General features: G+C 72.6%; 89 protein-coding genes, 6 pseudogenes and 3 riboswitches (1 of these 98 running past the window's edge). Of the genes and pseudogenes, 53 read left to right on the top strand and 42 right to left on the bottom strand.

Annotated elements, in window-relative coordinates; translation table 11 throughout:
* Window positions 1–544, bottom strand: partial view of a DUF1028 domain-containing protein gene (locus tag Sfr03f_RS21285; RefSeq protein ID WP_108955592.1) — the 5' portion only. The gene continues 302 nt to the left of window position 1, outside the view; the window shows 544 of its 846 coding nt (coding positions 1–544); the start codon lies at window positions 542–544; its stop codon lies beyond the left edge, outside the window.
* A 55-nt stretch (window positions 545–599) separates the two neighbouring features.
* A riboswitch (cobalamin riboswitch) is annotated at window positions 600–803 on the top strand.
* A gap of 55 nt (window positions 804–858) precedes the next feature.
* Between Sfr03f_RS21285 and Sfr03f_RS21280 the strand changes: the two genes are divergently transcribed.
* From Sfr03f_RS21280 to cobM, 4 genes are read left to right on the top strand one after another with little or no spacing between them, the layout of a single operon-like run.
* Window positions 859–1,746, top strand: a complete 888-nt coding sequence (locus Sfr03f_RS21280) for a ferredoxin-like domain-containing protein (protein ID WP_108955591.1) — start codon at window positions 859–861, stop codon at window positions 1,744–1,746.
* Window positions 1,743–2,435: a precorrin-8X methylmutase gene (locus Sfr03f_RS21275; RefSeq protein ID WP_108955590.1), complete on the top strand. Its 693-nt coding sequence runs from the start codon at window positions 1,743–1,745 to the stop codon at window positions 2,433–2,435. The genes Sfr03f_RS21280 and Sfr03f_RS21275 overlap by 4 nt, the downstream gene beginning before the upstream one ends.
* Window positions 2,432–4,015 (top strand): precorrin-2 C(20)-methyltransferase, encoded by a 1,584-nt coding sequence (locus tag Sfr03f_RS21270; RefSeq protein ID WP_108955589.1) that lies wholly within the window; start codon window positions 2,432–2,434, stop codon window positions 4,013–4,015. The genes Sfr03f_RS21275 and Sfr03f_RS21270 overlap by 4 nt, the downstream gene beginning before the upstream one ends.
* Window positions 4,012–4,779 (top strand): precorrin-4 C(11)-methyltransferase, encoded by a 768-nt coding sequence (gene cobM / locus Sfr03f_RS21265; protein ID WP_218028172.1) that lies wholly within the window; start codon window positions 4,012–4,014, stop codon window positions 4,777–4,779. Before Sfr03f_RS21270 ends, cobM begins: the two co-directional genes overlap by 4 nt.
* On the opposite strand, the gene cbiE is transcribed toward cobM, so the two are convergent.
* Window positions 4,751–6,016 carry a precorrin-6y C5,15-methyltransferase (decarboxylating) subunit CbiE gene (gene cbiE / locus Sfr03f_RS21260; RefSeq protein ID WP_108955587.1) on the bottom strand — a complete coding sequence of 422 codons (1,266 nt, stop codon included), beginning with the start codon at window positions 6,014–6,016 and terminating at the stop codon, window positions 4,751–4,753. The two genes, cobM and cbiE, sit on opposite strands and share 29 nt — an antisense overlap.
* A 28-nt stretch (window positions 6,017–6,044) precedes the next feature.
* Window positions 6,045–6,209, top strand: a riboswitch (cobalamin riboswitch).
* 27 nt (window positions 6,210–6,236) lie between these two features.
* On the opposite strand from cbiE, the gene Sfr03f_RS21255 reads away from it, so the two are divergent.
* The 5 genes from Sfr03f_RS21255 to Sfr03f_RS21235 all read left to right on the top strand — a co-directional run bounded on the left by Sfr03f_RS21255 (window position 6,237) and on the right by Sfr03f_RS21235 (window position 12,957).
* The gene (locus Sfr03f_RS21255) at window positions 6,237–8,363 is read left to right on the top strand and encodes a VWA domain-containing protein (protein ID WP_174721626.1); all 2,127 of its coding nucleotides are present in this window, start codon (window positions 6,237–6,239) and stop codon (window positions 8,361–8,363) included.
* Window positions 8,363–8,977: a cob(I)yrinic acid a,c-diamide adenosyltransferase gene (gene cobO / locus Sfr03f_RS21250; RefSeq protein WP_108955585.1), complete on the top strand. Its 615-nt coding sequence runs from the start codon at window positions 8,363–8,365 to the stop codon at window positions 8,975–8,977. Before Sfr03f_RS21255 ends, cobO begins: the two co-directional genes overlap by 1 nt.
* On the top strand, window positions 8,971–11,421 hold the full coding sequence (gene cobBC, locus Sfr03f_RS31815; protein ID WP_218028171.1) for a bifunctional hydrogenobyrinic acid a,c-diamide synthase/histidinol phosphate aminotransferase CobBC: 2,451 nt from the start codon (window positions 8,971–8,973) through the stop codon (window positions 11,419–11,421). The genes cobO and cobBC overlap by 7 nt, the downstream gene beginning before the upstream one ends.
* On the top strand, window positions 11,403–12,452 hold the full coding sequence (locus Sfr03f_RS21240; RefSeq protein ID WP_108955584.1) for a cobalamin biosynthesis protein: 1,050 nt from the start codon (window positions 11,403–11,405) through the stop codon (window positions 12,450–12,452). Before cobBC ends, Sfr03f_RS21240 begins: the two co-directional genes overlap by 19 nt.
* Before the next feature lie 127 nt (window positions 12,453–12,579).
* Window positions 12,580–12,957 carry a cupin domain-containing protein gene (locus tag Sfr03f_RS21235; RefSeq protein WP_108955970.1) on the top strand — a complete coding sequence of 126 codons (378 nt, stop codon included), beginning with the start codon at window positions 12,580–12,582 and terminating at the stop codon, window positions 12,955–12,957.
* 12 nt (window positions 12,958–12,969) lie between these two features.
* Here the strand turns inward: Sfr03f_RS21235 and Sfr03f_RS21230 are convergent, their stop codons facing one another.
* The 5 genes from Sfr03f_RS21230 to Sfr03f_RS21210 form a co-directional block, all read right to left on the bottom strand.
* Entirely contained in the window at window positions 12,970–13,698 is a 729-nt protein-coding gene (locus Sfr03f_RS21230; protein ID WP_108955583.1) for a cobalt-precorrin-6A reductase, read from the bottom strand.
* Window positions 13,695–15,176 (bottom strand): cobyric acid synthase, encoded by a 1,482-nt coding sequence (locus tag Sfr03f_RS21225; protein WP_174721625.1) that lies wholly within the window; start codon window positions 15,174–15,176, stop codon window positions 13,695–13,697. Before Sfr03f_RS21225 ends, Sfr03f_RS21230 begins: the two co-directional genes overlap by 4 nt.
* Window positions 15,173–15,916, bottom strand: a complete 744-nt coding sequence (cobF, locus tag Sfr03f_RS21220; protein WP_245967683.1) for a precorrin-6A synthase (deacetylating) — start codon at window positions 15,914–15,916, stop codon at window positions 15,173–15,175. The genes Sfr03f_RS21225 and cobF overlap by 4 nt, the downstream gene beginning before the upstream one ends.
* Window positions 15,913–19,497: a cobaltochelatase subunit CobN gene (gene cobN, locus Sfr03f_RS21215; RefSeq protein WP_245967720.1), complete on the bottom strand. Its 3,585-nt coding sequence runs from the start codon at window positions 19,495–19,497 to the stop codon at window positions 15,913–15,915. The genes cobF and cobN overlap by 4 nt, the downstream gene beginning before the upstream one ends.
* A gap of 42 nt (window positions 19,498–19,539) precedes the next feature.
* A riboswitch (cobalamin riboswitch) is annotated at window positions 19,540–19,655 on the bottom strand.
* Window positions 19,656–19,816: 161 nt separating this feature from the next.
* The gene (locus Sfr03f_RS21210) at window positions 19,817–21,214 is read right to left on the bottom strand and encodes a condensation domain-containing protein (protein ID WP_174721624.1); all 1,398 of its coding nucleotides are present in this window, start codon (window positions 21,212–21,214) and stop codon (window positions 19,817–19,819) included.
* A gap of 298 nt (window positions 21,215–21,512) precedes the next feature.
* On the opposite strand from Sfr03f_RS21210, the gene Sfr03f_RS21205 reads away from it, so the two are divergent.
* The 3 genes from Sfr03f_RS21205 (at window position 21,513) to Sfr03f_RS21195 (ending at window position 24,559) form a co-directional block, all read left to right on the top strand.
* Window positions 21,513–22,139 (top strand): histidine phosphatase family protein, encoded by a 627-nt coding sequence (locus Sfr03f_RS21205; protein WP_108955579.1) that lies wholly within the window; start codon window positions 21,513–21,515, stop codon window positions 22,137–22,139.
* A gap of 88 nt (window positions 22,140–22,227) precedes the next feature.
* Entirely contained in the window at window positions 22,228–23,040 is an 813-nt protein-coding gene (locus Sfr03f_RS21200) for a crotonase/enoyl-CoA hydratase family protein (RefSeq protein WP_108955578.1), read from the top strand.
* Window positions 23,015–24,559 carry an AMP-binding protein gene (locus Sfr03f_RS21195; protein WP_108955577.1) on the top strand — a complete coding sequence of 515 codons (1,545 nt, stop codon included), beginning with the start codon at window positions 23,015–23,017 and terminating at the stop codon, window positions 24,557–24,559. The genes Sfr03f_RS21200 and Sfr03f_RS21195 overlap by 26 nt, the downstream gene beginning before the upstream one ends.
* A 153-nt stretch (window positions 24,560–24,712) precedes the next feature.
* Here the strand turns inward: Sfr03f_RS21195 and Sfr03f_RS21190 are convergent, their stop codons facing one another.
* Together Sfr03f_RS21190 and Sfr03f_RS21185 are read right to left on the bottom strand one after the other, a co-directional pair.
* Window positions 24,713–25,159 carry a DUF3618 domain-containing protein gene (locus Sfr03f_RS21190; protein WP_108955576.1) on the bottom strand — a complete coding sequence of 149 codons (447 nt, stop codon included), beginning with the start codon at window positions 25,157–25,159 and terminating at the stop codon, window positions 24,713–24,715.
* On the bottom strand, window positions 25,156–25,584 hold the full coding sequence (locus tag Sfr03f_RS21185) for a phage holin family protein (RefSeq protein ID WP_174721640.1): 429 nt from the start codon (window positions 25,582–25,584) through the stop codon (window positions 25,156–25,158). Before Sfr03f_RS21185 ends, Sfr03f_RS21190 begins: the two co-directional genes overlap by 4 nt.
* Window positions 25,585–25,859: 275 nt before the next feature.
* On the opposite strand from Sfr03f_RS21185, the gene Sfr03f_RS21180 reads away from it, so the two are divergent.
* A complete protein-coding gene (locus Sfr03f_RS21180; RefSeq protein WP_108955575.1) occupies window positions 25,860–28,265 on the top strand; it encodes an excinuclease ABC subunit UvrA in 2,406 nt (801 codons plus the stop codon).
* A 31-nt stretch (window positions 28,266–28,296) separates the two neighbouring features.
* Here Sfr03f_RS21180 and Sfr03f_RS21175 read toward each other — a convergent pair whose 3' ends face one another.
* Window positions 28,297–28,911 carry a CGNR zinc finger domain-containing protein gene (locus Sfr03f_RS21175; protein ID WP_108955574.1) on the bottom strand — a complete coding sequence of 205 codons (615 nt, stop codon included), beginning with the start codon at window positions 28,909–28,911 and terminating at the stop codon, window positions 28,297–28,299.
* Window positions 28,912–29,150: 239 nt separating this feature from the next.
* On the opposite strand from Sfr03f_RS21175, the gene Sfr03f_RS21170 reads away from it, so the two are divergent.
* From Sfr03f_RS21170 to Sfr03f_RS21150, 6 genes and pseudogenes are all read left to right on the top strand, one after another.
* Window positions 29,151–29,894, top strand: a complete 744-nt coding sequence (locus Sfr03f_RS21170) for a metallophosphoesterase (protein ID WP_108955573.1) — start codon at window positions 29,151–29,153, stop codon at window positions 29,892–29,894.
* 249 nt (window positions 29,895–30,143) lie between these two features.
* Window positions 30,144–30,284: pseudogene (locus Sfr03f_RS31720) on the top strand (NAD(P)-binding protein); the annotation flags it as partial.
* Window positions 30,285–30,762: 478 nt separating this feature from the next.
* Entirely contained in the window at window positions 30,763–32,607 is a 1,845-nt protein-coding gene (locus Sfr03f_RS21165; protein WP_218028170.1) for a GMC family oxidoreductase, read from the top strand.
* Window positions 32,604–34,472 (top strand): metallophosphoesterase family protein, encoded by a 1,869-nt coding sequence (locus Sfr03f_RS21160; protein ID WP_108955572.1) that lies wholly within the window; start codon window positions 32,604–32,606, stop codon window positions 34,470–34,472. The genes Sfr03f_RS21165 and Sfr03f_RS21160 overlap by 4 nt, the downstream gene beginning before the upstream one ends.
* Complete coding sequence (locus Sfr03f_RS21155; RefSeq protein ID WP_108955571.1) at window positions 34,469–35,542, top strand: esterase/lipase family protein; 1,074 nt, start codon at window positions 34,469–34,471, stop codon at window positions 35,540–35,542. The genes Sfr03f_RS21160 and Sfr03f_RS21155 overlap by 4 nt, the downstream gene beginning before the upstream one ends.
* Entirely contained in the window at window positions 35,539–36,510 is a 972-nt protein-coding gene (locus Sfr03f_RS21150; protein WP_218028169.1) for an acetoacetate decarboxylase family protein, read from the top strand. The genes Sfr03f_RS21155 and Sfr03f_RS21150 overlap by 4 nt, the downstream gene beginning before the upstream one ends.
* Before the next feature lie 33 nt (window positions 36,511–36,543).
* Here Sfr03f_RS21150 and Sfr03f_RS21145 read toward each other — a convergent pair whose 3' ends face one another.
* Window positions 36,544–38,007, bottom strand: a complete 1,464-nt coding sequence (locus Sfr03f_RS21145; protein ID WP_108955570.1) for a Yip1 family protein — start codon at window positions 38,005–38,007, stop codon at window positions 36,544–36,546.
* A gap of 81 nt (window positions 38,008–38,088) precedes the next feature.
* On the bottom strand, window positions 38,089–39,273 hold the full coding sequence (locus Sfr03f_RS21140; protein ID WP_159105699.1) for a hypothetical protein: 1,185 nt from the start codon (window positions 39,271–39,273) through the stop codon (window positions 38,089–38,091).
* A 561-nt stretch (window positions 39,274–39,834) separates the two neighbouring features.
* On the opposite strand from Sfr03f_RS21140, the gene Sfr03f_RS21130 reads away from it, so the two are divergent.
* Window positions 39,835–41,193 (top strand): MFS transporter, encoded by a 1,359-nt coding sequence (locus tag Sfr03f_RS21130; RefSeq protein WP_108955568.1) that lies wholly within the window; start codon window positions 39,835–39,837, stop codon window positions 41,191–41,193.
* A gap of 132 nt (window positions 41,194–41,325) precedes the next feature.
* Here Sfr03f_RS21130 and Sfr03f_RS21125 read toward each other — a convergent pair whose 3' ends face one another.
* Window positions 41,326–44,172, bottom strand: coding sequence for a glycoside hydrolase family 3 C-terminal domain-containing protein (locus Sfr03f_RS21125; protein WP_170145129.1), 2,847 nt, complete (start codon window positions 44,170–44,172; stop codon window positions 41,326–41,328).
* Window positions 44,173–44,533: 361 nt separating this feature from the next.
* On the opposite strand from Sfr03f_RS21125, the gene Sfr03f_RS21120 reads away from it, so the two are divergent.
* The 6 genes from Sfr03f_RS21120 to Sfr03f_RS21095 all read left to right on the top strand — a co-directional run bounded on the left by Sfr03f_RS21120 (window position 44,534) and on the right by Sfr03f_RS21095 (window position 53,342).
* Complete coding sequence (locus Sfr03f_RS21120; RefSeq protein ID WP_108955566.1) at window positions 44,534–46,222, top strand: extracellular solute-binding protein; 1,689 nt, start codon at window positions 44,534–44,536, stop codon at window positions 46,220–46,222.
* Window positions 46,223–46,332: 110 nt separating this feature from the next.
* Window positions 46,333–47,304 (top strand): ABC transporter permease, encoded by a 972-nt coding sequence (locus tag Sfr03f_RS21115; protein ID WP_435841923.1) that lies wholly within the window; start codon window positions 46,333–46,335, stop codon window positions 47,302–47,304.
* A complete protein-coding gene (locus Sfr03f_RS21110; RefSeq protein WP_108955564.1) occupies window positions 47,301–48,272 on the top strand; it encodes a carbohydrate ABC transporter permease in 972 nt (323 codons plus the stop codon). Before Sfr03f_RS21115 ends, Sfr03f_RS21110 begins: the two co-directional genes overlap by 4 nt.
* A gap of 105 nt (window positions 48,273–48,377) precedes the next feature.
* Window positions 48,378–50,366 (top strand): beta-galactosidase, encoded by a 1,989-nt coding sequence (locus Sfr03f_RS21105; RefSeq protein WP_108955563.1) that lies wholly within the window; start codon window positions 48,378–48,380, stop codon window positions 50,364–50,366.
* A complete protein-coding gene (locus Sfr03f_RS21100; protein WP_108955562.1) occupies window positions 50,363–52,597 on the top strand; it encodes a glycosyl hydrolase family 95 catalytic domain-containing protein in 2,235 nt (744 codons plus the stop codon). The genes Sfr03f_RS21105 and Sfr03f_RS21100 overlap by 4 nt, the downstream gene beginning before the upstream one ends.
* A gap of 31 nt (window positions 52,598–52,628) precedes the next feature.
* On the top strand, window positions 52,629–53,342 hold the full coding sequence (locus Sfr03f_RS21095; RefSeq protein ID WP_108955561.1) for a glycoside hydrolase family 12 protein: 714 nt from the start codon (window positions 52,629–52,631) through the stop codon (window positions 53,340–53,342).
* 116 nt (window positions 53,343–53,458) lie between these two features.
* Here Sfr03f_RS21095 and Sfr03f_RS21090 read toward each other — a convergent pair whose 3' ends face one another.
* Window positions 53,459–55,504 carry a glycoside hydrolase family 31 protein gene (locus tag Sfr03f_RS21090; protein WP_108955560.1) on the bottom strand — a complete coding sequence of 682 codons (2,046 nt, stop codon included), beginning with the start codon at window positions 55,502–55,504 and terminating at the stop codon, window positions 53,459–53,461.
* Between the two features lie 111 nt (window positions 55,505–55,615).
* Entirely contained in the window at window positions 55,616–56,662 is a 1,047-nt protein-coding gene (locus Sfr03f_RS21085) for a LacI family DNA-binding transcriptional regulator (RefSeq protein WP_108955559.1), read from the bottom strand.
* 560 nt (window positions 56,663–57,222) lie between these two features.
* On the opposite strand from Sfr03f_RS21085, the gene Sfr03f_RS21080 reads away from it, so the two are divergent.
* Entirely contained in the window at window positions 57,223–59,928 is a 2,706-nt protein-coding gene (locus Sfr03f_RS21080) for a cellulose binding domain-containing protein (protein ID WP_108955966.1), read from the top strand.
* A gap of 136 nt (window positions 59,929–60,064) precedes the next feature.
* Complete coding sequence (locus Sfr03f_RS21075; RefSeq protein WP_108955558.1) at window positions 60,065–60,802, top strand: GNAT family N-acetyltransferase; 738 nt, start codon at window positions 60,065–60,067, stop codon at window positions 60,800–60,802.
* A gap of 28 nt (window positions 60,803–60,830) precedes the next feature.
* Here Sfr03f_RS21075 and Sfr03f_RS21070 read toward each other — a convergent pair whose 3' ends face one another.
* Window positions 60,831–61,943, bottom strand: a complete 1,113-nt coding sequence (locus tag Sfr03f_RS21070; RefSeq protein ID WP_245967682.1) for a PP2C family protein-serine/threonine phosphatase — start codon at window positions 61,941–61,943, stop codon at window positions 60,831–60,833.
* Window positions 61,944–62,184: 241 nt separating this feature from the next.
* Here Sfr03f_RS21070 and Sfr03f_RS21065 point away from each other — a divergent pair, with 241 nt between their 5' ends.
* The 3 genes from Sfr03f_RS21065 to Sfr03f_RS21055 are packed head-to-tail and all read left to right on the top strand — an operon-like array spanning window position 62,185 to window position 65,021.
* Window positions 62,185–62,874 (top strand): HEAT repeat domain-containing protein, encoded by a 690-nt coding sequence (locus tag Sfr03f_RS21065; protein ID WP_108955556.1) that lies wholly within the window; start codon window positions 62,185–62,187, stop codon window positions 62,872–62,874.
* Window positions 62,861–63,865: a HEAT repeat domain-containing protein gene (locus Sfr03f_RS21060; protein WP_108955965.1), complete on the top strand. Its 1,005-nt coding sequence runs from the start codon at window positions 62,861–62,863 to the stop codon at window positions 63,863–63,865. The genes Sfr03f_RS21065 and Sfr03f_RS21060 overlap by 14 nt, the downstream gene beginning before the upstream one ends.
* A 19-nt stretch (window positions 63,866–63,884) precedes the next feature.
* Window positions 63,885–65,021, top strand: a complete 1,137-nt coding sequence (locus Sfr03f_RS21055) for a hypothetical protein (RefSeq protein WP_245967681.1) — start codon at window positions 63,885–63,887, stop codon at window positions 65,019–65,021.
* Window positions 65,022–65,058: 37 nt separating this feature from the next.
* Here the strand turns inward: Sfr03f_RS21055 and Sfr03f_RS21050 are convergent, their stop codons facing one another.
* Both Sfr03f_RS21050 and Sfr03f_RS21045 read right to left on the bottom strand, forming a co-directional pair.
* Window positions 65,059–65,937 (bottom strand): hypothetical protein, encoded by an 879-nt coding sequence (locus Sfr03f_RS21050; RefSeq protein WP_159105698.1) that lies wholly within the window; start codon window positions 65,935–65,937, stop codon window positions 65,059–65,061.
* Between the two features lie 345 nt (window positions 65,938–66,282).
* Window positions 66,283–66,711 (bottom strand): hypothetical protein, encoded by a 429-nt coding sequence (locus Sfr03f_RS21045; RefSeq protein WP_108955553.1) that lies wholly within the window; start codon window positions 66,709–66,711, stop codon window positions 66,283–66,285.
* A 250-nt stretch (window positions 66,712–66,961) separates the two neighbouring features.
* Here Sfr03f_RS21045 and Sfr03f_RS21040 point away from each other — a divergent pair, with 250 nt between their 5' ends.
* From Sfr03f_RS21040 to Sfr03f_RS21030, 3 genes are all read left to right on the top strand, one after another.
* Window positions 66,962–68,023 (top strand): helix-turn-helix domain-containing protein, encoded by a 1,062-nt coding sequence (locus tag Sfr03f_RS21040; RefSeq protein ID WP_159105697.1) that lies wholly within the window; start codon window positions 66,962–66,964, stop codon window positions 68,021–68,023.
* A 43-nt stretch (window positions 68,024–68,066) separates the two neighbouring features.
* Complete coding sequence (locus Sfr03f_RS21035) at window positions 68,067–68,867, top strand: hypothetical protein (RefSeq protein ID WP_108955551.1); 801 nt, start codon at window positions 68,067–68,069, stop codon at window positions 68,865–68,867.
* Between the two features lie 97 nt (window positions 68,868–68,964).
* On the top strand, window positions 68,965–69,360 hold the full coding sequence (locus Sfr03f_RS21030; protein ID WP_108955550.1) for a thiol-disulfide oxidoreductase DCC family protein: 396 nt from the start codon (window positions 68,965–68,967) through the stop codon (window positions 69,358–69,360).
* A gap of 18 nt (window positions 69,361–69,378) precedes the next feature.
* Here Sfr03f_RS21030 and Sfr03f_RS21025 read toward each other — a convergent pair whose 3' ends face one another.
* The 6 genes from Sfr03f_RS21025 to Sfr03f_RS21005 all read right to left on the bottom strand — a co-directional run bounded on the left by Sfr03f_RS21025 (window position 69,379) and on the right by Sfr03f_RS21005 (window position 77,391).
* Window positions 69,379–71,772 carry a tetratricopeptide repeat protein gene (locus Sfr03f_RS21025; RefSeq protein ID WP_159105696.1) on the bottom strand — a complete coding sequence of 798 codons (2,394 nt, stop codon included), beginning with the start codon at window positions 71,770–71,772 and terminating at the stop codon, window positions 69,379–69,381.
* Window positions 71,773–72,013: 241 nt separating this feature from the next.
* On the bottom strand, window positions 72,014–72,853 hold the full coding sequence (locus Sfr03f_RS21020; protein WP_174721623.1) for a radical SAM protein: 840 nt from the start codon (window positions 72,851–72,853) through the stop codon (window positions 72,014–72,016).
* A 92-nt stretch (window positions 72,854–72,945) separates the two neighbouring features.
* Window positions 72,946–73,131, bottom strand: a complete 186-nt coding sequence (locus Sfr03f_RS30340; protein WP_159105695.1) for a hypothetical protein — start codon at window positions 73,129–73,131, stop codon at window positions 72,946–72,948.
* A gap of 212 nt (window positions 73,132–73,343) precedes the next feature.
* A complete protein-coding gene (locus tag Sfr03f_RS21015) occupies window positions 73,344–73,973 on the bottom strand; it encodes a TMEM175 family protein (RefSeq protein ID WP_108955548.1) in 630 nt (209 codons plus the stop codon).
* A 138-nt stretch (window positions 73,974–74,111) separates the two neighbouring features.
* Window positions 74,112–76,502, bottom strand: a complete 2,391-nt coding sequence (locus Sfr03f_RS21010; protein WP_245967680.1) for a glycoside hydrolase family 9 protein — start codon at window positions 76,500–76,502, stop codon at window positions 74,112–74,114.
* Window positions 76,503–76,665: 163 nt separating this feature from the next.
* On the bottom strand, window positions 76,666–77,391 hold the full coding sequence (locus Sfr03f_RS21005; RefSeq protein ID WP_108955546.1) for a dienelactone hydrolase family protein: 726 nt from the start codon (window positions 77,389–77,391) through the stop codon (window positions 76,666–76,668).
* 346 nt (window positions 77,392–77,737) lie between these two features.
* Between Sfr03f_RS21005 and Sfr03f_RS21000 the strand changes: the two genes are divergently transcribed.
* Entirely contained in the window at window positions 77,738–78,406 is a 669-nt protein-coding gene (locus Sfr03f_RS21000; RefSeq protein WP_108955545.1) for a DUF4232 domain-containing protein, read from the top strand.
* A 153-nt stretch (window positions 78,407–78,559) separates the two neighbouring features.
* Here Sfr03f_RS21000 and Sfr03f_RS20995 read toward each other — a convergent pair whose 3' ends face one another.
* Complete coding sequence (locus Sfr03f_RS20995; protein ID WP_159105694.1) at window positions 78,560–78,952, bottom strand: hypothetical protein; 393 nt, start codon at window positions 78,950–78,952, stop codon at window positions 78,560–78,562.
* A gap of 424 nt (window positions 78,953–79,376) precedes the next feature.
* On the opposite strand from Sfr03f_RS20995, the gene Sfr03f_RS20990 reads away from it, so the two are divergent.
* Window positions 79,377–81,179, top strand: coding sequence for a chitinase (locus tag Sfr03f_RS20990; protein WP_108955543.1), 1,803 nt, complete (start codon window positions 79,377–79,379; stop codon window positions 81,177–81,179).
* 111 nt (window positions 81,180–81,290) lie between these two features.
* Here Sfr03f_RS20990 and Sfr03f_RS20985 read toward each other — a convergent pair whose 3' ends face one another.
* Window positions 81,291–82,355 carry an alpha/beta hydrolase family protein gene (locus tag Sfr03f_RS20985; RefSeq protein ID WP_108955542.1) on the bottom strand — a complete coding sequence of 355 codons (1,065 nt, stop codon included), beginning with the start codon at window positions 82,353–82,355 and terminating at the stop codon, window positions 81,291–81,293.
* Window positions 82,356–82,471: 116 nt separating this feature from the next.
* Between Sfr03f_RS20985 and Sfr03f_RS20980 the strand changes: the two genes are divergently transcribed.
* A complete protein-coding gene (locus tag Sfr03f_RS20980; protein ID WP_108955541.1) occupies window positions 82,472–83,107 on the top strand; it encodes a GNAT family N-acetyltransferase in 636 nt (211 codons plus the stop codon).
* 35 nt (window positions 83,108–83,142) lie between these two features.
* On the top strand, window positions 83,143–83,988 hold the full coding sequence (locus tag Sfr03f_RS20975) for a PaaX family transcriptional regulator C-terminal domain-containing protein (protein ID WP_108955963.1): 846 nt from the start codon (window positions 83,143–83,145) through the stop codon (window positions 83,986–83,988).
* 86 nt (window positions 83,989–84,074) lie between these two features.
* On the opposite strand, the gene Sfr03f_RS20970 is transcribed toward Sfr03f_RS20975, so the two are convergent.
* On the bottom strand, window positions 84,075–85,226 hold the full coding sequence (locus Sfr03f_RS20970) for an FAD-dependent oxidoreductase (protein ID WP_108955540.1): 1,152 nt from the start codon (window positions 85,224–85,226) through the stop codon (window positions 84,075–84,077).
* Between the two features lie 242 nt (window positions 85,227–85,468).
* Here Sfr03f_RS20970 and Sfr03f_RS20965 point away from each other — a divergent pair, with 242 nt between their 5' ends.
* Entirely contained in the window at window positions 85,469–86,062 is a 594-nt protein-coding gene (locus tag Sfr03f_RS20965) for a TetR/AcrR family transcriptional regulator (protein WP_108955539.1), read from the top strand.
* Window positions 86,063–86,566: 504 nt separating this feature from the next.
* Here the strand turns inward: Sfr03f_RS20965 and Sfr03f_RS31315 are convergent.
* Window positions 86,567–87,487, bottom strand: a complete 921-nt coding sequence (locus Sfr03f_RS31315; RefSeq protein WP_245967679.1) for a hypothetical protein — start codon at window positions 87,485–87,487, stop codon at window positions 86,567–86,569.
* A gap of 720 nt (window positions 87,488–88,207) precedes the next feature.
* Between Sfr03f_RS31315 and Sfr03f_RS20950 the strand changes: the two genes are divergently transcribed.
* A complete protein-coding gene (locus Sfr03f_RS20950; RefSeq protein WP_108955538.1) occupies window positions 88,208–88,645 on the top strand; it encodes a hypothetical protein in 438 nt (145 codons plus the stop codon).
* 194 nt (window positions 88,646–88,839) lie between these two features.
* Here Sfr03f_RS20950 and metX read toward each other — a convergent pair whose 3' ends face one another.
* The 7 genes from metX to Sfr03f_RS20910 all read right to left on the bottom strand — a co-directional run bounded on the left by metX (window position 88,840) and on the right by Sfr03f_RS20910 (window position 97,254).
* Window positions 88,840–90,036: a homoserine O-acetyltransferase MetX gene (gene metX / locus Sfr03f_RS20945; RefSeq protein ID WP_174721639.1), complete on the bottom strand. Its 1,197-nt coding sequence runs from the start codon at window positions 90,034–90,036 to the stop codon at window positions 88,840–88,842.
* On the bottom strand, window positions 90,033–91,394 hold the full coding sequence (locus Sfr03f_RS20940; RefSeq protein ID WP_108955537.1) for a bifunctional o-acetylhomoserine/o-acetylserine sulfhydrylase: 1,362 nt from the start codon (window positions 91,392–91,394) through the stop codon (window positions 90,033–90,035). The genes metX and Sfr03f_RS20940 overlap by 4 nt, the downstream gene beginning before the upstream one ends.
* Window positions 91,395–92,224: 830 nt before the next feature.
* Complete coding sequence (locus Sfr03f_RS20930) at window positions 92,225–93,091, bottom strand: tetratricopeptide repeat protein (RefSeq protein WP_108955535.1); 867 nt, start codon at window positions 93,089–93,091, stop codon at window positions 92,225–92,227.
* Between the two features lie 554 nt (window positions 93,092–93,645).
* The gene (locus Sfr03f_RS20925; RefSeq protein WP_159105693.1) at window positions 93,646–94,476 is read right to left on the bottom strand and encodes a hypothetical protein; all 831 of its coding nucleotides are present in this window, start codon (window positions 94,474–94,476) and stop codon (window positions 93,646–93,648) included.
* 32 nt (window positions 94,477–94,508) lie between these two features.
* The gene (locus tag Sfr03f_RS30690; RefSeq protein ID WP_170145127.1) at window positions 94,509–94,718 is read right to left on the bottom strand and encodes a hypothetical protein; all 210 of its coding nucleotides are present in this window, start codon (window positions 94,716–94,718) and stop codon (window positions 94,509–94,511) included.
* Between the two features lie 84 nt (window positions 94,719–94,802).
* Window positions 94,803–96,509, bottom strand: coding sequence for a pentapeptide repeat-containing protein (locus tag Sfr03f_RS20915; RefSeq protein WP_108955532.1), 1,707 nt, complete (start codon window positions 96,507–96,509; stop codon window positions 94,803–94,805).
* A 301-nt stretch (window positions 96,510–96,810) separates the two neighbouring features.
* Window positions 96,811–97,254, bottom strand: a complete 444-nt coding sequence (locus tag Sfr03f_RS20910; RefSeq protein ID WP_108955531.1) for an Rrf2 family transcriptional regulator — start codon at window positions 97,252–97,254, stop codon at window positions 96,811–96,813.
* A gap of 158 nt (window positions 97,255–97,412) precedes the next feature.
* Here Sfr03f_RS20910 and Sfr03f_RS20905 point away from each other — a divergent pair, with 158 nt between their 5' ends.
* Complete coding sequence (locus tag Sfr03f_RS20905; RefSeq protein WP_108955530.1) at window positions 97,413–97,871, top strand: nuclear transport factor 2 family protein; 459 nt, start codon at window positions 97,413–97,415, stop codon at window positions 97,869–97,871.
* A 663-nt stretch (window positions 97,872–98,534) separates the two neighbouring features.
* Here Sfr03f_RS20905 and Sfr03f_RS20900 read toward each other — a convergent pair.
* Window positions 98,535–99,052 (bottom strand): annotated as a pseudogene (locus tag Sfr03f_RS20900) (IS5 family transposase); the annotation flags it as partial.
* Between Sfr03f_RS20900 and Sfr03f_RS20895 the strand changes: the two are divergent.
* Window positions 99,053–99,199 (top strand): histidine kinase, encoded by a 147-nt coding sequence (locus Sfr03f_RS20895; protein ID WP_281262850.1) that lies wholly within the window; start codon window positions 99,053–99,055, stop codon window positions 99,197–99,199.
* A gap of 10 nt (window positions 99,200–99,209) precedes the next feature.
* Here the strand turns inward: Sfr03f_RS20895 and Sfr03f_RS20890 are convergent.
* A pseudogene (locus Sfr03f_RS20890) lies at window positions 99,210–99,579 on the bottom strand (transposase family protein); the annotation flags it as partial.
* Between the two features lie 328 nt (window positions 99,580–99,907).
* Between Sfr03f_RS20890 and Sfr03f_RS20885 the strand changes: the two are divergent.
* From Sfr03f_RS20885 to Sfr03f_RS20865, 5 genes are all read left to right on the top strand, one after another.
* Window positions 99,908–100,468 carry an RNA polymerase sigma factor gene (locus tag Sfr03f_RS20885; protein WP_277351012.1) on the top strand — a complete coding sequence of 187 codons (561 nt, stop codon included), beginning with the start codon at window positions 99,908–99,910 and terminating at the stop codon, window positions 100,466–100,468.
* The gene (locus tag Sfr03f_RS20880) at window positions 100,465–101,301 is read left to right on the top strand and encodes a hypothetical protein (RefSeq protein WP_108955528.1); all 837 of its coding nucleotides are present in this window, start codon (window positions 100,465–100,467) and stop codon (window positions 101,299–101,301) included. Before Sfr03f_RS20885 ends, Sfr03f_RS20880 begins: the two co-directional genes overlap by 4 nt.
* Before the next feature lie 67 nt (window positions 101,302–101,368).
* A complete protein-coding gene (locus tag Sfr03f_RS20875) occupies window positions 101,369–102,178 on the top strand; it encodes an ABC transporter ATP-binding protein (RefSeq protein ID WP_108955527.1) in 810 nt (269 codons plus the stop codon).
* Window positions 102,175–103,572 (top strand): MIP/aquaporin family protein, encoded by a 1,398-nt coding sequence (locus tag Sfr03f_RS20870; protein WP_108955526.1) that lies wholly within the window; start codon window positions 102,175–102,177, stop codon window positions 103,570–103,572. Before Sfr03f_RS20875 ends, Sfr03f_RS20870 begins: the two co-directional genes overlap by 4 nt.
* The gene (locus tag Sfr03f_RS20865; protein WP_108955525.1) at window positions 103,569–104,144 is read left to right on the top strand and encodes a hypothetical protein; all 576 of its coding nucleotides are present in this window, start codon (window positions 103,569–103,571) and stop codon (window positions 104,142–104,144) included. Before Sfr03f_RS20870 ends, Sfr03f_RS20865 begins: the two co-directional genes overlap by 4 nt.
* A 992-nt stretch (window positions 104,145–105,136) precedes the next feature.
* Here Sfr03f_RS20865 and Sfr03f_RS20860 read toward each other — a convergent pair.
* Window positions 105,137–105,490, bottom strand: coding sequence for a hypothetical protein (locus Sfr03f_RS20860; protein ID WP_108955524.1), 354 nt, complete (start codon window positions 105,488–105,490; stop codon window positions 105,137–105,139).
* Between the two features lie 547 nt (window positions 105,491–106,037).
* A pseudogene (locus tag Sfr03f_RS20850) lies at window positions 106,038–106,508 on the bottom strand (IS5 family transposase); the annotation flags it as partial.
* Here Sfr03f_RS20850 and Sfr03f_RS20845 point away from each other — a divergent pair.
* On the top strand, window positions 106,465–106,656 hold the full coding sequence (locus Sfr03f_RS20845; protein ID WP_245967678.1) for an antibiotic biosynthesis monooxygenase family protein: 192 nt from the start codon (window positions 106,465–106,467) through the stop codon (window positions 106,654–106,656). The pseudogene Sfr03f_RS20850 and the gene Sfr03f_RS20845 sit on opposite strands and share 44 nt — an antisense overlap.
* A gap of 127 nt (window positions 106,657–106,783) precedes the next feature.
* Here the strand turns inward: Sfr03f_RS20845 and Sfr03f_RS20840 are convergent, their stop codons facing one another.
* Window positions 106,784–107,449 carry a hypothetical protein gene (locus Sfr03f_RS20840; RefSeq protein WP_245967719.1) on the bottom strand — a complete coding sequence of 222 codons (666 nt, stop codon included), beginning with the start codon at window positions 107,447–107,449 and terminating at the stop codon, window positions 106,784–106,786.
* A 298-nt stretch (window positions 107,450–107,747) separates the two neighbouring features.
* Complete coding sequence (locus Sfr03f_RS20835) at window positions 107,748–109,661, bottom strand: glycoside hydrolase family 35 protein (protein WP_245967677.1); 1,914 nt, start codon at window positions 109,659–109,661, stop codon at window positions 107,748–107,750.
* A gap of 329 nt (window positions 109,662–109,990) precedes the next feature.
* On the opposite strand from Sfr03f_RS20835, the gene Sfr03f_RS20830 reads away from it, so the two are divergent.
* The 5 genes and pseudogenes from Sfr03f_RS20830 to Sfr03f_RS20810 all read left to right on the top strand — a co-directional run bounded on the left by Sfr03f_RS20830 (window position 109,991) and on the right by Sfr03f_RS20810 (window position 114,602).
* Entirely contained in the window at window positions 109,991–110,206 is a 216-nt protein-coding gene (locus tag Sfr03f_RS20830; protein ID WP_108955521.1) for a hypothetical protein, read from the top strand.
* A 263-nt stretch (window positions 110,207–110,469) separates the two neighbouring features.
* Window positions 110,470–112,449 carry an RICIN domain-containing protein gene (locus Sfr03f_RS20825; RefSeq protein ID WP_108955520.1) on the top strand — a complete coding sequence of 660 codons (1,980 nt, stop codon included), beginning with the start codon at window positions 110,470–110,472 and terminating at the stop codon, window positions 112,447–112,449.
* Window positions 112,450–112,604: 155 nt separating this feature from the next.
* The gene (locus Sfr03f_RS20820; RefSeq protein ID WP_108955519.1) at window positions 112,605–113,903 is read left to right on the top strand and encodes an SGNH/GDSL hydrolase family protein; all 1,299 of its coding nucleotides are present in this window, start codon (window positions 112,605–112,607) and stop codon (window positions 113,901–113,903) included.
* Between the two features lie 41 nt (window positions 113,904–113,944).
* Window positions 113,945–114,339, top strand: a pseudogene (locus Sfr03f_RS20815) (gfo/Idh/MocA family oxidoreductase); the annotation flags it as partial.
* A complete protein-coding gene (locus Sfr03f_RS20810) occupies window positions 114,315–114,602 on the top strand; it encodes a DUF1877 family protein (RefSeq protein ID WP_108955518.1) in 288 nt (95 codons plus the stop codon). The pseudogene Sfr03f_RS20815 and the gene Sfr03f_RS20810, both read left to right, overlap by 25 nt.
* Here Sfr03f_RS20810 and Sfr03f_RS20805 read toward each other — a convergent pair.
* Window positions 114,589–115,299: pseudogene (locus Sfr03f_RS20805) on the bottom strand (IS5 family transposase). The gene Sfr03f_RS20810 and the pseudogene Sfr03f_RS20805 overlap by 14 nt on opposite strands.
* Window positions 115,300–115,343 lie beyond the last annotated feature (44 nt).

The following is a 115,343-nucleotide window of genomic DNA, read 5'->3' as shown; positions in this document are numbered from 1 at the left end:
CGTCGCTGCCGCCGCCGTACCCACCGCCGGGCGACACCACCAGCAGGGCGGCGCTCTGCCGCCCGCGGCTGTCCCCGCCCGCACGGTCGCCCGCCAGCAGCGCGGCGTGCAGCCGCCTCGCCAGCGGAAGCTCCTCGTCCGACGCGAGCCAGGCCTCCTCCATGGCCCGCACCACCTCCGGGCCGGTCAGGATGTTGCCCTGGATCGCGTAGTTCGGCCCGGACACGCCACCCGCCCACGTCATGCAGGCCCGACCGGTCCAGGTCACCGAGCCCCCGTCCCGGTCGACCACCCCGGCCTGCCGGTCCTCACGCCGCTCGTCGGCGGCCAGCAGTGCCTCCAGCGTCTCCCCGGCGGTGCGCCCCTCGGCCAGCAGGCCCAGGCCGTCGGGGCGGTAGGCGAGGTTGGCGAGCGCCTGCGTGGCGACGGCGCCGGCCCCGGCCCGTGCCGCCGGAACGGCCGCCCCCACGGCGAGGAACTTCGACGCGACGGCGACCCCGAAGCAGGTTCCGTCGGCACTGCGCGCAACGATCGAGAAAGTCATGGCCGGACCTTAACCCCCCGCATCGAGGCCCCCACCCACGCGGTCCGCCCGGCACGGTAGGCTCGTCGCGCCAGTCGAACTCCACGAGGTGGGGTCAGGGAACCCGGTGAGAGTCCGGGACTGACGCGCAGCGGTGAGGGTGACGGTCGGGCACGCGTGGGCGCCACAGGCGCCGCGCAGCCACTGGAGCGACGCTCCGGGAAGGCGCCCGAACCGGAGGAACCCGAGTCCGAAGACCTGCTGGCGCTGGCGGTGACGGGCCGCCAGGTCGACCGAGGACCCCGCGAACGGGCCCCTGACCTCGAAGGACTCGCATGTCCCCGATGGATTCCGCCTTCCTGTCCGCCCGGCGTGCCCGGCGCGACCGCTGCCCGGGCGTGCTGCGCCCCTGGCAGGCCGAGGACGGTCTCCTGGTCCGGCTGCGCCTCATCGGCGGCCGCCTGCCCACGGAGTCCCTCACCGCCCTCGCCGCCGTCGCCGAACGCCACGGAGACGGCCGCGTCCACGTCACCGGCCGCGCCAACCTCCAGATACGGGCCCTGCCCAGCAGCCAGGGCCGCCTCGGCAGCGCCGTCCTCGACGCCGTCGAGGCCACCGGCCTGCTGCCCTCACGCACCCACGAACTCGTCAGGAACGTCATGGTCTCGCCCCGCACCGGGGTCAGGGGCGGGCGCGCCGACCTGCGCCCGGTGGCGGCCGAACTCGACCGGCTGCTGTGCGCCGATCCGTGCCTGGCCGGCCTGCCCGCACGCTTCCTGTTCGTCCTCGACGACGGCAGGGGCGACCTGCTCACCCGCACCTGCGACCTCGGCCTGGTGGCCCTCGACGCCGGCACCGCGCAGCTGCGCGTCGGCGACGGCTGGGGCCCCCGCGTCCCGCTGCCGGAGGCCGCCCCGGCCCTGACCGGGCTCGCCCGGCGCTTCATGGACGCCCGGGGCATCGGCCCCACCGCCCCCTGGCACATCGTCGAACTGCCCGAACCCCTCGGTGGGTCGGCAGCCCCGGACCCGGGACTGCCGAGCCCCGAGCCACCCCTGCCACCGGGCCCGCTGCCCGAAGGGGGCCGGCACGTGCCCGTCCCCGACTCCGGGCTCGGCTCCGACGACGTCGCCCGGCTCGTCGACGAGGCCCACGCGGCGGGCGCCACCGCACTCACCGTCACCCCCTGGCGCGGCGTGATCGTCCCGGGAGCGGCCGCATGAGCGCCCCCACCCCGGCCGGGAGCCCCGCCGAGCCCCGCAGGCCCGCCCGGCACTACGACTACCTCGCCGACGGCCCGGCCATCTACGTCGACTCCTTCGCCACCATCCGCCGCGAGGCCCGCCTGGACCACATCCCCACCGAGGCGGAACGTCTCGCCGTGCGGATGATCCACGGCGCCGGCCAGGTCGACCTCGCCGACGACCTGGTGATCCACCCCGAACTGGTGTCCGCCGCGCGCACGGCTCTGCGGTCGGGCGCGCCCATCCTCTGCGACGTCACCATGGTCGCCACCGGGGTCACCCGCAGCAGGCTCCCGCGCGACAACGATGTCCTGTGCCTGCTCGGCGACGAGCGGGTGCCCGGCCTCGCCCGCCGCTGGGGCACCACCCGCACCGCCGCGGCCGTCTCCCTCTGGGAGCCGCTGATGGAGGGCGCCGTGGTCGCCGTCGGCAACGCCCCCACCGCCCTGTTCCACCTGCTGGAGATGCTCGTCGACGGAGCGCCGCGCCCCGCGGCGATCGTGGGCTGCCCGGTCGGCTTCATCGGCGCCGCCGAGTCCAAGCAGGCCCTCACCGAACTCGCCGCCACCCACGGCATCGACATCCCGTACGTCACCGTCCACGGCCGCCGCGGCGGCTCCGCCATGACGTCGTCGGCCCTCAACGCACTCGCCAAGGAGGAGGAGTGACCGGACGTTTCCACGGAGTCGGCGTCGGCCCCGGCGACCCCGAACTGATCACCCTCAAGGCGGCCCGGCTGATCGCCTCCGCCGACGTGGTCGCCTACCACGCGGGCCGCGGCAAGGAGTCCAACGCCCGCCGCATCGCCGCCTCGCTCATCCCGGACACCGCGGTCGAGGAGCGGCTCACCTACCCGGTCACCACCGGCGCCACCGACCACCCCGGTGGCTACACGGGAGCCCTGGCCGACTTCTACGAGGAGTCCGCCGCCCGGCTCGCCGCCCATCTCGAGGCCGGCCGTGACGTCGTGCTGCTCTCCGAGGGCGACCCCCTCTTCTACGGGTCGTACATGTACATGCACGACCGGCTGTCGGAGCGGTACGAGACGCAGATCGTGCCCGGCGTCCCGGCGTTCGCCGCCGCGGCGGCCGCCGCCGCGGCCCCGCTCTCCCGGCAGACCGACGTGCTCACCGTGCTCCCGGGCACCCTGCCCGAACCGGAGCTGGCGCGCCGGCTCGCCGACACCGACGCCGCCGTCGTGATGAAGCTGGGACGCACCTTCCCGGCCGTGCGCCGCGCGCTGGAGGCGGCCGGCCGGCTCGACCACGCGGTCTACGTCGAACGGGCCTCGATGGAGGGCGAACGGCGCCTGCCCGTGGCCGAGGTGGACCCCTCCACCGTGCCGTACTTCTCGCTGATCATCGTCACCGGCGACAGCCGCAACGGGGCCCGCTCGCGCAGACCCGGCGAACCGGCCGAGGCCCGTACGGTCACCGGGCCGACCGCGGCCTCCGCGGCCCCGGCGGAATCCGCCGCCGCGGGCACCACGGGACCCACCGGCTCCACGACCCCGGCGGCCGAGCTGCTGGTCGTCGGCCTGGGACCCGGCCCCGACGCGTGGCTGACCCCCGAGGCGTCCGCCGCGCTCGCCGAGGTCGACCACGTCGTCGGCTACGGCCCCTACGTCGACCGGGTGCCCCAGCGTCCCGGCCTGACCCGGCACGCCTCCGGCAACACCGTGGAGATCGAACGCGCCCGCCTGGCCCTGGAACTGGCCGCGCGGGGCGAGCGCGTCGCGGTGGTCTCGGGCGGGGACGCCGGTGTCTTCGGCATGGCCACCGCCGTCTTCGAGGCCGCCGAGGACCCGGACCTGCGGCACGTCCCGGTGCGGGTGCTGCCCGGCGTCAGCGCCGTCCAGGCCGTCGCCGCACGGGCCGGCGCCCCCGTCGGCGGCGACTTCGCGGTCGTCAGCCTCTCCGACCGGCTCAAGCCGTGGGACGTCGTCGAACGCCGCCTGCGCGCCGTCGCCGAGGCCGACATGGCGCTGGCCGTCTACAACCCGGCCTCCCGCTCCCGCACCGAGCAGATCGCCACCGCCCGCCGCGTCCTGCTGGAACACCGTCCGCCGGAGACCGTCGTCGTGGTCGGCCGGGGCGTCGGACGGCCCGGCGAGTCGCTGACCGTCACCACGCTCGGAGACCTCGACCCCGCCACCATCGACATGCGCTGCCTGCTGATCGTCGGCGCCTCCGGCACCCGCGTCTCGGCGTCGGGCCGGGTCTGGACCCCGAGGTGGGTGAAGCCGTGACCGTCCACTTCGTCGGCGCCGGCCCCGGCGCCGCGGACCTGCTCACCGTCCGGGCGGTGCGGCTGCTCGCCGAGGCCGGCACGGTGCTCTACCCCGGCACCTACCTCGACCCGCTGGTCCTCGACCACTGCGCGCCCGGCGCCGAACTGGTCGACACCCAGCGGCTCGACCTGGACCGCATCACCGAGCACCTGGTCGACGCCCACCGGCAGGGCCGGCAGGTCGTGCGCCTGACCTCCGGCGACCCCTCGCTGTACTCGGCCCTCGCCGAGCAGACCCGACGCCTGGACGCCCACGGTGTCCCCTGGGACGTCACCCCCGGCGTCCCCGCCTACGCCGCCGCGGCGGCCGTGGCGGGGCGGGAGCTGACCGTCCCGCTGCTCGCCCAGTCGGTGGTCCTCACCCGCACCCGGGCCCGGTCGACGGCCATGCCCGCGACCGAGTCGCTGGCCGCGTTCGCCGCCACCCGGGCCACCCTGGTGCTGCACCTGGCCATCACCCGCGTCCGCGAGCTGATGGAGGAGCTGGCGCCCGAGTACGGCCCCGACTGCCCGGTCGTGGTCGTCCACCGGGCCAGCCAGCCGCAGGAGTCGGTGCTGCGCGGCACCGTCGCGGACATCGCCGACGCGGTGGAGGCGGCCGGCCTGCGCCAGGCCGCCGTCATCCTGGTGGGCCGGGCCCTGGACCCGGCCCCCGGCGGCGAGTCGTTCCTCTACGACCCGGCCCGCCCCCGTCTCAGCCCACCGTCAGGCTCCACTGGGTGACCGTCCGCGCCGGCGTCCATCCGGTGAACGAACCGATGGGCGCCGTCGTCTCCACCGCCAGGCGGGTCAACTCCCCGCCGTGGCGGCGGTAGGCGTCCGCCAGCAGCGTCTCCGTCTCCAGCGTCACCCCGTGCACCACCAGCCGGCCGCCCGGCCGCAGCGCGCCCAGACACGTCTCCAGGACGCCCGGCCGGGTGGCTCCGCCGCCGATGAACACCGCGTCCGGCGGCGGCAGTTCGGCCAGCGCGTCCGGGGCGCGCCCGGTCACCACCCGCAGCCCCGGCACGCCCAGCCGTCCCGCGTTGCGGGCGACGCGGGCGGCGCGTTCGGTGTTCGCCTCCACGGCGGTGGTCGCACAGGTCGGGTGCGCCCGCATCCACTCGATGCCCACCGAGCCGGCGCCTGCGCCCACGTCCCACAGGTGCTGCCCCGGCGCGGGCGCCAGCCGCGCCAGCGCCGAGGCCCGCAGGTCACGCCGGGTCAGCTGGCCGTCGTTCTCGAACGCGTCGTCCGGCAGCCCCGCCACCAGCCCGTGAGCCGGCGGCCCCGCCAGCTCCAGCGCCAGCACGTTCAGGGCCGACACCTCGCCGGGCGGCGAGGCCAGCCACTCGTCGGCCGTGCCCGACAACCGCGACTCACGCTCCGCGCCCAGGTCACCGAGCACCGTCAGTACGCTCCGGCCGTACCCCGCGCCCGCCAGCAGCGCCGCCACCGCGGCCGGCGTCCCGGCGTCGGAGGACAGCACCAGCACCCGGTGACCGGGCGCCAGCTCCCGCAGCAGCAGCCGCGGATCACGGCCCACCAGGGTCACCACCGCGCACCGCTCCGACGGCCAGCCCATGCGGGCCCGTGCCAACGCCACCGACGACACCGCCGGCTCGACACGCACCGACGCGACTCCCAGCAGATCGACGAGCGTCGTGCCGATCCCGGACACCAGCGGGTCGCCCGAGGCCAGCGCCACCACCCGCGCCCCGCCCAGGGACGCCAGCAGCGGCGGCAGGCCCGCGCGCAGCGGCGAGGGCCACGCCTCACGCCGCTGCCCGGCGACCTCGGGCAGCATCGCCAGATGCCGCCGCCCGCCCAGCACCACCTCCGCCTCCCGCACCGTGCGCCGCAGCCGCTCGGGCAGCGACGGCCAGCCGTCGGCGGTCACGCCGACGACGGTGATCCGGGAAACGGCGGCCGGGGGCGCGGTGTTCGAGGGGGCGGGGGGAGGGGGCGTGCCGATCGTCATGCCGGTGACGCTATCGTGGTCCTTCAACGGCACGAGGTGCCCCTACGGTCCAGCCATCGGAAACGGTGAGGACGGCCGGCGGGGAGAATCTGGGAAGCCCGGTGAGATTCCGGCACAGGCCCGCTGCGGTGAACCGAGCCTCGCTCACGAGGACTCGGCAAGTCCGAAGACCGGCCTCGCGCCCGCCCTTTACGGATGGCGAAACGAGCGGGAGCCTCACATGCCATTGGTGCGTTCGCACTACCCCTTTTCCGCGATCGTCGGCTGCGACGCCGGCGAACTCGACGACCTCGGCCTCTCCCTGGTCCTGACCGGCATCTCGCCCGCGATCGGCGGCGTCCTGGTCCGCGGCGAGAAGGGCACCGCCAAGTCGACCGCCGCCCGCGCGCTGGCCGCCCTGCTGCCGCCCGTGGACGTCCACCCCGAGGACCGCTTCTCCACCGACCCCGCCGACCCCGACGACGCCTCGCCGGACGGCCCCTTCGAGGCGGGGGCGGCGGTGGAGAGCCGCCCGGTGCGGCTCGTCGAACTCCCCGTCGGCGCCACCGAGGACCGCGTCCTCGGCTCCCTGCACCTGGAGAAGGCCCTCTCGCACGGCAAGGTGGCCTACGAGCCGGGCCTGCTGGCCCGCGCCCACCGCGGCATCCTGTACGCCGACGAGGTCAACCTCCTCCCCGACCACCTGGTCGACCTGCTGCTGGACGCCGCCGCCACCGGGCGGGTCACCGTCGAACGCGACGGGTTCTCGGTGGAGCACGCCGCCCGGTTCCTGCTCATCGGCACCATGAACCCCGAGGAGGGCGAGCTGCGGCCGCAGCTCCTCGACCGGTTCGGCCTCACCGTCGAGGTCGCCGCACCCCGCGACCCCGCGCCGCGCGCCGAGGTGGTGCGCCGGCGGATGGCCTACGACGCCGACCCGGCCGGCTTCGCGGCCCGCCACCGCCCCGCCGAGGAGGCCCTGGCGGCCCGCGTGGCGGCGGCCCGCGAACGGCTCGGCCGGGTCCTCCTCCCGGACACCGCGCTCACCAAGATCGCCGAGATATGCGCCGCGTTCGACGTGGACGGACTGCGCGCCGACATCGTCACCGCCCGCACCGCCGTGGCTCACGCGGCCTGGGCCGGCCGGACCACCGTGACCCGCGCCGACATCCGCCGCGCCGCCCGTCTCGCCCTGCCGCACCGGCGCCGCCGCAACCCCTTCGACGCGCCCGGGCTCGACGAGGAACTCCTCGACCGGATCCTGGGCGACGACGAACTCCCGCCGGACCCGCCGCCCTCGCAGCCCCCGGCCGACGACGGCCCGGACGGACGGGGCGAGGACGGGCCCGGGGACGACGGGCCGGGGGAGAACGCACCCGACCCGCGCGACCCGGGGGAGACCGGTGGAGGCGCCGAGGGCCCCTCCGGTGGTCAGGCGCCCGACGACGCCGCCCCGGCCGCCCAGGCTCCGCCCGTGGAACCCGCCGACGCGCCGGACCACGACGCCGACCGGACCCCCGCCGCGCCCCCCGGCCGGGGAGCCGCGCAGGACACCACCGTCAAGGCCACCGCCCCCTACCGGCCGCGACTGCTCACCGTCCGGGGCACCGGCGAGGGCACCGACGGCCGCCGCAGCCGAGCCCTGGGCAGCCGGGGCCGCCGGGTCGGCGTCGCCCGGCCCGGCCAGGACGCCGGCGGCTCCCTGCACCTGGTCGAGACGGTGCGCGCCGCGGCGGCCCGCACCCGGACCGGCCGCGCCGACGGCCCGCTGCGGCTGCGCGGCGAGGACCTGCGCACCGCCGTCCGGGAGGGGCGCGAGGCCAACCTGATCCTCTTCTGCGTCGACGCCTCCGGGTCCATGGCCGCCCGCAAGCGCATGACCCAGGTCAAGACCGCCGTCCTCTCCCTGCTCCTCGACGCCTACCGCCGCCGCGACAAGGTCGGCCTGATCACCTTCCGCGGGCAGGGCGCCGGACTCGCCCTGCCCCCCACCCACTCGGTGGACATCGCCGCCGCCCGCCTCGACGACCTCCCGGCCGGCGGCCGCACCCCCCTCGCCGAAGGGCTGCTGGAGGCCGCCCGCGTCGTCGCCCGCGAACGCCGGCGCCACCCGCGGCTGCGCCCCCTGCTGGTCGTCGTCACCGACGGCCGCGCCACCGGCGGCAAGGACGCCGTCGCCCGCTCGCTGCACGCCGCGGACCAGGTCGCCTCACTCGGCGTCAGCACCGTGGTGGTCGACAGCGAGTCCGGACCCCTGCGGCTCGGCCTCGCCGCCGGCCTGGCCGCCCGCCTGCACGCCGACCACCTGCCCGTCCGCGAGGTCAGCGCCGACGCGCTGAGCACCGCCGTCCGAGAGAGGGCCGCCTGATGCCCCAGGGACAGCCGACCGTCGTGCCCGACGACGGACTCACCACCCGCCAGCGCCGCAACAAGCCCCTCCTGGTCGTCCACACCGGCGACGGCAAGGGCAAGTCCACCGCCGCCTTCGGTCTCGCCCTGCGCGGCTGGAACCAGGGCTGGAACATAGGGGTCTTCCAGTTCGTGAAGTCCGCCAAGTGGCGCATCGGCGAGCAGACCGTCCTGGAACGCCTCGGCCGGCTCCACGAGGAGACCGGCGAGGGCGGCCCCGTCGAGTGGCACAAGATGGGCTCCGGCTGGTCCTGGACCCGCAAGCACGGCGACAGCGAGGACCACGCCGCGGCCGCCGTCGAGGGCTGGGCGGAGATCAAGCGGCGCCTGGCCGAGCAGACCCACGACCTGCTGGTCCTCGACGAGTTCACCTACCCCCTCGCCTGGGGCTGGATCGACGTCGAGGACGTCGTCACCGCCCTGCGCGAGCGCCCCGGCCGCCAGCACGTGATCATCACCGGGCGCCGGGCCGCCCCCCAACTGCTCGAGGCCGCCGACCTGGTCACCGAGATGACCAAGGTCAAGCACCCCATGGACGCGGGGCAGAAGGGCCAGCGAGGCATCGAATGGTGACCCACCCCCGGCAGGGACCCCCGCGGGCCCCGCACGGCCCGGGGCCCGTACCGCTGCCCCGCGTCATGATCGCCGCCCCGATGACCGGCCAGGGCAAGACCACCGTCGCCACCGGCCTGATGGCCGCCCTGCGCGAGGCCGGCCACACAGTCAGCGGCCACAAGACCGGCCCCGACTACATCGACCCCGGCTACCACGCCCTCGCCACCGGCCGCCCCGGCCGCAACCTCGACCCCCACCTGGTGGGGGAGGAGCGGGTCGCGCCGCTCCTGCTGCACGGAGCCCGCGGCGCCGACGTCGCCGTGGTCGAAGGGGTGATGGGCCTGCACGACGGACGGATCGGCACGGACGGCTTCGCCTCCTCCGCCCACGTCGCCGCCCTCACCCGCACGCCGGTCGTCCTGGTCGTCGACGTGTCCCGGATGTCCCGCTCGGCCGCGGCGATCGTCGAGGGCATGGCCTCCTGGGACCCCGCGGTCGAGGTCGTCGGCGTCATCCTCAACAAGGCCGGCTCCGAGCGGAACGTCGCCGAGATACGCCGCTCCCTGCGGCTGCCCGTGCTCGGCGTCGTGCACCGCGACGACGGAATCAGCGCCCCCTCCCGCCACCTCGGCCTCGTCCCCGCAGCCGAACGCGAGGACTCCGCCCGCGCCGTCCGCAGGCTCGGCGAGCGGATCGCCCGGGACGTCGACGTCGACGCCGTCCTCGCCCTGGCCCGCAGCGCCCCGCCGCTGGACGCCGTGCCCTGGAACCCGGCCGACGAGGTCACCGCGCCGCCCGCCGGCGAACGCCCCGTCGTCGCCGTGGCCGGCGGCCGCGCCTTCACCTTCCGCTACACCGAGACCGAGGAGCTGCTGGCCGCCGCCGGCTGCGAGGTCGTCGCCTTCGACCCGCTGACCGACCCCGCCCTGCCCCCCGGCACCCGCGGCCTCTACCTCGGCGGCGGCTTCCCCGAGGTGTACGCGGCCGAACTCGCCGCCAACGCGCCCCTGCTGGCCTCCGTCCGCCAGGCCGTCCGCGACGGCGTGCCCACCGTGGCCGAATGCGCCGGCCTGCTCTACCTCACCGAGACCCTGGACGACACCCCGATGGCCGGCGTCGTCCCCGCCCAGGCCGCGATGACCGGACGCCTCACCCTGCGCTACCCGCACGCGGCCTCGCCCGGCGACACCCTCCTGACCCGGGCGGGGGAGCGGGTCACCGGCCACGAGTTCCACCGCACCCGCACCGCCCCCGGCGCCTGCGCCACCACCCCCGCCTGGGAGATCGAGGGCCGGGCCGAGGGCTTCGCCTCACCGACGCTGCACGCCTCCTACCTGCACGTCCATTGGGCCGGACACCCCCGGCTCGCCCAGCGGTTCGCCGACGCCGTCCACCACGCGGGTGCGTCCGGCGCCCCGCGTTCCGACGGCGCCACCGCCTGGGACCCGCTGCGCCACCACGGCGACCTGGAGGCCCGCGGCGGCCTCCTCGACCTCGCCGTCAACGTCTACCCGGGCGAGCGCCCCGACTGGCTCGACCGTGCGCTGCACGACAGCATCGCCGACGCCGCCGCGTACCCCGACGCGGAACCGGCCCGCCGCGCCGTCGCCCGCCGCCACCACCGGCCGCCGCAGGAGGCGCTGCCCACCGCGGGCGCGGCCGAGGCGTTCACGCTGGTCGCCCGCCTGCGCCCCTGGCGGCGCCCCGTGGTCGTCCATCCGCAGTTCACCGAGCCGCACGCCGCCCTCGAACAGGCCGGACACACCGTCACCGGCGTGTTCTGCCGCCCCGAGGACGGCTTCGCCCTCGACCCGGCCGCCGTCCCCGAGGACGCCGACCTGGTGGTGATCGGCAACCCCACCAACCCCACCGGCGCCCTCCACCCGGCCGCCACGCTGCGCGCGCTGCGCCGCCGCGGCCGCCTGGTCGTCGTCGACGAGGCCTTCATGGACGCCGTCCCCGGCGAACCGGAGTCCCTCGCCGACGAGCGGGCCGAGGGGCTGCTGGTGATCCGCAGCTTGACCAAGCACTGGTCGATCCCCGGCATACGGGCCGGCTACCTGGTCGGCGACCCGGCCGTCGTGCGGGAACTGGCCCGCGCCCAGACCCCCTGGTCGCTGTCGTCCCCCGCCGTCGCCGCCACCGTCGCCTGCACCGCCCCCGAGGCGCTTCCCGAGGCCCGTAGGCGCGCCGAACAACTCGCCGCCTGGCGGGAGTTCCTCCAGGACGGGCTGACCGCGGCCGGGGTGCCGTTCACCCCCTCCAGCGGCCCCTTCGTCCTCGCCCGGCCGGGGGAAGGGCTGCACGGCCTGCTCCGCGAGCACGGCATCGCCGTCCGGCGCGCCGACACCTTCCCCGGCCTGGACGCCTCCTGGATCCGCCTCGCGGTCCGGCCGCCGGAGACCACCCGCCGCTTCCTCGACGCCCTCGCGGAGGTGCGGGCATGCGCCGCTCCCGCCTGAGCACATCGCGCCCGGGCACGTCCCGTGCCGCCACCCGCGCGGGCACGTCCCGCGCCGGCACCCGTGCGGCCGGCCTGCTTCTGGGGCACGCCGCCGACCGGCTGCTGGGCGACCCGCGCCGCTTCCACCCGGTCGCCGGCTTCGGCACCGTCGCCGGGGCCCTCGAACGGCGGCTGCACGCCGACTCCCGTGCCCGGGGCGCGGCCTACACCGCGCTCCTGGTCGGCGGCGCCGCGGCCCTCGGCATCACCGCGGAACGGGCCGCAGCCCGCCGCCCCGCACTCCACCTCGCCGTCACCGCCGCGGCCACCTGGGCCGTCCTCGGCGGACGCTCCCTGGAACGCGAGGCGTCCGCGGTCCACGCCCACCTCGCCGCCCCCGACCTGCCCGCCGCCCGCCGCCGGCTCCGCTCCCTGGTGGGCCGCGACACCACCACCCTGGACGAGGGGCAGGTCGCCCGGGCCGTCGTCGAGTCCGTCGCCGAGAACACCTCGGACGCGGTGGTCGCCCCCCTCGTCTGGGGCGCCCTCACCGGTGTGCCGGGCCTGCTCGCCTACCGGGCCGCCAACACCCTCGACGCCATGGTCGGCCACCGCACCCCGCGCCACGAACGCTTCGGCTGGGCCTCCGCCCGCCTCGACGACCTCCTCAACCTCCCCGGCGCCCGCCTCGCCGGCCTGCTCGCCGCCGCCGCCTCGCCCACCGGCCCCGCCGGGCCCCTGCGCGCCTGGCACCGGGACGCCGCCGGCCACCCCAGCCCCAACGCGGGCGTCGTCGAGGCATCCTTCGCCGGCGCCCTCGGCGTCACCCTCGGCGGCACCAACCACTACGCCTCCGGCACCGAGCACCGCCCCACCATGGGCGACGGTCCGCCCCCCACCCCACCCGACATCCCCCGCGCCACCACCCTGGCCCGCCGCGTCGGCCTCGGCGCGGCCCTCACCGCGGCCGCGTTCGCGGCGACGCGGGCGGCGCGGGCACAGCCGGCACCCGGGCTCCGCCGGCGACAGCGTCCCTCAGGGTCCCGGTGAGGTGCTGCCCGCGGTCCTCTTCCCGGTCTGGTTCCCGGTCCCGGTCAGGCTGCCGGACCCGGCGGCCGGGAATGCCACGGCCCTGCGCCGCAGGTCCGGGACGCCGCGGCTGTTAGTGTCCGAAGTCATGGACGACAGCGTGTACACGGGCAACGCCGGTCAGGACGCGGCCCTGGACCGGGGCTGGCTGCTCGGGCACTTCAAGGAGGCGGGCGACCCGCGGCACAGCGAGGCCGTGGAGATCAAGTGGGGCGTCCACCCGCGGGGCGACCGGCGGGCGCAGTGGGTGCGCGGCGAGAAGCGCACCGCGCTGCAGGTGCTCGTCAGCGGGCGGTTCCGGGTGGAGTTCCCCCACCGCAGCGTCGTGCTCGAGCGGCAGGGGGACTACGTCGTGTGGGGTGAGGGCGTGGACCACTCCTGGGTCGCGGAGGAGGAGTCGGTGGTCCTCACCGTCCGCTGGCCCTCGCTCCCCGGCTACGCGGTGCCCGCGGCCGGGGAGGAGTGAGGGCGGGGCCGGTCAGCCGGCCGCGGCACGGACCCAGGCGAACGCCTCGGCCACGTCGTGGACCACCGGCACACCGGCCGCGCCCGGCGGTCGCCTGACGACCACCACCGGGACGCCCAGCAGTCGCGCGGCCTCCATCTTGGGCCAGGTGTAGGTGCCCCCCGAGTCCTTGGTCACCAGCACGTCCGCCTCGTGCTCGCGGAACAACTCCAGCTCCCCGTCGAGCGAGTACGGCCCCCGGCTGGTCACCAGCCGCCACGCGGGCGGCAGTTCGAGGTCCGGGACGTCGACAACGCGTGCCAGCACGGCACGCGGCGCCAGGGCCGGCACGAACCGGCGCAGCTCCTGCCGCCCCACCGTCACGAAGGGCCGCGCCCCCAGGTCCGCGGCGCGCCGCGCGGCCTCCTCGTGCGAGGAGACGTAATTCCAGGCCGGGTCCGCCTCCCACTCCGGCCGCTCCAGGCGCAGCAACGGCGTCCCGGAACTCCCGCACGCCGCTTCGGCGTTGACGCTCATGCCCTGGGCGAAGGGATGCGTCGCGTCGACCACCGCGTCGTAGCCGGCGAGCGCCGCCAGCAGCCCGGGCACACCACCGAAGCCGCCGATCCGCACCGCGCCCACCGGCAGCCGGGGCCGGGCGACCCGGCCCGCCAGCGAGGTCGTCACGTCGATCCCGGCGTCCACCAGCAGCGCGGCCAGCTCCCGCGCCTCCGAGGTCCCGCCCAGCAGCAGCAGCCTCACCGCACACCTCCGGGCGGCAGCACCGCGAGCGCGGCCGGAGCACCGTCACGTGCCAGGGCGACCAGCGCGTCGACGTCCAGGTACTCCTCCGCCAGGTCGGCGAGACCCTCGATCCGGGCCTCCCGCGCCTCGGCGAACCGCACCCCCGAGGGCGCCAGCCCCAGCGTCTCGGCGAGGAACGCCGACCGGAAGGCGTCGCCCTCCAGGCTGCCGTGCCACATCGTCCCGAACACGTTGCCCGCCCGGGCCCCGCCCAGGAACTCCTGCGCGCCGTCGCCCACGGTGATCCGCCCGTGGTGGATCTCGTAGCCGGACGCCGGCGCCCCCAGCGCCGAACCCTGCGGCAGCCGCAGCGTCTTGTCCGCCGAGAAGTCCGTCCGCACGTCGAGCAGCCCCAGCCCCTCGGCGGACGCACCGGGCCGCGCCTCGACGCCGTCCGGGTCGGTGACGACCCGCCCCAGCATCTGGAACCCACCGCAGACGCCCAGCACCGGCCGCCCCCGCCGGGCGTGTTCCACCACCGCCCGGTCCAGGCCCCGCGACCGCAGCCACGCCAGGTCCGCCAGCGTCGAGCGGGTCCCCGGCAGTATCACCAGGTCCGCGTCCGACAGGTCCCCGGGCCCCGACGCGAACACCACGTCCAGGTCCGGCTCCAGCCCGAGCGCGTCCACGTCGGTGAAGTTGCTGACCCGCGGCAGCCGCACCACGGCCACCCGCCGCACCGCGTCCCCGCGCGCCCGGCGGCCCTCCAGGTCGAGGGCGTCCTCCGAGTCCAGCCACAGCCCCGGATCCCACGGCAGCACACCGAACACCCGGCGCCCCGTGAGCCGTTCCAGGTCGTCGAGGCCCGGCCGCAGCAGACCCGGGTCGCCGCGGAACTTGTTGACGACGAACCCGGCCACCAGCGCCTGGTCGGCCGGTTCCAGCAGCCCCACCGTGCCGTACATCGAGGCGAAGACCCCGCCCCGGTCGATGTCGCCGACCACCACCACCGGCAGCCCGGCGTGCCGGGCCAGCCCCATGTTCACGTAGTCGCCGGCCCGCAGGTTGATCTCGGCGGGGCTGCCCGCGCCCTCGGCCACCACCACGTCGTACCGGGCCGCCAGGTCGTCGTAGGCGGCGTGCGCCGCCCGCGCCAGATGTCGGCGCCCCTCCTCCCAGTTCGACGAGGACACGTCCCCGGCCGGCTGCCCCATCAGCACCACATGGCTGCGCCGGTCGGTGCCCGGCTTCAGCAGCACCGGGTTCATCGCCGGCTCCGGCACGGCCCGCGCCGCCACCGCCTGCACCCACTGGGCGCGCCCGATCTCGGCCGTCGCCCCGTCACGGCCCCGGCACACCATCGAGTTGTTCGACATGTTCTGGGCCTTGTACGGCGCCACCCGCAGCCCCCGGCGGGCGAACGCCCGGCACAGCGCCGTCGTCACCACGCTCTTCCCGGCGTCCGAGGTGGTTCCGGCCACCAGCAGCCCGCTCACGCCACCGCGCCCTTCCTCAGCAGACACACGTCCATCACCCAGCCGGCCGCCCGCCGCGCCCGCTCCCGCGCGCGCAGGATGTCGGGCAGCACCTCCCCGACGCGGCCGGCCACCAGCTCCTCGCCGTCCGTGCCGAGATTGGCCCCCCACCACACGGACCAGTCCGCCAGCCCTTCGAACCGAGGTTCCGCCCCCAGCATCACCACGATGTTGTCCTGACCCTCCGCGACCGCGGCCGCCAGCCGGCGGGCCGTCGTCACGTGCACCGGCCGCCCCACCTCGTGCAGCACCATCCGGTGGCGCGCCGCCAGCAGCTGCGGGGCGCTCACCCCGGGCAGCACGTCCCACTCCACCGGCACCACGCCGCGTGCGGCGATCCGCTCCACGATCCGCACCGTGGAGTCGTACAGCGAGGGATCGCCCCACACCAGGAACGCCGCCGTCCCCCCGCGCGCGGCCAGCACCCGCTCGTAGGCGGCGACCCGCGCCTCGTGCCAGGCCGCCACCGCCCCCGGATAGTCCTTCGGGTCGCGCCGGTCCCGCTCCGGGTCCGGCACCTCCACCAGCTCCACGCCGTGCGCCTGGCACACCACGCGGCGCGCCTCCAGCAGCCCGTCGTCGTCCGCCTTGCGCGCGGCCACCGCGTAGTCGCAGCCCCGCAGGGCCTCCACCACCTCGGCGGTCAGGTGCCGCGGCCCCATGCCGATGCCGAGGATCCGCACCCTCACCGCGCCGCTCACTCGGACCGCTCCTCCAGCTCGCCCTCGACCTCCAGGTACACCTCGGCCATCGCCCGCAGGGTCTCAGGGTCGGGCTCCGCCCACAGGCCGCGGTCCGCCGCCTCGTGCAGCCGCTCCACGATGCCGTGCAGCGCCCACGGGTTGGAGCGCCGCAGGAACTCCTGCGTTTCCTCGTCCAGGACGTACTCGGCGGCCAGCTTCTCGTACATCCAGTCGTGCACCACGCCGGCCGTCGCGTCGAACCCGAAGAGGTAGTCGACCGTCGCCGCCAGCTCGAACGCGCCCTTGTAGCCGTGGCGGCGCATCGCCGCGATCCACCGCGGGTTGACCACCCGGGCGCGGAACACCCGGGCCGTCTCCTCGGCCAGCGTCCGGGTGCGCACCGCGTCCGGCGTGGTCGAGTCGCCCACGTACGCCTTCGGGTCGGAGCCGGTCAGCGCGCGGACCGTGGCGATCATCCCTCCGTGGTACTGGAAGTAGTCGTCGGAGTCCGCGATGTCGTGCTCGGCGCTGTCGATGTTCTTCGCCGCCACCTTGATCCGGCGGTAGTTGGCCCGCATGTCGTCCGCCGCCGGCACCCCGTCCAGGCCACGGCCGTAGGCGAAGCCGCCCCACGCCGTGTACACCTCGGCGAGGTCGCGGTCGTCGCGCCAGCTGCCCGACTCCACGAGCTGCAGGATGCCCGCCCCGTAGGAGCCCGGCTTCGAGCCGAAGATGCGGGTGGTGGCCCGGCGTTCGTCACCGTGCACCGCCAGGTCCGCCCGGGCGTGCGCCCGCACGTAGTTGCGGTCCTCCGGCTCGTCGAGCGCGGCGACCAGGCGCACCGCGTCGTCCAGCATCGCCACCACGTGCGGGAAGGCGTCGCGGAAGAACCCGGAGATGCGGACCGTGACGTCGATGCGGGGGCGGCCCAGCTCCTCCAGGGACACCACCTCGAGCCGCGACACCCGCCGGGACGCCTCGTCCCACTCGGGCCGCACGCCCAGCAGCGCCAGCACCTCCGCCACGTCGTCGCCCGAGGTCCGCATCGCCGACGTCCCCCACACCGACAGGCCCACCGACTCCGGGTAGGTCCCGGTCTCCGCCAGGTGCCGTTCCACCAGCGAGCGCGCCATCGCCTGACCGGTCTGCCAGGCCAGCCGCGACGGCACCGCCCGCGGGTCCACCGTGTAGAAGTTGCGTCCGGTCGGCAGCACGTTCACCAGCCCGCGCAACGGCGAACCCGAGGGACCGGCCGGCACGTATCCGCCCGCGAGGGCGTGCACCACGTGGTCCAGCTCCTCGGTGGTGCGGGCCAGCCGCGGCACGACCTGCTCGGCGGCGAACTCCAGCACCCGCCGCACCTCCGGGTCGTCGTGCAGGGCGGCGGCGGCCGCCGGGTCCCAGCCCTCGGCCTCCATCCGCTCCACCAGCTCCCGGGCCCGCGCCTCGACCCCGTCGACCACGGCCGAGGCGTCGTCGCCCTTGAGCCCCAGCGCCGCCCGCAGCCCCGGCACCGCGCCGCCGACTCCGCCCCACACCTGGGCCGCCCGCAGGATCGCCAGCACCAGGTTGACCCGGGCCTCACCGGCCGGGGCCTCGCCCAGCACGTGCAGGCCGTCGCGGATCTGCGCGTCCTTGATCTCGCAGAGCCAGCCGTCGACGTGGAGCAGGAAGTCGTCGAACTCCTCGTCGTCGGGCCGCTGTTCCAGCCCCAGGTCGCGGTGCAGCTCCGCCGCCCGCAGCAGCGACCAGATCTCGCCCCGCACCGCGGGCAGCTTCGCCGGGTCCATGCTCGCGATGTTGGCGTGCTCGTCGAGCAGCTGCTCCAGACGCGCGATGTCGCCGTAGGACTCGGCGCGCGCCATCGGCGGGATCAGGTGGTCGACGACGGTGGCGTGCGCCCGCCGCTTGGCCTGCGCGCCCTCTCCCGGGTCGTTCACCAGGAACGGGTAGACCAGCGGCATCGCGCCGAGCGCGGCGTCGGTGGCACAGGCCGCCGACAGCGCGGCGTTCTTGCCCGGCAGCCACTCCAGCGACCCGTGCTTGCCCAGGTGGACGACGGCGTCCGCGCCGAAACGGTTCTCCAGCCAGCGGTAGGCGGCCAGGTAGTGGTGGCTCGGCGGCAGCGACGGGTCGTGGTAGATCGCCACCGGGTTCTCCCCGAAGCCGCGCGGCGGCTGCACCAGCACCACCACGTTGCCCGCCCGCAGCGCGGCCAGCACGATCTCCCCGGCCTCGTTGACGAACAGCCGGCCCGGAGCCGGACCCCAGGCCTCGGTCATCGCGTCCCGCAGCGCGGACGGCACGTCCGCCGTCCACGCCGCGTACTCCTCGGCGGTGATCCGCACGTGGGCGTCGGTGAGCTGACCGGAGGTCAGCCACTCCTCGTCCTGGCCGCCGGCGGCGATCACCGCGTGGATCAGCGCGTCCCCGGCCTCCTGGTCGTCGGGCAGGTCGAGGCCGGGCAGATCTCCCGGCGCGCCCAGGTCGTAGCCCTCCTCGCGGAGCCGCCGCAGCAGCCGCACCGCGGAACGGGGGGTGTCCAGGCCGACCGCGTTGCCGATCCGGGAGTGCTTGGTCGGATAGGCCGACAGCACCACGGCGATGCGCTTCCGCCCGTTCGGCACGTGCCGTAGCCGGGCGTGGTTGACCGCGATGCCCGCCAGCCGGGCGCACCGCTCCGGGTCCGCGACGTAGCGCGGCAGGCCGTCGCGGTCGATCTCCTTGAAGGAGAACGGCACGGTGATGATCCGCCCGTCGAACTCCGGGATGGCGATCTGGCTCGCCGAGTCCAGCGGCGTGACGCCGTCCTCCGACGCCTCCCACTCGTCGCGGGAACTCGTCAGGCACAGCCCCTGCAGCACCGGGACGTCCAGGGCGGCCATCCGCTCCACGTCCCAGGCCTCGTCGTCACCGCCCGCGCCCGCCGACGCCGGGACGCTGCCGCCGGCCGCCAGCACCGTCACCACCAGCGCGTCGAAGCCGGCCAGCGCCTCGTACAGCTCGTCCGGCGCGGACCGCAGCGACCCGGCGAAGACCGGCACGCCCACCGCGCGGCCGGTGGCGTCCACCGCGTCGGCCAGGGCGTGCGCGAACGCCGCGTTGCCGCCGGCCTCGTGGGCCCGGTAGTACAGGATCCCCACCTTCGGCAGCGAGGCGTCCACCGGCGCCTCGCGGGCGGCGAGCCCCCACAGCGGCACCGCCTCCGGCGGTTCGAAGCCCTCGCCGGTGAGCAGCACCGTGTCCGAGAGGAACGCGTGCAGCCGCCGCAGGTTCGCCGGCCCGCCCTCCGCGAGGTACCGGTGGGCGTCGGCCGCCACGCCGACGGGCACCGTCGAGTGCTCCATCAGCTCGGCGCTCGGCTGGAGCTCGCCGCCCAGCACCACCAGCGGCGTACCCCGCTCACGGACGGCCGCGAGCCCCGGCCACAGGTCGTGCGGAGACCCCAGCAGCCGCACCACCACCAGGGCGGCGCCGTCGACCACGGCGGCGAGTTCCTCGTCGGAGGCCCGGGACGGATTGGCCCACACGTACGCGGCGCCACTGGCCCGCGCGGAGAGCAGATCGGTGTCGGACGTGGACAGCAGCGCAAAAGGCACGGTCAAGGCCGTGATCCTCCCTCGGGGTTCTCGCCCCGTACGACGGTCGGACGACCCGTGGCCAGTGTCTGGCTGCGTCCCCGAACCGGGGAACGTCACAGTGGCGGAACCGCCCCGGAATCGCACCGGGTTCCTGCACCACGAGAAGTGGCCCTCACCCTATCCGGGGACCGGCCCGCCGCGCACCAGGGCCCCCGACCACGGCGCCCGCGGCCCCCCCGCCCACGCCACCGCGGCCTCCGTCGCACCGCCCGCGGCCCCGGTCGCCCGGCCCGCCGCCCGCCCTACAGGCCGCCCGCTCGGCCTCGCTCCGCCCGCCCTACGCGCCGCCCGCGCGCGCCACCCGTGAGACGGTCTCCCGCAGCCCCTCCAGGTACCGCTCCATGCTCCGCAGCGCCGGCCCGGTGTCCGGATACCGCGCGGCGAACTGCAGCCCCTCGTGCACCCGGCTGACCCACACGCACACCTGGTCCCCGTACGACACCCGCAGCAGCCCGTACGCGTGCAGCTCGTCCCACCGCTCCGAGCCCGGCACCCCGCGGCCGTCGACGAACGACACGATCGAGTACAGGTCGGGCGAGCGCGGCCGGAACTCCGCGCCCAGCAGCCGCAGCACCCGGGCGATCGGCATCCGCGCCAGCCTCCGGTTCTCCCGCAGCGCCGCACGCACCCGCCGCAGCGCCTCCTCGAACCCGGCCCCGTCGGAGAGGTCGACCTCGATCGGCACCCCGCCCACGTACCAGCCCACGGAGTCCTGCCACCGCGACTGCGCCCGCGTGTGGAACGGCACCACCGTCCGGTACACCGAGGTGCCCGCGATCTCCCGCACCAGCACCGCCGTCGCGGCCAGCACGCCCACCAGGCTGCCGCCGAACGGTCGGCAGTACGCCTCGAACCCGGCCGCCTCCCGGGCCCCGACCAGCGAGTCCTGCAGCAGCTTCTGCGTCGGCAGCTTGCCCTCCACGGCGTCCAGGCCCAGGTCGACGGGGAAGTTGGGCAGCTGCCCGTCGCACCGCGAGACGAAATCCCGCCACCGCGCCACGATCTCGTGGCTGTCGTCCACCCGGTCCGCGTCCGCCCGCTCGGCCTCGCAGAAGTCCACGTAGCTGCCCGCCGGAGGCTGCGCCACCGTCCGCCCCTCGACGGCCGCCGCGTAGAACTCGTGGACCTCGGCCGGGATCCGGTGCAGGGAGTAGGCGTCCACGTTGCTGTGGTCGAAGGCCATGTACACACTGGTGCAGTCCGGCCGGACCACCGCCGCGTAGAGGAAGTTCGGCCAGTCCAGGGCGTCCGCGGCGACGTCGAACCGGTCCTGCAGGTGCGTGACGAGCCGCTGCGCGTCCTCGAAGGCGCCCACCACCTCACGGCGCAGCCGCACCGCCCCGGCCCCGAGCGTGAACCGCCGCATCACCCCCTGGTCCCAGCGGAAGCCGCTGCGCAGCGTCTCGTGCCGCAGGGTCCAGTCGTGCAGCGCCCGTTGCAGCGCGTCCAGATCGACCGCGCCGGGGACGTCGAACGCCGCGCCGACCCAGGTCGGCACGAACAGGCCGTCCTCCCGCACCGACCGCGCCGTCCTGATGTGCGACTCCTGCACGTAAGCGGGCGGCCGGGAGTCCTCCGGCAGGCCGGCGGCCGCCGCGACGGTGTCCGGACTGAGCGTCCACTCGACGAGCAGTCCGGGGCGCACGTCGCACCGCTGAATGTCGGTCACTCGCACCGGGGCGTCTCCCTTCGTAGGGGGCGGAGAAGGCGGAACCTCGCGTCGGCCCGTTCACCGGCCCGGCTCCCGACGGCGGACACGAGCCCTCGTCCCCGCCGGCCGCCTCCGAAGCCTCGTCCGCCCGGGCTTCTTCGACGCATGCCCAACGAGGCGGCCGAGAGCGAGGAAACGGGTCCGGCCACGGGCGCAACCGCGGCCCGCGGTGGCGCGTCCGTCCCCAGCGCCGTCAAAAGCCGCTCCAACGAGGGAAGTTCGAGGTGGGTGCCCGCCGAACCGACGACCTGGGAGTCACCACGTGTCCACCTCCTCCGACCGCTTCCTCCACCTCGTCCGGCACGCGGAGGCCACCGCCGACGAGACCTCGCTGACCGAGCGCGGACGCCGCCAGGCAGCCCTCCCGGGGGAGCGCCTGCGGGGTGTTCCGTTCGCCGCCGTGCACCACGGGCCCCTGCCCCGGGCCACCGGGACGGCCGCCCTGATCACGGCACGCCTGGAAGGCGGCGTGAGCGCGCACGCCTGCCCGCCGGCCGGCGACTACGTGCCGCACGTCCCGGCGCGGGAGGAACTCCACCCCGCGTCGGCCGACCGCATCCTCACCTTCCTCCGGGGCTTCCCGGCCGCCGAGCGCGAGGACGGACCGCGGCTCGCCCGTGAGGCCGTCGACCGCTTCACCGGCCCGGTGGCCCAGGACACCCCGCGCCACGACCTCGTGGTCACCCACAACTTCCTCGTCGGCTGGCTCGTCCGTCACGCCCTGGACGCCCCGCCCGGCCGGTGGATCGGCCTCCACCACGCCAACGCGGGCCTGACCGTGATCCGTTACAGCCCGCAGCGACCCCCCGCCCTCCTCGTGTACAACGACACCCGCCACCTGCCCGACGAGCTGCGCCGGCCCGGCCTGCCGCCCGAGCTGCACGTCTGACCTGCCGGTGACCCGGGCCCTCTGGACGCGGGCGGCACACGGCGCGAGGATTGCTCCGTTCGCCCGACCCGCGGACCGAAGGGCGGCCATGACCGACGTGCGCACGGAGACCGACGGCGCCGTGGCGACCATCTGGCTGGACCGCCCCGAGCGACGCAACGCGGTCGACCGGGCCATGGCCGAGCGGCTCCTCGCCGCCTTCGAGGCGTTCGAGGCGGACCCCGCGCTCCGGGTCGCGGTCCTCGCCGGGGCGGGCGGCACCTTCTGCGCGGGCGCCGACCTCACCGCGGTGGGCGACCCCGACCGGCGCAACCTGCTCACCCCGGACGGCGCCGCGCCCGGACCCATGGGCCCCACCCGGGCGCACCTGGCCAAGCCGCTGATCGCCGCCGTCGCCGGGCACGCGGTGGCGGGCGGCCTCGAACTGGCCCTGCTGGCCGACCTGCGCGTGGTGGAACAGGACGCCGTCATGGGGGTGTTCTGCCGGCGCTGGGGCGTGCCCCTGATCGACGGCGGCACCGTCCGCCTGCCCCGGATCGTCGGCCTCGGCCGCGCCCTCGACCTGATCCTGACCGGCCGCCCCGTCGCCGCCGAGGAGGCCTACGCCATGGGCCTCGCCAACCGTCTGACCGCGCCGGGCGAAGCCGTCGCGGTGGCCCGTGAACTCGCCCGGACCATCGCCGCGTTCCCGTCCCGCTGCATGCTGACCGACCGGGCCTCCGTGTACGCGGGCCTCGACCTGCCGCTCGCCGACGCGCTGCGGGCGGAAGGCGCGGCGGGAGCCCCGGTCGTGGAACACGAAGGCGTGACCGGCGCCGCCCGTTTCGTCGCCGGCGCCGGCCGGCACGGCCGTTTCCCGGGGGAGGAGACCCGACATGAGCACCGGTCCCACCGCACGTGAACTGATCATCCGGGGGGCACGCGAGCACGCCGACCGGGTCGCCGTCGTCTTCGGCGACGAGGAGCTCACCTACGACGAGGTCGACCGCCTCAGCAACCGGCTCGCCCACGCCCTGGCCGGACAGGGCGCCGGCCACCGCGACCGCGTGGGCCTCCTGCTCGACAACTGCCTGCTCAGCGTCCCGCTGGACTTCGCCTGCGTGAAGGCGGGCATCGACCGCGTCCCCCTCAACTCCCGCCTGTCGGCGGCCGAACACGTCACGATGCTCGCCACCACCGGCTGCGAACTCGTCGTCCACGCCGCCGCCCTCGGCGACCGCGCCCGCGAACTGGCCGCCGCCCTGCCCGAGGTGTCCTTCCTTCCCCTCGATCCGGGCCCCGGCGTCACGGCGCCGACCCTCCTCGACCTCGCCGACCGGGCGCCCGACACCCTCCCGGACGTCCCGGCCCGGCCCGACGACGTGATCCTCACCCTCTTCACCTCCGGCACCACCGGCACCCTCAAGGCGGCCCGGCACACCCAGGCTTCCTTCGCCGCCGTCTGCCGCAACGTGCTGCTCAACATGCTCCCGGCCACCCGCGACGACGTCATGCTCCACGCCGCCGGGCTCAACCACGCCGGCGGCGTGTTCGTCCTGCCGCTGTGGCTCCGCGGCGGCCGCACCGTCGTGCTCCCCGGGTTCGCCCCCGGACCCTTCCTCGAAGCGATACCCCGTCACGGGGTCACCGCGATCAACCTCGTCCCGACCATGATCCAGATGCTGTCCGAGCACCCGGACTTCGCCACCACCGACGTCTCCACCCTGCGGCAGGTCATCTACGGGGCCTCCCCGATGCCGCGCCCCGTCATCGAGCGCGTCATGGGCGTCTGGGGGCAGGAGCGCTTCTGGCAGTACTACGGGCAGACCGAGGTCCCACTGTGCATCGCCGTCCTGCGGCCGGAGGACCACACCGGGGAGCGCCTGGCCGCCTGCGGCCGACTCGCCGTCGACGTCGAACTGAGGCTCCTCGGGGAGGACGGCCGGCCGGTCGCCCCGGGGGAGCCGGGCGAGATCGTCGTCCGCGGACCCTCCGCCTGCGCGGGCTACTTCGACGCGCCGGACCTCACCGCGCAGACCTTCCGCGACGGCTGGGTGCACACCCGCGACGTCGGCGTCCTGGACGACCAGGGCTTCCTGTACCTGAAGGACCGTACCTCCGACATGATCGTCAGCGGCGGCTTCAACGTGTACCCGCGCGAGGTGGAGGACGCCCTGCTCGGCCACCCGGCGGTCCGCGAGGTCGCCGTCGTCGGCACCCCCGACCCCCGCTGGATCGAGACGGTGACCGCCGTGATCGTTCCCGCCCAGGACGTCACCCCGGACGACACGCTGCGCGAGGAGCTCGCCGACCACGTGGCCGCCCGCATCGCGGCGTACAAGAAGCCGCGCAGGATCCTCTTCCGCGACGGCCTGCCGAAGACCGTCGTCGGCAAGATCAACCGCAAACGGCTGCGCGGGGAACTCACCGTCGAGAAGTGAGTCCCCGCGGCCGGTCCCGCACGGGCCGGAGGGGCCGGACGACGACCGAAACGGCCACGGGGGCGCCGGCGGGCACAGCCGCGCCGGCACCCCCGTCACACGTCGGACGCCGGCCGGACCACGGTCCGGCCGGCGTCCGACGCCCTCTGCCGCTCACCCCTTCGAGCGGCGGCGGGCCAGCCACACCAGGACGACCACACCGGCCGCCGTCAGCAGCAGAGCGCGGTGGTCCCGCGCCGCCCGGGCTCCCTGCTGCGCCTTCTGCCGCACCGGCTCGGGCGCCTTCTCCTGCAGCACACCGGTGGCCTGCGCCGCCGTGGCCCGCACCTGCCCGGCCGCGGACGCGGCCTTCTCCTTCACCGGGGCGGGGATCCGCTCCTGCGCCCGGGACGCCGTCCGGGCGGCCTTGGCCCGCAACCTGCCGAACCCGGTGGCGGCCTGCCCCTTGACCTCGGCGGCCTTCTCCCGGGCGCGGGCCTTGACGTCCGCCTTGCCGGCCAGCGCCTCGATCGTCTTCCCGAGCTCCTGACGGGTCTCCTCGACCCGCTCACGCAGATCCTCGGTGCCGGCGGTGGTGGACTCGTCGTTCGGCTGGGTCATCGCTTCACGCTCTCCTTGATCTCGGCCACGTCGGCCTTCACGCTCCGCACCGTCTGCTCGGGCGTCGGCGGTGCGCCTTCCTTGATCTGCTTCCTGCCGCTCAGGGCCATCGCCGCGGCGATCGCGCCCAGCACCACGGTGACGATCAGCGCCGCGGCCCACACCGGCAGCGCCACCGCCAGTCCGGCGATCACGGTGGCCACCAGGGCCTGCAGCATCAGGAAGCCGACCAGCCCGGCGCCACCGAACAGTCCGCCGCCCTTGCCGTAGCGCCTGCCCTTCTCCTTCATCTCCGCCTGGGCCAGCTTCATCTCGCCGCGTACCAGCTCCGTCAGCTGCTGCGACGCGCGCTGCACCAACTCGCTCACCGGCTCGTCGGCGCCGTGTGCACCGCTGCGGCCGCCGCCGGCAGGGGGTTGCTGCATGGTCGACACGACGATCACCTCCCGTCCTCGCTCGTTGTCCATGACGACGAGCGGCGCACCGCCCGTCGTCCGAACACGCGAATACCCCGAAGGAGCCGATTCAGGGCAGGCCGGACCAGGCCGGGGAAAGACCCCGCGTTGTCGGTGCGGGCGTCTAGTGTTGCCGGCGTGGCCGATCTTGGGCCGAGGCGTCCGCGACCTCGCGGGACACCCGGACGCCGACCGCCCCTGCACAGCCGCCGGAGCAGCCCTTCCCCGCCACGTTGGAGGACGTCATGAGCGAAGCCGGGACCACGACCACGGACGGCAGAGTCCTGCCGGCCCCGGCCGGGCACGACGTGATCCGCGTGCACGGCGCCCGCGTCAACAACCTCCGCGACGTCAGCGTCGACATCCCCAAGCGCCGCCTCACGGTCTTCACCGGCGTCTCCGGCTCCGGCAAGAGCTCCCTGGTGTTCGAAACCGTCGCCGCCGAATCCCAGCGCCTGATCAACGAGACCTACAGCGCCTTCGTCCAGGGGTTCATGCCGACCCTCGCCCGGCCCGACGTCGACGTCCTCGAAGGCCTGACCACGGCCATCGTCGTCGACCAGGAGCGCATCGCGGCCGACCCCCGCTCCACCGTCGGCACCGTCACCGACGTCAACGCCCTGCTGCGCATCCTGTTCAGCCGTCTCGGCGACCCCCACATCGGCCCGCCCAACGCCTTCTCGTTCAACACGCCCTCCGTGCGGGCCAGCGGCGCGATCACCGTCGAGCGCGGCAACCAGAAGACGGTGAAGCAGACCTTCTCCCGGGCGGGCGGCATGTGCCCGCGCTGCGAGGGCCGGGGCTCCGTCTCGGACATCGACCTCACCCAGCTGTACGACGACAGCAAGTCGATCAGCGAGGGCGCCTTCACCATCCCCGGCTGGAAGTCCGACAGCTGGTGGACGGTCAGGACCTACGCCGCGTCCGGCTTCCTCGACCCCGACAAGCCCATCCGCGACTTCACCGAGAAGGAGATGGAGGACTTCCTCCACCACGAGCCCGTCAAGGTCAAGGTCGAAGGCGCCAACCTCACCTACGAGGGGCTCATCCCCAAGCTGCGCAAGTCGATCCTCTCCAAGGACCGCGACGCGATGCAGCCCCACATCCGCGAGTTCGTCGACCGGGCCGTCACCTTCGTCACCTGCCCCGACTGCGACGGCACCCGCCTCAACGAGGGGGCGCGCTCCTCGCGCATCCGCGGACGCAACATCGCCGACCTCTGCTCCATGGAGATCGGCGAACTCGCCGCCTGGATCCGCGAGCTCGACGAGCCCTCGGTGGCCCCGCTGCTCACCGCCCTGCGCGGCGTCCTCGACTCCTTCGTCGAGATCGGCCTCGGCTACCTCGCCCTGGAGCGCCCCACCGGCAGCCTGTCGGGCGGCGAGGCCCAGCGGGTCAAGATGATCCGCCACCTCGGCTCCAGCCTCACCGACGTCACCTACGTCTTCGACGAGCCCACCGTCGGCCTGCACCCGCACGACATCCGGCGGGTCAACAACCTGCTGCTGCGGCTGCGCGACAAGGGCAACACGGTGCTGGTCGTCGAGCACAAGCCGCAGACGATCGCGATCGCCGACCACGTCGTCGACCTCGGCCCGGGCGCCGGCACCGAGGGCGGCACCGTCTGCTTCGAGGGCACCGTGCAGGGCCTGCGCACCTCGTCCACCGTGACCGGGCGTCACCTGGAGGACCGCACCGCCCTCAAGGAGAAGGTGCGCACCCCCACGGGGCAGCTCGAGATCCGCGGCGCGCACACCCACAACCTCAGGGACGTGGACGTCGACATCCCGCTCGGCGTCCTCGTCGTGGTCACCGGGGTCGCCGGCTCCGGCAAGAGCTCCCTGGTGCACGGCTCCCTGGTGGGCAGCCCGCTCGCCGCCGAGGCCGGCGTGGTCCTCGTCGGCCAGGGCGCGATCCGCGGCTCCCGGCGCAGCAACCCGGCCACCTACACCGGTCTCCTGGAGCCGATCCGCAAGGCCTTCGCCAAGGCCAACGGCGTCAAGCCCGCCCTCTTCAGCGCCAACTCCGAGGGCGCCTGCCCGGCCTGCAACGGCGCAGGCGTCATCTACACCGACCTGGCCATGATGGCGGGAGTCGCCACGCCCTGCGAGGACTGCGAGGGCAAGCGCTTCCAGCCGGCCGTCCTCGAATACCGCCTCGGTGGCCGCGACATCAGCGAGGTCCTCGCGATGCCGGTGTCCCGGGCGCTGGAGTTCTTCGGCACCGGTGAGGCCCGCACGCCCGCCGCGCACCGCGTCCTCACCCGCCTCGAGGAGGTCGGCCTCGGCTACCTCACCCTGGGCCAGCCCCTGACGACCCTCTCCGGCGGCGAACGCCAGCGCCTGAAGCTGGCCACGCACATGGGCGACCCGGGAGGCGTCTACGTCCTCGACGAACCGACCACCGGCCTCCACCTCGCCGACGTCGGACAGCTCCTCACCCTGCTGGACAGGCTGGTGGACTCGGGCAAGTCCGTGGTCGTCGTCGAGCACCACCTCGCGGTGATGGCGCACGCGGACTGGATCGTCGACCTCGGCCCGGGCGCGGGCCGCGAAGGCGGCCGCGTCGTCTTCGAAGGAACCCCCGCCGACCTGGTCGCCTCCGGCACGACCGTCACCGCCGAGCACCTGGCCGCCTACACCGCCGGCTGACCCCCGCCGCCCGGACGGCCCCGCCCGCGCCTCAGGACGGGGCGGGGCCGTCCGGCTCCCCGCGGTGACGCCGGTAGTGGCGGGCCGCCCGGGCGCGGTTCCCGCAGGAGGTGCCGCACCACTCCTGCCGGCCGTGGCCCTTGACGAAATACCGCACGCAGCGCGGCGCGGCGCAGGCCCGCAGCAGTTCGCGCTGCGGCCCCGCCAGGAAGCCGATCGCGTCGCGGGCCAGTGCCGCCACCAGCCGCGCGGCGGGATCGTCCTGCGCGGGCACCGTGCGGACGGCCGGCGCGCCCGCCGCCGGCCACTCGAGCCGCGGCACCACCGCCGCACGCGAGGCGGCCGCGTTGAGCCGGTCCAGCGCCTCGTCGAACGGCATCAGGCGCGCGGAGTCGGCGGAACTCGGCGGGCCGGGAGCGACCGCCCGGGCGAAGAGGGCCCGGACCGCACGCCGCACCCCGACGATCTCCCCCCGCAAGGCATCGTCCACCACTTCCGGACCGTCCGTCAGGTCCGCGGCGAGCAGGTCCGCGCACGCGCGGAGCCACTGCGTGGCGCCCTCCGCCGTGGCGAGATCGTCCGCCACGCCGCCGCTCCCGTCGTGGCGGATCGTGCTCGCCAGTTCCAGCACCAACCGCCGCTCCATCAGGCCTCCCTCCGTCGTGGCACCGGCCGCTTGCCGACGCCCCCGGGTGCACCCTACTGTCTCCAACGGAAAACGAGAGTTTTTCCGTTAGTCCGCTGGTCCGCCCGCCCGTTGGCGCGGATGTGCGGATGTGCGGATGTGCGGATGTGCGGAAGTGCGGAATTGCGGAATTGCGACGGGCCGGGGCAGGGTGCCCCGGCCGGCGACCGGCGGTCGGACCGCCGAAGGAGGCGCAAGGGATGACGGTGCTGCTCGCACAGATCAGCGACCTACACCTGGACGGCAGTGAGCGCGCCACCCGGCGCGCCGAACGCGTGATGGAGCACCTGCGGTCACTGCCCCGTCCGGTCGACGCGCTCCTGGTCACCGGTGACATCGCCGACCACGGCACCGAGGCGGAGTACGAGGAGGCCGCCCGCGTCCTTCGGGTCCCGTTCCCCGTCCTCACCTGCCCCGGCAACCACGACGCCCGCCCGGCCTACCGCAAGGCCCTGCTCGGCGAGGAGCCCTCCGACGGCCCCGTCAACCGCGCCCACCGCGTCGCCGGCGCCGCCGTCCTGATGATCGACGCGACCGTCCCAGGCCGTGACGAGGGCCTCCTGGACGCCGAGACCCTCGAGTGGGCGGACGCGCAGCTCACCGCCCTGCCCGCGGGCGTCCCGGCGCTCCTCGCCTTCCACCAGCCGCCGGTGGACCTGCACCACCCGCTGCCCGACTCCTGCAGGCTCCAGCGGCCCCAGGACCTCGCGGCCCTGCTGGACGCGCACCCGGCCGTGGTCGCCGTCCTCACCGGCCACGCGCACACGGCGGCCGCCTCCACCTTCGCCGGCCGCCCGCTGATCGTCGGCCCGGCCGTCACCTGGACCCTCCGCCTCCCGTGGGAGGGCGACGCCCCCGCCGACCGCGACCAGCCGCCGGGCATCGCCTACCACCTCCTGGACGACGACGGCCGTCTGACCACCCACTACCGCGTCGTCGTCTGACCGGCGGGCACCGTCGGCGGCCCGTTCGGAAGGGATCCGCGCCTGCGCTCGGCGGCCCGTTCGGAAGGGATCCGCGCCTGCGCCCCCCCGGGCGGCCGCTCCGCACCGGACCCGCCCAAGCACGGTGCGTGTCCGGCCCGTTGACCCGGGAAACCGGCCCCCGGCCGACGGCTCGGCTGCCGTTGCGTGCGCCTCCCGGCCGCACGACGATGGAGAACAGGGGGACGAAGCCGGAGGCCGGGAGATCCGATGGCCAGCCACAACCGCTCCGCCCAGCGCCCGCCCACCCCCACGGAGACGACCGACGCCGTGGTGGTCGGCTCGGGCTTCGGAGGGTCCGTCGCAGCACACCGCCTGGCCGAGGCCGGACGGTCGGTGGTGCTGCTGGAGCGGGGCAAGCCGTACCCGCCCGGCAGCTTCGCGCGCTCGCCCGCCGCGATGTCCCGCAACTTCTGGGACCCCAGCGAGGGCCTGCACGGCCTGTTCGACCTGTGGTCCTTCCGCGGTCTCGAAGGGGTCGTCTCCAGCGGGCTCGGCGGCGGCTCACTGATCTACGCCAACGTCCTCCTGCGCAAGGACGAGCGGTGGTTCGTCCACGAGTCACCGCTGCCGGGAGGCGGCTACGAGAACTGGCCGCTCGGGCGGCAGGACCTCGACCCCCACTACGACCGCGTCGAGCGGATGCTCGGCGCCACCCCCTACCCGTACCACGACACCCCCAAGACCGTCGCGCTGCACGAGGCCGCGGACAAGGCCGGCCTCCCCGTCTCGCGGCCCCCGCTCGCCGTCTCCTTCGCGCCCCGCCCCGGCGCCCCACCCGTCCCCGGAGCCACCGATCGACGAACCGGACCACGGCAACCTCCACGGCATGCCCCGAAGCACCTGCCGCCTGAGCGGCGAGTGCGACGTCGGCTGCAACTACGGCTCCAAGAACACCCTGGACCACACCTACCTGTCGGCCGCCGCGCACCACGGCGCCGACCTGCGCACCCGCTGCGAGGTGCGCGGCTTCGCGCCCCTGCCGGACGAGGGCTACGAGGTGCGCTACGTCGTGCACGAGGAGGAGGCCGAGGGCCGGCGGACGCCGACCGACCGCCTCCCCGTCCACCGGATCGCCTGCCGACGCCTGGTCCTCGCGGCCGGCACCTTCGGCACCACCTACCTGCTGCTCCGCAACCGCGCCGCACTGCCCGGCGTCAGCGGGGCCCTGGGCACCCGCTTCTGCGGCAACGGAGACCTGCTCGGCCTGCTGCTGCACGCCACCGACGCCGACGGCGCGCCCCGCAGCCTGCGCAGCAGCACCGGACCGGTGATCACCAGCGCGGTGCGCGTCGGCGACACGCTCGACGAGCACGACGGCCCCGCCGGCGACGGCGCCGAGCCGGCCGGGCCGGCCCGGCGCGGCTTCTATGTCGAGGACGCGGGCTACCCCGCGTTCGTCGACTGGCTCGCCGAGGCCGCGCAGATGCCGGGCACCACCCGCCGCATGCTCGCCTTCGCCGCCCACCGGCTGCGGGCCCGGCTCGGCCGCAGCCCGCGGAGCAACATCGGCCGCCAGCTGTCGACGCTGCTGGGACCGGCGGAGTTCTCCGACGCCTCCCTGCCGCTGCTCGGCATGGGCCGCGACGTGCCGGACGGCCGGATGAGCCTGCGCAACGGCTACCTGGACGTCGACTGGACCACCGCCACGTCGCTGCGCTATTTCGAGCGACTGCGGTCCGTCATGAGCGACCTGAGCACCGAACTGGGCGCCGAGTTCCGTGACAACCCGCTCTGGTGGTCGCACCGGGTGATCACCGTGCACCCCCTCGGCGGCGCCCCCATGGGCCGGCACCCCGGCGAGGGAGTCTGCGACTCCTTCGGCGAGGTCTTCGGCTTCCCCGGCCTGTACGTCCTGGACGGCTCGGCGCTGCCCGGCCCGGTCGGCGCCAACCCGTCCCTGACCATCGCCGCCTTCGCCGACCGTGCCTGCGACCGCCTCCTGGACCGGGAGACCGCGGCGCCCCGTCGCGCCGACGGGCGCCCACCGCCGCCCGCGGAACCGCGGGACGGCGACGGGACCGCGCAGCCCGACGGGACCGGGGCCGCGGAGCGGCCCACCGCGCTGTCCTTCACCGAGGAGATGAAGGGCTACGCCGCCCTCGACGAGCAGGACCCGCTGCGAGGACGCGAACGGGGCACGCAGCTCGGACAACGGCTGGCGTTCCGGCTGACGATCACCACCGAGGACGCCGAGCGCTTCGTCGACGACCCGGCGCACCCCGCCGTCGCCACCGGGCACGTCGACTGCGACGCCCTGGGCGGCCGCCTGCCGGTCGAGCGCGGGTCCTTCAACCTCTTCACCCGCGGCGACGACGCGTCCGCCCGGCGCATGCTCTACCGGCTCGAACTGAGGGACCCGGGCGGCAACCCGGTGACGCTGGCCGGTCACAAGGAGATCCGGGACGACCCCGGGGCCGACGTCTGGAAGGACACCACCACCCTGTACGTCCGCCTGCTCGCCGGGCACGTCGCCCGGCAGGACGACGAGGGCGCCCCCGTCGTCGGGGCGGGCGTCCTCACCATCAGGCCGGACGACTTCGCGCAGCAGATGACCACCTTCCGGACCGACGGCCCGCACCGCGTACGGGCACTGCAGCGGTTCGGGCAGCTGTTCCTGGGCGAACTGTGGGACGTCTACGCGCCCGGGCCGGCACGGGAGGGGCCGCGATGAGGACGCGCGAACTGCACCGGCGCGCGAAGGAGCTCGCGCTGCCCTTCGTCCCGCAGGAACAGGTCCGCTGGCTCGAACCGGGCGAGCTGGCCCGCACCGTCGGCAAGGTCGTGCTCGGCGTCACGTTCGCCGACTACCTGGACAAGCGGGAGATCCAGGGAGCCCTGGACGCGAAGCCGCTCCGCGCGCCCCTGGACAGCCCCGACGCCACGGAGACCTGGTTCGACTACGCCGCCGACCTCGGGGACGGCTTCGACGCGACGAGTTCCGTCGCCTGGACCCTCGCCCAGGACCACCTCGCCGTGCAGCGGCCGCAGGGCGGGCCGAGTCGTCTGCCGCGGGGCTCGCTGCTGGTGCTCGGCGGCGACGAGGTCTACCCGGTCGCCTCGGCGGAGGCCTACGAGAACCGCACGACGGGCCCCTACCGGGCCGCGCTGCCCACCGGTCCCGGCCCGCTGATGGTCGCGCTGCCCGGCAACCACGACTGGTACGACGGTCTCACCTCCTTCCTGCGGGTCTTCGCCCAGCAACGGGACATCGGCGGCTGGCGCACCCGCCAGACCCGCAGCTACTTCGTCGTCCAGCTGCCCCAGGGCTGGTGGCTGGCCGGCCTGGACAGCCAGTTCGAGTCCTACTTCGACGAACCCCAGCTACGCTTCTTCGAGACCCACCTGTCGTCCCGGCTGCGACCGGGCGACGGCGTCATCGTCTGCTCCGCCGTGCCCGCCTGGGTCAAGTGCGCCGAGGGGGACCCCGACGCCTTCGAGGCCCTGCACTGGTTCGACCGCAACATCGTCCGCACCCGCCTCACCGACCGGGAGACCGGCGCGCGCACCCCGACCGGCGCCTCGGTCAGACTGTGGCTGACCGGGGACCGGCACCACTACGCCCGCTACGCCGAACTGCTCCCGACCGACCCGCCGGACGCCCGCGAACCGCCGCCCGACGCGAGCCGGCGGCAGATGCTGACCTGCGGACTGGGCGGCGCCTACCTGACGGCCACCCACCGGCTGCCCGAGCGGCTGCGCCTGCCGCCGCCGGAGGCCCGCCTGCGGGAGAAGGACGACCCGGCCGACTTCTGCCTGGCGCCGCGGACGCACCCGTCGCGCGGCGAATCCCGCGGCCTGGCCCGGCGCATCGCGCAACCGTGGAAGCGGTTCTGGCTGACCCGGCGGAACCCCGGCTTCGGCCTGCTGACCGGCGGCCTGCACATCGTGCTCTTCCTGCTCGCCGCCCTCCTGCTCGGTGCGTCCCTGGGCACCGGACCCGTCGAGGCGGTCCGCACGGCGGGCTGGGCGGACGTCCTGCGCTTCGCGGGCGCCTTCGCCGCGGTGGTCGCGGCCGTCACGGCCGTGCCCTGGCTGGTGCGACCGGCGCGCCGGCGACCGGGACCCGCGGGCGGGCCGCGGACGGCCGCCCCCGGACGGCCTCCCAGACCGGCCGTCGCCGTCGTCCTGCAGGCGGTGGTGGCCCTCCTGACGCTGGTGGCCGCCGCGAGCCTGCCGTTCCCGCCCGGCTGGCCCGGCTGGACGGTCCTGCTGCTCTGCCTGCTGCTGGCCGGCGTCGTCGGCGCCCTCGCGGGCTCCGAGGCGTTCGCCCTGTGGCTGCTGTCGGCACGTCACGGCACGGTGTGCGAATGGCAGATGTCGGGCCAGTCCGTCGACGACCACAAGGGCTTCCTGCGGATACGGATCGCACCCGACGGCACCCTCACCGTCCACCCCCTCCTCCTCGACGGCGTCTGCCGCGACTGGGAGGTGACGAAGGACCCGGCCGGCGGGGGCCGGCCCGTCCCGGTACGGCTGCCGTCCGTGAGCCTGATCGAGGAGCCGGTCGTGATCGCGAGGGAGGCAAGGAAACCATGACCTCGGCACCGTCGTCCCGGGCCCGCCCGGCGCGGCCCACCACCCGCCGGCACCACGTCACCGAGGTGAGACCGCTGACCGCGCTGGACGGACGGCCGCTCACCCTCGTCCACGTCCGAGGACGTCACCCGCCGACGCGCGGCCCGGTCCTGCTGGTCCACGGCGCGGGCGTACGGGCGGAGATCTTCCGTCCGCCCTCGCCCCGTACCCTGGTGGACGCCCTGATCGACGAGGGCTGGGACGTGTGGCTGCTCAACTGGCGCGCGTCGATCGACCTCGACCCGACGCCGTGGACGCTGGACCAGGCGGCCGCCTACGACCACCCGGCCGCGGTGGCGCACGTGCTGGCCGCGACGGGCGCGGACCGGCTCAAGGCCGTCGTGCACTGCCAGGGCTCGACCTCCTTCACGATGGCCGCCGCCGCGGGACTGCTGCCCGAGGTGGACACCGTGGTCAGCAACGCGGTCTCGCTGCACCCCGTCATCCCCCGACTCTCCACCTTCAAGATCGGCCGCCTCGCGCCGGTGATCAGCCGGGTGACGCCGTACATCTCCCCGGCCTGGGGCGACCGGCCCCGGGGCCTCGTCCCCTGGCTGCTCGTCCAGGGCGTACGGGCCACCCACCCCGAGTGCCGCAACCGGGTGTGCCGGATGGTCAGCTTCACCTACGGCAGCGGGTGGCCCGCCCTGTGGTCGCACGCCCACCTCGACGACGCGACGCACGACTGGGTCCGCGGCGAGTTCGCCGAGGTCCCGATGACCTTCTTCGCCCAGATGGACCGGTGCGTGCGGGCCGGGCACCTGGTGACGACCGGAGCGGTGCCGGGACTGCCGCCGTCACTCACCGGGCAGGCGCCCCGCACCGACGCCCGCTTCGTCCTCCTGGCCGGCCAGGACAACCGCTGCTTCCTCGCCGACAGCCAGCGCCGGACCCACGACTTCCTGCGGCGTCACCGCCCCGGCCGCGACAGCCTGCACGTCCTGCCGGGCTACGGGCACCTCGATGTCTTCCTCGGACGCCGGGCCGCCCGCGACACCTTCCCCCTGATCCTCGAGGAGCTGGCCCGATGAGCACCCCCAAGGCCCTTCGCCCCGGGCTCCCGGCCCTCGTCCGGCCCCTGATGCACGCCCTGCCGTCCCCCTACCCGAGGCGTCAGCGCCGCCTCGCCGGCCGGCACGCCCTGGTCGACGGCATCCCGTTCCGGATGCCGGTCAACTCGAACGTCTCACCGGTGCTGATGGCCGCCTTCCCCGTCGACCGCCGCGCGGCGGCGCGGCTGCTGCCGGGGGGCGAGCTGCATCCGTTGACGCTCCCGGGCGGACACGGGCTGCTCGTCGTCACGGTGATCGACTACCGCAGCACCGACATCGGGCGGTACATCGAGTACTCCATCGCCCTGGCCTGCACCCACGGCCCCCGCCCGGCGCCGCCACTGCTGCCGGGGCTGTTGCCGCGGGCCTTCGGCACCGGGCAGTACGTGCTCGACCTGCCCGTCAGCAGCGAGATATCCGTCAAGGGCGGGAAGGGCATCTGGGGCATGCCCAAGCACCAGGCCAACCTGGACTTCACCGTCACCGACTCCACCGTCTCCAGCACCTACGAGGTCGACGGCCGCGCGGGCACCCGCATCGAGGTGGAGCGCCCGCCGGCGACCGCGCTGCCCCTGCGCACGGGCGCGGTCAACTACTGCGCCTTCCGCGGCATGCTGATGAGGTCCGTCGTCTACTTCGAAGGCGCCGCCGACGTCGCCGTGGGCCGCGGGGCCAGGGCCCGCCTGGTCGTCGGCGACGCACCACGCGTCGCCGCCCTCCACGGCCTCGGCATCGGCGAGCAGCCGCTGTTCACCTGCTACCTGCCCTCGAGCCGCGGAGTCCTGGACGACCACGTCGCGTGCTGGTTCCTCACCGACCCCCGGCCGGGCCGCACCTGGGGCGAGCCGCTCACCAGCGTCGTCGGCCTCGGACTCTCCCGGGACTGGCCGGCCCCGCCCCACCTCCACACGGCGAACACACCCGACGGGCCTGACGGGAAGGTCTGACGGGAGGGTCTTACGGGGGCCCCGCCGACGGGGTCACCCGTCACCCGGGCGGGTCAGGAAGCCGGACGTGAGCAGCTTCGCGTTGGCGGAGATCATCGCGGTGCCGAACCGGTTCTTCTCCCTCGCCACCTCCGCCTTGTCGATGCTCTCGCCGTAGACGTAGAGGCCTCTGCGGGTGAAGTCGAACGACGAGATGAAGACGCTGGGTCCTCGGCGCGGACTCCAGATCGCCGTGATGTACCTCGGCCTGCGCGTCACGTTCACCAGATTGTTGTTGTGCAGCACCCGGCCGTGGTAGACGACGTTCTCCCCGCATTTCTCCGGCGGGCAGTAGAACCGCCTGTTGTTCCGGTCCCAGGAGAACACCGGGGAGCCGAACCGGTCCTCGATCCTTCCGCGGTCCTTCCGCATGTAGTTCATCCCCACGGTCGCTTCCAGCTCGCTGTAGGGGGCGTCCTTCGGGAGCCTGACCACCTTCTGCGACGAGAACTCCTCGCCGGCGTCGAGCCAGGCGCCGGGCCCGTAGAAGTGCCCCGTCCGCAGCACCTCCCTGTCGCTGGCCCGGGCGTAGCGCTCGGCCTCCGGGACGTAACGGAACTTGGTGTCCTGCGCCCAGTTCCGCAGCCCTTCGCCCTCCTTGGAACGGCTGAACGCCGACCCCCACACGGTGTAGTCGTCGTTGACGATGTAGACGGGGATGCCCCCGTCGTTCTTCACGTACAGCGTGAGGGGGACGGCGACGTAGTCGGAGTCGGTGTCCGTCTGCGGCCGGCCGAACGTCGCCTTGAGGACGAAACGGATCGGTTCCGCGGTGGGCTGGTACATCGTCGAATAGGCGAGGCTGACCGCCGTCAGGAGGCCGCTGAAGAGCACGCCGGCGGCGAACTTCTTCGGCTGTGGAACACCTCTCCACGCCTTTTCGCGGACCAGCAGGAACAACGCCCACACGGACCAGAGCGACAGCGGCACGAACACCAGCAGGTACGGCGTGTACTCCCGCTCCTCCAGCCACATGAAGATGAGCGTCGCGCTGGTGGGGAGGGCGATGAAGGCGCCCAGCAGGACGAGCGCGCCGGACGCCCTCGCGTGCCGCCGGCCGAAGTGGTCGAAGACCGCCGCCGCCGCCACGCACTGGACCAAGCCCGCCAGGACGAAGATGGCCCCGACGATCCTCTGCGCGAAGGTCAGCGCCTTCAGTGCGTCCGGCCAGCCGATCAGCATGTGCAGCACGGCGGAGGCGAGGAGGCCCAGGAGCATCACGGCCGCGGTGGCACGCCTGCGCCACGGGCGATCGGGCCAGGCCGCGCGGTCGCCACCGCGCCAGAGCACGGTGGCCGGGTCGTCCATGTCCATGGACGGCGGGTGGCCGAGGCGGCCGAGGATCCTCACCAGCTCGTCGAACGACCAGGCGCTTCCCACCACCTCGCCGTTGATCACGACCTTGCGGAGGCCGCGGGCGTCGGGCGCCTCGACGATCACCCATGGCTGGATGCCCATACGACAAGACTGGGACCCGGGACGGCGGACCTCAAGAAGAACTACTCCGTCGGGGTCCGCCACCCGGGTCCGGGGACCGGCTCAGTCCTTCGGGATGTAGGCGGGGCAGGACGAGAAGTTCCTGTCGTCCACGCAGACGAACAGTCGGTTCCACTTGCTCGAGGTGTCGTCGACGCCGGCGCTCCGCGGCTCCTTGCAGGCGTCCTCCGAGAGGCCCCACAACGAGCCCGTCGACCATCCGGCCTGGCGCGTGCGCTCCTCGATGGCGGAAACGCACATGTCGGAGGCGTCGTACTTCCGCACCTGATCGAGGACCTGCCGGTACCCGGCGTTCTCGGCCACCCTCTCCGACCGGTCCAGCTCCTTGTCGGCCTCCTCCCGGTCCCCGTCGGTGGCCTGCGGATTCTGGGACGTCGCCAGGGCCCGCGCCTGCGCGTTCACCTCGCGCGCCACCGCGGTCCTGTCCTGGGACGCCTCGATCTTCGGCTGGTCGGTCGCCCCGCCCACCACGTTGCGGTAGTGCTGCATGGACGTGTCGGCGCCCTGCCCCCTGCCCGAGGAGGCGTCCCCGGCGCCGATGAGCGCCGTACAGCGGGCGAGACTGCCCGCCAGCTGCCTGGAGGCGTCGCTCTCCGCCGACGGCGCCTCCTCGTCCGTCGCCGCCGTCAGCAGCCCGTCCAGGGACCGGAGTCCTTCGGTCAGGGCGCTGCGCTTCGCCCGGGGCGTCCCGGAGTCCGCGATGGGGACGAGGGCCGCGTTGATGTCGGTGAGGATCTGGCGGTAGACCTTCGCGTCGGCGGGGCTGGTGTCCGGATCTCCGAGGGCCCCGGCGATCTTGGCCACGGCCTGCTTCAGCTCGGCCTTGACTTCTGCGGGCACCTTCAGGTCGTCGATCCGGTCCAGCGCCTGGTCGGTCTTCTTCCGCTCCTCCGCCGTGAGGTTCCCCGGCGATTCGGTGGCGGCGTCCGTCCCGGGATCCGTCGCGGGACCGGTCTCGGGGGCGTCGGTCTCCGGCGGTGGCGTTCCCGGATCCTGTGGCGTCTGCGGCGGCTCCGGAGTCTGCTGATCCTGCGTCGGGGGCGGCGGGGGAGGGGGCGGGGGCGGGGGAGGGGTGGGCTGGGACACGCCGACGGCCGCCCGTCCGGGATCCGGGGGAGCGGCGGCCGCGGTGGTGACGCCCGCCGGGAGGGCCAGTGAGGCCGCGAGGCAGGACGCGCCGACAAGACGGGGGATCCTTCCTCGGGTCCTCCGGGTGGCTCCGGGCATGGTGACTCCCAACGCTTCGAGAAGATCCGGTGGGCCGGCCATCGGCCTGTTCCTCCCCCGCACGGCGGCGGCACCGGAGCCGCAGCTCGACGGCGCGCGCACGTGCCCCAGAAACACTCTGCTCCGCGGTGCGGCCCCGTGCAACTCGGTCCCGGGAGGGCCTCTGCCTCGCCGTCAGAGGAGATCTCCTGACGTTCGCACCCGCAGACCCGCCCGCTCGTGGCACACCGTGACGTGATGCCCCGAGGTGCCTCTCGTGCGCCCTCCCGCCGCACCCGCCGCCCAGCCTCCCACCTGCCGGAAGGCGCGGCGGTTACCGTGTCGTTCGGGTATTCGCCGAGGTGGGGGCGCACATTGTCACCACTCGGGGTGATTTCTGTGAGCCCGCGCACGAGCGTCGGACCACCTGATCGTGCGGCCATATGAACCGCGTCGCTCAAAGGGGTAGAAGTCTGCGCAATCCGAGTCGAGCGACACATGCCATTCCCTATGGTGAATGGCATATGCACGGACCTCCCTGCGCACCGGGCCAGTCCGACGGGCCGTGCGCGAGGACGCCCCATGGACACTTTCCGCACGGTCCGCAGCTTCCCGCCGACCGTCCGGTTCCTGATGGTGAACCAACTCGGCATCGACATCGGGACCTTCCTGCTGTTCCCCTTCCTCGCCGGTCACCTCGGCAGCAGCCTCGGCATGTCCGCGGCGACCGTGGGAGCGGTCCTGGGCACCATCCAGCTGAGCCATCAGGGTCTGGTCGTGCTGGGGGGCACCGCCTCCGACCGGATCGGCGGCCACCGCGTCATCCCGATCGGCTGTCTCCTGCGTCTGGGCGGCTTCGCGCTGTTCGCCGTCGTGGACGACGTCCGCGCGGTGTTCGCCGCCTCCGTCCTCACCGGCGTCGCCGGGGCACTGCTGTACCCGGCCATGAGGACCTGCGCAGCGCAGGCAGCCCCGCCCGACCGCCGGGCCGAGGTCTTCGCCATGCTCAACGTCTTCACCGCCACCGGCGGGCTGATCGGGCTGGCGCTGGGCAGCGCGCTGTGCGTGATCGACTTCCGGGCGACGGCGGTCACCGCCGCGGTCGTGCTCGCCGCGATGACGGCACTGCAGCTCTTCATGCTGCCCGCCCACGCCGGCGTCGGCCGGTCCGAGCGGCGCAGCCGCGGCTGCTCGATCCTCCGCGGCTGCCTCCACGTCCTGCGCGACCGGCACTTCCTGACCTTCTCCCTCACCATGACGGCCCTCACGGCGCTGGAGAACCAGGTCTACCTGCTGTTCGTGAACGCGGCGCAGCACGTGTCCGGGGCGCCCGCGGCCGCGGCGGTGATACCGATGGTCGGGGCGCTGGCCAGCCTCGCCCTCCAGCTGCGCGTGACGCGGCTGGTGCGGGCCAGGGGCGGCCCGGCCGCATGGATCGCACCGGGCCTGGCCGTCATGGGCCTGGCCTTCATCCCCCCGCTCCTGATCGCGCTCCACGAGCCCGACCCCACCACCGGTGGAACCGGAGTCGTGCTGTTCCTGCTCCCACTGGCGGCCGGAGCCTTCCTGCTCGCCCTCGGACAGATGGCCACCCAGCCGTCCACCCTGGAGCTGGTCTCGCGGCACGCGAGCGACGGTCTGATCGGCACCTACTTCGGGTTCTTCTACGTCATCTCGGGGGTCGCCGCCTCCGGCTGCACCAGCGCGGTCGGCTGGGCGATGGACGTCGGGGAGCGCACCGGACAGCAGTGGCTGCCCTGGCTGTGCTGCGCGGCCGTCGGACTTCTCTCCGCCGCCGGGGCGCTCCGGCTCCACCGCAGGGGCAGACTCCCGGGCATGGAGAGCCGGGTCGACGACATCGGCCCGCGGTGGGCCAAGACCCACTACACCGTGCCCGCGCCGAGGCGGGGACGGCGCAGGCGGGACCGTGTGGGGCGGTGACCGCGCGCGGGGCGGACGGCGTGCCGCCGCCCCGCGCGGCAGATCACCACCGCGCGCCGCCCCTGGCGGGCCGACGCCACCGTCCGAGGACACCGCCCCGTGCGGAACGCCGACCCGCACGGACCCGGTGGCTCAGCCGGTGAAGCCCATCCGCGCCAGCCGCAACGGCCCGCGCAGCCGGACCCGCAGGTCGTGCACGCCGTGCGCGGCCAGGGGAGCGCTCAGGACGGCGTAGTCGTACGGACCCGCCGTGGGACCCTCCGGGGCGAGCCGGGCCACCCGGGAGCCGTCGCCGAGGGACAGCTCCACGCTCCCCGTCCCCGACACCTCCACCACGACCCCGGCCACCCCGGACCCGAAGTCGCAGTCGCGGTAGAGCAGTTCGCCATGGTCCCGGTCCAGCGGAGTGACCGCGTCGCCCTCGACCTTGGTCCGGTCGACGATCTCGACGCCGCTCTGCTCGTCGAACGAGGCCGCGTCGATGCCGCGTTCCACCACGGCACGGGGCGCCGCGGGTTCGCCGTCCACCGTCACCGTCGCCCGCAGCCGGACGTCCTCGGCGGACGCGCCGACCAGGAACTCGTAGGCGCCCCCCTCGAGACGCGGCCGGTCCAGGGCGACGTCCCAGAAGGCGAGCTCCGGCAACGGCACGTCGAAGGAGACCACCGCCGTCCGCCCCGGCTCCAGCACCTCGCGCCGATGGGCGAGCAGTTCACGCCGCGGACGCGGAACCGAGGGCGACACCGCCCGGACGTACAGCTGCGCCACCTCGGCGGCGGCGACGCCGCCCGCGTTGGTGAGCGAGAAGGAGACCCGCACCGCGTCCCCCTCGACCCGCGCCGAGAGGTCCTGGTAGGCGAACTCGGCGTACGACAGGCCGTGCCCGAAGGGGAACAACGGCTCGCCCTCGAAGTACAGGTACGTCTGCCGGGAGGCGATCAGGTCGTAGTCGAGCAGCGGGGGCAGGTCGGCGTCGTCGGCGTACCAGGTCTGCGGAAGCCGCCCCGAGGGGGAGACGTCACCGGCGAGCACGCGGGCCAGGGCGGTCCCCGCGGCCTGCCCGCCGTGCGCGCTCCACAGCACGGCGGGGACGCGGTCGACGTCGACCGCGTACGGGTAGGAGGACACCAGCGCCAGCACCGTCCGCGGGTTCGCGGCGAGCGCGGCGCGCAGCAGCCGCTCCTGGTGCCCCGGCAGCCGCAGGGTCCGGCGGTCCTGCGTCTCACGGCCGTTGATGTGCGGATCGTTCCCGGCGACCACCACGACCACGTCCGCGCCGGCCGCGGCCCGGGCCGCCTCCTCCTCGCCCCGCGCGGTCCACACCGTGCGGAAGACCTCCCCGGCCCCGTCCGCCGCCTCGGCGACCCGCACGCCGTCGGCGCCGACCGTCACGCACCGGCCGGTGCCCAGGTGCCGCAGCAGATGGCCGTCCCCGCGCGGCTCCAGGCGGAAGGTCTCCTGGACCACCCACCCTCCCGGCCGGTCGGCCGACGCACGGACGTAACCGTCCTCCGCGACCGACAGGAGACGGCCGTCGGGCGCCCGCAGCGTCAGCACCCCCTCGCCCCAGTCGACGACGGCGAACTCGGTGCCCGTCCCCCCGGTCGTCACCGGCGGCAGGTCGGTACGGCCCGTCAGCAGCGCCGGGTCCAGGGCGCCCTCGGCGTCACGGGCCGGACCGGAGGCGCCGGCCGCTCCCGGCACCCGCAGGAAGTCGCCCGCCGAGGTCCGCAGCACCAGGCGGTCCGCCCCCTCGGCGAACTCCACCCGCTCCGCGCCGAACCGCTCCCGCAGTCCCGCGAGCGGTGTGCGGCTGCGGATCAGGGCCCCGCTGTACCAGTCGACCTTGCACTCGTCGGCGAGCAGCCCGACCACGGCCACCCGGGCACCGGGCGCGAGCGGCAGCACGCCCTCGTTCCTCAGCAGCACGACGGACTGCTCGGCGGCCTCCTGGGCGAGCGCCCGGTGTTCCGGCGTGTCGAAGGCGAGGTCCCGCGCGTGCGGACCCCCGTCCGGATCGAACTCGCCCAGCCGCAGCCGCACCGACAGCTGCCGGGTCACGGCGCGGTCCAGGTCGGCCTCCGTCAGCAGCCCTTCGCCCAGGGCCTTCAGGACGCGGCCCACCGTGGTCGCGCTGTCCTCGCCGTGATCGGTGAAACTGTCCACGCCGGCCCGCAGGGAGGCCGCCAGCGCCTGCTCGTGGGTGTCGAAGTAGTGCTCGGAGTCGACCAGGTTCGACGGCGCCCCCGCGTCCGAGCAGACCAGCAGCTCCTGGTCGGTCCAGGTGCGCAAAGGGTCCCGCAGGTACGGCGAGACGTGGTTCGGGCGGCCGTTGACCAGGTTGTACGCGGGCATCACCCCGGCGACCGCGCCCGCCTCCACCGCCCCGCGGAAGGCGCGCAGGTCGAACTCGTGCAGCACCCGCGGGCGGACGGAACTGGAGGCGGTGTCGCGGTCCGTCTCGTTGTTGTGCGCCAGCCAGTGCTTGAGCACCGGCGCCGAACGCCAGTACACCGGGTGGTCGCCCCGCAGACCACGGGTGTACGCGGCGGCGAGGACCGAGGTGAGGCGGGCGTCCTCGGAGTACCCCTCCTCGTTGCGGCCCCACAGCGGGTGCCGCAGCGGATTGACCACCGGCGCCCACACGTTGAGCCCCACCCGCTCGTCACGGGCGCGCATCGCCCTGAGCTCCCGGGACACCGCCTCGCCCACCCGGCGCACCAGATCCGGGTTCCAGGTCGCCCCCAGACCCACGGCCTGGGGGAACACGGTGGCCGGGCCCATCCACGCGACGCCGTGGAGCGCCTCCTGACCGGTCCGGAAGGCGGCGACCCCCAGGCGCTCGACGGCCGGGACGAACTGGTGCAGGAATGCCGCCTTCTCCTCCACGGTGAGGCGAGAGCACAGGTCCTGCGCGCGTCGGGCGAACGGCAGCCGAGGATCACGGAACGGAGGCGAGGACGGCGGCGCTGCGGTCACGGGTGATCCCCCTGGCGCTGGAAAGGGCGGGCTGCTTTCGAAGCGCTTCGATGCTCGACCGCGGCCCCCTGGAGTGTCAAGGCGGCCGGCGCTCCCGATCCCCTGCCACGCGGACAAGCCCCGCACCACGCGCCCGCAGGACGGCCGGTTCCCGCCCCCAGGAAGTTTCGAAACGAGTCTTGTGCGCCCCATGGTGTTCACCTAACCTCGCTGCACATCGAAGCGCTTCGACAGGGACCGCGCCCGGCGTCCCCGTCGTCGACGACCGTTCCAGCTCAGCCAGTTCAGCCAGCTCCGCCGAAGACACCGCAGCCGACCGGCCACCGCCGAGTGTCCTGGTGCGCCACGAAGGGTTGACGCAATGACGCCGAACGCCGCCCCCACCTCCGCCGGCCCCAGCCGGAGGAGCTTCCTCGCCTCCACCGCGGTCGTCACCGCCGCGGTGGCCGGCGGGATGCCGCTGCTCGCCGCCTGCGGGGGTGAACAGGAGGACCGCAAGGAGGGCGCCACCTCCGGCAAGGAGGCACGCAAACTCCTCCCGGCCTTCGTGGCGTCGAGCGTCGTCACGCCCGACCTGCCGGCGAAGAACGGATCGGCGTCCGGCTTCACCCGGGCGATCCCGGCGGCCGAACTGAAGACCTCGGTCCCGGCCAAGCTGGGCAGCGGGGGCGCCCTGCAGGTCATGTCTCCCTTCTGGGGGACCCCGCCCAAGGGCGACAACCCGTACTACAAGGCGATGAACGAGGCCGTCGGCGTACAGGTGACCTGGCAGAACCAGGACGGCGTCACCTACGACCAGAAGCTCGGCGCGGTCCTCGCCTCCGACACCGTCCCCGACGTCGTGGTCGTGCCCGGCTGGAACCTGATGGGCCGCATACCCAGCGCCATCAACGCCAAGTTCGCCGACCTCGGCCCCTACCTGTCCGGGGACAAGGTCAAGGACTACCCCAACCTCGCCGCCGTGCCCACCGAGGCCTGGCAGCGGGGCATCTTCGGCGGACAGCTGCGGGCCGTGCCCATGCCCGCCCCCTCCATCACCGACATCGCCCCCCTGTACCGCAAGGACCTGCTGGACGAAGAGGGCTGGACACCGCCCACCAGCCCGGACGAGTTCCTGTCCTGGGCCAAGGAGGCCACCGACGCCAGGTCCAAGCGCTGGGCCTGTGACGACATGAAGTGGACGGCCTTCAACGTCTTCGGCGTCCTGTCCGGCAGCGACAAGGCCCTGTGGTGGAACCTGGAGGACGGCAAACTCGTCAACCGCGTCGAGACGGACGCCTACCTCGAAGCCCTGGAGTGGACGCGCAAGCTGTACGCGGCCAAGGTGGTGCACCCCGACGCCGTGCAGGGCAAGGCCGGCGGCGAGGCCGGCAACCGCTTCACCGCCGGTGAAGTGCTGGTCTACAACCAGAACATCTCCGACTGGTGGGGCAAGACCGCCGAACAGCGCACCCAGCGCGACGACTTCGAGATGGCCGCGTTCGACATCTTCGGCGCCGACGGCGGCGACCCGACCCTCTGGGCGGTCCAGCCCGCCAACATCTTCACCTTCATCTCCCGCAAGGCGACCGAGCAGCAGGTCAAGGACTTCCTCGCGCTGTGCAACTTCTGTGCCGCGCCCTACGGCACGAAGGAGTTCATGCTCACCGCCTACGGCGTTGAGGGGACCGACTACACGATCGAGGACGGTCTGCCGGTCAAGACCACGCAGGGCATCAACGAGGTCAACGGCGCCTACGACTACACCGGCAACCCCGCCCCCTACATCGCCTATCCCGACCTGCCCGACGTCACCCGCGGCATGGTCGAGTGGCAGCAGCGCATGGGCGCCTTCACCAAGAAGTCCTCCTTCTTCGGGCTGACCGTCACCGAACCCAACCGCTGGTCCAACCTCGCCGACGACTTCGAGCAGCTCGAGGACGACGTGGTGCGCGGCCGCAAGAAGATCAGCGACGTGCAGCAGGCCGTGTCCGACTGGCGCGCCCGGGGCGGCGACGGCCTGCGGGACTGGTACCGCAAGCTGCTCGACGACAACGGCACCGCCAAGTGAGCCCGAGCGGACGCGAGGAGTAGGCGGTGTCGCACAGCACGGTGCCACGGAGCCCTGCCGACAGGCCCGACTCGGGGGCCGCCCCCGCGGAGACGGGCCCGGAGCCGGGCCTGGCCACGAAGCGGGCCCCGGCGACGACGCCGGGGCGCAGGAGCGGGAGGACCCTGCGCACCCGATGGCGGCGCGACCGCACCCTGGTCCTGATGACCCTGCCCGCGCTGCTGCTGGTCCTGGTCTTCAACTACGTGCCGATCCTCGGCAACGTGGTCGCCTTCCAGGACTACGACCCCTACCTCAGCGAGAACGGCTTCGTCGCCGTCCTGGAGAGCCCTTGGATCGGCTTCGAACAGTTCGAGCGGATCTTCGCGGACTCCGCGTTCTGGCACGCCGTGCGGAACACCTTCGTGCTGTTCCTCCTGCAACTGGTGCTCTTCTTCCCCGTCCCCGTCCTGCTCGCCCTGCTCATCAACAGCGTGGTCAGGCCCCGGGTACGGGCCGTCGCCCAGGCGATCATGTACCTCCCGCACTTCTTCTCCTGGGTCCTCGTCGTCACCGTCTTCCTGCAGATCTTCGGCGGCGCGGGCATCATCGCGCAGACCCTCCGCCAGCACGGCTACGAGGGCTTCGACCTGATGACCGACCCGGAGATCTTCAAGTACCTGGTGACCCTGCAGGCCGTCTGGAAGGACGCCGGCTGGGGCATCATCGTCTTCCTCGCCGCGCTGTCCGCCGTCCCCGGCGAACTGTACGAGGCCGCCGCCATGGACGGCGCCGGACGCCTGCGCCGCATGTGGCACGTCACCCTGCCCGCCCTGCGCCCGGTGATCGCCCTCCTGCTGGTCCTGCGGGTGGGCGACGCCCTCACCGTCGGCTTCGAACAACTGCTGCTCCAGCGGCAGGCCGTGGGGGTCGAGGCCTCGGAGGTCCTCGACACGTACGTCTGGTGGAACGGCATCCGCAACCAGGACTTCGGCTACGCCGCCGCGGCCGGACTGATCAAGGGCCTGGTCGGCCTGGCCCTCGTGCTCGGCGCCAACAAGGTCGCCCACCTCATGGGCGAACAGGGGGTCTACCACAAATGACCACCGTCCTCGGCACACCCGCCGGCGGCCCGCCGGCCGACGGCACCCCGACGCACGGCCCGCGGCCCGGCCGCCGGGCCGCCCCGCTCCGCCCCGCGTGGGAGGAGGAGCCCTCCAGGGCCGGACAGGCGGGCAAGGGCTTCGCCCTCGGTCTGGCCTGCCTGTCGATCCTCTTCCCGCTGTGGATCGTCGTCGTCACCAGCCTCCAGACGAAGCAGACCATCGACGAGGCCGGCGGCCTGGTCGTGATCCCGAAGAGCATCACCTTCGTCGCCTACCAGGAACTGCTCGGCGGAGGGCAGGTGCAGCGCGCCACCCTGGTCAGCGTCGGCGTCACCCTGGTCGGCACCCTCTTCAGCATGACGGTCTCGGTGCTCTGCGCCTACGGCCTCTCCCGCAGCGGCTCCCTCGGCCACCGCTGGATCCTGATGACGCTGCTCGCCACCATGTTCTTCGGCGCGGGCCTCATCCCCACCTACCTGCTGGTGCAGGCCCTCGGACTCACCGACACCTACCTGGCGCTCATCCTGCCCAGCGCGGTCAGCGTCTTCAACATCCTGGTCCTGCGGGCGTTCTTCATGAACATCTCCCAGGAACTGATCGACAGCGCCCGCATCGACGGAGCGGGGGAGTGGCGCATCCTGTTCCGCATCGTCGTGCCGCTCTCCCGGGCCGTGATCGCGGTCATCGCCCTCTTCTACGCGGTGGGCTACTGGAGCGCCTGGTTCAACGCCTCCATCTACCTGACGGACCAGGACATGATGCCGCTGCAGAACGTCATGATCCAGCTCGTCCAGCGCCAGCAGCGGCCGGTGGGCCTGGCCGCCCAGATCAACACCGGCGAACTCTCACCGCTGGCCATCCAGATGGCCGTGATGGTGATGGCGCTGCTGCCCGTGGCCGTGCTGTCGCCCTTCGTCCAGAAGCACTTCAAGGAGGGCATGCTCACGGGCGCCGTCAAGGGCTGAGCCACACCCACACCCACACCTGCTCCCACACCCACCCCCGGGCGCACCCGCCGTCGGCGCCCGCCCACCACCCCGCCCGCCAACCCCGCGAACAAGGTCACCGCAATGGACGCGACCCCCACGCACCGTCCCACCCTCGCCGACGTCACCCGCGGCCGCATCCTCTTCGGCGGCGACTACAACCCGGAGCAGTGGCCGGAGGAGACCTGGCACGAGGACGTCCGCCTGATGCGGGCGGCCGGCGTCAACTCCGTCACCGTCGGCGTCTTCTCCTGGTCCCGTCTCGAACCGGAGCCCGGCAGACGGGACTTCGACTGGCTCGACCGGCTCATGGACCTCCTGCACGCGAGCGGCGTCGGCGTCGTCCTCGCCACCCCGACCGCCTCCCCGCCGCCCTGGCTGGGCCACCTCCACCCCGAGACCCTGCCACGCGACGAGGACGGGCACGTCGAGCGGTGGGGCGGCCGCCAGCACTTCTCCCACTCCAGCGCCGCCTACCGGCACCACGCCGCCGCCATCACCGAGGACCTGGCGGCCCGCTACGCCCGCCACCCCGCCCTCACCATGTGGCACATCAACAACGAGTACTGCACCTACGACTGGGGCGACGAGGCCGCCGCACGCTTCCGTGACTGGCTGCGCCACCGCTACGGCTCGCTCGCCGCCCTCAACGAGGCATGGGGAACCGCCTTCTGGAGCCAGCACTACGGGGACTGGGCGCAGGTGCTGCCGCCCCGCCGCGCGCACTACCTGAAGAACCCCACCCAGGTGCTCGACTTCAGGCGCTTCACCTCCGACATGCTCCTCGAGTGCTTCACCGCCGAACGCGACATCGTCCGCCGCCACACCCCCCACCTGCCGGTCACCACCAACTTCATGCCGCTGTGGGAGGGCCAGGACGCCTGGCGCTGGGCCGAGGAGGAGGACGTCGTCTCCGTCGACCTCTACCCCGACCCGCGCGACCCGCTCGGCGCGCAGAGCGGCGCCCTCGTGCAGGACATGACGCGCTCCCAGGCCCGCGGCCCGTGGATGCTCATGGAACAGGCGGCCGGCGCGGTCAACTGGCGCGTCGTCAACCAGCCCAAGCCCCGCGGCCTCAACCGCCTGTGGAGCCTGCAGGCGGTGGCCCGCGGCGCCGACGCCGTCTGCTACTTCCAGTGGCGCCAGTCGCGGCAGGGGGCGGAGAAGTTCCACTCCGGCATGCTCGGCCACGCGGGAGAGCGCGGCCGCGCCCACCAGGAGATCAGGCAGCTCGGCGCCGACCTGGCCCGCATCGCCCCGCACGCCCACGGCGGCCGGGTCGGCGCCGGCATCGCCGTCCTGCACGACTGGCACTCCTGGTGGGCCGGCGACCAGGAAGCCCGCCCCTCCCGCCTCACCGACTACCCGCGGATCCTCGGCGCCTGGCACCGCGCACTGTGGCAGGCCCACCTCACCACCGACTTCGCCCACCCCGAACACGACCTGACCGCCTACCGGATGATCGTCGTCCCCCAGCTCCACCTGCTCACCGACGCCGCCGTCGACAACCTCCTCGCGCACGTCGCCCGGGGCGGCACCCTGGTCTGCGGCTTCCTGACCGGACTCGCCGACCAGGACGACCGGATCCGCCCCGGCGGCATGGACGCCCGGCTGCGCGACCTGTTCGGCATCCGCACCCTCCACGAATGGTGGCCGCTGGAGGAGGGCGAGAGCGTCCGGTGCGCCGGCTTCCGCGGCACCCTGTGGTCCGAGGAACTGGAGGCCGACGGCACCGCCGACGAGATCACGCCCTACCAGGGAGGCGAACTCGACGGCCTGCCCGCCGTCCTGCGCAAGGGACGCGCCTGGTACCTCTCCACCCTCCCCGAACCCGAACCGCTGCGGGCCCTGCTGACCAGGGCGGCGGCCACCGCCGGTGTCCGGCCGCCCCTCGACGGCCTGCCCGACCACGTCGAGGCGGTCCGCCGCGGCACCCTGCTCTTCCTCCTCAACCACGGCCCCGGACCGGTCACCGTCGACGTTCCCGGCACCCACCACGACCTCCTGACGGGCACCACCCACACCGACCGGGTCACCCTCGACCACCGCGGCGCGGCGGTCCTGCGGCCGTGAGCGCGACCCCCGTCCACGGCACCTGGGAGCCGGTCCCGGCCGCCCGCTGGGAGGACGCCTACCTCGCCGGAAACGGCCGGCACGGCGCCATGGCCTTCGGACACCCCCACGACGAACAGGTGATCGTCACCCATCACGCCCTGGTACGCCCCGACCCCGACGGCCAGGACGACCACGACCGGCGCCCTCCCCGCCTCGCCCACCGCCTCCGCGAGATCCAGGACCGCCTGCTCGCCGGAGACCTCACCGCCGCCGAGGACCTCACCGACGGCCGCCCGCTGCGCTGGGTCCGCCCCTTCCACCCGGCCTTCCGGATACGCCTGCGCCTGCCGCCCGGCGACCTCGGCGACCTGCGACGCACCCTCGACTTCCGCACCGGCGTGGCCGCGACCCGCAGCGCCGGCCGCACCGCGCGGCTGTTCGTCTCCCGCGCCGACGACGTCCTCGTCCAGCACGTCACCGCCCCCGCCGCCGGCCTCGACGTCACCCTCGACCACCGCCTCCCCGGCGCCCCCGAGGCACTCGACGTCCGCCACGACACCGTCCTCACCCCGGACGGCGCCCTGCTCGTCCTGCGCGTGCGCTACCCGGGCAGCGCACGCGGCTACACCGGCGTCACCCTGGTCACCGCCACCGCCACCGCCGCCGCCACCGCCATCGACGGCGGCATCACCCGCGGCCCCCGCGGAGCGCGCGTCGAGGACGCCCGGTCCGTCCTGCTGCTCACCCGGATCCGGCGGCACACCGGCGACAGCGACCCCCTCGCCGAAGGCCGCGCCCTGCGCCACCTGCTCCACCTCGCCGACGGCTCCTGGGACGCACTCCTCGCCCGCCATCTGCCCCACCACCGCACCGCCTACGACCGCGTCACCCTCGACCTCGCCGCCGACCCCGCCGAACGCGCCCTGCCGGGCTCCGCCCTGCTCACCCGCCCGGACAGCCCCGCCCTCACCGAACGGCTGTTCGCCGCCGGCCGCTACCACCTGCTCTCCTCCAGCGGCCTCAACCCGCCCCGCCTCACCGGCCTGTGGACCGGGGACTGGGACACCGCCTGGTCCGGTGCGTTCACCACCGACGCCAACCTCAACCTGCAGACCGCCTCCGCCACCGCCGCCGCCCTCCCCGAGGTCACCGAGGCGCTGGCCTCACTGGTCCACCGCCAGCTCCCCGACTGGCGTGACAACGCCCGGGCCGTCTTCGGCACCCGCGGCGTGGTCGCCCCCGCCCACACCGACGGATCCCGCGGCCACGCCTACCACTTCGACCGCGAGTACCCGCTCCACCTGTGGACGGCAGGCGCCGACTGGCTGCTCAAACCGCTCGTCGACCACGACGAGGCACACGGCCTACGCGATGCGCGCACCGCCGCCGCCCTCGCCGAGGTCGCCACCTTCTACGAGGACTTCCTCACCCGCACGGACAGCGAGGGCCGCCTCGCCGTCGTCCCCTCCTACTCACCCGAGAACCGCCCCACCGGCGGCAGCTGGGGTGCCCTCAACGCCGCCATGGACCTCTCCGCCGCCCGCCACGCCCTGCTCACCGCCGCCGCCTACCACCCCGGGAGCGCCGACCGCTGGCGCGCCCTGGCCGCGGCCCTCCCGCCGCACCGGATCAATGCCGACGGAGCGCTCGCCGAATGGGCCTGGCCCGGCCTGGAGGACGCCTACGAGCACCGCCACCTCAGCCACCTCTACGGCGTCTGGCCGCTCGAGGAGATCACCCCCCACGACACCCCCGAACTCGCCGCCGCCGCACACCGCGCCCTCCACCTGCGCGGCGCCGAGAACGACTCCGCCCACGGCCACCTCCACCACGCCCTGATCGCCGCCCGGCTCCACGACGGCGAGCGGGTCGGGCACGCCCTCGCCCAGGTGCTGCACGGCGACCACTTCCACGCCTCGCTGATGAGCTCGCACTACCCCCGCCGCGACGTCTACAACGCCGACGCCGCGCACACCCTGCCCGCCGTGCTGATCGAGGCCCTCGTCCAGTCCACCCCCGACCGCCTCGTCCTGCTCCCCGCACCGCCCCCGGCCCACCCCCGCGGCTCACTGCGCGGCGTCCGCACCCGCTTCGGCGCCGGCCTCGACCTGACCTGGACCCCCGAGGGCGCCACCGCCGTCCTGCGCCCCACCCGCACCCACCGCATCGAACTCAGGACTTCGGCCGGCGTCCGGTCCCTCGACCTGACCGCCGGCGAGGACCGCGTCCTGACCCTGAGGACACGGTGATCCCGTTCCCCCCACCCATGGAAGGACCACCATGGCACCACGCACCCTCCGCACGATCGCCAAGGCCCTGCTGGCCCCCGCCCTCGCCCTGGGCGTCACCGCCGGCCTCGCCACCGCCCCCGCCCAGGCCGCCGTCTGGAACACCTGCGACCAGTGGGGCAACACCAACCTGGGCGGCTACACCCTCTACAACAACATCTGGGGCTCCGGCGCCGGCGCCCAGTGCGTCTGGGCCAACTCCGGCACCAACTGGGGAGTGTGGGCCAACCACCCCAACACCGGCGGCATCAAGTCCTACCCGAACTCCAAGAAGGTCGTGAACCGCAGCATCTCCTCGCTGCGCACCCTCACCAGCAGCTACAGCGTCAGCGTGCCGTCCGCGGGCGCCTACAACACCTCGTACGACATCTGGGACACCGACCACGACTACGAGATCATGCTGTGGGTCAACCAGTACGGCCCGGTCGGCCCGCTCGGCAGCTTCCAGGGCACCGTCACCCTCGGCGGCCACACCTGGAACGTCCACAAGGGCGACAACGGCTCCAACCAGGTCTTCTCGTTCCTGCGCACCTCCCGCTCCACCTCCGGAACGGTCGACATGCTGCCCATCCTCCGCTGGATCAAGGACACCAAGCGCTGGATGGGTGACGAGACCATCGGCGACGTGCAGTTCGGCTACGAGATCACCTCGTCGTCGGGCGGCCTGGACTTCCGCACCGACAACCTGACCGTCACGGCCGGCTGACGCAAGAAGACGGGGCCGCCCGCACCCCACGGGCGGCCCCTACCGCCCGGTCCGGGACCCGTTGGACCGGGCGGTGCTCAAGGAGTGGTGCGCGAAGCACCGGCGGCGGCGCGCCCCTACGGCTCCCGGACCGGCAGAGTCGCCCCGTCGCGCAGGAACAGCGGAATGCGCTCCAGCGGAGCGTCCACCGTGACCTCCCCGCCGCCCTCGTACACCGCGTCCGTCCACGCGTCCGTCCAGCGCGCGCCCTCCGGCAGGTGCACCGTCCGGGCCGTGGCCCCGGCCTCGAGGACCGGCGCGACCAGCAGGTCACTCCCGAGGAGGTAGGCGTCGTCCACCGACCAGCAGGCCGCGTCGCCGGGGAACTCCAGGAACAGCGGCCGCATCACCGGCAGCCCTTCCTCGTGCGCCTGGCGCATCACGTCCAGGACGTACGGCCGCAGCCGCTCCCGCAGGCGCAGGTACCGCTCCAGGATCGCCCCGGCCTCCTCCCCGTACGCCCACACCTCGTTCGGGCCGCCCGTCATGTCCGGACCCAGGGGCATGCCCGGCTCACGGAACCCGTGCAGCCGCATCAGCGGGGACAGCGCGCCGAACTGGAACCACCGCACCATCACCTCCCGGTAGGCGGCGTCCTGCGGATCGCCGCCGTGGAAGCCGCCGATGTCCGTGTTCCACCACGGGATGCCCGCCAGCGCCGTGTTGAGACCCGCCGGGATCTGACGCCGCAGCGTGGCGAAGTCCGTGCCGATGTCGCCGGACCACAGCGCGGCCCCGTGCCGCTGACTGCCCGCCCACGCGGAACGGTTGAGGGTGATCACCTCTTCCTCCCCGGCGGCCGACAGTCCCTCGTGGAAGGCACGCGAGTTCTCCGCCGGGTACATGTTCCCGACCTCCAGACCCGGCCCCGCCCAGTACCGCAGGTTCTCCGGGAACCCCGGCTTCAGCTCCGGCTCGCACGCGTCCAGCCAGAAGGCGGTGATGCCGTACGGATCCAGGTAGTTCTCCTTGATCCGAGACCAGACGAACTCCCGCGCCTCGGGGTTCGTGGCGTCGTAGAACGCCACCTGCACCGTGCTCGCGACCTCCTTGTCCGGCCAGTCCGCGTGCGCCAGCGGCCCGTACTGCGTACCGATGAACAGGCCGCGCTGCTCCATCACCGGATGGTTCTCGCTCAGCGGCGACACCGACGGCCACACCGACACGACCAGCTTGACGCCGAGCTCCTCCAGCTCCCGCACCATCGCCGCCGGGTCCGGCCACTCCTTCGGGTCGAACCTCCACTCGCCCAGATGCGTCCAGTGGAAGAAGTCGCAGACGATCGCCGACAACGGCAGCCCCCGGCGCCGGTACTCCCGCGCCACCGCCAGCAGCTCCTCCTGCGTGCGGTACCGCAGCTTGCTCTGCCAGAAACCAGCCGCCCACTCGGGCAGCATCGGGGTGCGGCCCGTCACCGCGCTGTACCGGCGCTGCCCCGCCGCCGGATCGCCCGCGGTGATCCAGTAGTCGATCTGACGGGCCGAGTCCGCCACCCACCGGGTCCCGTTGTACGCGAGCTCGACCCGGCCGATCGCCGGGTTGTTCCACAGCAGCGTGTATCCGCGGCTGGAGGTGAGCACCGGGATGCCGACCTCGGCGTTGCGCTGCACCAGATCGACGACCAGGCCCTTCTGGTCCAGCCGGCCGTGCTGGTGCTGCCCCAGGCCGTACAGCCGCTCGTCGTCGTACGCGGCGAACCGCTGCTCGAGCCGGTGGTGCCCGTTGCCGACCGCCGTGTACAGCCGGGGCCCGGGCCACCAGAAGTGGGCGCGCTCCTCGGCCAGCAGCTCCTCGCCGTCGTCGGTGCGCAGGAAACGGACCAGGCCCTCGGCGTCGATCTCGGCGGTGAGCGACCCGACCGTGACCCGGCCCCGCCCGCCCTCGATCTTCACCGTGCCGTCGGCGCCGGGAGCCTGCGGGAGCAGCGCCCCGGGAAGGTCCCGCAGCACCGGCCCGCCCAGTCGGGCCCGCACCCTGACCGCGTCGGGCCCCCACGGCTCGATGCGCACGGTCTCCTGGCGCCCGCTCCACTCCAGGGCCCCGTCCCGCTCCCGGAGCGCGCCCACCGTGGGCGAGGACTGGGCGAGGCTGACCTTGGGCTGCGGCTCGGAAGTCTGGGTCACGAGGCATGCTCCTGGGGGAGTGCGGAGGTGGGAGGAAACCGTGGCCGGGCGCGAGGGGGCGACGGCAGCCGGGGGAGGGGCGGCCCGCGGGACCGGAGTCACGGGGAGGGGCTACGGCCGGGCGGGCGCCGGCCCCGAACTCGCCCGTATCGTCAGCTCCGGTGCGAGCAGCACGACCTCGTCACCGCCGCGCCCCTCGAGCTTGGCGACCAGATGGTCCACGGCGCGCCTGCCCATCTCCTGCGCCGGCAGGGCGACGGACGTGAGCGCCACCGACGCCTGGACGGCGACCTGCTCGGGGCAGATCGCCACCACCGAGACGTCCTCGGGCACGGCCCGGCCCCGCTGCCGCAGCAGCGCCAGCAGCGGCTCGACCGCGGACTCGTTCTGCACCACGAAGCCGGTGGTGTCCGGGCGTTCGTCCAGGATCCGGGCGAGCGTCACCGCGGTCGCGTCGTACCCGCCCGCGCACGGCCGGTGCAGCAGCCGCAGGCCCAGCTCGCCGCCCCGGGACCGCAGTCCCTGAAGGGTGCGCTCGGCGAAGCCGGTGTGCCGCTCGTAGACCGCGGGCGCCTCGCCGATCACCGCGACGTCCCGGTGCCCGAGCGCCGCCAGATGGTCCACGCACAGCGCGCCGGTGGCCCGGAAGTCGAGGTCGACGCAGGTCAGGCCGGTGGTGTCGGACGGCAGCCCGATCAGCACCGCGGGCTGCTCCTGCTCACCGACCGGCCGCCCCTGACCGGCCACGCCGCCGCGCAGCAACGGCAGCCGCTCGTCGTCGAGTTCGACGTCCATCAGGATCATGCCGTCGGCCAGTCCGCTGCTGGTGACCCGGCGCACCGCGTCCGGACCCTCCTCGCCGGTGAGCAGCAGCACGTCGTAGCCGTGCGTGCGGGCCGTGGTGGCCACCGCGATCGCTATCTCCATCATCACCGGCACGTACATGTCGGTCCGCAGCGGCACCATCAGCGCGATGATGTTCGACCGGTTGCTGGCCAGGGCGCGCGCGCCCGCGTTGGGGTGGTACCCCAGCTCCCGGATGCTGTGCTCGACCCGCTCCCGGGTTCCGGCGGAGATGGAACGCTTGCCGCTGAGGACGTAACTGACGGTGCTGGCCGAGACTCTGGCGTGCTGGGCGACCTCGGCGAGGGTGACCATCCGGCTCTCCAAGCTCTGTGAAGCGCTTCGACGCCGAGGGCGGAACGGCCCAGCGGGAAGCGAGGGTGGTAGGACACTAACCCCGGCGGGCACGCGTGTCCATAGTCGTCGAAGCGCTTCGACTGTGTCGAATTTCTTCGACTCCGCACACGTCTTGACGCCGGGTCGGCGGCCGATCGAAAGTGGGAGCGCTCCCACCCCTGCGTGAGCCGGTCCGAGGCTCCACGGGGTCCCCCCGCCCCAGCCGGGCGTGCCCCGTCGCGTGCGGAGATCGGCCATCGAGCCGGACCCGACGGCCACGCCCGCGCACCGCCCCCTGCCCCGGCGCTCCACGGGCCGCACCGCGCCCGCGCGGCCGGGGTGACGAGGAAGGAAGAGCTGTGCACGAGTCCCCTCCCCCCAGAGGCAGACCGCTGCCCGGTGGCACCGCGCCCACCGCCACGCCCCGGCCGTCCGCCGCCACGCCCCGGCCGTCCGCCGCCACGCCCCGGCCGTCCGCCGCCACGCCCCGGCCGTCCGCCGGCCCGCCCCGGCCGTCCGCCGGCCGGCCGCGAGGCGGCCTGCCGAAGGCCGCTCTCGTACTGGCCACCGCCTTCGGCCTGCTGTGCGCCGCCCTGTTACCCGCCGCCGCGGCCAGGCCCACCGAACCCCAGGACGGCCCCGCGCGTGCCGAGGCCGCCGCCGCGGCGGCCGAGGTCGGCTGGAAGAACGTCCGCATCGACGGCGGCGGCTTCGTGCCCGGCATCGTCTTCAACCGCAGCGAACCCGACCTCGCCTACGCCCGCACCGACATCGGCGGCGCCTACCGCTGGGTGGAGTCGACCAAGAGCTGGAAACCCCTGCTGGACCACGTCGGCTGGGACGACTGGGGCCACACCGGAGTGATCGGCCTCGCCTCCGACAGCGTGGACCCGGACAAGGTGTACGCGGCGGTCGGCACCTACACCAACGACTGGGACCCCGGGAAGGGCGCGGTGCTGCGCTCCTTCGACCGGGGCGAGACCTGGGCCAAGGCCGACCTGCCCTTCAAGCTGGGCGGCAACATGCCCGGCCGCGGCATGGGCGAACGCCTGGCCGTCGACCCCCACCGCAACAGCGTCCTGTACCTGGGCGCCCCCAGCGGCAACGGCCTGTGGCGCTCCACCGACAGCGGGGCGACCTGGGCGAAGGTGACCTCGTTCCCCAACCCCGGAACCTACGTCGCCGACCCGGACGACGCCGGCGGCTACAACGGCGACATCCAGGGCATCTCCTGGGTCACCTTCGACGAGTCGACCGGCAGCGCGGGCACCGCCACCCGGACGATCTACGTCGGGGTCGCCGACAAGGCGAACAACGTCTACCGCTCGACCGACGCGGGAGCCACCTGGTCCCGCGTGGCCGGTCAGCCGACCGGGCTGCTCGCGCACAAGGGCGTCCTGGACGCCGAGAACGGCTACCTCTACCTCGCCTACAGCGACACCGGCGGCCCTTACGACGGCTCCACCGGACAGGTCTGGCGCTACGACACCGGCAACGGCGAATGGACCGACGTCAGCCCGCTTCCCGCCGCCGACACCTACTTCGGCTACAGCGGCCTGACCGTCGACCGGCAGAACCCCGGCACGGTGATGGTCACCGGCTACAGCTCCTGGTGGCCGGACACGCAGATCTTCCGCACCACCGACAGCGGCGAGAACTGGACCCGGGCCTGGGAGTTCACCTCCTACCCCACCCGTTCCGACCGCTACACCATGGACATCACCTCCGTACCCTGGCTCGACTGGGGCGCCCACCCCACGCCGCCGGAGGAGACCCCCAAGCTCGGATGGATGACCGAGGCGCTGGAGATCGACCCGTTCGACTCCGACCGGATGATGTACGGAACCGGCGCGACGATCTTCGGCACCGAGAACCTCACCCAGTGGGACAAGGGCGGAAAGCCCGTCATCAAGCCGATGGTGAAGGGGCTGGAGGAGACCGCCGTCCTGGACCTGGTGGCCCCGCCCTCCGGCGCGACCCTCATCAGCGGCCTCGGCGACATCGGCGGCTTCCGGCACACCGACCTGAACGCGGTGCCGGCCAAGATGTTCCAGTCGCCCAACTTCACCTCCACCACCAGCCTGGACTACGCCGAGTCGAACCCGAACACCGTGGTGCGGGCCGGCAACGTGGACAGCGGCGCGCACATCGCGTTCTCCTCCGACAACGGCGCCAACTGGTGGGCGGGTTCGGACCCCTCCGGCGTCACGGGCGGCGGCACGGTCGCCGTGTCGGCGGACGGCGGCCGCTACGTGTGGAGCCCCGAAGGGGCGGGCGTGCACACCGGCTCGGGATCCTCCTGGACGGCCTCTTCCGGCATCCCGGCCGGCGCCGTCGTGGAGTCCGACCGCGTCGACGCCAAGAAGTTCTACGGTTTCAAGGACGGCGCCTTCTACGTCAGCACCGACGGCGGCGTCACCTTCACCAAGCGCGCCTCCACCGGCCTGCCCGACGGGACGTCCGTGCGCTTCAAGGCGGTCCCCGGCCGCGGCGGCGACATCTGGCTGGCCGGCGGCGCCAAGGACAAGACCTACGGTCTGTGGCACTCCACCGACTCCGGCGCGACGTTCACCAAGGTGGGCGGCGTCCAGGAGGCCGACACCATCGGCTTCGGCAAGGCCGCCCCCGGCGCCGCGTACCAGACCCTGTACACCAGCGCCAAGATCGGCGGCGTCCGCGGCATCTTCCGCTCCACCGACGCCGGCGCCAACTGGGTGCGTGTCAACGACAGCAAGCACCAGTGGGGCTGGACCGGCTCCACCATCACCGGCGACCCGCGCGTGTACGGCAGGGTCTACGTCTCCACCAACGGCCGCGGCATCGTCTACGCCGACACCGCGGACGTCCCCTCGCCGACCGATCCGACCGATCCGCCGGACCCGACCGACCCGCCGGACCCCACGGATCCGCCGGACCCGGTCGACCCGAAGGGCGCCTGCACGGTCGACTACCGCGTCACCAACCAGTGGCAGGGCGGATTCCAGGCCGAGGTCAAGCTGACGAACACCGGCGACAGCGCCTGGCAGGCGTGGAAGCTCGGCTGGTCCTTCCCCGACGGCCAGCGCGTCACGCAGCTCTGGAACGGCTCCGTCGCCCAGAGCGGCGCCCAGGTCACCGTCACCAACGTCGCGTGGAACGGACGCGTCGCCCCCGGCGGCTCGGTCACCGTCGGCCTCACCGGCTCCTGGACGGGTTCCAACGGCCCGCCCACCGCGTTCACCCGCGACGGAGCCGCCTGCGGCTGACCCGGCCCCGCCACCGCACACCGCGCCCCGCCCGGAGCACTCTCCGGGCGGGGCACGGCGCGCTCCCCCCCCCCGGCCTCGGCCTCCGCGCCGAACGTCGGCGCAGGCTTCCGAACCGGTGTGCTAGAAACATCGAATGATCTTGCAGCCGCTACGGGCGGACACCCGCTCCTGGCAGGACGACCACCTGCGGGAACTGTTCAGCGAGGGATTCCCGCAGTTCATCACCGCCGACCACCTGGTGAAGCAGTACATCGGCCGGGTCCGCGAGTGGTTCGGTGCCTTCGACCTGATGCTGGTGGACGAGCAGGACGTCCCGGTGGCCTGCGGCTGGGGCGTGCCCGTGCGCTGGGACGGAAGCCCGCAGGACCTCCCCGGCGGCTACGCGCAGTCCCTGGTGCGTGCCGTGGAGGGACACGAGGCGGGGACGGAGCCCGACACGCTGGTCATCTGCGGGGCGGTCGTCACCCCCTCCCTCACCGGCCGCGGCCTCGCCGGACAGGTGCTGACCGCACTGCGCGCGGTGGCGGCGGAGGCCGGCCTGAGCAAGGTCGTCGCCCCGGTCCGCCCGACCCTCAAGGCCCGTTATCCGCTCACGCCCATGGGGACCTTCATGACCTGGACCCGCGAGGACGGCCTGGCCCTCGACCCGTGGATCCGCACGCACCAGCGCCTGGGCGCGGTCGTCCTCGGGCCGGCGGAGGTCTCGCAGACGATGACCGGCACGGTCGCGGAGTGGGAACGCTGGACCGGCATGGCCTTCCCCGCCTCCGGGGAGTACGTGATCCCCGACGGCCTCGCCCTCCTGCGCGTCGACCGGGCGGCGGACCGCGGCGTGTACGAGGAACCGAACGTGTGGATGCGGCACGTCTGAGCCGCCCGCGCGCCGGCCGGCCACCGGCTCAGGCGACGTGGCTCCCGCCGGCCGGGAGATCCGCCGTCGAACGCTGCCGGACGGCCAGGAGCGCGATGTCGTCGGTGACGTCACCGTGGGTGTGCTCGCGGAGGGCGTCCAGGAGCAGACCGAGGAGGTCGGCGGGGGCGACACCCTCCGGACGCCGGTCGGCGAGGCGCTCCAGCCACGACCGCAGCGGGAAGAACTCGCCGGCCTTGTTGCGTGCCTCGGTCACGCCGTCGGTCACCAGCAGCACCGTCTCCTGCGGCCCGAGCGGCAGGCGGCGGACGGCGGGGGTGCCGCCGACGAGTTCGGCCATGCCGACCGGCGCGCCTTCCTGCTGCGGCAGCTGCCACACGCCGCGCGGGCCGATCACATAGGGCCCGTCGTGCCCGAAGTTGACCACCTCGACCATGTGCGGGTCCGCGTCGGGGAAGGCGAGCACGACGGCCGTCGCGAACCGTTCGGTCCGGTCGCCGAAGGCCTGCCGCAGCAGGTTGTGCCGCCGCAGCCCGTTCTCCATGCGCCGGGCGACGACGTCCAGGTCGTGCTCGTAGTAGCCGGCCTCGCGGAAGGCCCCGGTGACCGCGCCGGCCGTCGAGACCGCCGGCAGGCCCTTGCCCTGCACGTCTCCCAGCAGGACACGCGCCCCGAACGGGGTGGCCAGCACGTCGTAGAAGTCGCCGCCGACCCGTGCCTCGACGTCCGCCGCCCGGTAGTGGGCCGCGGTCTCCACCCCGCCCCAGTCCGGCGGGATGGGACGCAGGACGACCTCCCGGGTGGCCTCCGCGGAACTCTGCAGGTGCCGCACATAGCTGTGGGCCTGCGACCTGAGCACCGCGATCAGCACCGCCAGCAGCGACGCCGTGACCTCCAGGAGGAAGTCCTCCGTCCGGATGAACACCTCCGGGTGGGTGACGTCGATGTAGCGATTGAGCACCACCACGATCACCCCGAACAACAGGGTGACACCGGGCGAGCAGACCCCCGACGCCAGCAGGGGCACCATCAGCAGCCAGTTCACGATGCGGATGGACGGGCCCAGCTCACCGACGAGGACGATGACGACCAGGGCGCTGGTGGGAATCACCCACGCCGCCCGGTCGAAGCGCGTGAGCAAGGGCTCGCGCCTCTCCTGCGAGGCGATCCGACGATGCGGCGAGTTCGGAATCACCGGCCCAGTCTCCCTCCGCCCCCTACCCCCCGGCGGCATCACGCGCCCACACCCGCCACCTTTCACGCCAGCCCCGGGGCGCCGCCGCCCGTGCCTCCCCGGCCCCCACCCCGCTTGACCCTGACACGGTGACAAGCCCTTCACTGTCCCCGAGAAGCCCTTCACCGTCCCCGAGGAGGTGGTCCCCATGACCACGACGGACCACGACCCGCACCCGGCCCCGGCCCTCCGAGCGCTGGCGGACAGCCGCACGTCCGTCCGGCTGCGGGCCGCCCTGACCATCGGCACGGCCCCCGACCCCCGCCACGTCGACGCACTGGTCGAGCGGTGCGCCGTCGAGCCCGAGTTCTTCGTCCGCGACATGCTCACCTGGGCCCTCACCCGCCACCCGGTGCACCTGACCCTCCCCGCCCTGCTGCGCGAGGTCCGCTCCGCGCGCCCGCAGGCCCGCAGCCAGGCCCTGCACACCCTCTCCAAGATCGGCGAGGCGCAGGCATGGCCCGCGATCACCCGCACCCTGCTGTGCGACCCCGACGACGAGGTCGCCACCAGCGCCTGGCGGGCCGCCGTCGTCCTCGTCCCGCCGGGGGAGGAGCCCCACCTCGCCACCGTGCTGGCCACCCAGCTCGGCCGCGGCGGACACGACACGCAGCTGAGCCTCAGTCAGGCCCTGGCCGCGCTGGGCGACGCGGCCGTACCGGCCCTGCACGCCGCGACGTCCGCCGGCGCCCCCCACGTCCGCGCCCACGCGCTCGCCGCACAACGACTGCTGCACGACCCGGACGCCGGTTTCGCGTCGGCGGTCGAGGAGGCCAAGCGCGTCAGCGCCCTGACCGGGGCCCCCGTGACGGACGATGAGCACCGTGCTGATCGGTGACGTCTCCAGAAGGTCCGGCGTCAGTGCCCGCATGCTCCGGCACTACGAGTCGCTCGGCCTCGTACGGCCGTCGGCCCGCACGGACTCCGGCTACCGCGAGTACTCCGAGGAGGACATCCGGCGCATCTTCCACATCGAGAGCCTGCGTTCGCTCGGCCTGCCGCTCCGCGACATCGGGCGCGCCCTCGACGACCCCGCGTTCCGGCCCTCCGCCCTGGTCGGCGACCTCATCCGCCGCACCCGCGACCGCATCGCCGCCGAGACCGAGCTGCTCACCCGGCTGCGCCGCATCGAGGCCGCGGAAGCCGCCGACTGGCAGGACGTCCTCCAGGTCGTCTCCCTCCTGCAGGCCCTCGGCTCCCCGAGCGTCCACACCCGTCAGCGCGCCGCCCTCGCCTCCGGCGCCGGCTCCGCCGTCCCGACGGAGGCCCTGGTCGAGGCGGCCCTGAACGAGACGGACCCGATCGTCGCCGGTGCCCTGCGCTGGGCGCTCGCCCGCTCGGGCGACGATGCCGCCGCCCTGCTGGCCGAGGGCCTGACCTCCCCGTCGGCCGCGGTCCGGGAGAGAGCCGCCCAGTGCCTCGCCGCCCTGCCCGGCGACACCGCCACCCCCCTGCTGCGCGACGCCCTCACCCACCCCGACGCCGCGGTCCGCGGCCGCGCGGCCCTGACCCTCGGAACGCGCGGCGTGGCGGACGCGATCCCCGCCCTCCTCGACATGATCACGACGGGACGCAACGACACCGACGCAGCCGACGCCCTCACTGCCCTGGCGAACGACCCCCACCACACCGACCCCATCGCGACCGCCCTCGTCGACCGCCTGGCCCGTCCCGCCACCGAGCCCCCCGCCCGCGGCCGCCTCACCCAGGCCCTGGCCGCCGTCCCCGGCCCGACCGCCTCCCGCGCCCTCGCCACCCTCACCCATGACGAGGACCCCGCGGTGGCCCTGACCGCCACCTACCTCCTCCGCCTCCGCACCCCACCCTGACCGCGGCTAGGGTGTGCCGGTGATCTTCAAGAGGAAGAAGAAGGGCGCCGATCTCGGCGCACTGGTGTCCGAGCTGCAGCAGGCCGTCGGCGCTCGTGACGGGGCCCGCACCGAGCAGGCGTTCATCGCCGTCATGGGCGCCCTGGAGCAGGCGGCGGACAGCGAACTCACCGAGGCGGGACCGCGACTGGCGGCGCTGCTCCCCGACTTCCCGCCCGTCGGACCGCGTCCCTACCTGGCGAACGCCGCCGGTTACTGCGTGGAGCGCGGCGCCGAACCGCTCGCCTGCGCGGAGCCGATACTCGACGCCGTCCGGCGGGACCTGGGCGACGCCCTGGAGTTCGCCCGGCGCTGGACCGCCGCCGGGGGAGCCGGGGACGAACTTCCCGCGCCCGACGAGGAGATCATCGACGACGCGCTCCTGGCCCGGCTGGGCGGGAACGGCGACGGAGAGCGCGACGGCGACGCGGACCGGGACGGCGACGGGGAGCGGGACGGCGACGGACAGTACGAGGCGCTGCGGCTGGCACTGGCCTGGTGTGCCGCCGAGAGCTGGCAGCCGCCCGCGCTGGCCGTGCTGCTCCGCGACCGGGAGGTGCGCCGGCGGTACGCGGCCGCGCTTCTCCCGGTCTGCCGCGAACTGGCGGACCTGCGGCGGCACGACCTCAAGTGCCTGTACCACGCGCTCGCCGTTCTGGACGACGAGCCGCTCATCGTCCTGCACCGGCCCACCGGCAAGGGGTTCGCCGTGCGCATCGGCGGGATCGGCGACAACTTCCAGCTGCACACGCTGCTCGCGCACGTGCTCGTCGGCGGCGGCCACGTGCCCGGCGTCGCCCCGTCGGCCGAGAGCGTCCGCCTGGCCACGGACCCGGCGCCCGCCCAGGGACTCACCGACACCGTCGCGACCGGCGCCTTCGAACTCCTCGCCCCGGACGGCGAGCGGATCTGGAACGAAGGGCTGCCCACCGACATCCCCCTCGTCGACGGAAGCCGCCTCCTCGTCCTCGACGACCCGTCGTACGCGCGCAGCTGGAACGCCGACCGGTTCTTCCCCGCCCTGCCGGGCACGGCCGAGCTGACCGGTGTGCTCTCCGCCGAGGAGACACGGGCGTGGTTCGCCCGCACCTCGGCCCCCGCCGGCGCGGGAACCTGACTTCCTGCCGGCCGCCCCTGGCCGGCCGGACGACCTGCTACCGCTCGCCGCGCCCCAGAACCTGCTCGGCCTCCTTCGCCTCGTGGGCGCGCAGGGAGCGCCAGGCGTCCGCGTCCTTCGTGTGCCGGTCGAGCCAGTCCCGCTGGAGTGCGGCCAGACGGCCGTAGGCGCGCTCCAGGTAGTCGGTGCGCTGCTTGCAGCCGAGGTCGGCGGCGACCGACGGGTCCGTGCCGAGGTCGGTGCCCTCGGGGAGCTTCCGGGCGAACGCGGCGGGGCTGGAGGCCTTGACGCCCTGGTCGGCCATGCACGCGCTCCACTCCGCGTCGGCGGCGCGGAGGGCCGGGTCGTCGGCCAGGGCCGCCACCGCGTCACGTTCGCCCTGGTCGAGGGTGAGGCGGAGGCCGAGTTCGCGCCGGCGGGCGTCCTCGCCTCCGAGGAGACGGGCCTGGGCCTCGGCGAGGCAGCCGGTGGCGGGGCGCGTGACGCGGATCGCCTTGTTCCGGGCGGAGATCCGTTTCTCCGGGTCGCCGTAGAGTGCCAGGTCGAAGGCCTCGTCCCGCCGGCGCTCGGCCGGAGGCTGCCGGGAGTTCTGCGCCGCTTCCCCGTCGGACGGGCCGACGGACTCGATGCCGAAGTGCAGTTGGGTGGTGCCGGCCGTCTCCGAACCGGCCGGCGCCGGGTCGGGAACCTTGTCGTACCGGACACCCTGGTCGCCCATGCAGGCGGCGATCAGCGCCTGCTCCGCCCGGTGGGCCTCGCGGGCCGCGGCGGGGGAGGAGTTCAGCAGGGCCCGCAGCGGCAGGGAGTTCCGCAGTGCGGTCAGCCGGGCGGCGTCCGCGGGGCGCGGGGCCCCGGCGTCCGCGTCGTGACCGAGGCTCCAGCCGATCGTCGCGGCCAGCACGACCGGGGCGATCACGAGCACGAGGACGCCGGCCGTGCGGCGTGGAGGCGCGGCCGGGTTCGGCGACCGCCGGCCGGACGGCCCGGGCGGTTCGTACGGTGCGGGTCGCTCGGACGGTCCGGGCGGCTCGTACGGTCCGGGTCGCTCGGACGGTCCGTCGGGTGAACTCGTCGGTGGCATGGGCGTCCTCCGGGCGTGCTGACGAGATGCGGGTTCGGTCCGGCGCGCGGCGCGCAGCGCGCGGCGCGCGGCTCACCGCGGGAACGGCCGGGCGCGGCGGTACGGCCCTGCGGCGGCGCGTACGGCCCCGCGGGAGCGGCGGCGATCCGCGCCCACCGCTCCCCGCAGGGCCGTGAACCGTCAGTAACAGGAGATGGTCGTGGTGCCCCGCAGCTGGAGGGAGCTGGCCTGGTTCTGGTGAGCGGTGGGCAGGTAGTCCACGTACGAGCCCGGGTTCACGCAGAACACGAAGCCGCTGTAGCCCGAGCCGTTGTAGTAGTGGCTCTCCAGCCCGGAGCTGGAGGAGTTGCTCGCCGACACCGTGTTGTTGTTCGCGCTGAAGCCACCGCCCGAGCGGTCGGTGAGCTGGTTGAACGTGTCGCCCGAGAAGTTGCTGTCGGAGTTGTAGTACGAGTGGCGTGCGGAGTTGTTGATGCCCAGGTAGAAGATGCAGTGGTAGCCGGAGGCGCAGTTCGGGCCGGCCGAGGCGGGGGCGGCGGTGAGCATCCCCGCGGAGGCCGCCAGCGCTGCCGTGGCGGCGCCGAACGCCAGCTTCTTGCGCAGGCTCATGTCTGTCTCCTGTCGTGTGACCGATGGGTCGCCGCCGTGCCGGACATCCGGCCTCGGTGGAGGCGTGCCGGACCGGCTGGGCGAGCGAGGCCACTTTGCCGAGCGCGGCGGACGCGGCGCATGTGCCGTCGACGCACAGTGGTTGGCGGAGGGCGAACCGCTGTATCCGTGACGCGCGTCAAACAGATGTAATCGTGAGGCAGCGCAAGGCGTGGGGTGCATCGCCATCGGGGGACCTGAGGGGGACGTTGTGCGCACCGTGATCGATCTCGAGGCTCTGCCATGCCCTGAGCGGGCGGACGCCTGGGAGGAGGCCGTCAGCCGGGCGGTTCTGCCGGTGACCTGCCGCTTCCTCGACCCGGAGGACCGCCGGGGCCGGCTGGTCTCCATGCCGCTGGGGTGCGGAGGGCTGGTCGAGGCCACCCACAGCGCGATGACGGTGGAGCGCACCCGGCGGCTGATCCGGCGTGACGACCCGGAGGTGTACGAACTCGTGCTGGTCACCCACGGCGGCCAGGGCGTCGAGCAGCTGCGCCGGCAGGCGCTGGTGAGGCCGGGCGAGATGGTGCTGTGCGACTCCTCCGGACCGCTCACGGCGCGCACCGCCGTCACCGCGCGCCTTTCGGGCGCGCTGGTGCTGCGGCTTCCCCAGCAGCTCGTCCGGCTGCCGGGCGCTCGGCTGAGGGACCTGCTGGCGGTGCCACTGCCCATGACGTCAGGACTGGGCAAGGTGCTCGCGGGGCTGCTCCGCGGGCTGGTGGACGAGTACACCTCGCTGTCCCCGCACGACCTGACCCGCACCGGTCAGAGCGCGGTGGACCTGGCGACCGCGGTGCTGGGCCACTTCGCCGACACGGACGCGCAGCTGGCGCCCGACTCGCGGCGGAGGGTCCTGTTCATGAAGTGCGCCGCGCTGGTGGAGCGGCACCTCGCCGATCCCGCGCTCTCCCCGGCCGTCGTGGCCCGGGCGCTGGGGATCTCGCTGCGGTACCTGCAGCTGGTCTTCCAGGACCAGGGGACGACCCCGTCCACGTTCATCCTCGAACGCCGTCTCGCACGCTGTCGCCGGGACCTGGCGGACCCGGCCCTCCACTCGGTGCCGGTGCACGCGATCGGCGCGCGGTGGGGGTTCCCGCGATCCTCCGAGTTCAGCCGTGCGTTCCGGAAACGGGAGGGCGTACCCCCGGGCGGGTACCGGCTGCTGGTCCGGGGGAGCGGGGTGGGGGAGGAGGGCGACGGCGGCGCCTCGCCGCGGCGAGGCGGCCCAGCCGGATCGGCCGCCGGTGCCAGGGTCAGCCCGGCGCCGGCCTGACCCGTCGGGCCGGCTGTCCGACCTCCGTGCCACACTCCGGCGCATGTCTCTCGCCGATCTCACACTCGACCGGTGGCGGTCCTTCGACCTTCCGACCGCCCGCCGGGTCGCACAGCGGGCAGCTGACCTCGTGGGGGGCCGCCTGGTCGCCCTCGACGCCGTCGAGCACCTCGGCACCCGGACGCACCGCGTGCGGATCGAGTGGAACGCACAGGAATTCGCCCTGGTGCCGGGCGGCCCGGCGGTGCTCGGCTTCGACCTCGACGCCTGGCAGCCGACGGCCGAGCAGACCGCCGACTACCAGGAGAGCGTCGAGCAGGGCTACGGGTACGGCCCCGACCTCAAGACCCACCTCGCACGGGTACTCGGCCCGCACCGACGCGTCACCCTGGCCCCGGTCCTCATGGCGGTGGAGGACGAGGCCCTGACCGACCCTCCCGCCGACATGCCGGCCGCCCTCGCGGCCCGCGGCCTGCGGATGCCGAACCCCGACGAATGGGAGCACGCCTGCGGAGCCGGCGCCACCACCCTGTTCCGCTGGGGCAACCACTGCCCTCTCGACCGGACGCCCTACGACGACCCCACCGGACCCCAGCACGGGCCGAACGCGCTGGGTCTCCACATCGCCTACGACACCTACCGGACGGAGCTGACCAGCGACACCACCGCGGTGCACGGTGGCGACGGAGGCGAATCGGTGTGCGGCGGCTACGGCAACCTGCTGGCGTGGCTGCCCCTGGCCACGGCCAACCGCAACCCCTTCCACGCCACCGAGTTCGTCCACGGCCCCGATGGTGAAGACATGTACGAGGACTTCTCCGTCCGGCCCGTCCTCGAGCTCTGAGCCGCGGCGGGCCGGCCGGCCGCGGTGACGGGGAGCGGCGCACCCGAGGTAGCGTCGAGGTGGCAGCTGAACGGCGACGTGGGAAGAGATGAGGACCATGCGGAGCCGACCTGTGCTGGTCTACGACGGGGACTGCGGCTTCTGCAGCGTCTCGGTCGCTTGCGCCGAACGGCTGCTCCGCCCCCGCTGCACAGCGACACCCTGGCAGTTCGCGGACCTTGGGGCGCTCGGCGTCACCCGGGAGCGCGCCGAACACGAAGCGCTGTGGGTGACCCCGACAGGGGCCGTGCACGGAGGTTCCCAGGCCGTCGCCAAGCTGCTGCTGAGCGCACGGGGCGGCTGGCCGGTGCTCGGAGCGCTGCTCACCCTGCCCCCCGCGCGGTGGGCCGCGCACGCCGTGTACCGGCTGGTGGCGAACAACCGGTCGCGGCTGCCGGGCAGCACGGCGGCGTGCTCGCCGACGACCCGGCGTCCCGCGGACCGCACGACCTGAACGGCCGCGCGGCCTGCCTCACGCGCCGCTCCCCAGCCCTTCCAGCAGCTTCCGGGTGCGCCCGGTGTCCGGGTGTCCCGGCTCCAGCGCGCGTTCCTGGTCGGCGAGCAGACGGGTGGCGAGCAGGCGGGCCCCGTCGGTGCGGCCCCACGCGCGGTGCACGGCGGCCACCTCGTGCCGGTAGCGCAGCGTCTCCGGGTCGTCCGGGCCGACGGCGTCGGTCCTGCCCGCGACGGCCCGCTCGAGCAGCCGCAGCGCCTCCTCACGACGCCCGGCCGCGGCGTACGACAGGGCCAGCTCGTGACAGGCACCGAGGATGCGGAGGTGACCGGGACCTTCGAGGTGCTCGCGGCGGCCGAGGAGGTGCTCCCGCATCTCCAGGGCCCGTCGCTCCTGCCCACCCGCGTGGAGCGCGTGGGCCAGCTCGCTGAGCGCGTCGAGCGACAGCCGGCGGTCCGCTCCCAGGCACCGCTCCAGGCCCTGCGCGCCCCGTTCGGCGTGCCGCAGCGCCTGGCGGACGTTGCCGGCCACCCGGTGCGCCACGGCGGCAACGGTCAGCGCCGACAGCGTGCCGGGATCGTCCGGCCCCAGCACCCGGGTGCACTCCGCGACGGTCAGCTCGCCGAGCCGCACGCCCTGCCCGGCGAGCCCCGCCTCCACGTGCAGCAACACGAGATCGTGACGCAGGGCGAGGACGGCGGGGTCGTCGGCGTCCCCGGCGCTCAGACGGCCGGCGAGCAGCTCCGAGCAGAGCCGGATCGCCTCGCGGGGACGGCCGATGTACGCGTGCGCCACGGCGAGGGAGTGGTGGGCGGCCCACGTGCGCTCGTCGTCCGCGCCGAACAGGACGGTCAGCCGGTCGACCGCGTCCCGCAGGTGCCGGACGGCCTCGGCTCCCCGCTCCACGCCGAAATAGGCGTGCCCCAGCCGCGCGCGGGTCTCCGTCGTCTCCGGGGCGTCGGCGCCGTGCACCGCCTCCCGGTCGGGCAGCAGCTCGATCAGGACGTCCAGCGCCTCCCGCTCACGGCCGTCGCACCCGTAGGCCGCCGCCAGGTCCGCGCGTGCGTCGAGGGTGGCGGGGTGCCGGCGCCCCAGCGCCGCCGTCAGCAGACGCAGGTGCTCCTCGCCGTGGGCGACGGCCTCCTCGTGCAAGCAGTCCGCGAGCAGGCTCTCACCGGTCACCGCCAGCACCGGATGCGGGTCGGGGGACAGCAGCAAGGGACCGCCGAGCTCGACGAGCACCCGCGCGTTGGCCCGCAGCACCGGGCGGAAGCAGACGTCGCTGTCCGGCAGCTCCAGCTCCACGGCCCACTGGTGCAGCGCGTCCGCGGCCAGACGCACCAGGCCCTCGGCCTCCTCGCGAGGGACGTCCGCGCGGACGACGGCGTTCACCGGACCGCAGGTACGCACCGCCCGCGCCACCTGTCCCTCGTCGGGATCGACGGCGACGAGTCCGTACGCGCGCAGGAGGTTCAGCGCCCGCACGACCAGCCGTGCCTCACGGGAACGTGACACCCGCAGCAGGCTCCGCCCGCCCCGGCCCAGCAGGGCGCACAGGTGCGCACGCACGGCGCCCGTGCTCAGCAGGTACAGCGGGTGCCCCTGGGGATCGAAGTGGGCCATGAGGCGTACGAGGGGCAGCGCGAACCTCGTCCGGTCGGCCTCCTCGACCGCCCTCAGGGCCAGGAGGACCGCGGCGGCGACGGCGCGCTCGCCGGCCTCACAAGCCGCGAGGTGCGCCGTGTCCACGCCGCGCAGACGCTCGAGGTAGGCCGGGATCGCGCACCCCTGCTGCGCGACGTAGGCGACCGCGAGCGCGAGTGCGGCCGGGAAGCCGTGCAGACGCTCCGCGAGCACGGCGGCCTCCCGCTCGTCGTACAGGTCGCCGCGCTCCTCCTCCGTGAGCCGCTCGTGCACGTAGGCCACCGCGTCAGCCGGCGAGAAGGGCTCCAGCCGCAGCGACCGCAGCCCTTCGTACGGGCCGGGCGGACCGTCACCACGGGTGGTCACCACCACCCGGATGCCGGGCCCCTTCCCCTGCGGGAGCCAGCGCGCGATCTCGGCCACGTCGTCCACTCCGTCCAGGACGACCAGCCAGCGGCGGCCGGTCACCGCCAGCCACCGGAGGAAGACCTCCGCGGCCGCGCGCGGATCGTGGAGCGGAGCACCAGGGATGGCGAGCTCGAGGGCGACCTCGGCGTACGTCTCGACGATCTGCACCGCGGACACCGAGGCGTTCGCCCACACCAGCAGGTCCAGGCCGTCGTCCCAGAGCCCGGCCGCGAGCGAGGCCGCGAACTGCGTCTTACCCACCCCGGCGGGGCCGGTGACGACCACACAGCGGTCGGTCTCCTCCCAGGCCACGTCCCGCGTCACGAGGGAGGGCGCGAAGTCGGGAAACGTCCCGATCACGACGGCTCCCTCGAACCGGGGACGCGGACCGGCGTCCGCCACCTCGCCCCCGAGCCCCCGGCCACCGAACCCATCTGCCACGGCCCATCCCCCCTGGTCACCGCGGAGTGCGGATCACGTCAACGCGGGGAACAACATCGCACACCACCCGCCGCCGTCCACCACCACCCCGGCGCTCGCCCGCCACCGACCCCTGAGCAGATAGCGGCCCCGTCGACGGCAGGGGCCGGAGCAACGAGGATCACGAGGGGACGGGGGACCTGGAACCGATCTGCAGGAGGGGTGCCGGCGAGCGGGGCATGCCGACGTAGGGACAGGAAACGGCCGCCCAGTCGGAGCCTCCCCAGCCCCGTACCCAGGGCGCGAGGCGGCCGTTGTCGATCCGCAGCTCGCCCTGCGGCGTGATCCGCCCGATGGTATTGGACGGGTCGCTGAGGGCCACCGTGCACTTCGCGATGGTCCCGTTCGCACGGATGACCAGTGAGTTCGGACGCGCCGCGTAGCACGCCTCCTTCCGCGCGGGGCTCGTGGGATGAGGGAGCCCTTTGGGCAGGCGACTGCGCCGGAGCGCGAGCAGATTGCCCCAGATGCGCTGGAAGGAGCCTTGACCGTTCGCCCTTCTGCGCGTGGTGTCGTGCAGTGCCTCCGGGCCGTCCAGCGAGATCTGGTAGGAGCGGATCCCCAGCTGTTCCCAGGTCTCGGCCGTGGCAAGGTCCAGGTGGTAGCCGTTGGTGGTCACGTCGGCGCTGTACTGAACCTGTGGCGCCTCCGCGACCGCTTCGACGGCGCAGGAGGAGATGTCCTCCACGATCGTCCGAGCGAGCAGAGGCTCGCCGCCGAACCAGGAGATGTTCAGCTGCTCCAGTTCGGCCATCCGCCTGGACAGGAGGTTCTTGACTCCTTGCACGATTTCGGGGCGCATGCGGCCGATGCTGAAGTCCTCGTAGCAGTACGTGCAGCGGAAATTACACTGTTCGGTGGGGAGCACGATCAGATGTAGTGACCGGTCGGACATTGCGGCGACGAATTCCTCGTGGAAGATCTCGTCATTTCCGAGGGCAGTGAGAACTGGCTGTTTCATGATCGCGTCCTGGGATGTCGAGGCAGGGTCTGGGAGCCTGTTGCCCGGTCGTCGGGAAGAGCCGGGCAGCAGGCCCGCGCAGAACTGGGGAACTACTTCGGCGGTGGCCAGTCGATGTCGCCGGGACAGCCGAAGCAGTTGATGTTCACGGATGCCCGACGCCGCGGCGCCGCGGGCTGGGAACCCCCTTCCCGCAACGTGTCGACGAGTTCGGGAACGTTGAGGACGATGCGCCCCTGATCGTCGAGTTCGATCTCGGTTTGCCTTTTCTCGGCCATGGTTCACTCCTAGGGAGGCCGCAGACACTTCGTCTGCGGCACAACCCTTTCGCGCCGTCGACTGCCTCGCTACTCGACACCGGCGAAAGAGGGACACCCCCTCCCAGGCCGTTTCGCAACGCGACGAGGGCGTCCGCAGCGGGCCCGTACCGTCGGCGGCTCGAGCGCTCTGAACGACGGGTGGGCGCGGCCGTCTCGCCGCCGCTTACCGGTCAGTGCCGCGCGGCCCGTGACGTGCGGGCGGCGTGCCGGTGGGCCAGCAGGGCGAGAGGCACGGAGGCGAGCCAGCTGTAGACGGCCCCCATGGGGGAGAACTGGGCGATCCCGACGGAAAGAAGAAAGACGAACGCCTGCACGGGAAAAGGTGGGAAGGGGTCCCGGCGCCCCGATCCGCGGGCGATGCACACGGCCATCACGTACAGCACCAGAGCGGCCGCGCCGATGACCGCGCCGTACAGGCCCGGTCCGAGCGGCTGGTGGCCGTAGTCGGCCAGCACCCTCGTCGGAAACGGCATCAACGAGACCAGCGCCAGAAAGGCGACGTTGCACCAGAAGAGGGTGCCGTTGATCCACTCCGCGTCGCGCAGCACCGCGTGATGGGCCCGCCAGAACAGAGCGATCACCACAGCGCTCAACAGGAACGTCGCCACCTGGCCCCGCACGTCGTCGAGCGCGTCCACCAGGGCCTGCCCCCGCAGCCCGTCAGGTACGTCGATGTCGAGTACCAGCAGTGTCATGGCGATGGCCACCACGCCGTCGGTCAACGCGAGAACCCTGTGCTTCGGCAGACACATCTGCTCCTGCTCCGAGGAGGCGGCTGCGTGCCCGTGGCCCGTATCCATCGTCCTGTGGTAGCACCACCCGGGCGCGACACCCCGGCACCCGTCCTCCCGGCCGCGCGCGTGTCGTGCACCGGTGCGCGACCGGGCCGGGCCCCGCCTCGTCGGCTGGGCCCGGCCGGTCACGCCCGCGCGGGAGGTCTATCCGCAGCTCTTTCCGTTCAGGGCGAAGGCCTTGGCACCCACGGGCGTGCCGGTGCCCTGGAAGCCGAACGAGGCGGTGCCGCCCGCCGGGACGTCGCCGTTGTGCGCGGCGTTGGTGACGGTGACGTCGGCCCCCGACTGGGTGGCGGTGGCGTTCCAGGCGCTGGTGAGCCGTTCACCGCCCTGGAACGTGAAGCCCAGCTTCCAGCCCCCGGTGATCGCCGTCGTCCCGGTGTTCTTCACCGCGACCTCGGCGGTGAAGCCGCTGCCCCAGGCGCTGGTCACCTTGTACGTCACCGAGCACGGACCGGTCGACGTAGGGGTCGGCGTAGGCGTGGGGGTCGGCGTCGGCGTGGGGGTGGGTGTCGGCGTGGGGGTCGGCGTCGGGCCCGGCGTGGGCGCCGTCCCGTCCGGGGTCGCGCCCCACTGCTTGGCCGCGCCCTCCATCAGCACGATGTTCGCCGCGTCGACGGGCGTGCTGCCGGAGGCGGTGGGGACACCCTGGTAGGACCAGTCGTTCGCCGGGTTCCACGCGCCGGCGGAGGCGATCCGGAACTGGACCTCCTTGCGGTACGCCGACTGGCCCGCCGGGGCGATCACCGTGTCCGAGCAGTCCACGGTCACGTAGTAGACGTCGTCCTTGAACTGCGTGGGCCCGCTGAGCCTGCCGCACTGGTTGTAGTTGGTGGTGAGGGTGATCTGGGCGGGCGTGACGCCGTCCTCGAGGGTGAAGTAGTAGCGCAGCGACGCGTCGTTCAGCGCCCGCGCGGGCCAGGCCGACTTGTTGACCAGGTACGCCTTGATCTCGGTGAAGTTGGAGCCGGTGGCGTTCACCGAGGCCTGCACGGACATCTCGGGCCCGTCCGGCTTCTCGTCCTGCGGGAAGCCCGCGAGCGGCGCGCCGCCGTACTCCGCGTAGAGACGGGCCAGCGCACCGGTGAAAGCCGCGTTGTAGTCGGTGGCGACCTCGTTGTTGGTGTAGTTGGACCGGTCGTCGGTGTAGGCGTCGTCCGCGGCGCTCGGACCGCCGACCAGCGCGCCGTACAGCACGTGCCGACTGGCGACCGGGCTGGTGAGCTGGTCGGTCCAGGAGCCGTGCGCGGTGCGGTGGTGCGGCTTGGTGGGCGGGTTGGCCCCGAAGCCGACGACGTAGCTGGACCTGCGCGGGTTGTCGCCGAGCGCGTAGTTGATCTGCCGGAGGGCGAAGTCGTGGTAGCGCTGCTTGCGTTCACCGTCGCCGGTCAGCCAGTCGGAGTAGGACAGGGCGACGAACGCGGTGTTGGCCGCGTACCGCAGCGAACCCCAGCTGTCGAGGACGGCCTGCCCGCCGGGCGAGTACTTCACCTTCTGCCCGTTCACCCCGCTCGTCCACCAGTCGAGCCAGCGGTTGGCGTCGTCGACGTACCGCTGCTTGCCGGTCAGCTTGGCGAGCATCACGTAGGAGCCGTAGGACGTGTCGTCCCAGGAGATCGTCCACCGGTAGGAACGGGTGGTGGTCTGCGGCTCGGTGGACAGGTTGTCGTAGTACGTCTCCGCCTTGGTCAGGTACGAGGCGTCGCCGGTGGCCTTGTGGAGCCAGACCGCGCCCCAGACCAGCTCGTCGTTGTAGCCGCTCCAGGACTTGTAGTACGACTGCGCGTCGGTGATGCAGTCGCTGTACTTGCCCCGGTAGGTGTCGGCGAAGGTGTAGAGCTGCTTGGCGTGGGTGAGCAGCTTGTCCGCGTACGCCGGGTCGACGTCACGGAAGACCATGGAGGACGCCGCCATGGCGGCGGCGGTCTCGCCCGCGAGGTCCGAGCCGGGGCAGGAGGCGTCGATCCGGTACGCGGGCCGGGCCATCGGCATGACCTCGGCCGGACCCCACCACTTGTGGTCGTCCGCGCCGTTGCCGACCTGGCCGTACAGGACGTTCGGCGAGGGGTGCGCCTTGACGAAGTAGTCGTTGACGAAGCGCAGGTTGTTCCGCAGGTGCTCGAGCTGGCCGGAGGCGGCGTAGGCGGCCTTCTGCTCGATGCCGCCCCAGGCGAGCATCGTCGCCGAGTACGCCATGGGCAGCCCGAACTTGACGTGGTCGCCGGCGTCGTACCAGCCGCCGGTGAGGTCGAGACCCGCGTCCTTGCCGTCGTCCAGGCCCGAGTCCCCGCGCCAGCCGACCCGGTTGAAGTCGGGCAGGCGGCCGGACTGCTGGGCCTCGTAGAACAGCAGCGACTTCTGCAGCGCCTCACCGTAGGCGAAGGCAGGCGCGGCGGAGGCGGAGGCCGAGGCCGACAGGGGTAACAGGGCACCGGCGAGGAGCACTCCGGCCAGGGCTGTCAGCCCCGCGCGACGCCCGGCCGCGACCGGGGCGTCGACTCCTCGTCTGCGGCGGAACACGTGAGGGATGCGCAACGGAACGTCCCTTCCGACGTCGGTGGGCGGGGGACGGGACCGCGGCTTTGGGAGCGCTCCCATCACTGTCGTTCATGAAGCCAGCGGAGCCTGCGCCTGTCAACAGCCGTCACACAACCTGATGCGGCCAACGGTGGTGCGGCGACCGCGGTCGTCGCCCCGATCACTCCGTCACGGCCAGGCACTCGGCCAGCAGGGCGACGACGTCGTGCCAGGCTCGCCGCGCGTGCCGTGGGTGGTGGCCGACGCCGGGGACCGTGGGGTGATCGACCGGCGGGTGGTGGAAGGCGTGCAAGGCGCCGCCGTAGACCACGAGGCGCCAGTCGACGCCCGCGGCCTGCATCTCGGCGGTGAACGCGTTCCGCTGCGCGGGCGGCATGATCGGGTCCTCCGACCCGACCCCCGCCCACACCGGGCAGCGAATGCGCGCCGCCTCACCCGGTCGGCCCGTGGTCAGCGCGTTGACGGTCGCGATCGCACGCAGCTGGACGCCGTCGCGCCCGAGCTCCAGCCCCACGGCGCCCCCGGTGCCGTAGCCGACGACGGCGATCCGGTCGGGGTCGGTCCGCGGCTCGGCCCGCAACACGTCGAGCGCCGCATGCCCGATGCCCCGCATCCGGTCGGGGTCTGCGAGCAGCGGCATGCAGCGGGCCAGCATCTCCTCGGGGTCGCTCAGGAAGCGCCCGCCGTGAAGGTCGAAGGCCAGCGCCACGTATCCCAGCTCGGCCAGAGCGTCGGCCCGGCGGCGCTCGACGTCGCTGAGCCCCATGCCCTCCGGCCCCAGCAGCACCGCGGGCCGGCGACCGACCCCGGCCGGGAGTGCGAGGTGCCCGACCATCGTCAGACCGTCGGCCGGGTACTCCACCGTGCGCGTTGTCATGGGCGTCATGCGCTCGCACTGTAGTGAACATCGAGTCCGGCCGGTCCGCTGTTCTGCCACGGGCAGAAGCCGCGCCGCGCCCGGCCCACGGCGTACGGCAGCCGAGGTGCCGGGCGCCGGCCGGCACAGGCCCCTCCCGCCACCGTCCGTCCGGTCCACGCCGGCAAGCCCGACCGGCAGCTCACCTGACCCCCCGCCGGCGCAGGCCGGGGCGCGCCGGGTCCGCGGGGTCACAACCGTCGTGCCTGTGTCACGAACGTGCCTCCGAACGGCCCCGGCCCGGTACGGGCGGGTACAGGCGCCGCTCCGGTGGGGCACCCTCACCGGTACACGCAGACACCCGGGGGGAAATCTCATGGTCCACGCACTTCGCCCACGCCGTACCGCCGCCGCACTGGCCGCCCTCTCGCTCGGCGCCCTCCTGCTGACCGCGTGCGGCGGCGACGCCGACAAGGACACCGGGGCCGCCGCCACGTCGGCGGCCCCGTCCCCCGCGGGCAACGGCAAGCCCTCCGCCACGCCGTCGACGGCCGGCCCGAGCGACGGCGGCAGCACCGCCGGAGGTTCGCCGGACGACGGCACCCCGCCGCCGTCGAAGGCCGCGTCCGACGACGACCAGGACGGGGGCGTCGGCATGTGTGAGACGCACGACATGGCCTACAGAGTCACCGTCGCCTCCAAGGCCGCCCACCACGCGCTGCTGACCGCGGTGAACAAGGGTGACGCTCCCTGCCTGCTCGCGGTGAACGAGCTGGTGATCACCATCCCGGGTCTCGACGGTTCCGCCGAACACGTAGGCCCCGAGGACACGGACCGGATCGTCGAGCCCGGCGGGCGCGCGCACGCCGGGATCCGGTTCTCGCGCGGGGACGACGCGGGCGGCAAGAGCGCCGACAAGGTGGAGGTCGCCCTCACCGCCGCCGAGACGCCCGCCACGGTGCCGGTCGGCGACGGCCCCGTCACGGTCAACGACATGCTGGTGACCAGCTTCTTCACCACCGCCGAGGACGCCCTCTCGTACTGACCGACCGGGCCGCGGCGCGCTGAGCCCCTCCCTCCCGTCACGTCGTGGACGGCCGGCGGTGGCACCGCCTCCGGACACCGCTGCGCCGTCCGGGCGCGTGGCACGGGCGGCGCAAGACGGGTGGCGCAGGACGGGCGGCGCAGGACGGTGCGGTCAGGCCGTGAGGTAGGCCATGTCGGCGGCCACCCACTCGCCGCCCTTGCCGTACTGGGTGGAGATCATCACCTTGGTGCCCTCCGGCAGGTCTCCGGTCTTCCAGGGCGTGCAGTAGCCGGCGGCGTGGCCGGAGGTGTCCACCTCGCGGCGGTGGGTCACGTTGGAGTACGTGGTCAGCACCGCGCGCACGGCGTAACCGTCGGCGTTGGTGTCACAGACCCGGAGCGCGTCGCCCGGGACGCCGCCGCTGGGATCGGCCTGCCAGTAGGCCGTTCCCCGGCCGTCGATCGGGATCGCGGTGGCCGCCGATGCCGAGGTGGCGACGCCGAGCATCAGCCCGAAGCCCGCCGCCACGGTCCCCGCGGTCCGCAGCATCGTGTTGGTCCTCATGGGTTCCCCTTTGTGATCAGGTGTGATCAGGCGTGTGGTCAGCACTTCTCCGCGAAAGGCAGCCTGCCCAACCGGCGCGCGAGGGCCAAGCCGTCACGCGGTGTTCGGCGCGATGTGATCGCCGGGCTCCGGACCGGCCGGCACCCGGCCGCACGCCCTGCGGGGCGGTGACAGCGGTGTCCGCGGCGGTCATCGGTTCCGGAATCGGCCGTTTCGGCCGCCCCAGGATGGCTGATACACGCCCCTCCGGCCGGGTTCGACGCCGGCGATGCGGAGGTGCGCGAGGACGGTGCGGACGTCGATCGGTTCGCCGAATCCCGCACACAGGTGCTCGTCGCGTCCCGTACAGAGGTCTTGACCACTTGATTGGTCTGGACCATGCTGTGGCGCGCTTCACTCCGATCCCTCACCCCCGGAGGCAGTCGTGGACCGCACCAGACCTCTCACCCTGCTGCTGGTGGGCGCGCTCGCCGTCGGCGGGCTCACCGCGCTCACCCCGGCCGCCCAGGCCGCCGACTCCGAACTCGCCCGCAACGGCGGCTTCGAGGCCGGCCTGGACGGGTGGAGCTGCACGGCGGGCAGCGGCGCCGCCGTCGCCACCCCCGTGCACAGCGGCACCAGGGCGCTGCAGGCCACGCCGGCCGGCAGCGACAACGCCAAGTGCTCCCAGACCGTCACCGTGAAGCCGAACGCGACCTACACGCTGAGCGGCTGGGTCCGCGGCAGCTACGTGTACCTCGGCGTCAGCGGCACCGGCACCACCGACGGGTACGCCTGGACCCAGTCCGCCCCGGACTGGCAGAAGCTCGCCAAGACCTTCACCACCGGCGCGAACACCACCTCGGTCACCATGTACACCCACGGCTGGTACGGCACCCCCGCATACCAGGCCGACGACCTCTCCCTCCTCGGGCCCGGCGGCGACCCGGTCCAGATCCCCGCCGCCCCGACGGGCCTCGCCGCCGGCACCCCGACCGCCACCTCGGTGCCGCTCAGCTGGCCCGCCGTCGCGGGAGCCACCTCGTACAAGGTCTACCGGGGCGGGAGCCTGCTCGGCACCGCCACCGGCACCTCGTACACCGCCACCGGTCTCAGCCCGAGCACCGCGTACTCCTTCCAGGTCTCGGCGGTCAACAGCGCGGGCGAGTCCGCGAAGTCCGCGGCCGTCACCGCCACCACGGCCTCCGCAGGCGGCGGGGGAGGCGGCGGGCTGCCCACCCGCGCCCTCGTCGGCTACCTCCACTCCAGCTTCGCCAACGGCTCCGGCTACACCCGCATGGCCGACGTACCCGACTCCTGGGACGTCATCAACCTCGCCTTCGGCGAACCCACCTCGGTGACCTCGGGCGACATCCGCTTCAGCCTCTGCCCGGCCGCCGAGTGCCCCGGCGTCGAGTCACCCGCCGACTTCAAGGCCGCCATCAAGGCCAAGCAGGCCGCCGGCAAGAAGGTCCTCATCTCCATCGGCGGCCAGAACGGACAGGTCCAACTCACCACCCCGGCCGCCCGCGACACCTTCGTCTCCTCCGTCTCGAAGATCATCGACGAGTACGGGCTCGACGGCCTCGACATCGACTTCGAAGGCCACTCCCTCTCGCTCCAGACCGGCGACACCGACTTCCGCAACCCCACCAGCCCGGTCGTCGTCCACCTCATCCAGGCGATCAAGACCCTCAAGGCGAAGTACGGCGCGAAGTTCGTCCTGACCATGGCCCCGGAGACCTTCTTCGTCCAGCTCGGCTACCAGTTCTACGGCTCGGGTCCATGGGGCGGGCAGGACCCGCGCGCCGGCGCCTACCTGCCGGTCATCCACGCGCTGCGCGACGACCTCACCCTGCTCCACGTCCAGGACTACAACTCCGGCCCCATCATGGGCCTCGACAACCAGTACCACTCGATGGGCAGCGCAGACTTCCACATCGCCATGACCGACATGCTGCTCACCGGCTTCCCGGTCGCCGGCAACGCCGAGCGCTTCTTCCCCGGCCTGCGCCCCGACCAGGTGGCCATCGGCCTCCCCGCCTCCACCCAGGCGGGCAACGGTCACACCAGCCCCGCCGAGGTGAACAAGGCCCTGGACTGCCTCACCAAGAAGCAGAACTGCGGTTCCTACCAGACCCACGGCACCTGGTCGTCCCTGCGCGGCCTGATGACCTGGTCGATCAACTGGGACCGCTTCAACAACTGGGAGTTCAGCCGGAACTTCGATGGCTACACCTGGAGCTGACGGCGTTTCCCGCGGGGTGGCGGCTCGGCCCGTCACCCCGCGCTGCGGGCGGACCGGGGGCTGCGTGAGGCGCTGCCGGCCGAGCGGGGCGCGCGGAGGTGCCGCGAGGTGTCATGAGGTGGCGCGAGTGCCTCGGCCGAGTTCCTCGAGGAAGCGTCTCTGGTCGTCCAGGTATCCGTCCGCGAAGAGCGAGCGGGGCGAGAGGAGCGCGGTGAGCGTGATCTTGAGGTCCGACCGCTCGACGGACTGCTTGAGCAGTGCGTGGGTCGCGTCCGGGTAACGCCTGACCCTCAGTGCGCCGCCCGCGTCCAGCACCTCGTGGTAGGTGCGCTCGGTGTCGGTGGTGTCCACGTTGATGTCATGGCCCGCGAGGGCCAGCAGCACCGGTATGCCACGCAAGGCGTGGAGGTCCTGCGTGGCGTCCGCGGTGTAGTTCTTGGAGACGAAGCCCCAGCGGTCGGCGGTCATGCCGTCCGCGTCGCCGCCCATCGCCCTGACGTACTCCTCGAAGGTCGCACGGCGTTGCAGCAGCCGGCGGACCGTGTCGCTCTCGGCGACCTCCGCCTTGGTGCGGGACGCCGATGCGCCGTCGGCGCGCAGCTCGGCGAGGAGGTTGTAGCGGCCCTGCCGGAGCCAGTTGATCGCGGGCGAGACGGCGACGACGAAGCTCACGGGCGTCTTGGCGGCGATCTTCGGCAGGACCCAGCCCGCCTGGCTGGCGCCCCACAGTCCGATCCGGTCGCCGTCGATGTCCGTGCGGTCGCGGGCCCAGGCGATGGCGGCGGCTGCCTCGTCGGCCCGGTCGTCCATGGACTGGTCGAGCCAGTTCCCGGGCGCGCCCGCGACGCCGGGCTTGTCCCAGGACAGGGAGGCGTACCCGGCTGCGGCGTTCGCCTCCCACAAGGGCTTGTAACCGTCGTCGTGGGTGGCGTCGACAGGGCCGTCGCCGTGGACGTACACGACCAGGCCGTGGCGCTTGCGACCGTCCCTGGGGACGGCCAGTACGCCGTGGAGGGTGTGGCCGCCGCGGCGAATCGTGACCCGCTGCTCGTCCATGTCGTAGGAGTTCTGCCACAGCACCACACCGGCGAGGCCGACGGCCACGACCAGGACCGTGACGAGTGACCACACGGCGATGCGGAGCCCGCGGCGTCGGGGCTGGGTCTTCGGACACATGGGAGGACCGCCTCTGCTCGGGTTGGCAACAGATCAGGAAACTATCATTGCCCGAACGATCGTTGCCGATCTGATAGTTTCAGGGTCTTGGTCGCAGGGAGATGAGGAGGCGCGGCATGGGACTGGACGCGACAGGCCCCGGGGCCGGACCGGTGACGGTGCAGCGGGGCGTTCCGGCCGGAGCCGAGCGGCGGGTGGCCGAGCTGTACTGGGAGGCCTTCGGCCGCAAACTCGGTCCCGCGCTGAACCCGGCGGACAAGGCGGTGTCCTTCATCGCCGCCCACCTGAACACCGACCGAGCGGTCTGCGCCCTCCTCGACGGGCGGATCGTCGGCCTCGCCGGCTACCACCATGGCGGGCGAGCCCTCACCGGGGGGTCGGCCCGCGCCGTGCTGCGCGCCTACGGGCACCTACGGGGCCTGCACCGGCTCCTGCTCCTCGCCCTGTTCGAACGTCACCCGGTACCAGGGCAACTCCTCATGGACGGCATCGCCGTGGACCCGGAGATGCGGGGCCGCGGCGTGGGAAGCCTGCTCATCGAGGAAGTGGCCGCCGTCGCAGCGGAGCAGGACTGCCGGGAGCTGCGGCTGGACGTGATCGACACCAACCCGCGTGCCCGGGCCCTGTACGAGCGACGCGGCTTCACGGCCGCACGGACCGAGCACACGCCCTACCTGCGCGGGCTGTTCGGGTTCGGAGCGGTGACCACCATGTACCGTCCGGTCGCGAAGGGAAGGGTGGGTGGCCTGTGAGCGCCGGCACCGACCACGTCGACATTCCCACCCGCATGCTCGTGCACGCGCTGATCCGCGAGGACGGCACCGTCGGCGCGGACGAGCTGTACGCGGTGGCCAACACCCTGGGCATGAGCGACCAGCAGGTCCGGCTGTGCATCAAACGCCTGGTGAGCGAAGGCCGATTCACCCACGAAGGCCGGGGCCGGAAGGCGGAACTGCACGCGACGGCGGACACCGTGCGTACCCTCGCCCCCAACGCGGACTTCCTGCGGCACGCCTTCCAGCAGGACGCCGGGCTCGCGCCGTGGGACGGGGTGTGGCACCTGGCCGCTTTCGCGGTGCCCGAGTCGGCGCGCTCCTCCCGTGACGCTCTGCGAGAGACGCTGGTTGGCTTGGGTGGCGCCTTGCTGCAGGGCGGCCTGTATGTGTGTGCCAACACGTGGGAGCCGTATGTCGAGGAGGCGGCCCATCGTCTCGGCGCCCACGATGCGCTCACCCTTTTGACCACGACGGATCTGCGTAGGGGTGACGTCCGGGAGCCTGTTGAACTGGCGGGTCGGCTGTGGCCTGTGCAGGAGATCGCCGACCGCTACCACCGCCTCAGTCGTATCACCGAGCCCCGTCTCGCCCGGCTCACTGGGCCTGTCGAGCTCTCCCCGGCCGAACTACTCACCATCGCCGTGGAGTTGACGGCCGAGCTGACGCGGGCCATGGAGCCCGATCCGCTGCTTCCGCCTCAGCTCCTGCCCCATCCCTGGCCCGGCTCCCAAGCCCGGGAGCTCGTCGCCCGGGCCTGGACGGCCCTGACCGAACGCGGCCACGGTGAGACGCGCCCGGCACTGTTCCGTTTCTATTCCGACATCGCCCGGGAAAGGGCCGACCGGGCCGCGCACTGAAGGCGGCGTGGGGGTGTCAACGACATCCCCAAGCCTTCATCACCCTCGGCTGCGCCAGCATCTGCTGACGACGGCTGAAGGCCTGGTCAGTCCCTGGTGTGGGCGTCGTCGTTGCCGTCGAGGTCCGGTCCTTCAGTGGACAGCAGGTGTTCAGCGCCGCCTTCGAGGGCCTTGGCCGTCTCGGTGGAGCGGGGGAGCATGGTCTTCTCGTAAGTGCGGACCGCGTCGGCGACGGTGGTGGCGTTCACGAGAGCGAGGGCGAGTTCGCTGGCGTCGAGCATGGCGAGGTTGACGCCGACGCCGAGCGGAGGCATGAGGTGGGCGGCATCTCCGAGCAGGGTCACCGTCGGGTTGGGTTCCCACGTGTGCGGGACCGGGAGGGCGAAGATCGGACGGTCGACGTAGGGGCCGTCGTTATCGGTGATCATCCGGCGTAGGCGGGGCGACCAGTGGGCGTACTCGCCCAGGAGCAGGGCGCGGATGCCGTCGGTGTCCTCGACCGTCAGGCCGCTCGTGCTGATCCAGTCGACCGGGACGCGTTGGATGATGTAGACGCGGATGTGGTTTCCGCTGTTGCGCTGGGCGAACAGGCCGCGCTCACCGTCGGCTGTGTGGGCGCTGCCCCGGCCGACCAGCTCGGCCAGGTCCGGGTGCCGGTTCTCAACGTCTGAGAACCATGCTTCCAGGAAGCTCACCCCGGTGTATTCGGGGACGGCGGGGGACACGGCCGGGCGGACGCGGGAGGAGGCGCCGTCGGCGCCGATGACCAGATCGGTCTGGACGGCCGTGCCGTCGGTGAAGTGCAGTTGCCGCGGACCGTCGTCGGGTCCACTGATCGTGTCGACGGCGCGGCCCCAGCGCACGGTTGCTGGCTGCAGGGAGTCGAGTAGCAGGTTGCGCAGCTGACCACGGTCGATTTCCGGCTTGAAGAGTTCGTCGGGCGCCGGAACCTCATGGGACGTGATCGTGCCGCCCGGGTCCATCCGGCGCATTTCCTGCCCTTCGGGGCGGGCGAGTTCGAAGAACTCGTCGAGCAGACCGGCTTCGCGCAGGGCGATCTGGCCGTTGTCGGCGTGCAGGTCGAGGGTGCCGCCCTGGTTGCGGGCGTCGGGGCCCCGGTCGCGGTCGTAGACGGTGACCGCTATGCCGTGCTGCTGGAGAATGCGGGCGCAGGTCAAGCCGCCGGGGCCGGCGCCGATGACGCTGATGCGTGCCTGGGCGGGTTCTGGAGAGTTCATGGTTGTCCCTTTCGGTCGGCGAAGAGAGGCGAGCGGGCCGGGCAATCTCGACCTCGGCACCCACACCCGACGTGTCCCGCTGAGGGGCTCTCAGGTGAACAGGCCCGGCGCGGTGCAGACGATGACCAGGCCGACGAGGATGCGCCGCTCAGGTGCTCGCGCAGCCTCATAAAATCAGAGCACGTCTAAAAGTGCAACGACTCTACTTAGCGACTGACTCGACTATCGAGTAGGCTGTAGTCATGACCGTGCCCTCCATCAGCCGCCGCGACCGCAAGAAGGCGGCCACCCGGCAGGCGATCGCCGACGCCGCACTGCGACTCTTCCTGGAGCGCGGCTACGACCAGGTGAGCATCCGTGACATCGCCGACGCCGCCGACGTGTCGACCGCCACGGTGTTCAAGCACTTCAGCGGCAAGGAAGCGCTGGTGTTCGACGAGGACGACGACCGGGAGTCACAGCTGATCGCCGCGGTGCGGCAGCGCCGCTCCGATCAGAGCATCCTCGATGCCCTTCGCCAGCACGTCCTGAACACCTGGCCGTCGATCGAGGCACACCCTCAGGCGGCCGAGTTCACCCACCTGGTGAACTCGACGCCGGTGCTGCGCGCCTACGCCGAACGCATGTGGACCCGGTACACCGACAGCCTCAGCGCAGCCATCGCCGACGAGTACGGCGTAGGGCACGACGACCTCGCATGTGTGGCTCTTGCCCGATTCGTACTCGAGATCCCCGTGCTCGCTCGTAGCCGGCAGGACCGCCGGGCCGCCATCGAGGCACTCTTCGACATCCTCACCCACGGCTGGGAGCCGCCGAGCAAGCCGCCCGCGCCGTAGCACCTGGACCGCTTCCTGGACCCGTCCTCGACCACCGCGGGCGGGACCCGGCTCGGACAGGTGCTGCGTCCACACTGCCGGGCTCGGCATTCCCCCTGGAGCAGGTCAGGAAGTCTGCTGTCCATCAGCACGGCATCTGCCTCGCAGGTGCGGGCTGTCGCCTGCTCGACGCGAAACGCCCGGAGTCGCGGAGTCGTCTGCTCCATCCCGCTGTCCGTCCTCGTACGGCACGTGCGTCCCCTCCGACGTGTCCGTGAGGCGGCTGGCGAGGTGGTACGCGACGGTCACATCGCGGTATGTGTGGCCGGGGGACACCTGTCGGGCGAGGTTGATCCGGTCGCTCCGCGACAGCGACTCGCGTCTTCCGCTGCCGGGGAAGGAAACCTGGGTCCGTGGCGCCGTTGCGAAGCGCAGACGGTCGCCGCTGACGACCGCGTCGAAGGAGATGTCGGGGTCGGGGTCAGTGGCGGAGGTGCTGCCGGCGGCGGGCAGTGGAGGCTGGGTTCACGGAGGCTTGCCGCGCTTCTCGTTACGGCGGCTGGTGGAGCGCGTCGGGCGGGGCTCTTCAGTGCGTTGGCGGCGCCTGCGAGTGGAGGCCCCGGCCGAGTTCGGGGACCGGCGGGGGGTCCCTGTCGCCGCCTCCTCGGTGCCGGTCCCCTCCGTTGTGCGTCGGACTGTGCGCCGGGCAGCGCGGCCGGTCTCGCGGGCTGCATCGCCCGCGCCCTTGACCGCGCCTCCGGTCGACCGGGCTACCTCGCCGACGGCGTCCCCCGCGCTCCCGCCGACGTCCTCGGCCAGGTCGCCGACACCCTGCACCACCTCTCCGACAGCCTCACCGGTGCCGCGGCCCACCTCCTCGACCGCCGCCCCGGCGCTCCCGCCTACGTCCCGCACCGCGTAACCGGCCCCCTGGCCCACGTCCTGCACGGCCGAGCCGACGCGACGTGCCAGGTCCTCGACGATCTGCGGATTGCGGTCCAGCGTGGTGAGGACGCGGTTGATGATCATCGCCACGTTGTCCAGCCGGACCTTCAGCTGGGCTTGCGCCTCCACCCCGGAGATGCCGAGTTCGACCCGGCCGAGGGCGACATCGGCGCCCACGTTGAGCTTGACGAGGTCGAGGACCTCGGCCTGGAGGGAGACGTGGGCCCGTAGGTCCTCCACGTCGAGGTCGATCTCGTCCACCTTGAGCCGAGGGACGTCCAGGAAGACGTCCGGGCTGCGTTCCTCCGCAGGTCTCGCCGTCCTCGCGTCCGGGCTCGGAACGACGGCGCCTTCGTGGACGACTTCGCCGCCGACCGCTTCGGCCGATCCGTCGTCGTCGGGCCGCTGCGTCTCGCCGCCGTAGACCTCGTCGTCGTAAGGATCCCGCTCCTGCCCTCCGTCCGTCGAAGGGTCGGGGGAGTCATCGGCGTGCTGCATCATTGCGCCTCCGCGAGTTCGCCCGGGTTCCTTACGCTTTACTCCAGTCTGACGCGAACGGCGCCGGCACGAAGCCCGACCGGTGACCGCCATGCCGGGCCCCGATGCCCGAACAGCGGGATGAAGGGCCAGGCACGGAGGCCTCGCGGCAATTACGGCAGACGGGGCCGAAAGGGGGACGTCGGTCGTGTGAGGCCATCTGTCCCATGTCGTCAGAGGCCCGAACGGATGACTGGAAAGCCGGTCGCCGTGGCTGCCGCGGATCGTCACGCTGCGGCTGCCGGCCGCCCCTCCGATCGCGGACCGCGCCCGGCTGGCCGCCCGAGCAGATCCGAGTGCTGGGCCCGTTCTCGGCCGCCTCGGCGGCAGCCAGGCCCGCAGAGGTGCCGGCCACCGCTCTGCGCGGCGCCGCTTGACGGGGTCTCCACAACGGCGGGCGTGCGCCAGCAACCGGGCGCGCAGCGCCAGGATCGCGTGCTGGCTGATGCGTCCGCGGGCCACTCGCACCTGCCCGACCCCGGAGTCCGTCGGCCTCACAGCCCTGCCGGCCGACGCGACGGATCTGCCCCTGCCGTCCGACGCCACCTGCTCTTCTTCTCCCGGCCCGAGAACGCCCACCCCCATTCGGCAGGCCAGGTGGTGTACGTGCCCGCGGGCGTGGCCGTCACGGAGCGGGACAAGTAGGAGTCCTGGAACCCGGGGGACCTGGACCAGGACCGCGAGATGTTCGCCAGCTACCCCCAGGGACCGCTGCGCGCGAGTTTCGACCCGTCGCTCCCGTATCACGCGCGCGTCACCCTGCCGGGGGCACGGGACATCGTCTGCATTCCGGGACACCCCCGGGCTGAGGAACTCGTCGAGATCTGGAACGACATCGTGCTCGAAGGGACGCTCCAGATCGGGGGTTACTCGAACGAGGAGGTCGTCTACCTCGACCCGGTGGAGGACGCCGTGTCAGCCGCCGTGCAGGCGGTGAAGTTGGGCAGTTGGGACGGACCGGCCTCGGCCGACCCCGCGGACTGGGTCCTGCTCGCCGACTGGTTCGCCGGCGAGGACGTGGTGGGCTGGGAAGGCTCCACCGTGCACTGGGTGATCCAGCGCGAGGACCTGGCAGCGCGGCGTTTGGACCGGGCCTTCGCCAACGTCTTCTGGAACCCCTGACCGGGTCCGGCCGACCCCTCCCGCCCGTTCAGCCCCCGGCGGTTCCGCTGCCCAGGACGCGGCCGAGCCGCCGGGGACCTGCCTGGCATGCCTTCTGGGAGGCCGCCGGTACGGGGCGACACGCATACCGCCCCTCCCTCGACGGACCGGGGGCCCGGCCTTCTCGCGGGTGCCTGCCGGGGGCCGGAGACCTGTCAGGAAAGGGGGTGATGACGTCCTGGCTCCGGTGCCGATGGCGGGGGAACCCCACGCACGAGCTCGCCCACGAGTGCGGCGACCTGTTCCACCTCGATCAGGAAGCCGTCGTGACCGTAGGGGGACTCGATGAGCCGTAGATGGTCTGCCGTGGGGATGCCCGCCGCCAGCTCCGCCTGCTGCGACGGCGGATACAGACGGTCGGAGCCGACCCCGGCCACAAGCGTCCGGGCGGTCACCCGACGCAGGGCGGCCCGCACGCCACCGCGCCCGCGGCCGATGTCGTGGCTGTTCATGGCCTCGCACAGCGTGACGTAGCTGCCCGCGTCGAAACGGCCGGCCAGCTTGGCCGCGTGATGGTCGAGGTAGGACTCGACCTGGTATCGGCCGCCGTTATGAGGATCCTCCGTGCCCTGGGGCGAACGGCCGAAGCGGACCTGGAGCTCCGGCTCGCTGCGGTACGTGACGTGGGCGATCCGCCGGGCCAGGCCGAGTCCGGCGTGCGGGCCCCGGCCGGTGTCGTGGTAGTGGCCGCCGTGCCAGTGCGGATCGGAGCGGATGGCGCGCAGCTGGATGCCGGCCCAGGCGATCTGCTCGGCGCTCGCCGCGGCCGTCGTGGCGAGCAGCAGCAGCGCGTCCGTCCGTTCGGGATGCGACACCGCCCATTCCAGGGCACGCATCCCGCCCATCGAACCGCCCACCACCAGGGCCCACCGGTCGATGCCCAGCGCGTCGGCCAGGCCGGCCTCGGCCGCGACCTGATCGCGCTGTGTCAGGAACGGGAAGTCGCCGCCCCAGCGCCGGCCGGACGGGCCCGGGGAGGACGGCCCGGTACTGCCCTGGCAGCCGCCGAGCACGTTCGGCGCCACGACGAACCAGCGGTCCGTGTCCAGCGCCCTCCCGGGACCGATGATGCCGTCCCACCAGCCGGGGGTGGGATGGCCGGGCTCGGCGGGGCCGGCCACGTGGCTGTCGCCGGTCAGGGCGTGCAGCACCAGCACCGCGTTGGACCGGTCCGGTGCGAGCCGCCCCCAGGTCTCGAACGCCAGGCGCACGCCGGGTAGTTCACCACCCGCCTCCAAAGCGAGCGGCTTCTCCCGCTCGTACCACCGGCGGCGCCCGGGCGGGTCCCCCTCCTGCCAGGCCCCGGAGGCCGGCGGGAGGGGAACCTGGGACGGCGTCAGCACCGTGTTCAGGACGCGGCCTTCGCCGCGCGGAACCCGGCCTCCAGATCCGCCTTGAGGTCGGCGAGGTTCTCGATGCCGACCGAGAGGCGCACCAGGCCGGGCGCGGCGCCGGAGGCCGCCAGCTGCTCCTCGTCGAGCTGGCTGTGGGTGGTGGAGGCCGGATGGATGATGAGGCTGCGTACGTCTCCGATGTTGGCGAGGTGGCTGAACAGCTCGACGGCGTCCACGAACCGTTTGCCGGCTTCGATGCCGTCCCGCAGTTCGAAGGAGACGATCGCGCCCGCGCCGCGCGGGAGGTACTTCTGCCCGGCCTCGTACCAGCGGCTGGACGCCAGGCCCGGGTAGTGGACGACGGCGACCTCGTCGCGCTGTTCCAGCCATTCGGCGAGCGCCAGTGCGTTCGCCGAGTGCCGCTCGATGCGCAGGCTGAGCGTCTCCACGCCCTGCAGGAGCAGGAAGGCGGAGTGCGGGGAGAGGGCAGGACCGAGGTCACGCAGCAGCTGCACCCGCAGTTTGACGGCGTACGCGCCCGGACCGAGTGCCGGCCAGTACCGCAGGCCGTGGTAGCTGGGGTCGGGCTCGGTGAAGTCGGGGAACCGGTCGGGGTGCGCCCCGAAGTCGAACGTGCCGCCGTCGACGACGACACCGGCGATGGCCGTGCCGTGACCGCCCAGGAACTTGGTCGCCGAGTGCACGACGATGTCCGCGCCGTGCTCGATCGGTCGCAGCAGATAGGGAGTCGGCACGGTGTTGTCCACGATCAGCGGCACGCCCGCCTCGTGGGCGACGTCCGCGACCGCCCGCACGTCGAGGACGTTGCCACGGGGGTTGCCCAGTGCCTCGGCGAACAGTGCCTTGGTGTTCGGCCGGACTGCTGCCCGCCAGGCCCCGGCGTCGTCGGGGTCGTCCACGAAGGACACCTCGATGCCCAGCTTCGGCAGCGTGTGCCGGAACAGGTTGTAGGTGCCGCCGTACAGCGAGGCGCTGGAGACGATGTGGTCCCCGGAACTCGCCAGCGTCAGGATCGCCAGGGCTTCCGCGGCCTGGCCGGAGGACAGTGCCACCGCCGCGACCCCGCCCTCCAGCGCGGCGATCCGCTGCTCGAAGACGTCGTGGGTGGGGTTGTGGAGGCGTGTGTAGATGTTGCCGGGCTCGGCCAGTGAGAACAGGTCGGCGGCATGCCGGGTGTCACGGAACACGAACGACGTCGTCTGGTAGATCGGCGTCGCACGGGCCCCGGTCGTCGGGTCGGGCACGGCACCGGCGTGGACCTGCTGGGTCTCGAAGGACCAGGCCGGGGTGTCGGGCCCGGCGGGCTCGTCGTCGGGGGTGTGGCCGGCGGTCACGGAGTCGATGGGCTGGCTCATGGTTCTCCCTTGTACGGGTGCGGCGATGCGCGGAGGTACGGGAAGGCGAAGGAACCGCAGGCGGGGAGCACGTGCCCGGAAAACGGCAGCGGTCCGCGCGAAGCGGTGGGAAAGGCCTGGTCGGACGCCGGAGGGCGATCAGCTCACGGCGGAACAGCCCGTGGTGGTGACACGCACGTAGTCAACGTGGCGGCGGGTCACGAGCACGGTCATGGAGCCAGGCAACCATACAGAGGTGAGCGCGCGCCAGACCGAAGGGGAGGGTGTCTCACACATCGGGACGCATGGGATAACGGCTCCTGTCACGGCCGGAGTACCGGCTTGTGTCACCTGGCCTCGTAGGCTGGCCGGACGAGTCCAAGGCGAGGTGGAGGAAGGCGTCGTCGGCGGCGAGGGAGGGCTCAGCCCGAAGCCTCGCGGCTCGTGAACCAAAGGGCTGCTCCCGCTACGGCAACGGCAAGCCCCACAAGCAGGAAGGGGAGGCCGGGTCCGGGAAGAACGTACATCGCTGCTCCAACCAGGATGAGAGCGAGGCCGAGCAGCGTCACCACAACGCCGGCGAGGGACGGGGACACGCTGGCTCCTTCCTTCTTCCTCATCGCACCTCCCCGACTTGATAGCAAACTCGACGGCCGGGGTGACAACATGGTGAATCCCCTGGTGCACGGGTTTTGACCAAGGAGCCGTCCACCAGAGGCCTCACGTGCCTATCTACCTGTCGCGGTGTTGACGTGTCTAGTTCCGCCTCCCGCTGGACCGTGCGAGCAAAATCCGCAGCCAAGGAGGACAGCGGTACGGGCTGGCCTCGGCCTTCCCATCACTCCCGGGGCTCAACCAAGCAGCTCCAGTCCATTCCAGCTGCGTTCGCCGCCCGTCGCCCACGCATCCAGTAGCTGCCGGGCCTCGGTCTCAGGGGCGGCCAGCCAGACAGTCTGTGAGCCGCCGTGTGTCGGCACGCCGGCCTCATCCCAGTCGACCCGCCCCTCGCTGTAGCATGCGCACAGCATGTGGAAGCTGCTCGCCGGCTCGGCACCGAAGTCCTGCGCGAAGAACGAAGCCACCAAGGCATCGACGTCGGACGCATCCGCTGCGTTCACGGTCGCATGCAGCGTCGGCAGCGGAGATGCCTCGAAGAGCAGCAATTCGTCGAAGACAGCGACACTCTGGCCGTTGTACGTCCGCTCGCCAGTCGGCTCCCCATCGTGCACCACGATCTCCCCGAAGCGCCGGCCCTTCGTGGCAGGGACGTTCATTACGCGCCCTCGCGTCGGGCACAGCCGCTGGATCCAGACCACCTCGCGCTCGCCACCCGTGTCCAGCCTTACGCACGCGGGGCCGAAGGCGCCGTTGATTTCCCCCTCACCCTCCGGCATCGGAACCCCGAAGCCCTCCCAAGCGTCACGGGCGGTCGACCAGTCACGCTGGATCGTGGCAGCGACTCCCAGGTTCCAGAACGCCGGGTCCTGCTCGCCGCGCGGCGAGCGGGCGGCAGCCTCACGGCCGAGTTCGTATGCCTTCGCCCAGTTACGCAGAAACTTGTACGCCAGCGCCGCGTCGTACCACCACGCCGCACTGGGGCCCTCATCCGGATAGTGAGCAAGGACCTGCTCGTACAGCTCGGCGGAACGCAGCCACTCCTCCGCATCCCACATCTCGCGAGCTTGTTCCAGCAACCGCTTCGCCTCGGACTTGTCCACGCCCCTGTCCCTCCCTGTGACCAGGCAGGGAGTCTCGCACGGCGACTGAAGAGGGCTGGAAGGGGGTGCCGAAACGGTTGCGCGCAGGGGAATGGTGCACGGGTACGACCAGATCCGCGACCAGCAAGGTCAGAGGCCGGTAGCGAAAAGCACCACCGGCCTCTGACCTGGCCCTTCTTCAGCATCGGGGCGGCGGGATTTGACGGGTCCTGTCACCAGTGGCATGACCTCTTCGTCCCTAAGCACCGTGGACAGGTGTCAGCTCTCGGGATGCGGGGCCTCTCACCCGCGTTCTCCAGGCGGCCGTCCAACCGAAGCGCCCTTCCAAGCCGTCAGGGCTGAGGTACACAGTCCCGGCGCCGCCTCCGAAATTGAGGAAGTACAACCCGCTGTCGCCGGCGCAGCGGAAGGAGAAGAAGAACCGCCACGGCGCCTTCCGCGCGCCTACGGGGCAGTCGCGTGCCGCGCCGCCGTGGAGGTCACCGGACCGCTGACCTGACGCTGCTGCCACCGGGCCGGTCCGCACCGGCCGGTCCGGTGGCAGCCCTCACGCGTCAGAGCCGGCTCAGCCGTTCGGTCACCTTCTTGGACTGGTAGTCCACGACCGCGGCATCGAGCTTGGACGGCTTGCCGTCCAGCATCCCCGCCATGTTCATGGTCATGTAGGAGACCACGTTGTTCCCGTGGCGGACCACCTGGCAGTGCGTCACGGCCGGTGGACCGACCTGCTTGACCGACGGGGAGGCCACGGCGAAGGCGATGGTCTCGTCGGAGCCCTCTGCCGGGGCGTCCTTCTCGTCCCTGACCTCGAGGATTTGTGTCTCCTCCTCGCCGGGCAGGGTGTAGTAGAACCCCCAATACCCCCTCGTGCACTCCTCCACTGCGTCGGTCACCTTCTTCATGGCCTGCTCGGCGTCGTTCCCGCTGTAGGTGGCAAGGGTGACCGCGGTGCTGTCGAGCGCCATGATGTCCTTGAGGCTGAGGTCCGGCACTCCTCCGTCGGCCGCGGGCTCGACGTCGGGGATCTCCGCGGCGGTGCGGATGACGTGTGCCTTCGCGTCGCCCACCGGGGCCAGGCTGATCACCTGTACGAGCGGCTTGCACTCCTTGTTGCCGCGGATCTGCACGTCGTCCCATGAACCGTGGAACAGCTGGTCCGTGGGCGCTTCCCGGACCTTGTACATCGGCAGGTCGCCGTCCACCAAGGCCAGTGCGTCGAGCTTCTTCTGGCTGAGGGCCCTGACCTCAGGGCTCGCGGACGCGGAGGGCGACGCTGGACGGGACGGCTTCGCGGCCGTGCCGTCGGCGCAGCCCGTCAGTAAGGTCAGGGACAGCGCGCAGACAAGGGTGAGGGCACCCGGACGCGCCCACGAGGAGTTGTTCACCGTTGGACTATGAGGTGTTTCTTCACAAACGGTCAAGGGCGTTCCGTGCAGCCCGGCGGCGGGCCGTCACAGACGCCGGTACCGACTACGCCACGAACGCCGCCCCGAGCGTCGAGGAACGCGGTCCCGCCCATGATGTACGGCGTCGTGTCGAAGGCGCTGGTGTCGGCGAGCTCGGCGCCGTCGGCCTGGGAGCGGACCGTGGTCGATGTCGAGGCGGTGGTGTCGGAGACGGTGGTCATGGTGTGCACCCCGAAGGCGCCGTCCGCGGCTGCCGCATGCCGCATGCAGCTGCGGCTGGCGCTGCAGCCACGAATGGGCGGTGGTCAGCGTTTGACGCGGCTGCGGACGGCGAGGACGGCCAGGCCGAGGAGTACGGGTTCGGCCAGGCGGGAGGTCATCTCGGTGTAGGTGCCGGTGGTGGTGAGGGCCTGTCCGGAGGAGCGGAAGATCACCGAGTTGATCACTACTCGCAGACTCTTCTCGAACCGTTCGGTGGTGACTCGTTCGGCCAGCGGACCGCTGGGGTTGACCGGTTCGGGGGTGTCGGTGATGAGAATGACCTTCTGTCCGGCGGCGACCTGTCGGCCGGTGGTGGTCGGCTTCGGATCGTCGGCGGGCAGGCCCCATAGCATCATCACCGCGACAGTGATGGTCATGGCCGCCCCCAGCCAGACCAGCGCGCGGGTGGTGCGCAGCCCGTACCCGGACAGGGCCCAGTAGGCAGTCAGCAGCGCTCGCTCTCCCCGGGGCCGTCCGGGGTCGTGGCGGCGCATCTCGCATTCGCCGTAGTAGAAGTCGGCTGCGTCCGGCTCGTTCTTGCCGTCCTCCAACGACTTACGCAGCTGCCGGTACAGCACCGCCACCGTCGCCGGCTTCAGCTCGGGAGCATCCGACGGCAGGCCGGTCGAGGCAAGGGCGGTGTCCGAGTCGGGGCGGCCATTGGCGCGTACCCGCCAGTGATGTTCCTCGACCAGTATGTTGCGCCGGCTCCACCGCCAGGGGAATCCCCAGCCCCACCCCTGGCCGGGGGCGGTGTCGAAGGTGCACCAGCCGTCGACCTTCAGCTGGTCGAGATGGATGGCGCCGGCGAACCGGCACTCGCTCAGGTCGATGTCGTGCAGCGCCAGGTGGGCGGCGTCCACTCCGCCCACGGTCGTCAGGCGCACGCCGGGTCCCCGACCGGACAACTTCGCTTCTGGCAGCACCTGAGTCGGGTTGGCGCTGTACAGGGGGAAGGGGGTGGGGCGGGCGGCGACCAGCACCGGGTATTCGAAGACCGCGTCTCGCAGGTCCAGATCGGCGTAGCGCAGGTGCAGCGTCGCGGTTGCCGCCCAACGGGTGCGCGCACAGCTCACCTGACGGGCGGCTATCTCTACCGTCACCGGCTGCTGGAACACCGCAGCGTCCAATACCACCTGCTCACCGCACACCAGCGGTCCCAGGCGAGGGGCCACTTCGAACCGCGCCCCGCGGAACTGGGCGTCACCGGAGAAGGACGCCCCTTCGAACTGGGCGTCACCGGAGAAGGACGCCCCTTCGAACTGGGCGTCGCCGGAGAAGGACGCCTTGTCGAACCGGGCGTCACTGGAGAAGGACACCCCGCGGAACTGGGCGTCACCGGAAAACGACGCCTCGTCGAACCGGGCACCACGGGAGAAGCACGCCCCGTGAAACTGCGCGCCGCCGGAGAAGATCGCCCCGTCGAACCGGGCGTCACCGAAGAAGGTTGCCCCGTCGAAACGGGCGACGCCGAACTGGGGCTCACCGGTGCTGGGATCGGACACGGCGGCGAGCAACTGATCCAGCAGCTGAGGGATGAAGGGGGTGCCACGATGGTCGATGTCGGCGCCGGGTGACAGAGCCTCAAGGTAGGCGGCGCGGTCGGCCTCCTCCAGGTGGGCCAGGCAGGCAGCATGGTCACCTACGCGGATGCCGCGGCAGCCGATCCGATCGGCCGACGTGGCGTCGTGGCCACAGTGAGGCCACGACGGCGGAATGGTGAATGGCGGTTCGGGCGCAGCGGACGTCATGCCCCAAGGACGTGCCAAGGCCATCAGGCAGTTGCCACGCCAACGTTCTCGACCGCTTGCGCGCCTGTCAGCAGCCTGTTCGCCCCCTCCGCGGCCTGTTCCGGCCTCTTCCGGCCGCCCATGCCGGCGCCGGCCGAGCCGCCGACGTCACCGGAGGAGAGCTCGGCCTGTTCCCGCCGTCTGTTCCGGCGGCGCATCCGACGCTTTCGGCGCGGGATTCCATCTCCACGCTCCCGTCATTCCGCCCCGATGGGCAGAACCCACGTCGGACTCTACGGTTCGCACGGGGTCGCCCAGCTGATCAGAGAGGCTGGTGAGGTGCCGCGAGTGTGTCCTGGAGTACCTTCTCGAGCGTGACGCGGGCCAGTTCGTGTCTCAGGGTCTCCTCGATGTCCTGGTAGATGCCCCGCATTGCCGGCTGGATGCCGTGGCCCACCACGCATCCCTGGTCCGGGGTGGTGCGGTGCATCGCGAACAACGGGCCGGGTTCCACTGCCTCGTACACGTCGAGCAGGGTCATCGTCCCCAGCTCGCGCGCCAGCGACCAGCCCGCGCCCACGCCCCGCCGGGACTCCACGAGCCCGGCCCGGCGCAGCTCGCCGAGCAGCCGCCTGATCACCACGGGGTTGGTGTTCGCGCTGGTCGCGATCTGCTCGGAGGTGGCGACCTCGTGGCCCTGGCGCTGGTAGAGGCCGATCCAGGCCAGCGCATGGGCGGCAATGGTCAGCCTGCTGTTGGCGCTCATGATCCCTCCTCCGGTCGCAACACTCCATGTTACGACAGCGCAGTCGTAACAGTGAAAGTTGCGACAGTCGGTCGTAACGATTATCGTTACGACAGCCGGGGGGCAATCAATGACAAGCGCGCATCGTGAGCGTGTTGCGAACTCAAAGGAGAAAAGGAATGAAAAGTAACGAAAAGACCATTCGCGAGGCTTACCGGCTCGCGGAAGGGGACGTTCTCGACGGTGACGGTTTCCTGGCCTTGTTCGCCGAGGACGGGTCGTTCAACGACATGTCGACCTCACAGAGTTTCCGCGGAAAGCAGATTCCTCAGGTGATCGCGGGCCTCGCCCGCTCGTTCCCCGATGTGCACCGCGAGCTGCTCGAGGTGCGTGCGTTCGGTGATGTCGTCGCCGTCGAGTTGCGAATCCAGGGCACGCATCTCGGAGGGTTTCCGACTCCGGTCGGCGAGATCCCACCGACCGGGAACCGGATCGACGTGCCGGCGGCGGACCTCTGGTACCTCCGTGACGGAAAGGTCGAAAGGTTCAATTGCTACAACTCGATGAGCGTGTGGCTTGATCAAATCGGGGTCCACCCCGACTTCAAGTCCGCAGTCGAAGCCACCGCGACGGCGTAGTCCTGCCGGTCAGCGCCGAGTATGCGACAAGGCACTCCCTTCTTCGGGCCGCATACCCGGCGCTGTTTCTTAAACAAAGTCGTTGTTCGCACCCAACCGCCGACACGATCCGGCATGCCGACTCATCGAGTATCAGCAGCCCTGGCCGGCAGGTAGGGCAGCGACCCACATCGAGTGACGTTCGCCGGGCCCGCCTACACGAGACACGCGACTTGCGACGAGACCCCGCCCTGAAGAGCACCTTGCGGAGTGGTACCCGACCTTCGACATCGGGGGCTTCCTTCTGGTCCGGCTCCCTGAGCCAGGCGAGCAATGCCGCCTTCTGCAGGGCACCCTTGCCACCCTTGAAGTGCTCTCTGCTGCCTGGTTGGAACCCCGACTCGGGTTGCTGGCCCACCCAGCTCCCGGTGGCCTGCTGCCCTGGGGGAGTCGTGCGACAGTGACAAGTTCATGTGGAGAACGACAGGCCCGACTCCGCAGGACTGGGTCGTCACGGTTGCTTCTCGCGGCGGGGCCTGGTGGCACTACGGTGGCGGCGCGGTCCAGTTCCTCGCGAAATAGTGCACCGGGAAGCTGGAACCCTGGGGGCTGCCGCCGATCGACCTGGAGATCCTCCCAAGCTGATCGGCCCGCGGAGAGTTGTCCGTCGGTGAGGCGCCGGTATCAAATGGAGGCTGCGGCGATACCGACAAAGGCGAGGAAGTGTTCGGCCTTGCGTTTGTATCGACGGTGGAGCCGTCTCGGCAGTCGTCCAGCCAGGACACGGTTCTCTCGACCACCCAGCGATGTCGGCCCAACCGCTGTGAGGACTCGATGCCTTTGTGTGCGATGCGGTGGCGGATTCCCCGCGCGTGGAGCCATCGCCGCAGGTGGTCGTAGTCGTATCCCTTGTCGGCGTGCAGTTTCGCCGGCAGTCGGCGTCGGGGACCGCGAGGGGAGCGAATGGGCGGGATGCCCTGCACAAGTGGAACGGGCCCTGGCTGTCGTGCATGTTCGCATCGGAGATGCCCAGGGACAGAGGCAGTCCGTTCTTGTCGGTGACCAGGTGGATCTTCGATCCCAGCTGGCCGCTCGGTCGGATGCGGTCCGGTCAGTGGCCCCCTTTTGCGGCCCGCACGCTGACCGAGTCGATCGCGCACCGCGACCAGTCCAGCTCACCTCAAAGCACCGAGTTCGTCGAGGTGATCCGGTGGACTCGGGTCCTGGAGGCCGAGCACCGCCGCCGTGTCGCCGAGGACACTCGCGCCGCCGAACGCGCCCGCATTGCGCGTGAACTCCACGACGTGGTGACCCACCACGTGACGGGCGCCGCCTCGAGTCGTCAATGAACCGTTCTCGTCCTGAATAGGTGCAGGTCAGCAGGGTGTGGATGGCTTGGACGGCTGTGCCGATGCGGCGTGGCACAGCGGGCTCGTCGCAGGAGCCGCCAGGTTTTGCGTTGGGCGAAGGCGCGTTCGCCGGGGGGTCGGAGTCGGGCGTGGTCGCGGTTGAACTGCTGGTAGTGCTCGGGTTGTTCGCTGTGGTGGTAGTGCGGGGTGCGGAAGGTGGCCTCGGCATTTTGGTAGGTGCGGTCGGCGAGTACGAGGATCTGCCGGGTCAGGCACGCGTGGACAATGCCGTGGGCACGAGCCGCAGTGAGGTCGTAGGTGCGTCCCGGTGCCGCGCGGGAGAACCACAGCGGGGTGACGTCCGGGCGTGCGACTACCTTGCACGACCAGCAGCGTCACCTACGAACCGGCATGGGCAGTGTCCCTGCAGCTTCGCAGTTCGTAGAACTGACCCGCCAACCGAGCCCATGTGATCATCTTCTCGCTTCCTGCCACCGCAGGTCAGAGAGCCAGAGGAACTTCTGCAACCTGCAACCCGCTTGAGACGACATGTCGTCCGGCTTTGTCGCTCGTCCGTCTCGGATGGACGCAACGGCCGCCGGTCGAGCACTCACTACTGCCTCAGGTTCAGGCTTCCCTGTCACTTCACATGTGTCGGGAGTCACGACAGATGCAAAACCTGCCGACCGTGCGCGACGTCTTGTGGGTGTGAGATCAGGCAGAAAGGCACTGGGCGAGCTGGATGAGGAAGGTCTCGTCCGGCTGGTGGCCAAGGGTGACCGTGTCGCGTTCGAGGAGCTGTACCGGCGTACGTCGCCGTGGATGGCGGTTCGGCTGCGGCGTCGGTGCGCGGACGAGCAGATTGTCGCCGAGGTGATGCAGGAAACGTATCTGGCGGTGTGGCGCGCGGCGGGGGCGTTCGCCGGGACGGCGGTCGGGGGGACGGCCGTGGGCTGGCTGTGGACGATCGCGGCGCGTCGGCTCGTCGATGCGTTCCGGCGCAGGGCCCACCACGCTGAGCCGCCACCTGCGGCGGCCTCGCGGTCCTTGGCGCCCGCTGCCGAGGAGGAGGTGCTTGCGGCGAGTGTCGGTGGTGACGTCGGGGACGCGCTGCGGCGCCTCGCGCCGGAGCTCAGACAGGTACTGCAGGCCATGGTGCTCGACGGGCTGACCGTCCGGGAGACCGCGGTCCTGCTCGGGGTGCCCGAGGGCACGGTCAAGACCCGGGCTCGTCGGGCCCGGATTGCGATGCGGAAGGCGCTGGCATGAGCGTGGAACACGCGTCGATGCGGATCATCAGCGGATATGCGCGCGGTGACACGGACATCGCCGTCGACGAGGTGTGGGCCCTGGAGGCCCATCTGGAGATGTGCCGGGTGTGCCGGGACCGGTTGTCGGCCGCCGTCGCGACGCGGGCGCCGGCCGTGGTGGCGCTGATCGACACTGTCTGGTCCGACCTCGGGCCCCAGTTGGCCGCCGCGACAGCGATGCGGCGGCGGTGCTGGTTGCCGCGACCGGCGAGGTTGCTGACACCCGCGACGGTGCCGTGGCTGGCCATGGTGGTGAGCGTGACACTGCTTGCGCTGCTGCTCGATCTGGCCGGCGCCGGTGCCAGGTTCGGCTCCGGTGAGGTGTCCTTGATGCTGCTGCTCGCCCCGGTCCTGCCCGTGCTCGGCGTCGCGGCATCCTGGTCGCGCGGCCTGGATCCGGCGTACGAGCTGACGGTCTCCGCGCCGAGGGCGGGGCTGTACCTGGTGCTGCGGCGCACCGTGTCCGTGCTCGCCGTCGTCGTTCCCGCGCTGTTCCTGGGCGGATACGTGGCGGGGGTTTCCGGGATGACGGCCGTGCAGTGGCTGCTGCCTTGTCTGGCCTTCACCTCGACGACCTTGGCGTTGGGCGGTGTCATCGGCGTGACGCGCGCCGCCGTCGCGCTGGTCGCCGTGTGGGTGGCCGTCGTCGTGGCGCCGACGCTGGCCGCCAGCCGTTCGACCTTTGCCCTGCAGACGGGCGGTCTGCCCGTGTGGGCGCTGATCCTCGCGCTCGGCACCGGTGTTGTGCTCGCCCGTAAGGGCGCGTACTCCGCACTGGGAGCCCACCGTTGACGACCGGAGAGTCCGCCGGGACGGACACCTCGTCAACCACCGGAAACGACATCGGAGAGGATTCCACATGATTGCCGCAGTGAACGCGGCCGACCTCGCGCCGACGGCCTACGCCTGGCAGATCCAGGCCACAGGGCTGAAGGTGAGGGCCGGCAGAAAACGGATGGCCGTCGACGGCCTCGACCTGTCACTGGGCACCGGCGTACACGGCCTGCTCGGCCCCAACGGGGCGGGCAAGACCACCCTCATCCGGGCGCTGGCCACCGTACTGCACCCCGCCCAGGGCACTCTGGAGCTGCTCGGCGAGTCCGTGGGCGGCATGGGTGAGCACCGTGCGCTGCGCCGCCGGATCGGCTACCTGCCGCAGGAGTTCGGCTACTACAAGCGGTTCACCGTGCGCGAGTTCGTCGAATACATGGCGTGGCTGAAGGAGGTACCGAAGGCGGAGATCCCCGCAGCGGTGCAACGCGCCGTGGAGCGGGTGGGTCTGGCGGACCGTGCCGACGAGCGGATGAAGGCCCTGTCGGGCGGCATGGTGCGGCGCGTCGGCATCGCCCAGGCCATAGTGAACGACCCGTCGATCCTGCTGCTGGACGAGCCGACGGTCGGTCTGGACCCGGCACAGCGGCTGCGTTTCCGCGAGCTGTTGCAGGAGCTGGGCACGGACACCTGCGTGCTCGTCTCCACCCACCTGGTGGAGGACGTGGCCGCCGCCTGCACCGACGTGGTGCTCCTCGCCGAGGGCCGGCTGGTCTTCCAGGGCACCCCGGACGAGCTGGCCGCCGCGGGTGGTCCCGAGCACGTGGGCGACAGCCCGCTGGAGCGCGGCTACTCGGCCCTGCTCCAGGGCCCCGAGCGGGGAAGGGGCGCCTGGTGAGCACACGCGTCCTGCGCACCGAGCTGAAGCGCTCCGTCGCCCCCTGGGCCGGCGCCCTGGTCCTGACGAGCGCACTGGCGTTCCTGTACCTGGTGGACGGCGCGTGGTGGAAGGGCAGCACGGCGTGGACGGCCCAGTGGACGTCCCTGGCCCTGACCACCCGCGGCCTGCTGTTCTACCTGTGGCCGCTCGCCGTGGGGCTCGGCGCGCTGCAGGGTTTGCGCGACCACCGCTCGAAGATGTCCGAGCTGCTGACGAGCACGCCGCGGCCCGCCTGGCACCGCGCGGCCACGGTGGCGGGCACGACGGCGATCGCACTGGCGTCGGCCTTCGCGATCCTCGTCCTCGTCGGCGCGGTCCAGGTGCTCGCCCATACCGAGTACACACACCTCGGGTGGCTGCCGATCGCGCTGGTGGGAGCCCTCTCTCTCGCCGCGGGGGCGACGCTGGGCATGGGGGCCGGTCGCGCCCTGCCGTCCGCGCTCACCCCTCCAGCGCTGGCCATGGGCGCCTTCGTCTTCTCGGCCCTGATGCACATGTCGTTGGGCCGGACGCAGACGTACACGGCGTCGGGCGTCCCGGTCACGGAACCCAACCGGGTCTCGTTGCTGTCCCCGGCGGTGCAGGAGGTGCGGGACGTATTGGTTACGCTCTCCGCGTCCGTGCACGTCGGGCAGACGATCTGGCTGCTGGGCCTGGCCGCGACCGGTTTCGGCCTGCTGGCCGCCACCACCTCGCGCACTCGGCTGATCGCCCTGACACCGCTGTTGGCGGGCGCGGTGATCGCCCTGCTCGTCCTCCCCTCCGACCCGCGCCGGATGTACGTCGTGGACGAGGCCGCCGCGGAGCTGGTGTGCGACGGCCCGGTGTGCGTGACGAAGACGCACCAGGGACGGCTCTCCGGATTGGAGGGGCCTGGCAAGGAGGCGCTGCGCCTGCTGCACGACGCTCTGGGAGACCATGCGCCGGTCTCCATCCGGGAGAACACCGCCGTACTGCCGGAGGGCTCCACGCCGCGGTGGTCCCAGGAGACCGTGCTCTTCGACTTCGACGAGGAGATCATCGCCGCCGCGGAGGGCGAGGAGCTGACCTGGGCGCTGATCGGCAAGGGCATGGTGCCGGGGTGTGAGCCCGTCGGCTGGAGCGGCTTCGGAGAGGACGAGTTCGCGCGGACCGTCGCGGTGGGCTGGGTCCTCGGGGACCTCAAGTCGCTTCCCGGCGCAGGGCCGGCAAGCCTGCGCCGCGAGGCCGACGCCGAGGCCCGCCCCGTGTGGAGGGAGCTCGAGGCGCTTTCGCGGGACGCGCAGCGCGCACGGATCAACGCGATGCGCGCCGACGCGTTCTCCTGCGAGGGCGACGCGTTCGACGCGCTGAAGGGCGGTGCGTCCCAGTGAGGTGGCTGATGCTGTATGCACGCTCCCGGCAGGTGCCCGCGTCACTCGCCGCAGTGATGCTCAGCGCGATGGCGGTGTGGGCGCTCGCCAGGGACGGCGGCAGAGAGCCGTGGGACCCACGGCCGCCCGTGCTCGTCCTCGCCGCGGCGGCGATGGCGGTCTCGATCGGGCTCAGCGGGCAGGATCTCGCGCTGGACCGGACGGCCGCCCTCCGCTGGGCACCCCGCAGAGCGGCGCACGTGCTGCTCAGCAGCGGGATCGTCGCCACGGCGGTGCTGGCCGTGCAAGCGGTGGGCGAGGACATGGCCACGATCGCGTTCGTCGTTCGGGACAGCGCGGGCCTGATGGGGCTGGTCGCCCTGGGCGCGGCACTCTCGGGCGGGCAGTTCGGGTGGACGCTGCCGTTTGCCTGGCTCGCGTTCTCGTTCTTCGCCCCACCCGCCACGGGTGTGCCGATGCAGGTGGCGACCTGGATGCTACTGCCGCCTGGCACGGCGGCGGGCACCTGGACGGCCCTCGTCCTCACGGTCGCCGGCACCACGGCCTACGCCTTCGCGGGGCCGAGACGATAGCCGGACCGGACGGTCGAAGGCAGAGCGCCGTTCGCACAGAACCGGCGACAGTCGTGAGCTAATGCGCACAGGCCGGACGATGACGGTGGTCACCTGCGGTCCACGGCTGGTACGACGACCACATTGTCACGAAGTCGGGAGCGGCAGGAGTCGGGCGCCACCATCAAGGTCCGGCCGGGCCGGACGCGTTGCGGAAGCCGCGTGCAGCTCCGCACCTCGGGGCCGGGCCCGGCGGGGTAGGTGCCGCCGGTTCCCGGGCCGTCAAGGCCCAGGAACGACCTCCGCACCAGTCAGGTCCTTCGATCAGGTCCACCCGCGCAGCCTGTCAGAACCGTCTCGCACAGCATGCTGGTTCTGACAGAGGTTCCGCGAACGGCGACCTGCGGATTGGTGCGCGGCTCCGGGGCGTTCGCAGAGCTCTCGCGACTGGTCATCTGCGCGCATCACGCAGCACCTGGCCGTAACCGCTGCGCTTGGGTCCCGCGAGATGAGGGACGGCGGCCCGGTCCAGTAGCCCTCCCTTCTTCCGCAGGTGCCATGTCCTCGAGATCTATGAACCGCCGTGCCGCCGGCGTCTGAGTCAGGGGCAGTCACCGCTGTCGTGTCCCCGCTGCGGGGGGACACGACAGCGGGGTGGTGTATCGAGACGAGGCTCGTGGCCGTTGCGGGTTTTTTACGCACCACGCTCCGTCCGAGGAGCCTCTCTTGGTCCCGTATCGAGCCACGCTCGGCGGAGCTCCCCCTGAATGTGGGCAGGCTGGTACTGGATCTGCTTGCTCCGGAGGAAGCGCGAGACCGCCGATGGCGATGGAGGACCACGGTCATTTGTTGGTCCCCGGTGGCCGTCCCCGGCGGGCGCCGCCCCCGTGCCGGACGATCCCGGACTGTTCCGGACGAGAGGTTCCGCCGGCTGCAGGGCGGCGGGCACCCCTCATCACCGTGTGCGCCGCGGACGGCCGGCCCGGACGGACCGGGCCAGCCGCCGTCAGCGGTTACCTGACGTGGAAACCGTAGACGTGGTAGGTGTTGGCGCCGGTGAAGGGAACCGACGTGTGGGGCGGGAGCACGTCCACGTCCCATCCCGAATTCGCCGTCCAGAAGACGACCACTTCATGGGCGCCAGAGGAGAAAGAAGTGACACCGCTCTGTCCGAGCGGGACGTCGCCGGGGCCGGTCCAGCACCGGGCGTGTTCCGTGCCGTTCTCCAGGTACGTCACCCTCACGGAATCTGTGCCGGCGCCGCAGTCGATCTCCTCGATGGCGAAAGCAGGGGCTGCCGGCAGCGCGAGGCTCACCGCGACGGCCGCCACGGCGCCCAACGCCAGCTTCTTCGATCGGCTCTTCATCGTGTCGTGGTTCCTTCCAGTAGTCAGAGGTCCGGTGCGACAGAGCTTTAGATGAACCTTCAACCACCAACCGGCTTTTTTCCAGAGCTTCAGCGAAACTCCTCGCGGGCCAGCCGACGGCACAGGCTCCGTGGGCAAGGTGCGCGTGCGGTGAGGAACGCCTTGCGGTTCCGGGTCGGATCGCCGCTGCCGGGGCCTCATCCGGGATGGGGTGGTCTTGCGGCGGCGACCGTGGTCGCCGTTCGGCCCGTTCGGTGATGGGACGCTGGAGACGACTGACGGACAGCGGCAGTTGTCGGCCCCGGACGCGTGGACCGCGGACTTGGCCCTCCTCTCCCGAAGCTGCCGCGAAGTGACAAGTAACTCAACGTGTCGTTAGGGCCTCGGTCTCTGTGCGAGGTTCACGAACCTCGCTGCCAGTGAGGGTGGCGAAGTCGGCGCGGGCCTGTTCGACGGCTTCGGGGTACGTCTCGCGTTTGGCGTGCTCGGCGAGCGCCCGGTAGAGCTGGCGACGGAGAGGTTCTGCCCCGAGGTCGTGTCCGCAAAGTCAGGGGAGCCAGAGTCGTAGGCAGGCGAGGGTGACCATGGCTTCGTAGTGGCGGGCGCGTTTGTCGTAGCGGGTGGCCACGGCCTTGTTGTGCTTGAGCTTGTTGAAGCAGCGCTCGACGACGTTGCGTCGCCGGTAGGCGGCCCGGTCGAGCCGGCAGCGGCTCTCGCCTCGGCGGATGCGGCCGTTGATCTGGTCGATCCGCTCCGGGATCGCCGCTTTGAAGCCCCGGCGGCGCAGGTAGAAGCGGATCTTGGTGGAGGAGTAGCCCTTGTCCGCGACGACGCGATCGGGTCGCGTTCGGGGCCGGCCGGGCCCGCACCAGCGGACGTTGATGCGGGCCATGACCTGCTCGAACTGGGTGCAGTCGTTGACGTTCCCGCCGGTCAGGGTGAAGGCGAGCGGCCGGCCCTGCCCGTCGCAGGCCATGTGGATCTTCGTGGTCAGCCCGCCGCGGGACCGGCCGATCGCCTACCTGGCCGTCCTCGACTTCGAGGACGACGCCGCGTTCACCGCCTACACCTCGTCGGAGGCATTCCGCGCCGCGCACGCCGACCCCACCCACTCGCTCTCCGACGACAACCGCGTCACGGTCTTCGACGTGGTCATGCAGGTCTGACGTTTCTGGCCCCGCGGATGCCGGAACAACTCGCGCGGCCGAGCCGCGTGGGATGACGCAGACGGCGCCTCCTGACCGCACTGCGGCAGCGGTGACCGCCGAGTCGAGCAAGGGTGGTCCCTCGGAGTTACGGGCAGTGACTCCGAGGGACCACCCTTGCCTGTGCTTTCCGCGGTCCCGCAAGAAACTGCTGGCCCCGGACCCGGCGCCTCACCCTAAAGAACGATCTGATCGCTCCCCAGACAACGCCGGGAGTACGGACCATCAGGATGCCGACCCGGCCGCGCACCACGCGCCGCCAGTTCCTGTCGCTGCTGGGCGGGCCAGCGGCGGGCGCTGAGGGAGGTGCGCCGTCTTCCCGCGCCCTCGCACCGGCGGGCCGACCCGCGTGCCCGGCTGCTGGACAGGCCCTCACTGGGAGACGATGCGTACGGATGTGCTGGCCGGGCCGTCCCTGACCCAGCATGTTCGCGCGGTGGGTGATCGCCCCGTCCTGCCAGTCCACCGTGCCGTCGTCGTTGGCATCGGCGGCGAGGACCACGGTCGCCCAGGGCAGTTCGTAGGTGGCGACGCGGGGCTCGGTGGCTCCCCGGGGTGCGTGGGTGTAGGCGCCGACGGAGAGTTCGGCACGGCGGCGTCCGCTCCCGGCGTCGACGACGAGTTCAGGCGGGTGTTCCAGCGGGTGATGTCGTTCTGCGGCGAGTCCTCGGTCGCGTTCGTGACGATGCCCGCGGACAGCTGTGGGTGGCTCTGCTCCCAGCCGCCTGCATGGTGGTGGCCGCGCGGTGCGCACGCGGTGCCGTTGACGGGTGAAGCTGTCCAGGGCGGTCGCCCGGCCGTCGAGGGTGCGCGTGCCCAGCTGGTAGGAGATGACCTGAAGGAAGCCCTCGGCGACGGTGGCGGTCAGGCTGCCCCGGCTCAGCCGCACCGGTGTCGCCGCGGAGCCGGTCACCGCGTCGGCCGCGAGGGGCGCGGCGCTGGCGGGCACGACGGTGCCCGCCAGCACCCGCAAGTTGAGGCCAAGCTGAGGCCCAGTGCCGCGGCGGCCGCGCAGGGCGCAGAACACGTCCGCGTCGGGGCGGGCGGGCTCGTCAGAAGGTTTCTACGTACTCCTCGACCGGCCCGAGGCCGGGCCGGTCGAGGATCTCCACCCGGTCGTCCAGCCGTTCGAGTTCCAGCAGAATGAGGCTGTTCCCGCCCGGTACCAGCAGCGGTGCGGGCAGGTAGAGCGTGCGCTGGGGGCCGATCTCCCAATAACGGCCGAGCAGGGTGCCGTTGAGCCACACGAAGCCCTTGGCGAAGCCGGGGAGGGTGAGGAAGCCGTCGGCGGGTTCGGTGACCGTGAATCGTGCTGTCGCGAATCCGGCGGTCCCCTCCGGCGGCGCGGCCGACACCGCCCGCGCCAGGTCCTCCCCGGTCCAGGTGTCGAGTGGCAGCCGGTGCGTCGTCCAGCCGTGCACCAGCCGGGGGCCGACCGAGACTCCGCCGAGGATGCCCTTGTGCTCGCCGAGCCGGGGTCCGTAGTTCACCCGCCCCTGGTTCTCCACCAGCAGTTCCAGAGCGCCGCGTTCACCGCGGCCTGTCAGGTCGAGGGAGGCGTTCTCCCGGTCCAGGACGCCGAGCGGGGCGCCGTCGAGGAAGACCTGGGCACGGTCGCGCAGTCCGTGGACGGTGAGCCGGTGATTGCCCGTCGGCAGGTGCGGCGTGGCACGGTGGAGGAGCAGCCCCGAGGCCTGGTCCAGTTCCTCGAAGCTCGGCGGGTGGAGGGACGTCACCGGGGCGGAGACCGCGCGCAGCGCCCCCAGGAGGCCGGCCTCGCGGGTGACGGGGAGCGTGCGGGGGGTCAGTAGGGGCGGATCGGCGGGCAGTGGGCGTCGCGGAACTCCGGCGGCCGTGTGCAGCAGGGCCCGGAAGGCGTGGAACTTCTCGGTGAGCGCCCCGTGTTCGGCGATCGGCGCGTCGGAGTCGTAGCTGGTCACGGTCGGCTGGAAGGTCGTGCCGTCGTGGTTGGCGCCGGACCACAACCCGAAGTTCGTGCCGCCGTGCGCCATGTAGAGGCTGACCGAACCGCCGGCGCCGAGGATGTCGGAGAGGGTGCTGACGGCGCTCTCAACCGACCGGACGTGGTGCTTCTCGCCCCAGTGGTCGAACCAGCCGTTCCAGAACTCGGCGCACAGGAAAGGCTCGTCGGTGCGGCGCGACCGCAGCAGTGCGGCCGCCTCACCGGCGTGGGAGCCGAACGTCGCGGCGGCGAGGTGGCCGGGCAGGCCGCCGCCGTCCTGCATCAGCTCGGTGGGGCCGTCGGCCGTGTAGAGCAGTTCGGTGATGCCGCGTGCGACGAGGGCGTCGCGCACCCACCGGACGTAGGAGTGGTCGTCGCCGTAGCTGCCGTACTCGTTCTCGATCTGCACGGCGACCACCGGTCCGCCCCGGCCCGCCTGGAGGGCCGCGATCCGCGGGATCAGCTCGTCGAACCAGCGATCGACCTCCGCCAGGTACGGCGGGTGGGAGGAGCGCGGGCGCATGCCCGGGCGGCCCGTCAGCCAGACCGGTAGCCCGCCGTTGTCCCACTCGGCGCAGATGTACGGACCGGGCCGCACGATGACGTCCAGACCGGTCTCCTGGGCCATGCGCAGGAAGCGCTCGACGTCGTGTTCCCCGGTGAACCGGTGGTGGCCCGGGCGTGGTTCGTGGAAGTTCCACGGGACGTACGTGTCCACGGTGTTCAGGCCCATGGCCGCAACCCGCTCCAGCCTGTCTGCCCACTGGTCGGGATGGACGCGGAAGTAGTGCAGCGACCCCGACAGGATCCGGTGCGGCCGCCCGGCGCGCAGCAGCCGGCCGTGCGGATGGGACAGGAGCGGCCCCGGCGCGGCCCCCGGGAGCGGGACCTGCCCGCCGGACGGAAGAACCCCGCCGGCCTTCCGGCCGTCGGCGGTCCCGGCCCCCGGCGTCCCGCTCCCGTCCTCCGCATTCCGGGACTTCCCGGATGTCATCGGTACCATGACCAACCCTCCGTCGGACCTGTCCCGCCGCGCCCCTCAGTCGCGCGTGCCGCGACCGGGCGGGAAGGAGCAAGCCTGTTGCGGCGGGGCACGACAGGGCCCTCCCGCGAGGCATGACCCGGAACTATGGCAGATGGTGTTATCGATGCCAACGGTGCCGACAGGCGTAGCCTGCGGCACGGCAAGGGAGGGCCGGGACAACGCGGCGCGGATGCCGTCCTCAGGGCGCAGCAGGACGATCGGCGTCCCGACCCTGCGGAGCGCGGAAACTCCTCGCGCTCAAGCCTTGTGGCCGGCATCGAGACTGTCGGTGAGAGCGCGGGTACGCGGTGAGCACGACGACCGCCTCCTCACCGGACACCAGTGCGATCGAGGAGGCCCTGTCCCGCCTCGCAGCCCCGGTCGTTCAGGGGATCGTCCTGTGCGTATCGCTGATCCGCGTCGACGCGAGAATCGAAGAGCTCACCCCTGACCTGGTGCGGATGGTCACGGAGCCGGAGTCGGTGACCGGCCCCGTGTCCGTCGAGCCCTCGCTAATGGCGTGAGCCGGCACCGCGCCGGTCCGACCCCGGAGCGGCGGACGGACTTGACCCGGTCGGCGGCCCTGATCCGGAGGAACGGCCGGACTGTGCGTCATCGGACAGCGGCACGGAGCCGAAGGTGCGGCGCGTGCACTCTTGACGAGGTCCTTACACCTCTCCTACCGTCCTGGTGGTCAAGACATCAGACGTCTTCCGACGCGTCCGACCAGCCCGAACGAGCACATCGCACCTCCCGGTTCCGTCCCACGACCCCGCAGGGAGACACCGTGCGCTTACGAAGACTGACCCTGCTCCTGTCCGTCCTGTCCCTCCCCCTCACCTCGGTGGGGTTCGCGCCCGCCAGCCATGCGTCGGCGCAGGCCCAGTCCTTCCACGTGGACTGCGGTGCCGCCGCCGGCGGCGACGGCAGCCAGGCCAAGCCGTGGAACACTCTGGCGACGGTCAACGCCCGTGCGTTCCAGCCGGGTGAGGCAATCCTCCTCAAGCGCGGCTCCACCTGCACCGGGCAGCAGCTCTTCCCCAAGGGCTCGGGATCTCCGGGGAGTCCGATCCGGATCGACGCCTACGGCAGCGGCGCCAGACCGAAGCTGGCCGGCGCCGGCCAGGTGACGGACGTGGTCCGGCTCGCGGATCAGGAGCACTGGGAGATCGCCAACCTCGACATCTCCAACAAGGGGGACACCGCGGCGACCAGGCGCGGCGTTCATATCACCCGCACCGATTCCGGAACGGGAACGTACTACCGGGTCCGTGGCCTGTACGTGCACGACGTCAACGGCAACCAGACCAAGAAGGACGACGACGCCAGCGCGGGCATCTTCTTCGAGGTCCTTGGCCACACGACACCGACCCGGTTCGACGACGTGCTGGTCGAGAACAACACGGTACGCACCGTCGACCGCTACGGCATCCACTTCTGGACGCGATGGATGCTGCGACCGGAGCTCAACAACGCCAACTGCGGTACGGCCTGCGGGCCCTGGACACCGCAGACCCGGGTCGTTGTCCGCGCCAACACCGTGACCGACATCGGCGGCGACGCGATCGTGCCGCACCACACCGAGGGCGCGCTCGTCGAGCACAACAGGGTCGACGGCTTCCGCGAGCGGGAACCGGCCCACTGCGCGGCCGGCATTTGGGGCTGGAACACCGACCGCGCCCTGTACCAGTACAACGAGGTCAGCGGCGGCAGGAGCGAGTGCGACGGCCAGGGCCTGGACATCGACGAGGCCAACATCGGCACCGTCTACCAGTACAACTACAGCCACGACAACGAGGGCGGCTTCATCCTCCTGTGCAACGGCTCCGGCTCGACCACCTCCGACAACATCGTGCGCTACAACATCAGCCAGAACGACGGCGGACAACTCTTCGACATCGTCTGCGCGAAGACCACCAACACGCAGATCTACAACAACACCTTCTACCTCTCCCGTCCGGTCGACATCATCAGCAACGCCAACGGCTCGGGCGCCGCGAACGCGATCTTCAGCAACAACATCTTCCACGTGGCCACCTCCGAGGCCTCCTACGTCAACGCCGGCAGCCTGGGCTTCGACTCGAACGTCTTCCACGGCAGCCACCCGGCCGGTGAGCCGACCGACGCGAACAAGGTGACCGCCGACCCCAAGCTCGCCGCACCGGGCACCGCGACCTCGCACGCCGACGCGGACGGTTACCGGCTCCAGGCCGGCTCGTCCGCGCTCGCCAACGGCCGGCCTATGGCCTCGCCCGGCGGCCGCGACTACTTCGGCAACCCGGTCACGGCCGGTTGCGTCCCCGATCGCGGCGCCCACCAGGCGACGACGGCCTGCACCGCTGCGCCGGGGCCGGCAAACGGGGTGTACCAAATCTCCGTGGGCGGCCAGGCCGTCGACGTGCCCGCCAACTCCACCGTGCAGGGCACCCAGCTGCACGGCTGGAAGTGGCACGGCGGCGACAACCAGAAGTGGACGGTCACTCGCAACGCGGACGGCACCCACACCCTGCGGAACGTGCACTCGGGCCTGTGCGCGGACGTCCGCGACAACTCCGCGCACGCGGGTGCGGCCGTCATTCAGTGGCCGTGCAGCGGAGCGGCGAACCAGCGCTGGACCGCCACGTGGAAGGACGGCGGCTACACCCTGACCGCCAAGTCCAGTGGACTGCTGCTGACCTTGGCATCCGGTACCGACGGAGGGCTGATCTCCCAGCAGCCGGCCGACTCCACCGCGATCCAGACCTGGAACTTGGTCCCGCAACCCTGAAGCAACGGGGTCCGGCCGCTGCAGGCCGGGCCCCGGAGCACGCCGATGGCGAGTGGGAGACCACCCGCCGGATCTCCGTCCGCACGTACGACACCCGTCCTGCCGTCCGACCGAAGCGGCCCGCGTGGGCCGCCCCATCGCACAAGGGAAAGACCATGCGGAGACGAACCGTACTGGCCGCCGCCGGCTCCCTGGCCGCCGCGATCACCGTCCCCGCGGGCCGTGCGTTCGCCGCACAGACCGTGGGACCGGTACTGGATCACCGGATCGAGAAGACCTACGACGGCACGTCGTACACCGACCTCTCCGAACAGGTGGCCGCCGTCAAGGGACTGAGCACCGGGACCGTCCTCGCCACCTGCAGGACCACCAGCCGCAATCAGGCGATGACCCTCCTCAGCGTGTCGAATCCGGCGGAGCCGTCCAGCGAGGTCTTCCTGGGACTGGCCGGCGGCGCCCTGCAGTTCGTCGTCCGGGACAAGGGCTCCGTCAAGGTGAACCGTCTCACCCGCACGATGTACGACGACGGCGCCTGGCACACCTTCGCAGTGACGGTCTCCGGCAACGGCACCACCATCCACGCCGACGGACGCCCCGTACTGCCCCTGGCGAACACCCAGTTCTTCTCCGCCGTCGCCGACCTGGCCTCGGTCAACGTGGGACGCAACGTCGACAGCACCCATCCCGGCGGCGAATGGTTCTACACCGGCGGCATCCGCCGGGTCGCCGTCTACGACCGGGTACTGAGCCAGGCGGAACTTCAGGCGGAGAGCGTTCGCGTGGACCTCGCGGACTTCGGCGCCATCTCCGGGATCCTCAACTCCGACACCCCCGCCAACTGGGTGATGACGGGTGACAGCATCACGCACGGCGCCCTGTGGACCAACGGCTGGCGTAGCTACGCCGAGCACTTCCAGGAGCGCGTGCGCTGGGAGCTGGGCAAGGCCAAGAACACCGACTTCGTGGTCGACACCGGTGTCAGCGGCAGCACCACCAACGACCTGGTGGCGGCGTTCCCCCAGCGGGTGACGTCGTTCGCACCGCGTGTCGTGTCGATCATGCTGGGCACCAACGATGTCGCAACCCCGGGCATCGGCCCGGCGGTCTACCGGGCGAACCTCCTCAGACTCGTCGCCGCCGTCCGCGCCCTGCCCGGCGCGGTCGTCCCGGTCCTGCAGACCCCCAACCCCGTGGACCTCACCCGATGGAGCAACCGCACGGCACTCGGCGACTACGCCGAGACCATGCGGTCGGTCGCACAGGAACAAGGTGTCGTCCTCGTCGACCACCACGCCCACTGGACGGCGGCCCACGGGGGCAGCGTGCCCACCGATCTCCTGGGGGACGGGCTGCACCCCGACCAGCGCGGGCACCTGCTCCTGGCCCACAAGATGATCAAAGACCTGCGCATCTTCGACCCCGGCAGCCGCGTCTGCTCCTTGACCATCCCCTAGTACGCGCATCCGCTCGCTCCGCGCCGCGTCCGAGCCTTGCGGACGCGGAAAATTGCTCCTACGGCCGCAACGGGCTGGCCATGCTGAAGATGGCACACGAAGGACTGTTCGGCGACGTCACCAACGGCCACGGCGGTTATCTGCACGATCTTCGGAGCCTGCTGTTCTCCGACACGTACTACACCGATTCCTGGCGCCGCCTGTGGCACACCCGCAGCACCGCGTCCTTCTACGTCATGCACGGCCTGGCGCCGGTCGCCGCCGCGATGGACATCAAGCGCGGCGACCGCATGACCGTGCTGCGGGCCACCGCCACCGAGCCCAAGGGCCTCGCAGGACTACCGGGAGCGGTTCGTCGACAGGTTCCATCCCCTCGTGGAAGGAGACCTACATCAACGATGACCTGGTCACCTGTCTGATCGACACCGCCAAAGGCAGCTGGACTACGGATCCGCCCGTTACCTGAGTCCCGAGGACGTCACCCGGGCGGGCGGCTTCCTCGCCGCCATGACGTTCGATGTACTCGCCTGGCACTACGACCTGGCCTCCATGTACCGTGCCGAGATCTACCTCCTGCCGGAATCCGACGCCGAGGTCCCCACGGACCTGGACACCCTGCGGCACGACTACGAGGAGCTGACCCGGTTCTTCGTAGGTGCCGCCACAGCAGGCGACGCCGTTGCCCTCATGCTGGCCTGACCCGGCTTCGGACTCTGCATGGACTGCTTCGCCTGGCCAACCGGCGGTAGCCGATGAGGGCGGCGGCGATACCAACGAAGGCCAGGACGTGTTCGGCCTTGCGTTCGTATTGACGGTGGAGCCGTCGGCAGTCGTCCAGCCAGGACACGGTTCTCTCGACCACCCAGCGATGTCGGCCCAACCGCTGTGAGGACTCGATGCCCTGCACAAGTGGAACCAGGCCCTGACTGTCGTGCATGTTCGCACCGGAGATGCCCAGGGACAGAGGCAGCCCATTCTTGTCGGTGACCAGGTGGATCTTCGATCCCAGCTGGCCGCGGGCGGTCGGATGCGGTCCGGTTAGTGGCCCCCTTTTGCGGCCCGCAGGCTAACCGAGTCGATCGCGCACCGCGACCAGTCCAGCTCGCCCCGCGCTCCCGAGTTCGTCCAGGATCACCCGGTGGAGCCTTGTGCAGACCCGATCTCAGCTCCACTGCGCGAACCGGCGGTAGACCGTGGGCCAGGCGGAGCCGAACACCGGCGGGAGCTGTCTCCAGGTACAGCCCGAGGTCGCCACGAAGATGATCGCGGCCAGGGCGTCACGGTCCACCGCCCGGCGTCGGCCGCCGCCCTGTGGACGCATGACTGTCGGCGGCACCACCCGCCTGAAGAGCACCCACAGTCTTTCCGGCGCCAGCCGCTCAACGAGCTTCGTCATGCACGGATCAACGAGCGATCACGACATAAGAAGCGATGTCTTTT

Source organism: Streptomyces fragilis (assembly GCF_003112515.1).
GTDB lineage: Bacteria > Actinomycetota > Actinomycetes > Streptomycetales > Streptomycetaceae > Streptomyces > Streptomyces fragilis.
The sequence above is the reverse complement of the archived record's forward strand: the minus strand, read 5'-3'. Positions and strand labels throughout refer to the sequence as shown.

Coding starts and splice junctions, on each gene's coding strand:
- Sfr03f_RS20905 (WP_108955530.1), top strand. CDS start 97,413: ATGAAAAGTAACGAAAAGACCATTCGCGAGGCTTACCGGCTCGCGGAA.
- Sfr03f_RS20995 (WP_159105694.1), bottom strand. CDS start 78,952: ATGAGGACCAACACGATGCTGCGGACCGCGGGGACCGTGGCGGCGGGC.
- Sfr03f_RS20860 (WP_108955524.1), bottom strand. CDS start 105,490: ATGAAGAGCCGATCGAAGAAGCTGGCGTTGGGCGCCGTGGCGGCCGTC.
- Sfr03f_RS21160 (WP_108955572.1), top strand. CDS start 32,604: ATGAGGACGCGCGAACTGCACCGGCGCGCGAAGGAGCTCGCGCTGCCC.
- Sfr03f_RS21145 (WP_108955570.1), bottom strand. CDS start 38,007: ATGGGCATCCAGCCATGGGTGATCGTCGAGGCGCCCGACGCCCGCGGC.
- Sfr03f_RS20980 (WP_108955541.1), top strand. CDS start 82,472: ATGGGACTGGACGCGACAGGCCCCGGGGCCGGACCGGTGACGGTGCAG.
- Sfr03f_RS21110 (WP_108955564.1), top strand. CDS start 47,301: ATGACCACCGTCCTCGGCACACCCGCCGGCGGCCCGCCGGCCGACGGC.
- Sfr03f_RS21035 (WP_108955551.1), top strand. CDS start 68,067: ATGTCTCTCGCCGATCTCACACTCGACCGGTGGCGGTCCTTCGACCTT.
- Sfr03f_RS21180 (WP_108955575.1), top strand. CDS start 25,860: ATGAGCGAAGCCGGGACCACGACCACGGACGGCAGAGTCCTGCCGGCC.
- Sfr03f_RS20965 (WP_108955539.1), top strand. CDS start 85,469: ATGACCGTGCCCTCCATCAGCCGCCGCGACCGCAAGAAGGCGGCCACC.
- Sfr03f_RS30340 (WP_159105695.1), bottom strand. CDS start 73,131: ATGGCCGAGAAAAGGCAAACCGAGATCGAACTCGACGATCAGGGGCGC.
- Sfr03f_RS20940 (WP_108955537.1), bottom strand. CDS start 91,394: ATGAGCCAGCCCATCGACTCCGTGACCGCCGGCCACACCCCCGACGAC.
- Sfr03f_RS21240 (WP_108955584.1), top strand. CDS start 11,403: ATGCGCCGCTCCCGCCTGAGCACATCGCGCCCGGGCACGTCCCGTGCC.
- Sfr03f_RS21130 (WP_108955568.1), top strand. CDS start 39,835: ATGGACACTTTCCGCACGGTCCGCAGCTTCCCGCCGACCGTCCGGTTC.
- Sfr03f_RS20910 (WP_108955531.1), bottom strand. CDS start 97,254: ATGAGCGCCAACAGCAGGCTGACCATTGCCGCCCATGCGCTGGCCTGG.
- Sfr03f_RS31315 (WP_245967679.1), bottom strand. CDS start 87,487: ATGATGCAGCACGCCGATGACTCCCCCGACCCTTCGACGGACGGAGGG.
- Sfr03f_RS21000 (WP_108955545.1), top strand. CDS start 77,738: ATGGTCCACGCACTTCGCCCACGCCGTACCGCCGCCGCACTGGCCGCC.
- Sfr03f_RS20835 (WP_245967677.1), bottom strand. CDS start 109,661: ATGGTACCGATGACATCCGGGAAGTCCCGGAATGCGGAGGACGGGAGC.
- Sfr03f_RS21155 (WP_108955571.1), top strand. CDS start 34,469: ATGACCTCGGCACCGTCGTCCCGGGCCCGCCCGGCGCGGCCCACCACC.
- Sfr03f_RS21085 (WP_108955559.1), bottom strand. CDS start 56,662: ATGGTCACCCTCGCCGAGGTCGCCCAGCACGCCAGAGTCTCGGCCAGC.
- Sfr03f_RS20880 (WP_108955528.1), top strand. CDS start 100,465: ATGAGCGTGGAACACGCGTCGATGCGGATCATCAGCGGATATGCGCGC.
- Sfr03f_RS21030 (WP_108955550.1), top strand. CDS start 68,965: ATGCGGAGCCGACCTGTGCTGGTCTACGACGGGGACTGCGGCTTCTGC.
- Sfr03f_RS21170 (WP_108955573.1), top strand. CDS start 29,151: ATGACGGTGCTGCTCGCACAGATCAGCGACCTACACCTGGACGGCAGT.
- Sfr03f_RS20820 (WP_108955519.1), top strand. CDS start 112,605: ATGCGGAGACGAACCGTACTGGCCGCCGCCGGCTCCCTGGCCGCCGCG.
- Sfr03f_RS20975 (WP_108955963.1), top strand. CDS start 83,143: ATGCTCGTGCACGCGCTGATCCGCGAGGACGGCACCGTCGGCGCGGAC.
- Sfr03f_RS30690 (WP_170145127.1), bottom strand. CDS start 94,718: ATGACCACCGTCTCCGACACCACCGCCTCGACATCGACCACGGTCCGC.
- Sfr03f_RS21200 (WP_108955578.1), top strand. CDS start 22,228: ATGACCGACGTGCGCACGGAGACCGACGGCGCCGTGGCGACCATCTGG.
- Sfr03f_RS21165 (WP_218028170.1), top strand. CDS start 30,763: ATGCCCCGAAGCACCTGCCGCCTGAGCGGCGAGTGCGACGTCGGCTGC.
- Sfr03f_RS21150 (WP_218028169.1), top strand. CDS start 35,539: ATGAGCACCCCCAAGGCCCTTCGCCCCGGGCTCCCGGCCCTCGTCCGG.
- Sfr03f_RS21045 (WP_108955553.1), bottom strand. CDS start 66,711: ATGAGCCTGCGCAAGAAGCTGGCGTTCGGCGCCGCCACGGCAGCGCTG.
- cobBC (WP_218028171.1), top strand. CDS start 8,971: ATGGTGACCCACCCCCGGCAGGGACCCCCGCGGGCCCCGCACGGCCCG.
- Sfr03f_RS21105 (WP_108955563.1), top strand. CDS start 48,378: ATGGACGCGACCCCCACGCACCGTCCCACCCTCGCCGACGTCACCCGC.
- Sfr03f_RS20845 (WP_245967678.1), top strand. CDS start 106,465: ATGTGGATCTTCGTGGTCAGCCCGCCGCGGGACCGGCCGATCGCCTAC.
- Sfr03f_RS20915 (WP_108955532.1), bottom strand. CDS start 96,509: ATGACGTCCGCTGCGCCCGAACCGCCATTCACCATTCCGCCGTCGTGG.
- Sfr03f_RS21005 (WP_108955546.1), bottom strand. CDS start 77,391: ATGACGCCCATGACAACGCGCACGGTGGAGTACCCGGCCGACGGTCTG.
- Sfr03f_RS21190 (WP_108955576.1), bottom strand. CDS start 25,159: ATGACCCAGCCGAACGACGAGTCCACCACCGCCGGCACCGAGGATCTG.
- Sfr03f_RS21095 (WP_108955561.1), top strand. CDS start 52,629: ATGGCACCACGCACCCTCCGCACGATCGCCAAGGCCCTGCTGGCCCCC.
- Sfr03f_RS21120 (WP_108955566.1), top strand. CDS start 44,534: ATGACGCCGAACGCCGCCCCCACCTCCGCCGGCCCCAGCCGGAGGAGC.
- Sfr03f_RS21175 (WP_108955574.1), bottom strand. CDS start 28,911: ATGGAGCGGCGGTTGGTGCTGGAACTGGCGAGCACGATCCGCCACGAC.
- Sfr03f_RS21235 (WP_108955970.1), top strand. CDS start 12,580: ATGGACGACAGCGTGTACACGGGCAACGCCGGTCAGGACGCGGCCCTG.
- Sfr03f_RS20950 (WP_108955538.1), top strand. CDS start 88,208: ATGTTCGCCAGCTACCCCCAGGGACCGCTGCGCGCGAGTTTCGACCCG.
- Sfr03f_RS21015 (WP_108955548.1), bottom strand. CDS start 73,973: ATGGATACGGGCCACGGGCACGCAGCCGCCTCCTCGGAGCAGGAGCAG.
- Sfr03f_RS21195 (WP_108955577.1), top strand. CDS start 23,015: ATGAGCACCGGTCCCACCGCACGTGAACTGATCATCCGGGGGGCACGC.
- Sfr03f_RS21255 (WP_174721626.1), top strand. CDS start 6,237: ATGCCATTGGTGCGTTCGCACTACCCCTTTTCCGCGATCGTCGGCTGC.
- Sfr03f_RS21280 (WP_108955591.1), top strand. CDS start 859: ATGTCCCCGATGGATTCCGCCTTCCTGTCCGCCCGGCGTGCCCGGCGC.
- Sfr03f_RS21140 (WP_159105699.1), bottom strand. CDS start 39,273: ATGCCCGGAGCCACCCGGAGGACCCGAGGAAGGATCCCCCGTCTTGTC.
- Sfr03f_RS21275 (WP_108955590.1), top strand. CDS start 1,743: ATGAGCGCCCCCACCCCGGCCGGGAGCCCCGCCGAGCCCCGCAGGCCC.
- Sfr03f_RS21185 (WP_174721640.1), bottom strand. CDS start 25,584: ATGCAGCAACCCCCTGCCGGCGGCGGCCGCAGCGGTGCACACGGCGCC.
- Sfr03f_RS21075 (WP_108955558.1), top strand. CDS start 60,065: ATGATCTTGCAGCCGCTACGGGCGGACACCCGCTCCTGGCAGGACGAC.
- cobO (WP_108955585.1), top strand. CDS start 8,363: ATGCCCCAGGGACAGCCGACCGTCGTGCCCGACGACGGACTCACCACC.
- Sfr03f_RS20970 (WP_108955540.1), bottom strand. CDS start 85,226: ATGAACTCTCCAGAACCCGCCCAGGCACGCATCAGCGTCATCGGCGCC.
- cbiE (WP_108955587.1), bottom strand. CDS start 6,016: ATGACGATCGGCACGCCCCCTCCCCCCGCCCCCTCGAACACCGCGCCC.
- Sfr03f_RS20875 (WP_108955527.1), top strand. CDS start 101,369: ATGATTGCCGCAGTGAACGCGGCCGACCTCGCGCCGACGGCCTACGCC.
- Sfr03f_RS21020 (WP_174721623.1), bottom strand. CDS start 72,853: ATGAAACAGCCAGTTCTCACTGCCCTCGGAAATGACGAGATCTTCCAC.
- Sfr03f_RS20985 (WP_108955542.1), bottom strand. CDS start 82,355: ATGTGTCCGAAGACCCAGCCCCGACGCCGCGGGCTCCGCATCGCCGTG.
- Sfr03f_RS21065 (WP_108955556.1), top strand. CDS start 62,185: ATGACCACGACGGACCACGACCCGCACCCGGCCCCGGCCCTCCGAGCG.